The sequence below is a fragment of the Sphingobium sp. FW306-1B-F04DB genome (assembly GCF_058781925.1).
In genome coordinates, this window is the sequence record NZ_JBYSXE010000012.1 from 1 (window position 1) to 89,285 (window position 89,285).

Here is an 89,285-nt window from a genome sequence, read left to right on the forward strand (position 1 = left end):
ATCCTTGTCGATCGCCATATCGATGGTCCTTTCTTATCCATCTATATGACCTCGCGCACAAAATTCCTGACAGTTCCTTCTGGTGCGGGATTGACGGCACGGCGGCGTCTTATGCGCGCTTCAGCAGACCCAGGAGGAGACGATGCCTATTCTCCCCGATTTCTCGAAAGCTCGCTTCACCCCCGGCGCACCCGTCGACAACCGCTATTTCCCTTTGAATCCCGGCACCGTTGCGGCGTTCAGTGCGACCACCGCCGCCGGCGATACGGTCGAGGGCAATGACGTCTTCGTAACCTCGCTCAAGAATAACGTGTTGGGCGTGCAGACCTTCGTCGTGCGTGACACGGTGTATGACGAGGATATCCTCGCCGAGGACACGATCGACTTCTACGCCCAGGATACGAGAGGAAACGTCTGGTACTTTGGCGAGAAGGTCATCAACTATGAATATGACGATGACGGCAACTTCCTCGGCAGCAACAGCGGTGGCGCATGGCTGGCCGGTGAAAATGGCGCCTTGCCGGGGTGGATCATGGCTGCCCACCCGGTCAAAGGGCTTTCCTATTTCAACGAATTTGCGCCGGGCGTAGCGCTCGACGAGTCCCTCGTCCTGAGCCGTCACGCGCGGATCGAAACCGATCTGGGCCGGTTCACGACCTTGAAGACGCTCGATACGTCACAGCTCAGCCCCGGCGTTCGCGAGTTCAAATATTATGCGCCGGGCATTGGTCTGGTGCGCGAGGACGAGGATCTGGACGCGAATGACAATCCCGGTGCGATCAACGCGCTGAGGGACGTGGTCAGCGGCGCCACACCGCTACCCACCGAAAACACCGAGGCGCTGGAAGCGGAAGACTTCGTCAGCGACGGCTCCACACGCTGGATCACGATCGTGTCGGGGAATTCGGAGCTGAACAACTCGGTCGGCTACTATACCTTCGACCTCACCAGCGGGGTCATCGGCGAGGGACATATTCTCTTCGATGCCACCGCGGATCTCGATCCGGGCGATGCGCTATCGATCCATGTGGCAGAGGATCAGGGAATCGGCCTTTTCTTCGTGCCCGACGGAGCGGAGCTCGGGGTCGATCTTTCCGATTTCGAGGATGGCGGCCTTTTCTTCAAGAATCTGCTGACGGACGGGCCCGCGCTGCTGTCCGACGGCATGGCCCCGATCGTCATCAACGCCGATGGGGACCCGCTGCCCATCCCGATGTTCCACGCCATGGGCGCAAACAAAGGATCCAATCTGCTCAACCCGGGCCTGGGGCTGCAGGCCGTCGAATGGGAGTTCTCCGAGGACGAGGGCGATGAGGAGGAGGTGACGGTGATCGGCTTCGAGGATCTTCGCCGCACCCAGGAAGACTATGACGGAGATTTCGACGATTTGCTGATCGCCTTTTCGGATACGCAGATCGACGCGAGCGAATTCGCGCCGCCCCCGCGGGAGGAGCCGCGCGCGGCTCCATCGATCGAGGCCGAGATCGACCATGCGCTGGACGTTCCGATGCTTCGGGCGTTCGAGCTGGCCATGTTGTCTCACGAGCAGATTGCCTGACGGCCAATAAACGACTGCTGGAAAAGGAGTGATCCTATGCGGATCCTTTCGGGATCGGATATCCCGCCGGCATTGAAGGACGTCGTATCCGCGTGCCGCGAGCATTTCGTGCTCGCGGCAACGCTCAGCGCGCTAATCAACGTTCTTTATCTCGCGCCGACCATTTACATGCTCCAGGTCTATGATCGCGTTGTGCCGACGGGGAGCGTCGCGACGCTGGCATGGATCACATTGGTCGTCGCTCTTGCCCTCGGCACGCTGGCGCTGCTTGATGCGATCCGCTCGCGCGTCATGATCCGGGCGTCGCTGCGCATCGAAAAGATGCTGTACCCGCCGCTGCTGCATCGTCTGTTTGCCCGCGCCGGTATTGACGGCGGCGGCAGGGCAACGGCCCAGCCGATGCGGGAGCTCGATACGTTGCGGCAGGCGTGTGCTGGGCCGCCTGCGATCGTATTGTTCGATGTGCCGTGGACGCCGATTTATGTCCTGGTCGCAACCTTGCTGCACCCGCTGCTGGGCATCGTGATCCTGGTCGGCGCGGGCATGCTGATCGCAGTCACCTTCGCCAATGGACGCGCCACCCGGACCAAATCCGAGACAGCCATGCGGACAAGTGCTGCCGCCTTTGCGATCCTGGACAGGCTGGTAGCCAAGGCCGAGATTGTCCGTGCCTTGGGCATGCGAAGGGCGATCGTCCTGCGACAATTGGCGGATCGCCGGGCGGGACTGGCGCTGGGCCTGGACGCGCAGATGCAGGGCAGCCTGTACACGGCGCTTGCCAAGTTCCTGCGGCTTTTCATGCAGTCCATCGCGCTGGGCTGTGGTGCGTGGCTTGCCATCGAGCATGAAATCTCGGTTGGCTCGATCATCGCCGCCTCGATACTGTTGAGCCGGGCGCTCCAGCCGGTGGAGCAGATGGTGGCGGCATGGCCGGCCATCCTGCAGGCGCGTCACGCGCTCGACACGCTGAGCCGGCTCTTCCGGGGATCGGCTGATCTCGATCGGATAAGAACGTCTCTGCCGCCTCCGGCAGGCCAGGTCGAGCTGCAACGCGTCTCCGTTCGGAGATCGGACGGTACGCTTCTGCTCAAGAACGTGTCGTTCGAACTGACACCGGGGAGCATCCTCGGCGTGATCGGCCCGTCGGGTGCGGGCAAGACAACGCTGGCGCGGGTCATCACCGGCGCTCTTCCGCCCAGCGACGGCGTCGTCCGATACGATGGCGCCGATATCGAGGATTGGGATCCGGAAGCGCTGGGGGCTCATATCGGCTATCTGGCACAGGATGTCGCGCTGCTGCCGGGTACCATTGCCGAGAATATCTCGCGCTTTGCGATCGCGGGCGGCGCAATCAAGGCCGATATCGACGAAAAGGTCATCGCCGCGGCCCGCGCCGCCGATGTGCACGAGTTGATCCTGCAACTGCGCGGCGGGTATGACGCGTGGCTGGAAGGAAGCGACTACGCCCTCTCCGCCGGCCAGCGGCAACGCATTGCGCTTGCGCGCGCGCTTTACGACGAGCCAGCGCTCGTCGTGCTGGACGAGCCCAATTCGGCCCTGGACGCGGCTGGCGAGCAGGCTCTTGCGCGAGCGATCTCCGCGGCCCGCGAGCGCGGCGCCGCCGTGGTCATCATCACGCATCGATCCAGCATCCTGCGGATGAGCGATGATGTCCTCTTTCTCAACAATGGCATGATCGAACGTTTCGGGCCGCGCCCCGAGGTACTCGAGGCGCTGACCGCCCGAGCAAGAGCCCCCAATGTCTTCACAATCACGGGCAGATAGTGCGATGGCTTCATCCCCTATCCATTTGCCAACGGCCGCGGTCGGCACGCCGATCCTTGAAACGGATATCCCCGGCAAGGAGCGGCGCCAGGCGCTCGTCGTCGCTCTTGGCTTTTTCGGCATAATCCTGGGCGGGGCCGCGCTGATCCCGCTGGATGCAGGTGCGGTTGCCAGTGGCCGGGTCACTGTGTCCGGCCATCGCCAGGCCGTCCAGCACAAGGACGGCGGCATCGTGACGTCACTCGGCGTTCGCGAGGGACAGACGGTGCGCAAGGGGCAGATCCTGATGACGATTTCGGCAAGCGAGCTGGAAGCCGAGGAGCGCGCTCTCGCGAGCGAATACGTCACATTGTTGGCCCAGCAGGCGCGCCTGCGCGCGGAACGGGATGGACAAGCCGAGGTCACCCCGCCGTCCGAATTCGCCTCGATCGCGCCCATGGACAAGGCAGTCGCCGAGGATGCCATGCGTCTTCAGCGGGCCTTGTTCGAAGCGCGCAGGGAGGCGCAGCGCGCCCAGAAAAGCGTCCTGTCGCAACGCGCAAGGCAGAGCGCGGAGCAGGCATCGGGCTTCATGCAGCAGCGTATTTCCAATCGCGAGCAGCGGCGCCTCCTGGGCGATGAACTCGCCGGAATGAAGACACTCGAAAAACGGGGGTTCGCATCGACGAACCGGATACGTGCGCTCGAGCGCAGCGCGGCCGCACTCGACGGCGATCATGGCGCGCTTGGTGCCGAGATCGCCCGTTCGCGCGCGGCGATGGGAGAGTTGTCGATGCAGTCGCTTTCGCTTGACCGGGAAATGGCCGAACAGGTGTCCGAGCAGCTTCGTGACGTGACACTGCGGCTCGATGCGGTGCGGCCGAAACTTGCGGCCGTTCGTGGCCAGCTTGCTCAGGCGCAGATAAGGGCTCCCGCGTCGGGCAAGGTCATTGGCCTGTCGGCATTCACCATTGGGGGCATCGTGACCGCTGGGCAGGTGTTGATGGAGATCGTGCCCCAGGATCGCGAGCTGATCATCGATGCCATGGTGTCGCCTTCGGATGCGGACGACGTCAGCGCAGGGCAGCAGGTGCAGGTCCGCTTTTCCTCCATCCAGGAACGCAGCTTGCCGATATTGCACGGGCGCGTGGCGCGCCTTTCGGCGGATAGCTTTACCGATCAGCGGACCGGCCAACAGTACTTCCGGGCGGAAATCAGGGTTCCCAGAACCGAGCTCGACAAGATCAGACAGCTTCGGCCCGGTCGCATGCCAATTCAAGCGGGGCTGCCTGCCGAGGTCCTCATTCCGCTCAGGAGCAGATCCGCCCTGACGTTCCTCGTCGAGCCGCTAAGCAGATCCATGTGGCGCACCGGTCGTGAGGATTGATTTCGTGCTGGGTGCCGCTCCTTGCGCGTGCCCGGGGACGATCATCAAAACGCGACATCAAGGCCGATCCTGACCGTTCGAGGTCGAAGCGGCGGCCGGTATGATCGGGATCGTATAGAGCACAGCCCACGTGCCCCGATCCTGGCCATATTTGGCAGTTCCCGGTCCTCCGCGTCGGCAAATGCGGGGGCGGGATAGTTGAGCGCGCTGTCATTGAGAAACCTCAGTCGTGGTCGACATAGGCTTCTTTCCCGGCTGGCGGCGACGAACCACGTCCTTCCCCGTAGAGCCGCCGCTGTCCATCCAGCACTGCACGATAGGCCCGCTGAAGATGCTTTTCCACCGCGCTCAGGCTGATGCCGAAGTCTCGGGCAATCTGCGTCTGCGTTTCGCCTGCGATACGAAAGCGCCGGAAGGCGTCAGCCGTGCGCTCGGGCAGCGTGTTGAGGATGGCGTCGACCTGTCTGAGGCGCTCCCGAGCGATCAGCATTTGCTCGAGGGAAGATTGGTGATCTGCATCGTCGGCGGCCCGCCGGTTGGCGGTAGCCCAAGCCTCATCGCGCAGCGCACGACGTCTTTCTCCCCTTCGGTAGTCGAGCAGAAGATGGTTGGCCATCTGGTAAAGATAGGCCCGCGGTTGCCCGATTGGGCCACTGGCAAGGCCTTCGATCTTCAGGAACAGATCGTGGACGAGATCTTCCGCGTCCGCCACGGGAATGCCACGCGCCACAAGGAACCGTGCAAGGTCCGGTCGCATCATCATGAAGACTTGCTTGAGACCGAGATTCCCCATGAAGGCAAGCTCCGCGCCCAGCCGAATCCGAGATCTGTCTGCGGATTATGTAGATAGCACCGGCGTTCGATTCGGGACACCGAAGCCAGCATCCATTTGGCTAGAGCAGAAGTAGCTATCGGCCGCCCCTTGTATGAATGGACGTCCGTTCCCAGGTGCCTCGGCCTTGGCGCAGCCCGACCAAAGACAGTTTCCCGTGGTGAAGCCGCCATGGCTCGCTTCGGATTGATTGGCTGGAGCTAAATCTCGACCTGGCTGCCGAGCTCGATCACGCGATTGGTGGGCAGCTTGAAGAACTCCATCGGGGTTGCAGAATTGCGATGAAGCCAAGCGAAGAGTTTCTCGCGCCATAGCGCCATGCCCGGCCGATCGGTTGCGATCAGAGTCTGCCGGCTGAGGAAAAAACTCGTATCTGCGAGTTTGAACGGTCCTTTACAGCGATCGATCCCCGCCAGCGCCGCCGGAAGATCGACATCGTCCATAAAACCGTACCGCAGGATCAGTCGGTAGAATCCGTTTCCAAGATCCGAAATCTCGTCGCGCGTGTCGGGCGGGACATGCGGCACGCCTTCGATCGCGATGGTGAGGATCACGACGCGCTCGTGGAGCACCTTGTTGTGCTTCATGTTGTGCAGCAGCGCTGGCGGAACGCCCGTAGCCGCCGAGGACAGAAACACCGCCGTCCCTGGTACGCGCGTCACCGAGCCTGAAGCAGAGCTTGCAAAGAGCTCGAGCGGCATCGCACTTTCTTCCAGTCGTTGGCGCATGAGGCGACGGCCCGTGGCCCAGGTCGTGAGGATCGTGAAGGCAATCGCGCCGACGAGCAGGGGGAACCATCCTCCATCCGGGATCTTGGTGATGTTGGACGCGAAATAGGCGCCATCGATGATCAGGAATGCCCCGGTCACCAGCACCGATAGCCAGCGCGGCCAGTTCCAGACGGCGCTGGTCAACGCGCCGAGCATGCAGGCGGTGATGAACATCGTGCCCGTGACAGCAATGCCATAGGCAGCCGCGAGATTGCTTGACGATCGGAAGCCCAAAACGAGCATAATCACGAAAAGCAGAAGCGCGCGATTGACGAGCGGTATGTAGATCTGTCCTGCGGCACTGGCACTGGTATAGGCGATCTTCAGACGCGGGAAGAAACCGAGCTGAACCGCCTGATGCGCCACGGAGAATGCACCCGAGATGACGGCCTGGCTTGCGATGATCGTGGCCAGCGTTGCTAGCACGACGAGCGGTAACCGCATCGTTTCGGGCGCCATGAGAAAGAAAGGGTTCGCGGCGGCGGCGGGTTGAGAGAGTAGCAACGCGCCCTGACCCATATAGTTGAGCAGCAGGCACGGGAAGGCGATCCAGAGCCACGAAATGAAGATCGCCCGCCTCCCGAAATGCCCCATATCGGCATAGAGCGCCTCGGCACCCGTCACCGCGAGCACCACCGACCCGAGCGCGAGAAAGGCGAGTTTCGGATCGAGCAGGAAGAAGTTGAGCGCCCACCAGGGATTGAGCGCCGCCAGTATCGAAGGGTCGCGGATGATACCCATCACGCCAAGCGTGGCGAGCACGATGAAATAGACGACCATGATCGGCCCGAAAAGAACACCGACACGCGCGGTGCCATGGCTTTGGATGGCGAAAAGTCCAATGAGTATTGCAACTACGATCGGGAGAACAAGCGGGCCCAGGCCGGCCTGCACCACCGTCAGCCCCTCGACCGCGGAAAGGACGGAGATCGCAGGGGTGATGATCGCATCGCCGAAGAACAACGCGGTCGCGAGCACCGCGAGCAGCGTGATACCGCGCGTCCAGCGATGCGCCTCGGACTTGCGCACGATGAGCGCGAGCAGTGCGAGGCTGCCGCCCTCTCCCTTGTTGTCCGCCCGTAGGATGATGAACACATATTTGACCGTGACGATAAGCATCATGGTCCAAAAGATGAGGCTGATCACCCCGAAGATATGTGGAAGATCAACGTTCAGAGGATGGTGACCGACAAAGCTTTCCTTCAGGGCATACAGAGGGGACGTCCCGATATCGCCAAAGACGACGGCCAGAGCTCCAAGCGCAAGCCCCGCCAGCCCATCCTTCGGTCCATGATGCGTGCCATGTTGCGAGCTGGGAACCGTCGGGGGAACATCAGGCATTGCAGCATCCCTCGAACCGGAGAGTCACGTCCATGACCAGCTGCGTAACGCATAGCTCCAATGCCGTCAGCATGAGAAATGAACGCAGCTTGGCCACATCTCCGTTCGAGCACGATGATATTGGCCGTGCCACTGCCCTATTGCAGCGGTTCGGCGATCCCGTGCATGAACCCCAAGCCGCCATCGGCACAAACATCAAAGCATGGCGGCTTCTCTATCGCGGCCGAGGTCAAGGGGCGCGGTCAGATGGTTCCCGCTCGAAGTTGCTTGACCGCATGATCGGTCGCTCTGGCCGTCAGCGCCATGAAGGTGAGCGACGGGTTCACGCACGAGACCGATGCCATCTGCGCGCCGTCAGTCACGAACAGGTTCGTGGCGTCATGGGCCTGGCTCCATCGGTTGAGGACCGATTGCCGCGGGTCGGCACCCATGCGCGCGCCGCCCATTTCATGGATCGCGTCGCCGGGCACATGCTCCTTGCGTTCGCTCGTCACGTTGACGAGCCCGGCCCGCCTCAGCATCGCTTCGCCTTCCATCCGGGCATCGCTCATCATGTTGAGTTCGTTGTCGCGAAAGGTGACGTCAAAGCGCATTAGCGGAATGCCGAAGCGGTCGACCTTGTCGGGGTGCAGCGATACGCGGTTGTCTTCATAGGGGAGGCATTCGCCGAATGCGCCCATGCTGAATTTCCAGGGGCCGTACTGACGCATCGCATGCTTCATCGCTGCGCCGAAACCCTGCGGTGCGGCCGGAGCACGATATGCCGCACCCTGAAAGCCGTAGCCGCGTCTGAAGCCGACGCCCTCTTCGCCCCCCACGTTGCGGAACCGCGGAATATAGACCGCGCCGGGGCGCCGGCCATATTCGATATAGTCGGTCATCCCGGGGATCTCGCCCGAGATGCCGACACGGAAGATATGATCCATGACATAGCGGCCGAGCGTGCCGCTCGCGTCGAAGTGGCTGCGCCCGCTGCCTTCGGGGCGCGAATTCATCAAAATCTGGGTCGAGGCCATTGCCGAGGCGCACAGGAAGACCAGCCGCGCCGGAATGATTTCTGCCTGACCGGTATTGGCGTCGATGACGCGCACGCCCGTCACCCGCTTGCGCGCGGCATCATATTCGAGGTTGCTGACCACCGCATCGGAGCGGAGCGTCAGCCGGCCCGTCGCGCGCGCGGCGGGCAAGGTCACCGCCTGTGTCGAGAAATAGGCGCCGAACGAACAGCCGCGGCCGCACTGGTTGCGGAACTGGCACTTGGATCGGCCCTGATCGGGCTTGTCCTCGGTCATGTTCGAAAGGCGCGTATGGATCAGCTTGCGGCCGGGCGAGGTCGCCTCGAGCTGCTGCTTCACCCATTTCTCCGCGATGTTCATCGGCATGGGCGGCTGGAATTCGCTGTCGGGCAACTGGGGCAGGTTTTCGCGCGAGCCCGACACGCCCGCATATTTCTCGACATAGCTGTACCAGGGCGCGAGGTCATCATAGCGGATCGGCCAGTCGATCCCGACATTTTCGCGCTTGTTCGCCTCGAAATCCTCAGGCGCCCAGCGGAACGACCAGCGCCCCCAGATCAGCGACTTGCCGCCCACCGCGCCGGGGCGGATCCAGTAGAATTTCTCGCCCTCATCATAGGCGTAGGGATTGAGCCGGTCGTTATTGTAGAATTTCTCGCCCCCCGGAGAAACATAGCCGTGCCGGGCGATGAAATAGTCGCTCTCGAGCAAGCGCTGGGGCATCATGTTGCGCGCGGGGATTTCGAACGGCGCCTTGCCGTCATAATCGTAATTCTCGCCATGCTCGACCATCACGCCGCGGTCGAGCATCAGCACGCGCAGCCCCTTTTCGGTGAGTTCCTTGGCTGCCCAGCCACCGCTCACGCCCGAGCCGATGACGATCGCGTCGAATTGGTCCGTCGCTGCCATTACAATAAATTCCTTTTTTGACCGTTTCAGGCGCGAAGCCGGCTGAGTGTTGCAAAGCTGGTGGTGATGTCGGGCAGATAGGGTGCGGGCGACTGGTCGTTCTCGACATAGAAATGCCGCACACCCGCGAGCTCGTTCAGCGTGAAGATGTCGGCGAAATCGATGACGCCCTTGCCGACGCTCGTCATCGTGCCGTCCGCGGTCATGTCCTTCACATGATAAGCGTAGATCTGCCCGGGCAGGCGGCGGATCAGCGCCTTGGGATCCTGGCCCGCCTTGACCGCCCAGAACAGGTCGAGCTCGATCTTCACCAACGCCGGGTCGCGTTCGGCGACCAGCATCTCGAACAGGCTCTGGTCGCCCGCCTTTTGCGTGAACTCGAAATCATGATTGTGATAGGCGAAGCCCAACCCCGCCTTTTTCAGCCGCTCGCCGAAGCGGTTGAAGTCGGCGACCGCCCCGCGCCAGGCGGTGCCGTTGCGGAACCGCTCTTCCATCCAGGGCAGGACGATCGTATCCGCGCCGAGCGTGCGCGCCATGGCGAGTGACGCGTCGAACTGGTTGGCGAGCGCATCATAGCCGACATGGATGGACGGCGCCTTCAGGCCGAGCCGATCCATGGTCCGCCGGAGCAGGGCGTGATCCATCCTGTCATAACCGCCACCGCCGAACTCGACCTCGCGATAGCCGATCGCCGCGACCTTCTCGAGCGTCGCGACGGGATCCGCGGCGAACAGCTCGCGCAGCGTGTAGAGCTGGAGCCCGATCGGCCGCGCGCCCGATTTCGTCCTCGCCTGCAGCGGGCCGAGTGCAAATGCGGTCGCCAGTGCAGCGCCGCCGCTGAGAATTTGCCGTCTTGTGGTCATCATGACGAATAGACCTTGTTGACGTTGGAATAGAGGAAAGCGCCGTCGTACCGGCCGGGCACCGGCACATATTCACGCTCCTGCGTCATGCCGATTTCCGAGGTGTAGTAGCCGGTGATGACGAGCTGGCGGAACTTCTCGAAGAAGTCCGCACCGCCCGGGAACTTGTTGTCCATTGCCAGCGTCAGCAATGTGTCCTGCTGCTCGGGCGTCGCCTTGTCGGTGGTGACGCCATAATCGCGCCGGCTGCATGACTCGATCGCATAAAGGCCCGCGAGGATCGGCACCCGGTCCTCGGGCAGCGCCCAGTCGGCGAGCAGCTTTTCGATGAACTGCGGAACGCCCGCCGCAATCGCGCCCGGCGTGTCGGTGGTCGGAATCACGCGCTCGCTGAGCGCGGTGACCAGCGCGCGCTGCGCGGCGGTGAACACCGCGGTACCCGGCGGGCCGTCGGTGATCGCAGGCATTCCCTCTGCCGCGCGCGCGATCGGCGCGAACAGCGCGGTTCCGAACATCGCGACGATGCCCCCCATCGCATCCCTGCGGTCTATGTTCATTGCGCGCCCTCCGTTGCGTCCTGGCTCAATGCCGCCTCGGGCAGCGGACGCACCCAGATGTTGCGGAACGAGACCGGTGAATCATGGTCCTGAAGCTGGAGCGGGGCGGCGTCGCCATGCGCCTGATATTTCGCGACCTGACGCCAGACCGTGGAGCCCAGAAGCGGTTGCCGGTTCTGGACCAGCACGCCGTTGAGGAAGACGGTCAGATAGGCGGGGCGCCGGACTGATCCGTCCGCGGTGAACCGGGGCCGCTCGAACACGATGTCATAGCTCTGCCATTCGCCCGGCGCGCGCGAGGGGTTCACCAGCGGCGGCTTCCAGCCATAGATCGCGCCCACGGTGCCGTCGGCATAGGTGGGGTTCCGATAGCCGTCGAGGATCTGGACCTCGTAATGCTGCATGAACCAGATGCCACTGTTGCCGCGGTCCTGAGAACTTTTTTCCGGCGGATTGGGCGAGCGGAACTCAAGATGGAGCTGGACATCACCAAAGCTCTGCCGGCTGACCAGTGCGCTTTCGCCCTGGCCCTTCTCGCGCGGCGGCACCGTCATCGCGCCATCCTTGACGACCCAGGGCTTGCCGGAGGGCTTCCATGCGTCGAGTGACTTTCCGTCGAACAGGACTACCGCGTCGGAGGGCGCCGCTCCCGGCGTCGACCCCGGCGTCACTGCCGACGGCGCAGGGCGATCGGCATCATGCACGCGCCACTTGCCGTCGGGCAGCATCGGGGTGTCGCGAAAGCCCGGTTTTTCCTCCGCGGCCGCCAGGCCGGGTGCGGCGACCGCAATCCCTGCAGCCAATGTCATATACGCGACGTGCTTCAAGCGCCCTACTCCATTCAGCTTTGGTCGATATCCCGATAGGCGGCGATCAGCCGGTCCTCGCCGGCGCGACCGTCCGTTGAATTGCCGTGCTCCATGCCGATCACGCCATTGAACTTGCGGTCGCGTAGCCATTTGACGATGTTGCGATGGTTGATCTCGCCGGTGCCCGGCTCCTTGCGACCCGGATTGTCGCCGAACTGGATATAGGCGATTTCGTCCCAGCAGCTTTCGAGCGTGCGGATCAGGTTCCCGGCCTGAATCTGCTCGTGATAGAGGTCCGCCAGCACCTTCACCGCCGGGCTGTTGACCGCGCGGGCGATGGCGAAGCCCTGCGGGATCGTCTGCAGGAACACGCCGGGATGGTTCACCAGCGTATTGAGCGGCTCCATCACCATCACCAGCCCGTGCGGTTCGCAGATCTCGGCGGCGCGGCGCATCACGTCGATGACGCGGGCGGTCTGGATCTCGACCGGAATCCTGCGGTCGAGAAAACCCTGCACGACCGTCATCCATTTGGCGTTGAGGCGCTTTGCCACCTCGACGGAGGCCCGCACATCCGCCAGGAACGCCTCGCGCTGCGCGTTGTCGTCGCCACCCAGCACCGGACGAAAATCGTCCCATTTCGGCATGCTCGCGACGAACACACCCATCGTCATGCCGCGTGTCGCAAGCGCCTTCGCCATGGCATTCTGCTCGGCGACCGTTCGGTCGCCCGCGGTATTGTCTTCCCAGGCGCGAAAACCCTGGTCCGCGGCATAGGCGATCTGCTCGATCAGGCCGCCGCGGCTCGCAAAACTTCCCTCGTGCGGCGCATAACCAAGCGTGAAGGAACGATTTTGCTGCGCCGGCGCTGCACCGGCCAGCCCGGCGATCCCCGCACCGACCGCACCGGCCGCGAGGATCGAGCGGCGAGAGAGGTTCATATGCCTGCCTCGGGCGCAGGAGCGGCCGTGCGCTGCTTGCGCCGCTCACTCAGCCAGATCAGCCCGAAGACCGCAAGGAGTACCAGCGGCACGATCGCGAGCCGCTGGAAGGACAAGGACGCAGCGGCGTCTTCCACCTGGCGCAAAGCCTCACCGGACAGTTGTGCGAAGGCGGCGGGGCCACCGGCAAACTCGACCTTGGCGGCGTCGAACATCGCGCCGAGGCGCGGCAATACGACGAAGCTCGATAGCGCGCCCGCCGAGCCGAGCAGGCCGAGCGCCCATGCGCCGCCTTTGGGATAACGCTCGGCGACCGAGGCGAGCATCGTCGGCCACATCGCGCAGACGCCCAGACCCCAGACCGTCGAGGCGAGGATCGCCGCGGCCGGCGATTGCGCGCGTGACAGCATGAACAGCCCGATCGCGGCGAGCAGGCTCGAAACCCACAGCAGGCCGGGGTTCGACAGATAGCCCGCGAGCCGACCGGCGAAGTGCCGGAAGATGAACATCAGCGCGCTGACATAGACGAGAAGCAGGATGCCGCGCATGCCGACGCGGTTCGACAGCGCGACGTCGATCCATTGCCCCGGCGCAAGCTCGGACGCGGCGGTCAGGAACATCGCGATGAACCAGACAAAGAAGCTCGGGCGACGGAAAACCTCGGCGATCATCTCACCGAAGCTGGCGCCGCTTTCGCTGCGCAGCGGCGGCGGAAACGTGGTGGTCGCCGCGATCGCTATGACAAAGACCGAGGGAACCAGCACCAGCGCCATGATCCCCTGCCACGGCAGCGCCGAGGACAGGAAGAAGCCGGCAAGACCGCCGACGATCAGCCCGCCCGGATACCAGGCGTGGAGCACGTTGAGCCGGTGCGTCGTGTCCTCGGGATAAAGCTGCGCGGTGAGGGGGTTGATCGAGGCCTCTGCAAGGCCCCAGCCGATCCCGCTCAGCAGCATCCCCGCCCAGACGAGCGTATAGATCGTCATGCCGCTCGCGATCGTGCCCGCGCCCACGATCAGGCCGGTACCGGCGACGAAGCACAGGCCGCAGCCGAGCAGCATCCGGCGCATCCCGATCTGGTCGAGAAAGGCGCTGGTCACGAACAACGTGGCGGCGAAGCCCAGGAATGCCGATCCCAGCGCCGAGCCGATCAGTTCGCCCGCTTCCATTGGGGCGATCGGATCGATCCACTGCGCCTTGAGGCTGCCCGCGATCGCGGCGCGGATCGCGGCGCTGGCGGCGGCGGTGAACAGCGCCAGCACTGCCAGCCAGAACAATCGGCTCTCGTTGACTCCTTTTGTTTCCACGCCGTCCCCTCCTTCTATGTTTTGCTGCGCGGCATCTTGCTCAGTCGAGACCGAGCAGCTTCCGGTTGAGCGCCGGATCGCTGCCGGCCGCAAAATCGTCGAACGCGCGCTCGGGCCGACGGATCATGTGCGCTGCGATGAACGGAGCCCCCTCGCGCGCGCCGTCCTCGGGATGCTTCAGGCAGCATTCCCATTCGAGGACCGCCCAACCCGCATAGCCGTACTGCGTCAGCTTCGAGAAGATCCCGGTGAAGTCGACCTGTCCGTCGCCGAGCGAGCGGAAGCGGCCGGGGCGATCGATCCAGTCCTGATAGCCCCCATAGACGCCCGAGCGTCCGGTCGGATTGAACTCGGCATCTTTGACGTGAAACATCCGGATGCGCTCGTGATAGATGTCGATGAACGCGAGATAATCGAGCGCCTGCAGCACGAAGTGGCTGGGGTCATAGAGGATGTTCGCGCGCGGGTGATTGCCCACGCCGGCCAGGAAGCGCTCGAAGGTGGCCCCGTCGTGCAGATCCTCGCCGGGGTGGATTTCATAGGCAAGATCGACGCCGGCATCTTCGAACGCGTCGAGGATCGGCCGCCACCGTCGCGCCAGTTCGTCGAACGCTTCGTCGATCAGTCCCGTCGGGCGCTGGGGCCAGGGATAGAAGAAGGGCCAGGCCAGCGCCCCGGAAAAGGTGGCATGCGCCTTGAGGCCAAGGCGTCGGCTCGCCTTCGCAGCCAGATTGAGCTGCTCCACCGCCCAAGCCTGACGCGCATCGGGCTTGCCGCGCACCGCCTCGGGCGCAAAGCCGTCGAACGCGGCATCATAGGCGGGATGAACCGCGACAAGCTGTCCCTGCAGGTGCGTCGACAGCTCGGTGATCTCGACGCCCGCCTCGCGACAGGTGCCGGCGAGCTCGTCGCAATAATCCTGACTCTCGGCGGCGCGACTGAGGTCGATGCAGCGGCTGTCCCATGTCGGAACCTGGATGCCGACATAACCCGCCTCGGCCATCCAGCGCGCGGCGGACGCCAGCGTGTCGAACGGCGCCGCATCGCTCATGAACTGCGCGAGGAAGATGGCGGGGCCCTTCATCGGATGGCTCCTGCGAACGGGCGTGTCACTTCGCGGTCTCGGCCTTGAGCCAGGCGATCAATGCCTTGCGCTTTGCCGGATCGGTGACTCGCATGACCATGCGCGTGCCCGGCACCTTCTGGGTCGGGGCCGCCAGAAACTGGTCGAGGGTCGCGTCGCTCCAGCGGATGTTCGAGGCCTTGAGCGCGGGGCTGTAGTTGGCGAATCCTGCCGCGGAACCCGCCTGCCGCCCGAACAGCCCGTGGAGACTGGGGCCCATGGCGCTTCCCGCGCCGGCCTTGACCGTATGACAGGCACGGCACTGGGCGAAGGTCTGCGCACCCGGATCAGGGCTGGCCTGCGCGATGGAGGCGGGCGACAGCGCTGGCACGAGCGCAATCAATGCCGCAGCCGGCACGAGGCCGATCAAAAATTTCATTATCCTCTCCGGTCTGGAAACGATCGGTCGCCTCGTGTAACCGCTCTCCGCTCCAGGATGCAACCATGTATGACAACGCAATCAGTGAAATGCGATCAATGGTTTGCTGGCTGACGATGAGCGCACGGAAAACGAAAGGGACAGGATGACCGCGATCACGAAACGCAGGGTCCGCTACGGTATGGTCGGCGGGGGCGAGGGCGCTTTTATCGGCGCGGTGCACCGGATGTCGGCGGCGCTCGACGGCGAATATGCGCTGGTCTGCGGCGCCTTCAGCACCGATGCGGCGCGCAACGCCCGCAGCGGCGACTTGATCGGGCTGGATCCGACCCGCGTCTACCCGACCTTTGATGCGCTGATCGCGGGCGAGCGCGCGCTGCCCGAGGACGAGCGGATGGAAGCGGTGGCGATCGTCACCCCCAACCACCTCCACGCGCCCATGGCGATCGCCGCACTGGACGCGGGCTTTCACGTCATGTCCGAAAAACCGATGGCGCTGAATCTCGATGAGGCGCTGGCGATCCGCGACGCGCTGCGCCGCAGCGGCCGGCTCTATGCGCTCGCTTTCACTTACAGCGGTTATCCGCTGGTGGAAGAAGCGCGCGCGCGCGTGCAACGCGGTGATTTCGGCCGGATCCGGCTCGTGCAGGTCGAATATCTGCAGGGCTGGCTGAGCACGCCGATCGACCGCGACGGGCACAAACAGGCGGAGTGGCGTACCGATCCTGCCCGCGCCGGGCTCGGCGGATGCCTGGGCGATATCGGAACACACGCCTTCCAGCTCGCCGAACACATCTCCGGCCTGCGGATAGAGGAACTGAGCGCGGAGTTGACCACGCATGTGCCGGGGCGCCGGCTCGACGACGACGTATCGGCGCTGCTGCGCTTCGAGGGCGGCGCGCGGGGCACGCTGAAAGCCAGCCAGGTGGCGGCGGGTGAGGAGAACGGGTTGCGCATCAGGATCCACGGCGAAAAGGGAGGGCTTGATTGGGCGCAGATGGAGCCCAACACGCTCACCCTGCGCTGGCTCGATCGGCCCATGGAAGTCGTACGCGCGGGTGGAGCGGACCTGTCGCCGGGAACGTCGGCGCGACTGCGTACGCCTGCCGGGCATCCGGAAGGCTATATCGAGGCGTTTGCGAACCTCTATCGCGACTTCGCCGCGGCGATCCGACAAGGTGCGGGCGGCCCGCCGTCGGCGAGCGAAGCCCGATGGTTTCCTTCCGCGGAAGACGGGCTGCGAACCATGGCATTCGTCGAGGCTGCGGTTGAGAGCAGCCGGGCAAATGCACAATGGACCCGTCTGGCCGTTGACCGCCTCGATGCGAGCCACTGACCTGCGCAATTTCGGCAGCGAGTGTGCAATCGGCGTTGAAAATCTGCGAACTGTCTGCGAACGAAGTGGAGATTTGCGCTCCTGGCTTCTCGTTTCCGGCGAGGAGCCGATCCGCATCCAGATGTATGAGTGTCAGGTTTTGGCGCGCGCGGATAGCGCCTCGAGCGTCCGCGATTGGCGCGGAACCTGCCTCTGTCGAAGCTGACCAACAATGACGGCAACGCGCCGATGTCGGCATGCGACGCCGCCGCCAGAATCTTCGAAGCGGACCTCGGCGCATCAATTGTGATGCGCGCACTGACAATTCTTTGCTCGAGCGGTTAGATCCCGCCAGAGGAGCCCCGTCTAATCAACTTCACGATTGCCAAGAGGATGATGGCCCCGAGCAACGAGTAGAGGATCGCCACGAGGTTGAGGGGCGCGTTGATTATCGATGCGCCGCCACCGAACAAGAACCCTGCGATGAGTGCGCCGACGATGCCGATTACGATGTCGAACAGGATTCCACCGCCGCTGCGCATAATCATGCCCGCGACCCACCCGACGAGGGCGCCCACGATCAGAATGATGATCAGGCCCATGATCTCCTCCAATGCCACTGCAATCTCTTCGATCGCGAATAATAGACTCTTTCGGTCCTGCAACGGTTCCGAAACGAATGGTGTAACTGCGGATGGACATGCCTTTCGATCGAGCAGGCGAAGGGGAACCCTGAACGAAATGCGGGCCGGGATGTCGGCTTTTAGGAAGTCCGCAATCGGTTCCTATGTCCAAGATTGCGGCGAATACGGTCAATAACCTGGACGCAGGCACGGACGGCAGCTCACGACCCCGGAGCGGACCGGTTTTATCGCGACGACGCAGTATATTTGTCCGCACGGCGGCGGCCGACCAACATGCTGCGCTCCAGCCGGACGCACAGCGCGATGTAGTAATCAGACAAGAAGCCGAAATCGTCGCCGTCGTCGGGGATATCGGCCTTGCGCCGAATGGCGGCGGCGACCGTCGCGATGGCGTCCTCCCGCCCCTTGCGCAGCACCTCCTCCAGCGTCTGCAGTTCGTATATGCCGTAAAGGTCCAGCGCCGTCTCGCTGAACACGCGGCGCGATTTTTCGGCGGAAGTCGCCGAAAGATCAGCGCCTAGGCGCCCGCGCACGTCATTCACGACCCAGGTGCCGGCGAGCAGGTCGCCAACGCGGAGCCGATCACGGTTGAACAGCGGAAAAAGGAGGAATATGCCGCTCCACAGCAAGGCAAACAGTATAAGGAAGCTATCGGCTACCCCTTGTGCCGCCTGCATCGCGAGAAAGGAGAGCGGCAGGAACACCTCGATCTCCCGCATGGCATTGCGAACCACCACCGCCCCGCCCGTGAGGCGACCGCCGTCGCGGGCCACCACGCGTAGACCGACAAGACGCTTGCCCGGCGTGGCACCACGCCCACCGATCTCGAACAGGGTAAACCAGCCGTTTCGCAGCACGAAGAAGCCGACGAGCCACAGGATCTGCGCGACTTCATCGCCGCCCCCCGACCTATACACCCAGGCCAGCGCCACAGTGCTGCTGATCATAAAGACAAGAATGATGATCGCATCGAGCAGGAAGGCGGCCGCTCGGGCGCCGGCGCTGCCCAGTTCCAGCCGCAGGTCGACGCCCTCCGGCGTCACGAAGGTGCGTCGGAGCGACGCAGGCGTGCGGTCCCGTCTAGCGCGAAAGGGCCAGCGCATCGGAGTTTTCCCTGCGACGGGGCAGATAAAAATAGCAGAGCCAGCCGGCGAGCGCGGCGATGCCGATGCCGTAGCGCAGGCCGTCGGCCTGCACCGTCTGCCGCCCGATGCCCTCCAACAGGCCGGCGACCAGGAGCATGCACACTACCCCCACCATGGCGAGCGCCGTGCTGCGCCCGGCGCGAACCGCAGCCTCCGTCCGCGCCTCGCGGCCCGGGAAGGCGAGGGCCGTGCCGATCCGCATTCCCGCTGCGCCGGCGATAATGATCGCGAATATCTCGGTCGACCCATGGATGGTCAACCAGCCTATGAAGCCGAAGCCCAGCCCTTTAGTCGCGAATACTGCGACCATGGCTCCGAGAGTAAGGCCATTATAGACGAGCAACAAGACGGACGGCACGGTGAAGGCAAAACCGAGCGCGAAGGCGAAGATCGCGATCTGGCTGTTATGGGTAAAGAGAAAGACTGCAAAGGTGGCGAGCATGCCGTCGCCTTCCTGTTTGCCGTAGATGGTCGCGCGTAGCGCCCCCGCGCTGGCTGAAGGGTCGCGGCCGGATGCCATAGCATCCGGAATGATGCTGTAAAACCAGGATGGATCATGGGCCACCAGAAGGTAGCCGGCAACCATGCCCGCAAAGGTGAGCAGGAGGCACGCCAGCGTCTCGCGCCAGAGTGCCTGCACCGCCAGCGGCCAGCCCGAGCCGAGGAAGCGGGCAAGCTGCCGGGGAAGCGAGGTCGACACACCGTAGAGCTGGAAATAAGCGCGGGTGCAGAGCTGCTCCAGATAGGTAACAAGCCCGCGATCTAGCGACGTCTCGCGCGCAACGGACAGTGCAGACAACGCCGAGCGGTAGAGCAGCGGCAGGGCGAGTATGTCGTCGTCGTCGAGCGCGCGGACCGACCGCCGTTCCATCCGTGTCAACAGCTGATCCAACCGCTCCCAATCCGCCTCGTGCGCTGCGCGGAAGCGGCTGGCATTGACCAGCGGCGCGGCCCCGCCAGCGCGGAAATCGACGAGGGCGCTCACAGCAGGTTCTTCCGCTTCAGGTCGAAATAGCCTTGGACCAGCCGATCGGAAACTCGATCATGTTCACTCTCGATCACATGCACTCCGAGGTGGCGCAGTTGGGTGAGGACCATCAGCCGGTCACGCAACAGCGCGGCGGCGGTGACGGCCCGGGTCACATCGTCGGCTGTCACGGGCGGACGGTCGACGATCGCTTCCAGCTCCTCATCGCGCAGCACGACCACCAGCAACAGGTGCGTCTCCACCAACCGGGCGGCAGCGCGAACCATGAACTCGGCTGAGGTAAGGTCGGTGAACTCGGTGAACAGCACGATCATCGACCGGCGCGTCAGCCGAGCAGCAAGCGTCGTCAGCGCATGGGTATAGTTGGTTTCCTCGCCGCTATAGTCGATCCGTGCCGCCAGCTGCTGAAGCTCGCCGAAGGCGGCCGCGCCCGACACCAGGCCGCTGGCGATGCGCGGTCGGGAATCGAAGGCGTGGAGCGCGACCCGGTCGCCGAGCTTCAGCGCAACCCAGGCGGTCAGCAGCATGGCGGAGACGACGCAGTCCAGCCGCGTGAGCCCGGCGACCGGCTCCGACATCTGCCGGCCGCTGTCGACGGCGAAGACGATCTGGTTGTTGCGCTCCGTCCGATATTCCTTGGCGCGCAGCTTGATGTGGCGGGCCGATTGTTTCCAGTCGATCGCACGTCGGTCCATGCCGGAACGGAATTCGACGAGCGCGTCGAAATCGGCGCCATCGCCTCGGTCGATCTGCGCAATAAGTCCCTGGACGGCGTGACGCTGGAAGATTTGCGCGCCCCGCTCATGCACCGGCCGGACATCGGGCAGGATCGCGATTGTCTTGTCGAGCGGCAGGATGCATTGCTTCCAGACGAGACCGAGCGGCCCGCGCCAGCGCAACCACGCCTGGTCGACGTGCGCAGTCCCCCGCCGGGCGGCATGCAGAGGTACCAATCCCGCCCCCTTGCCAGCGTCGAGGTCGAGCCAGGCAATATCGTCGGCCTGCCCCATCAGTCGGTCGGTCCGCAGCGCAAACTGGACACTGGAGGGAGGCGACCTCCCCGCGATCTCGACGTGCAAGGTCGCAGTGACATCCGCCCCCACATCGGCCCGACGCGGGACGTCAAGCCGCGCGACCGCCTTGCCGGGGCGCGACCCCCGCAACCCGTCGATCAGCGTCAGCGCGAGCACCGCGAGTGGCCAGGCCAGCGCCGCGTACCAGCGCCCCGGCACGACGAGCGCGACCAGCAACGCCAGGGGAGCGCCCGCAGCTGTACAAAGTATGGCCGTGCGTGTGGGATAGATCATCCTCAGCGCGGCGCCTCGATCGTCTCAATGATGCCCGTCACCACGTCCTCAATCATCCGGCCGTCGATCTCGGCCGCCGGCGACAAAATAAGGCGATGGCGCAGCAGCGCCGGCGCAAGCGCCTTCACATCATCGGGGATCACGAATTCTCGCCCATCTATCGCCGCCCGCGCGCGCGCCGCACCGGCCAGCATGGCGCCGGCGCGCGGCGAAGCGCCGCTTTCCAGGTCCGCAACGTCGCGCGTGCCCCGGATCAGCGCGAGGATATAGTCGACCACCTCGTCAACCAGGCGCACTTGCGCCACTGTCGCGATGGCGGTGCCGATCCGCGCGGCATCCGCAACCGGGACCACACCCCAGTCTTCCGGCACCATCGCACCTGTCCGCGCGCCATGGGTGGCGATTATCTTGCGTTCCTCGTCCGCGGCGGGATAGTCGACGGACTGCTTGAACAAGAAGCGATCGAGCTGGGCTTCGGGCAGCGGATAGACGCCCTGCTGCTCGATCGGGTTCTGCGTCGCCACCACCATGAACCGCTCGCTCAGCGCCAGGCTCTCACCGTCGATGGTGACGGTGCGTTCCTGCATTGCCTCCAGCAGCGCCGCCTGGGTCTTGGGCGGGGTGCGGTTGATTTCGTCGGCGAGCAGCAACTCGGTGAAGATCGGGCCATGGGTCAGCGTGAACTGGCTGGTCTGGAAGTTGAAAAGGTTGGCGCCGATGATGTCGCCCGGCATCAGGTCCGGAGTGAACTGGATGCGCCCGAAGCCGAGCCCGACGGCCCGCGCGAAACTATGGGCGAGCAGTGTCTTGGCCGTGCCCGGCGGCCCTTCGAGCAGGATGTGACCCCCCGAGAGCAAGGCGACAAGCATCAGCTCCACCGTCGCCTCCTGGCCGACAACGGCGCGTGCGACTTCCTGCCGGATGCTGGCGGCCAGCGCCTGGACTTCTTCAACCGTCACCTGATCTTCTCCCCTTTCCATGCGTGCAGCGCCTGCGCCGCGTCTAACATCGCCTGGCGGTCTCCCGCCGCCTCCGCCGCCCGTGCCAAGTCGGAGAACCGATGCGGTCCTTTCAAGGCATCGAGATAGTCTTCGAGCGCACCGTCGCGGAGCCGGCCAGGCGCGCCGAAGACCCGCGCCGCCTGCTCCCGCACGACGGAGGCATAACGCGCGCCCATGTTCCTCTCGCGTCCTGCCTTGCGCACGAGTGCGGCGCTATTATCGACGAGCGCCGTCTTGCCGAAGGCGATGGCGCGCTCGCGCGGGCGCACCGGCCCAAACCGGCCGAAGGCCTGCACGCCAAGCAGCAACAGCGCCGCGGCGATGGTCAGCGTCATGGCGAGGAAAGGCGGCTCGAAGATTAGCTTCAGCGGACTGCGCGAATGGCCGAAGCCATTGAACGACACGTCGAAGGCGATCCCCTCGGGCGGATTGGAGTTCAACCAGTCGATCAGCGCGAGCGCGGAGGCGGCCTGGCCAACATCCTTCATGCCCATATTGTTGAGAAGATCCGGGTCCGCCAGCACAAAGAGCGGCCCTCTACCTATCTGGGCTAGGACGATGCCGCCCTGCCTGTCGACAACCAGCGGCTCGATCGCCACGTCGGCGCGATAGTCGGGATCATTCATCCGCGTCGGATCGGTTTCTATGCCGGTGATGACCTGCAGGTCCCGGGGTGCGCGGAAGCGGATCTCCGGCGACACGTCCGCGGACATCAGAGCGTCGCCTTTCGTCCGGTACTGCTTCATCCTGAAGCGGTAGCCGGGCGCCAGCACGCCGATCGGCTCGGACAGCGTGACCAGCCCGGACTTGCGGACCCAGCCCTTGCGATCGGGATCGGCCGTCACCACCCATTTGGGCAGGATGAACAATGTCGGCTTCTGCTGCCGCCCCTGGAGCGCATCGCTGATGTTGGTGGCGGCATGTTCGGGCGTCACCACCAGCAGGTCCTCGGTGCCGAACTCGCGGGAATTGCGCACGATCCGGGGATTGCGGCCCGTCGCCTCTCCCAGCGCGACCAGCGCGCTGAAGCCGGTCGCGGCGTTGGAGAGCGCATGTGCCCCGCCGTTACGGCCCGAGCGCAGGTCAGGGGCGTATGCGCCCAGCACCAGCATGCCGACAAAGCCGAGGAGCCCCATCGCGAGCAGCAGGCCCACGGTCCGGCCACGAAAGAGCGCGCCGTCCGCCTGCCCTCTGATCGCGACGTCGCTCATGCCTTCCAGGTCCGCGCTTGGGCGAAATCGGTGTAGGCGGCACGGCAGCGCGACCATTGCTCGGCACCGACGGTGCTGCCGCCAAACAGGCTGCGTTCGACGACGGCGGAAATCTCGGCGAACAGGCGTCGTGGTGCGGGCGGGATGCCCTCCGCGCCGGCAAGGTCGCGACTTGTGAGCGCGGGGCGCACGACCTGCGGGCGACGACGCGACAGATCCTCGACGCTGCGCAGAAGCAAGTGGTGCACGGCCTCGCCATACTGGCCCTGTGCCGCCAGCGCGTCGGCCTCCTGCAGCCAGGCGCGTGCTGGCGCGGCCTCGGGCGCCCAGCTCCTGTCTTCGTCAGTCGCGACCGACGCTGCCGTGCGACGGCGGCGCAACCGTGGCAGGCCCCATTCGCCATGGCGAATGCGATCCTGGATCATCCACAACAGGAACAGCACGGTAACCGCAATCATCGTCCACAGGATGATGCGGGCATAGGGTGCGTCCGGCATGAAGCTGCCGATCCAGTGCAGGAAGCGACCGATGGGCGCCAGCACCCGTTCCAGCCACTCACCCAGCGCTTGCAGCCATGCCGGTGGCGGCGTCGGACCGGCGGCAGGCGCCATGGTGAACTGCACGTCGCCGCCTTCGCGCAGCGCGCCATGCGCGGCGACGAGCCGCTCGTCCAACGCTCCTGCATCCCCCCGCATCCGTTCCAGCCCCCTGTCCCGCGCCGACACTAGCGCAATGCCATCCGCCCGCAAGCCGCCCCACGAATCACACGCACTAGTGACACGCGGAACGAATTAAGCCAACAAACGCAAAGGGGTATTTAAGGAAGGGGGGAAGATTCACATGGCAACCACTGTCGTTATGAACGAGGACAAGCCGGTTTCGATCGGCGTGATCCTGAGCCGCGCCTTCGGCGTGATGGGTGACAATCCGATCGCGACATTCGGCATCGCCTTTCTTTTCGGCGCGTTGCCGCAGCTACTTTACACCTATTTCCTCCAATCGAGCCTGCAGGCGGGCGCCGCCGCCAATGTACTGGCGACCACCTTCATCTCGCTGGGCTCGCTGGTCGTCTTCATGCTGTGCAGTTCGTTGGTGCAGGGCGCGCTTGTTCGTACGGCCACAGCCTATGCGGACGGGGAGCGGGCAACGTTCGGCGAAAGCGTCTCGGTCGGCCTATCCAAGGCCGTACCGCTCGTCGGCCTCGCGATCCTGATGACATTGGGGATCAGCATCGGCTTCGTACTGCTGTTCGTGCCGGGCATCATTCTGCTCATGATGTGGTCTGTGGCAACGCCCGCGTTGGTCAGCGAGGATATCGGCGTCTTCGCCGCCTTCAGCCGCAGCCGCTTTCTCACCAAGGGCGCGCGATGGAAGATATTCGGCCTGATGCTGTTGTTGCTGGTCCTATTCTGGATCCTCTCGGCAATCGCCGGCGTAGTGATGTTCGCATTCGGCTTCCAGTCAGCCATGGGGGCGCTGGCCAGCGGCCACATGCCGATCTGGTACATCGTCCTGTCTGCGGTGACGGGAACAATTACGAGTGCGCTGTGGGGTACGGTGCAGACCAGCCTCTATGTCTCGTTGCGCGATTGGAAAGACGGCCCGCGGGGAGAGGCGCTGGCAGACGTGTTCGCCTGATTTCAAACCTTCGAGGGGGCGCGCCGTCGCCTTGCAGTTGACGGGCGCTCGCCCTCGATGGGCCGAGATCGGCGCCGTTGGCAAACCGATCGGAGCGGTCCGAAGTCTCACCAGCCCCAAGTGGAGGACATGCTCCTCGCGCCCCGCACGCGTGACCGCGAGCTGGGGCATGGCGTTGAAGGCGACGGGCGCCCCGTCGCCACTGCGGCAGACGAACGTGATGACGCTGCGCGACCAGGCGTTGCTGTCGGTGGCGAACAGGCCGTAATCGAGATCGCGGCCACCGAGGCAGGCGCGCACCACCGTGCGGCACTGGCCGATTAGCCGGTCAAGATCGGCCGACGTTAGGCATTCGCCCGGGCGTTCGAAAATATGCACGACATGATCGGGCGAGGCGCGAAACTGAAGGAGCAACCGTCGGCGCCGAAGCGCCATGATAAGATCGATCATCGACAGTTGGCCCCGCACCAGTTTCGATGGTTTTAGCGATGGTTGGCCAGCAGTCTAAAGTCGATGAGGTCTACGGGTCCGTACTGCGCCTAGTTGCGGACGGCAGTCGCACGCCTTTTGGGTTTTGATGCGGGAGTAAATGAGGGGCTTTCCATCGCCTGCTACGATCATCCCGCAGCTTCATTAATGGATGCCGGCTTTCAGGCAATGAGGGAGGGGCGCTGACTTTGCGGGCGTTTGCTGTCACGAGGGCCGAATTCAAAAGGAAGCAGCGTGCACATGTAGCCGGCAGGCCGACAGCTCTCGCCCCGGCTTCAGGAGCCTGCGCGTCTGGGTGTGTCGGGCGAGGCGGCCATGGCAACCTCGGCCCTCCGGTCGCGTTGTGTTCAGTACGAGGGGCCAAGGAGATCCGACATGCCTCGCGGTGACAAGAGCAGCTATACCGACAAGCAGAAGCGCAAGGCCGAGCATATCGAGGAAGGTTATGAGACGCGCGGCGTCTCGCACAAGGAAGCTGAGCGCAGGGCCTGGGCGACGGTCAACAAGGAATCGGGCGGCGGCAAGAAATCAGGCTCTGGCCGGGGCAAGAAGGAGAGCCATGAATCTTCGCGGCGCGGTGGTCGCAAGGGCGGGGCTTCCGCAAGCCGCAGTGCAGCCGATCGATCAGCCGCGGCGAAAAAGGGTTGGGAAACGCGGCGCCGGCGCGGCAACGCGTAACAGACCAGGCAGCTGCGCCTGCGCGGGTTGAGCAACCACCTTGGCGATATCGAAGTAGCGCCATCCGCAACGGAACGCCTTTGAAGCGGCCACCCTGCTCTTCCGCGTTCTCGCCCGGGACGCGACACCCTCTGCTGCCAGGTGATCCGTGCGCCGGTTCCGTGTCGCTCTCGCTGACCGGCGCGGCGCCAGGGCTGCAACCATTTGGGACGCAGATTGTTGCTTTTTCATAACAACCTTGGCGAACGAGCGTGATCGAGGCAGAGCATGTGGAGCCTCCATGGTGGCGGGTGCAGCGCGGCGAAGGCCCCGTCATCGCGACCGCGATCCATGACGGGCATGGTCTTCGCCCCGGGGTGCGGCAGGCCATTGCGCTAGGGGAAGCGGATCGCCTGCGCGAAGAGGACCCGTTTACCGGCCAGGCGATCGAAGGCGTGCCCACCCATGTCATTGCCGGACTGTCGCGTTTCGAGATCGACCTCAACCGTCCGCGCGAAGACGCTGTGTATCTGAGGCCGGATCAGGCCTGGGGGCTCAGTGTCTGGCGGGACGTGCTGCCGGAGGACGTCGTCCGACGATCGCTTGTCATCCATGACCGTTTCTATGCCATGATGAGGCATCTGCTAGAGGACATTGCGACCGAAAATGGGCTGTTCGTGCTTCTCGATGTGCATAGCTACAATCATATGCGCGGGGGGCCGAACCGGGCAGCCCCGCAGGTTGAGGCGCCCGATATCAATATCGGGACATTCTCGATGCCCCGCGATCATTGGGCATGGCTGCTCGATCCCCTCCTCAAGGCGATGCGCGCATTCGATTTTGGAGGACGCCGGCTCGATGTTCGCGAGAATGTCGCGTTCCAGGGCAAGGGCGAACTCGCACGCTTCGTCCATCGCAAGTTCGCGATGACGGGATGCGCGATCGCGATCGAGTTCAAGAAATTCTACATGGATGAATGGACCGGCGTGCCCGATCGCACCGCGCTCGGTCATATGCGCGAATTCATCGACCATGTCGCGGCAACATCAAGGGAGCTCATCCATGGTCGCTAGTGCGCCGGCCCTGCAGGATGCGGTCTCCCCGATTGCCGAGCGCGCGCAGGCAGATGCATTTCGCATCCCGATTGCGGGTGGCGGTCGCGCGCATCTCGATCGCCCGCTTCCCTTCCTGATGCTGTGCCGGCAGGAGTGCCGTGACCCCAGCAGCCTTGCCGGCGCGATCGCGAGCCTCAGCCCAGCCTATCTCCTCTGGAGCCCGCCAGGGGATACCGACGCGCTGGAAATCATCGCGACGATCAATGAACGGGTCCGCATCGCGCGGCACCAACTACTCATCGTTTCGCTCTATGACCTGCCACGCGATGAGGAACTTGAAGAAGAAGCACCTCGGCTCGAGCGATTCCAGTGCCGGCTGAGTGCGTCGGACGATGCTCCGGGGCAGACGGCCGCCGCCTGCATTGCAGACGCGCTTGGCAGGATAGAGGCTGACACGCGGCAATGCGCGGTCGAGCATGTGTCGCGCGCATGGTTCGAGCCGGGCGTCGAGCGCCTCGTGTCAGAGAACGCCCATATTTCGCACATCTCGCTCGGCTTGCCCCAAAACTATCGCATTCCAGGCAAGCCCGCAGTCTATCCGCAGCTGCTCCATGACCTGTCGGTCGCGATGTTCGATGCACTGCTTCAGGCATGCCGCGCCTTTGCAATGGAAGCCGGGCTGGCGACCCCGGCCTCGCATCGGGCGTTCGGGCGGAGCACCTTTGTGTTCGCTGCGCGCTCGATCGACCGCAAGCTTTTGAAGATCGCGACCTCGTACGACTTCCTTCTCGGGGTTTCGCCGGTCAACAGCATCGAGGCGTTCGAGCAGTTCAGCGCGTCGGGATATGAGGTCGAGCCGGTCTTTCGCTACCGTCCGCTGCCGGTCGACCCGGACCTTGCCAAGCGTGCACTCTATGCCATCGACCTGAGGCGCGCCGAGGATCCGGTGCTCGAGACCCTGTTCGCCGAAAAGCGTCATGAGCTCGATCAGCAGCTCACCATGCTGCATTATCGAAACACGCCCGCCTTTCGCTATGCCTCGCTCATGCTCTACGGGGCGGTGGAGCCGGAACTTCTAAGCGCTGCCAGCGCCATTCTCGCCCGACCCGCTCGGGGGAACGCGGCGGACAGGCCGGCCATGGCCGATGCTGCGCTGATCCGGGAAAGCGCGCGTTCGCTGATCCGCCGCTATCGCAGGCGCGATCCCCAATTCATCGCAAGGACCAGCATCCGCGATGATTTGGCTCCCGGGCTGATGGTGACGGGGCGCACGCTCCTTATCTCCAGCAGCACGCGCATGCGAAAGGCACGACTGGATGCGCTCCTGCAGCACGAGGTCTCGGTGCACCTGCTCACCTGTATAAATGGCGATGCACAGGGCCTTGCGCTCTTCAGAACGGGGCTCGCCGATTATGAGGGCGTCCAGGAAGGGCTCGGTGTATTCGCGGAAGCGGTGTCAGGCGGATTGACCGCCTCCCGGCTGCGGCTGCTGGCAGCCCGGGTCGTGATCGTTGATGCAATGCTCAAGGGCGCCGGCTTCATCGACTGCTTTCGGCTGCTTGTGGACGGCCACGCGTTCAGCCCCAGGATTGCCTTCAATATCGTGGCGCGAATCTTCCGCTCGGGCGGATTGACCAAGGATGCGATCTATCTTCGCGGCTTCAGCCAGGTGCTCGCACTGCTCGCCGGGGGGCAGGATCTGACCCCCTTCTGGGCGGGCAAGATCGCGGCACGCCATATCCCGGTGGTCGAGGAATTGGAATTGCGCGGCCTGATGAAGCCCGCGCGTTCGATTCCCGAGTTCCTGGCGCGCGATGGAGCGGCCGAGCGCATCGACATGTTGCGCAAGCTCAATTCGATCTCCCAACTCATCTGAATGGAGAGCGACCATGCTCATCGCCTTCTTCGTGAACGACATGGAACGAGAGCATGCCGGTTACACCACCACGGTGCTCGCGCATGAGGCAACGCGCCGCGGCCATCGCGTTTGCTATATCACGCCAGGGGACTTCATGTTGAACCCGGCGGACGAGCTCCATGTGCACGCGCGGTTCGCGCCTTCGAAAAAGGCGCGCACGGCGAGCGAATTCTTCAAGCAGATTCAGGCTGCGGAGCACGAGGCCGCGACGATCGACATGCGCGAGGTCGACGTGCTGATGCTGCGCAACGACCCTTCGCTCGATGCCCAGTCAAGGCCGTGGGCGGAGGGGGCGGGCATCATTTTCGGACGCGCGGCGGCGGCGCGCGGCGTGCTCGTCCTCAACGATCCGGACAGCCTGTCGCTTGCCATCAACAAGCTCTATTTCCAGTCCTTTCCGGAAGTTGTACGCGCCGAGACGCTGATCACCAAGTTCGCAAGCGACGTAAAGCAGTTCGCGAAGGAGCATGGCGGCAAGATCATCCTGAAGCCCCTTCAGGGCTCGGGCGGGCAGAGCGTGTTCCTGGTGGGCTCGGAAAACGCTTCGAACATCAACCAGATGATCGAGGCGATCACGCGCGACGGCTATATCATTGCCCAAGCCTATGTGCCTGCCGCCGCAAAGGGGGATATACGGCTTTTCCTCATGAACGGCCGCCCACTCCGCATAGGCAAGAAGTTCGCAGCGCTCCGGCGCGTCAGCTCGAAGGATGATATACGCAGCAACATCCATGCTGGCGGCAAGGCGGAATCGGTCGAGATCACCGAGCGGGAACTGCGCGTGGCCGAGCTCATCCGCCCGAAGCTGATCGCCGATGGCATGTTTCTGGTCGGTATCGACATTGTCGGGGACAAGATCCTGGAGGTGAATGTTTTCAGCCCCGGCAATCTCCAGAGCTGCAGCAAGCTTGCCGGTGTCAATTTCAACACACCGATCATCGAGGCGATCGAGCGCAAGATCGACATCGCCAGGGAGTTCGCAGGCAAGTTCGACAATCGGACGCTTGCGGTGATGTAGGCCGCAGCACGAGTTCATTACCCCTTTCCGTTAACCATAATATCGCGGATAATGCGACGAGATCAGTCACTGCGAAGATTACGAGAGGCCAACTCATCACGAGGTGGCGAAGTGAAGGAGCGTGACATGAAACTGATGAAACCAATCATCGTTGCGGCAGCATTGCTAGCTGCGCCAACACCGGCAACTGCACAGGATTCAAGCTACACGCCCGGCACCATCTGGGAATCGAGCTATATCAAGACCCTGCCGGGACAGTTCGAAAACTATATGGACTACCTCGCAACTACCTGGAAAAAGATCCAGGAAATGGGCAAAAAGGAGGGGGTGATCGTCAGTTACCACGTGCTGTCAACCAACCACGCCCGCCAGGGTGAGCCCGACTTGATCCTCATCGTCGAATACAAGGACTACCAGTCCACAGCTCAGCAAGAAGCGTTTAGCGACAAGGTTAACGCGATGCTGGCGCAGGACGACCGCAAGGCGGACGCCGCCAGCGGCGCACGCGGAACGATGCGCGAACTGCTCGGCTCGCGGCAATACCAAGAACTCAAGCTGAAATAGTCGCGTGCCATCGGATGGGCGGCGTATCGTAGCGCCGCCTTATCCGCCAGTCTTCCCCAAAAATCCGCGGGAGCGAGTCACCTTCCACGGTCATGGCATGGAGGCTGTTCTCCGATAAGATGGAAATACGGGCTCACGAATGCCTGCAGTGCACCTCTCGCTTCTATCGATCAGGATCAATTAGCACCGCTGATCCAGATCGTCTTCTCACTGCCGTAGGACTTTGCCCCAGGAAGCGCCTGACCGTCTTGTTGAAGTGATGGGCGTCCGGGATGCCCACGCGCTCAGCAATCCTCCAGATCGGCAAATCGGTCGACTGCAGGAGGTAGCGAGCATGCTCGACGCGCCGCTCGAGGAGTCTGTGGGGAATCGTGATCCCGAACCGCTCGCGAAAGGCACGGGCGAGATGGGCTTGTGAACGCCCCACCTCGCGGGCGATGGCGGGGACTGTCAGCGGTTCAGCGAAGCGCTCGTTGATGATGTCAGCCGCATCGGTGACGAAGGACGATGCCGGCTGCGGCGTCGCGCGTTCCGCAAGCGAGAGTATCAGCTGCTGGAGCGCAAGCGCGGCGACCGCCGGCCCGATCCCGCTTTCGTCCGCGTGCGCGCGGACCCGTGCAATATGGGCCATCGCCTCGCGTATCGGCGCGGAGGCCGGACCCAGCCGCATATGCAGCGGAAGCTTTATCGCGGGAACCGTTTCCGGCGGCACGGGCGCGAAATGGATGCACCAGTGCGATCCCGGCGCGGCGAGATCATAGGCGCTTTCGCCGAATGCGGGGCTCAGGGTGACATCGCCGGGAGCGAGCTCGATCAGCGACCCTCCCAGACGCATCCGCGCCGCATAATTATGCAGGTGCAGCGCGTGCGACTGGCCGCGATAGGTCGTTGCAAACGCTTTGTCGCCCAGATCAAATCTGCCGGCGAGTCGGATTTCGGGAATGACTGCTATCGGCCAGGAAATCATACGCATGTACGAATATATACCAGAACGTCCGAACCAATCCAATTGCACAAAAGTATCGAAGAGCTATCGTTCGACAATAGTTTCATGGAGAGCCTGGCAATGGAAAAGCTCAATCGCCTGTCGAAATCTCAATATGATTTTTACCAGGACAATGGCTATATCCACGTCGAAGGCCTGCTGACGCCGGCCGAAGCCGCACGCTATCGTGCCGAACTGCACGCCTTGGCGGAGCGTCAGGGTCCGAGCGACGCCACCTGGAGCAGCGTGCAGGAAAAGGGGACGCGGATCGCGCATTCTCACGACGTGCATTTCCGGTCGGCGGCGTTCACCCGGCTGCTCGTCGACGAGCGGATCACGGGCATCGCGCAGGACATCATCGGGTCCAACGTGCAGCTGCATCACAACAAGATGTTCATCAAGCCGCCCGAGCGCGGATCGCCATTCCCCATGCACCAGGATTACCCCTATTTCCCGCATGCCCGGCATTCGATGATCGCGGTGATCCTCCATTTCGATGAGGCGCCGGTGGAAAAGGGATGCGTGTGCGCCTATCCGGGCACGCATAAATTGGGACCGCTCGAGGCGATCGGGCAGGACCATCACCTGCCCGAAGTGCGCTATCCGATCTCCGGCGCTACGCCGATCCCTGCCAAAGCGGGGGATGCGATCTTCATGCACTACCTGCTCGTCCACGGCTCGGGCGTCAATGTCTCCAACGAGCCGCGAACAACGTTGCTGATCCAGATGCGCGATCCCGAGGATGAGCCGTTGAACGAGCGCCATAGCTCGCGCGGCCAGGGGATGATGCTCGCCGGCATCGATCCCACGCGCGAGGCCTTCAAATTCGCCTGGGAAGAAGACGGGGCCTGAAGGATGGCGTTGGTCGCGCGCCTGCTTCTGCCGCTGGCGGGGCTGGCGCTTCTCGGCGCCGCGCCCGAGGATCGGTGCGCGTCGTTGAAGATGCTCGCGCCCGCCGGCGTCACGATCGAGACGGCGGAAACGATCCAGGAGCATTTCACCGCGGCGGACGGCACGCGGATCGACAGCGCGCCCGCCTGCCGGGTTCGCGGCGTGGCGCGGCCCGCCGCGGGTTCGCACATCGTCTTCGAGCTCTGGCTGCCGCGCGACGGCTGGAACGGCCGCTATTATCAGCTCGGCAATGGCGGCTTTGCGGGGAATATCCATTATCCCTCGCTTGCCGCCGAGGTTGCGCGCGGCAATGCAGCCGCGGTCACCGATACGGGGCATTCGGGCGACCAGTTCGACGCGCGCTGGGCCAGCGGCCATCCCGAGCGCGTGATTGACTATGGACACCGTTCGATCAAAGCAACTGCGGACGCCGCGCGCGCCCTGATCACCCGCTATTACGGACGGCCACCCGCCACGCGTTATTTCGCAGGCTGCTCCAATGGCGGGCGACAGGCGCTGACGGCCGCCGCGCGATATCCCGGCGATTGGGACGGCATCATCGCAGGCGCGCCCGCCCATCGCTGGTCCCGGCAACTCGCCGATTTCGCGACGATCCAGCAAAGGCTTCGCGTCGCTCCTGACGGATGGATCGCGCCGACGCTGCTCCCGCTGATCCAGCAGGCAGCGCTTGCCTCCTGCCCGCCGGGCTCGACGATCGAGGGCATCGCGCGCGATCCGCGCCAATGCCGTTTCGATCCGGCACAGCTGATCTGCAAGGAGCCTTCGCGGGAGCCCTGTCTGACCGCCCCACAGCTTGAAAGCCTGCGCATCATCATGTCTTCGGGCTTCGAGCCCGCCGCGATGGTGCTCGAGGACTGGCGCCGCTGGATCGTCAATCCCGATCCCGATGCGCAATCGCAACTCACCTTCGCGACCCAGGCCTTTCGGCATTTGCTCCAAGATAATCCGCGGTGGCAGGTTGCCGACCATAGGCCCGGGCGTTTCGTCGCGAACGATGCGATGCGCGAAATGCTCGACGTCGATCCCCGCGACCTAAATGCCTTCCGCGCGGGCGGCGGCAAGATCATCTCCTATTTCGGCTGGTCCGATGCGGTGATCGCGCCGCGGCGCGGCGTCGACTTCTACAGCCACGTCGTGACCCAGCAGGGCGGACTCACGCGCACTCAAGGCTTCTACCGGCTGTTCATGGTACCCGGCATGACGCACTGCCAGGGAGGCCCCGGTCCGGGCGCCTTTGGTCAGTCGCTCCCCGCGCCCGCGTTACGAGACGATCGGCACCACGATATCCGCCGCGCGCTCGAGGCATGGGTCGAGCAGGGTGTCGCTCCGGACAGCCTGATCGCGGTCCGCTACCGCGACGATGATCCCCGTCGCGGCGTTGCTAAACGAGCGACGCTCCTGCCCCTGGACCCGCTTGATTAGACCAAGGAAACTCCCGCAGCGGGGCGGCATTCCAGGATATGCGGCCTGCCTCCCGCCGGGGTTCGATAGCTCACCTCGATCGCTGCGCGAACCGATGCCGCGCGCTCGCGTGGCATGAGCGCGACGACGCATCCGCCGAAACCACCCCCCGTCATGCGCGCGCCACCCTCGTTGCCGATCTCGCGCGCTGCGAGCGCCGCGAGCGCATCGATAGCGGGGACGGTGATCTCGAAATCGTCGCGCATCGATCGATGCGAATCCGCCATGAGCGTGCCGAGTAGCGCCAGATCGCCCACAGCGAGCGCGTCCGCGGCCGCGAGCGTGCGCGCGTTCTCGGTCACCACATGCCGCGCCCGACGATAAGCCACGTCATCGAGCGCCCGTCGGTCGGCCTCCAGACCTGCGAGGTCCAGATCGCGCAGCGCCGCCACGCCATAGTGGCGGGCTGCCGCCTCACACTGCCGTCGGCGCTCGTTATAGGCGCTGTCGACCAGCCCGCGCTCCACACCCGAATGGATGATCATGACCACCAGCCCCTCGGGCACCGCGACCGCACGGCACTCAAGCGACCGGCAGTCGATGAGGAGCGCGGCGCCCGCTTCGGCACGCGCCGAGATCAGCTGATCCATGATCCCGCACGCGCACCCGACGAACTCATTCTCCGCGCGCTGAGCGGTGCGCGCGAGCACGGCTGGGGGGCACTCTATTCCCGCGCTGCGGGTCAGGGCCGATCCAATCGCCACTTCGAGCGAGGCCGAGGAGGAGAGCCCCGCGCCCTGGGGGATATCACCCCCGATCGCGATCTCGGCGCCAGACAGGGCAAAGGCATCCTGCCGAAGGATCTCCGCGACGCCGCGCACATAATTGACCCAGGCCGCGTCCGCCCGTCGCGCGATCGGTGCATCCAGCCGGAAGCGATCGGACGCCGAACCATAATCGGCGGCGACGATGCGCACCTCGCCGTCGTCCCGCCCACGCCCTGCAACCAGGGTGCACCGATCGATCGCGCATGGCAGGACGAAGCCGTCATTATAGTCGGTGTGTTCGCCGATCAGGTTGACGCGCCCCGGTGCCTGGATGAAGAAATCGGGCGCGCCCCCGAAAGCAGCGGCGAAGGTGTGCGCGACCCGCGCGATCAGATCGGGGGCAACGCTCACAGAATCCTCGACGCGCGATAGTGCACGGTCTCGACCGCGCGCAATCTCTCCGCGGCCTGCTCTGGCGTCAGATCGCGCTGCGCCTCGGCCATCATCTCGAAGCCGACCATGAACTTGCGGACGCTCGCGGAGCGCAGCAGCGGCGGATAGAAATGCGCATGAAGCTGCCAGCCCGTGTCGTCCTCTCCGAATGGCGCACCGTGCCATCCCATCGAATAGGGGAAGGAACAGCGGAAGAGGTTGTCGTAGCGGGTCGTCAACTCGCGAAGCGCGATCGCCAGACTTGCGCGCTGCGCAGCTGTGAGCTCGGGCAGGCGCGCCACCGGGAAACGCGGAAGCAAGAGCGTCTCGAACGGCCAGGTGGCCCAGAAGGGCACGATCGCCAGCCAGTCATCGGTCTGAACGACCACGCGCTCGCCAAGCGCTGCTTCGCGCTCGACAAGCTCAATCAGCAGCGGACGGCCACGGTCCCGCATCCACGCGCGCTGGCGCTTGTGCTCGCGCGCCGGTTCGTCGGGCAGATAGTCGGTCGCCCAGATCTGACCATGCGGATGCGGATTGGAACAGCCCATAGCGGCGCCCTTGTTCTCGAAAACCTGCACCCAGCGATAGCGTGCGCCAAGCGCTGCGCTCTCCGCACACCAGGCGTCGATCACCGCGCCCAACCCCGCCAGGGGCAGTTCGGGCAATGTCGCGCCATGATCGGGCGAAAAGCAGATCACGCGCGCTACGCCCCGTGCGGGCGAGAGCTCGAGAAGCGCGTTTGCTTGCAGCGAATCGGGAGCGTCGGGCTGAAGCGCCGCAAAGTCGTTGTCGAAAACGAACACCGAGGCATAGTCGGGGTTCTGCTCCCCCGTCGCGCGGCGGTTGCCCGGACAAAGATGGCAGCCGGGATCGTGCGAAGCCGGCGCGGCATCGACGGGTTGCTCCTCCATACCCAGCCACGGTCTGGCGGCACGATGCGGCGAAACGAGAACGTGACTTCCGTTCAGCGGGTTGAACCGCCGATGCGGATGAAGTTCGGGATCGAAGACAGGCACGATCCGGTTCCGCATCACCAGCGCGCGGCGGCGCCGGGCGGCCTGATCCAGTCGCGCGGATGAACGAGCTTGCGCGCAACGGGGTTCAGCCGTTCGAGCAACTCGGGAGACGGCACGTGGCCGAAGCGCGTGCGATGCCATGACGACCCGTAGCGATAGACGCTTATCCGCCGATCGCCCGGACTCATGCGCTTTGCGGAACCGTGGCAGAGCGCATCGACGAAAAGCAGGGCGTCACCGGCCTTCATATGGACTTCGACGGCACCCTCGACGTCATCGGCAGACCCGCCGCCCTGGTTCGACCACTCATGGACGCGATCGCGGCGCAGGAAGGCGGGATGGATCATGTTGGACTTGTGCGAACCCGGTATCACCATCGTCGCGCCGTCGCCGGGCCCGATATCGGTAAAGGCCGTCAGTATATTGATCTCACCGCACAGAAAACGGCCGTTGTGATAGCGATAGCCGGTGCGGCTGCACATCTCGTGCCCTCCGGAATGCACCGGGATGGCTTCACCCGGACCGCGGATCGAGAAGAAGTTCTCGTCCATCGCCGCAGGCCCGTGATAATAGTCATGGGTTTCCTGCCCGCCGATGAAGCGGAACAGATAGTTCAGATAGCGCGGGTGATCGATCATCCGCTCGAACGCGCCGCCCAGCTCGTAGACTTGCTGGTAGCTGATGCCGCGATGATCCGGATGGTCCTCGCGCTGAACCCAGCCATACCAGTCACCCCGGGCGAGATCGCGCGGTATCGTATCGATCAGCGCATTGCCCTCGGCCACTTCCGCTGGCGACAGGACCCCGCGAAGGTGAAGAAACCCGTTCAGGTCGAACAGATATTCGTCAAGGTCGGTCGGGACCGTCGCGCCGGGATGCTCGATCCTTGGGGGCTGGATCTCGTGGTGATGGAAAAGGGGTTCCTGGTTCATCGCAAGCGCCTTCAACGTTTGCCGATGCGTTTGGCATCGCGGATCGAGATCGCGTCCGCCTCCAGCTCGGCGACATCGTCAAGCAGGATCGCGGGCCGGGCGTCGGGCCCCGCCGCGCGCAGCCGGACGTTGCGCAGCGTCAAGCCCTCCACATGGCGCAGGTAGAACCCGTAGCTCGGCAGCGGCCCGAACATCGGTGCATGGGGATAATCGCCGGCTGCTTCGGGGATGCTGCCCGTGGGGGCTTCGCCGCCGCCCGCCATGGTGATGTCGATGTCGCTCAAGGTGACGCCGCGCACCGGATGGCCCGGCAGCCCGGTGATCGACGAGGCGAGCGTGCCGCCTGTCGCGATGATGTTCGAGAAGACGACGTTGTTGAGCGCGCCCGGCCTCGGCACGGTCTGGCCGCGGCCGCGATTGCCGAGGCGCAGAAACAGCGGCGTGTGCGCGTCGCGGATAACGACGTTCGAGACCACGATGTTCTCGAAGCTCGCGCCATCGACCATCGACATCGAGATGGCGGCCGTGGGCGCTCGATAGAGGGTGGGCGAGTGGTAGATGATTGCATTGGTGAACAGGATGTCGCGGAAATCGCCGAGGCTTTCGGTCCCGATCTTGAGGCCCTGGTCGTCCGACGAGCAGACGATGTTGGAGACGACGATATTCTCGGTCGGGGGCACCGGCCTGCCGCCGCGCCGTCCGGTGGTCTTGAGCACCACGCAATCGTCGCCCGCCTCGATATTGCTGTCTGTCACCAGCACGTTGCGGCTCGAATCGATGTTGATGCCGTCGGTATTGGGCCCGCGCCCGTCATTGACGATGGTTATGCCGGCGATGCGGATGTCGGAGGATTCGAGCGGATGGATCGTCCAGCCGGCCGCATCGCGGATCGTCACATTCTCGACGCGGATGCCACGGCTCTCGACAAACTCGATCAGCGGCGTCGGCCGCGGGCGCCGCGACACGAAGACGCGTTCGGGATCGCGGTCCCAATAGGCCTCACCATTGCCACGGATCGTGCCGCCGCCGTCGATCGCAACGTTGCGCGCGCCCTGGGCGTGGATCAGGTGGTAGGGGCCGTTGCCCTTGTTCTGCGTGGAGCCGTCGATCATGATCTTCGGCACGTCCTCGGGCGGGTAGGGCGTGAAATCCTCGATGCGCGGCGAGGCGAGCAGCGTCGCGCCGGCCGCGATACGCAGCGTGATATGGTCCTTGAGCACGATCGTGCCGCTGAGGAAAGTGCCGCCCGCGAGCAGCACCGTGCCGCCGCCCGCCCGGGCGCAGGCATCGACGGCTCGCTGGATCGCCGCAGTGTCGAGGGTCTCTCCGTCCGCGCGCGCGCCGTACCGTGCCGCGTCGCAAATGCCGGCGACCGGGGGCGGCCCCGCATTCGTGCCGGGAGCCAGCAGCGCCGCGACGAGGGGCAGGGCGAGCATCGTCAGCGCCCCTCAGCCGACAGCATCGGCAGGATCACGACGCGGCGTGCCGTGCCCAGGCGAGCCAGATCGCGGCGGTCCACGAGAAATCGTCTCCGCCGGTGCCGCTCCCGTCGAGCGGGTTATAGGCCTCGTAGAAGCCGTTGGCCTCCATCAGCGCACGCGTATCGGAACGGACGCGTTCGGCTTCGGTTGCATGGCCGGCATCGGCCAGACCGACGCCGATCATGTAGTTGACCACCGCCCAGACGGGGCCACGCCAGTAGCGGATCATCTGGAATCCGGGATCGTCGGGATCGAGGCTCGGCATCAGGTAGCGCACCGCCTTGCCGATGCGCGCGAGGTGATCGAGCATCGTGCGGTCCTTCGCCGGATCGCTGATGCCCGCATAGAAGCTCAGGAAGGACGCGCTGGTGATGAAGCCCGACGATTTGCCGGTGAGGAGGTCGCGCGAGCACCAGCTCTGCTTGTCTTCGTCCCACAGCCATGCGATTCCGCGTTCGGCGGTTTCGATCAGCGTCCGAAGCTCGCTGGCCTCCGCCTCATGACCCAGCCTTTCCGCCAGCGCCAGAAGATCGCGATTGGCCCGCAGCAGTATCATCGACATGCCGACATCTGCGACGCGGAAGGGATTGCCCGCGGCGATCTTTGCATGATCCCAGCCCTGTGCGCGGCCATATTGGACGAGCGCTAGATAACGGTCATATTCCAGTTTGGTCGGTCGCATCTTCGCGTCGAGATGACTGGTGTCGCGACGGACATAATCGCCCACGTTGGAGACATCGATCGGCTCGCCGGGCGCGTCCCATTCGGGCGAGTTGTCGCGCCCCGTTTCCCACGGGTGCATCGCAATGACGACTCCGCGGCGCTCGGGATCCCGGTGCTCGGCGAACCAGCGGTGCCATGCCATCAGCTTGGGGAAAAGTGTCTGGAGCCGGCTCCGGAAAGCCTGACCCTCACCAGCCTCCTCGGCACTTTCCCATAGCTTGCGGACCACGCTCGCAGCGACCGGGGGCTGAGTGATACCCGAGGTGACGGGCGTCTTGCCCGTGTCCCAGACCCCGGGGCCGGGAAAATAGCCGGGATCATCCTTCCAGAAGATGATATGGGGCAGGAAGCCGTCTTCCCATTGTGCCTCGAAGAGCGTCTCGATCTCCTGCCAGGCCCGGTTGCGATCGAAGGTATCGAAACCGAGCGCCACAAACGCGGAATCCCAGTTCCACTGGAAGGGATAGACGCGTCCGTTGGGCACGGTGTAGCCGCCCCGGTCATTACCGGTCAGGATGTCGCGCGCGCCCTGGTCGAGGTCTTGAATGGCCATTGCTTCCGAACACTCCGTCATAACGTGTACAAACATGAGGGCCGGGGGACGCGCCCCCGGTCGTATTTCCTAGAAGTTGAAGGTGAGACGGGCGGTTATGCGCCGCGGCAGTACCGGACGACCAACGAAATAGGCGCCGCCCGTCGTCTGTGAGCTGTCCTGGCGCGGCGACCCTTCAGTCGTCGCGTCGGTATCGAACAGGTTGAAGACGTTGACGCCGATCCGCGCGGTGTTGTCACCGATCGGAATCTTGTAGCCGGCGTCGAGGCTGACGACATGCCACCCTTCGAGCGTGATGGCGTTGTTCGCCGCGGTGAAGTTGTCACCCGTGTAGTTGGTGAAGATCGAAGCATCGAGGCGATCGTCGTCGTAATAGAGGCCGGCATTGTAGAGCAGGTTGGGCTGACGCTCGAGCTCGTTGCCGATGTTGCCGGGCGTCGTATCGAACGCTGTGTACTTGTGGTCCTGGAGCGTCACATTGCCGTCGAAGCGCAGCGAGTCGAGGATGCGAACGCTGAGCGTCCCTTCGAGACCATAGGATTCAGTGGCGACGATGTTGACGCGTTCGATGAAGCCGCCTTGCCCGTCATTGACGAACAGCACCTGCCGACGGTTGCTGAGCTTGGTGTAGAGACCCGACAGCGTCGCCGAGATGCGCCCGCCGTCATATTTCACGCCCGCTTCGGCCTGCTTGATGATCTCGGCCGAGTAGGAGGCTGGCTGTCCCAGCGCGTTGAAGGTGACGGCGCGTATCTCGGGGAAGAAGTAGCCGCGCGACGCGTTAGCGTAGAGGTTGAAGTTGTCGGTGAGCTTGTAGAGCGCACCCGCAGCGACCGCCCATTCGCTCGTATCAACATTTGCACGCAGGAATGAGCCGTTCCCCCATATGACGTCGCGCAGCGCCGGTGCCAGATTGGGCGTCGTCGGATCGGTGACGAAGGTTGCGGTGCGTTCCCGGCGGATCGAGCCTTCCAGCTTCTCGATACGGAAGCCGATGTCGAAGATGAACCGGTCCGCCTCGATCTGGTCGGCGATATAGGCGGCATAGCGTTCCACCTTGTGCCGGTTGTTGACATAGCCGCCGCCCGCATTGAGCAGGCCGTTCCGCGAGACGATCGTCTGCGCGCCCGTCGCCGGATTGGTCACCACGAGATTGACGAGCCGCGGCCTGTTGTTGAACTCTGCCAGGTAGGTCGTGGTGACGTTAACGTCATCGGCCTTGGTAAACGAGTAGAAGCCGCCCAGCGTGAAGCTGTGCTCAAGGCTTCCGGTTTCCAGCTTCTTCGTGAAGTTGAGTTCCGACGAGAAGTCGGTGGCGGGACGGTCGCGATCGGTAAAGCGGTTGGCGAAGAGCAGGTAATCGGCCGGAACCACGCTGCTGTCATCGGCGAAGGTGAAGCTGGCATTCGCGACCGATCCGAGGCCGCGGTTGGTCAGGAAGCTCTGGAGTGTCTCGGGCACGTTGATGAGCCCGTCGCCGTCCGACCAGAGGCCGAACTTGTGATTATAGTCGGCATATCGGGTGCGGCTGTTGATGCCCCAGCCGTCCCCGAATTCCTTGTCGAAGACGAGCGCGACCGAACCGCCCTTGGTCGAGACGCCCTCGGCGATATCGGTTTCGAACGCCCCGTCGGGCGTCTGGAAGCCGAGGCCGTTCAGGTTGTTGTGTTGAACCGAAAAGACCTTGTGCCCGTCATTGCCGGGCGCGCGATTGCGTGTCGTGCCGTCGAGCGGGACCGGAAGATAGAACTGCACCTGATCGTCGATGTACTGGCCGTAGAGCGTGATCGATCCCGAGCCGTCGGCAAGTTCCTTCTTCAGATTGCCGCGCAGCTGAAAGCCCTTGGTGTCGAGGTCGGTCCGGATAGGGCCTTCGTCGTGGCGGTAGTAACCCGAAAAGGCATAATAGAGGCCATTGCCCAGCGGCCCGCTGATTGCGACGTCGCCCCGATAGCGATCGTGTTCGGCCACCTCCAGCTGGACGACGCCGCGTAACTCGTCATCTCCGGTCTTGGAGATATAGTTGATGAGGCCCGCCACCGAGCCGGGACCGAACAGGTTGGAGACGCCGCCCCGCACGAATTCGAGCCGATCGATGCCGAGATCGTTGCGATAATAGACGTCAAAGGCCGAAGAATTCAGGCCGAACGTGCTGAACACCGGCATGCCGTCGTACATGAGAGGCGTGAACTGATACTGGCCACCCGAGGGCAGGCCCTTGATGAAGACGTTCGTCGCGACTTCACCCCCGCCGCCGTCGGCCTTGATCGTCGGCACCGAGTTGAGGATGTCGGCCTGGCTGCTCGAGGTGAGCTTGGCCAGCCGGCTGTCGTCGAGTGCTGTAACCGCGAGCGGCGTGTCCATGGCAATGCGGCCAACACTGGTGCCCGTGACGATGATCTCGCCCTGCGCCTCGGGCACTTCCGCTTCGGCTGGCTGCGGCGCCGGTTGCGCTTGCGTGTCCTGCGCATGGGCCGTTCCAGAAATCAGCGCCAGCGCCGATGCCGCGACCATCAATCCGGTACGGTGAAATGGGTTCTTGCCCGTCTTGATCAACATAGTGGATCCCCTTCCAGCTTCCTCTCTCGCGCGGTGTCCCCCGCGCTTGACGAGCACGTCCTTGCGCGCTCAATTCCGATAAAACCTGATTTGTGATGCCCCGACCGGGTAGCCTGTTTTGCAACAACAATCTGTTGCCGAAAATGGAACAACGCCCTATCGCCGCGCTGGAGAGGACGCAAGCATGCTCGACTTGGGCGACCTGATGGTGTTCGTCAAAATCGTGGAAACCGAGAGCTTGACCAAGGCAGGCCGGCTGCTGGGGCTGCCCAAGTCGACGGTCAGCCGGCGCGTGTCACGTCTCGAGGAGCATCTGGGCGCGCAGCTTCTCCACCGCAGCACGCGCGCGGTGACTGTCACGCAGGACGGCGCGCTCTTCTTCGAATATTGCCTGCGATCGATCGGCGTGCTGCGCGACGGCGAGCGTGCTCTGCAGAGCCAGCAGCACCACCCGCAGGGCGTCGTGCGGGTCGCGATCCCCTATGTGCTCGGGCAGAGCTTGATCGGGCCGCTGCTCGCGAGCTTCCTTGAGCTTTATCCGGATGTGCGGCTGGTCAGCGTGCTCAGCGACGATGCGGTCGGGTTGCTGCGCAGCGGGTTCGACGTGGCGCTCGCGGTGGCGCCGCTGGCGGACTCCGATCTGGTCGCGGTCAAACTCGGCACGACCGAATGCGGCGCCTTTGGCGCACCCGGTTATTTCGAGCGCAAGGGCATGCCCCAGAACCATGTGGAACTTCCGCGCTTCGATCTGCTGGCCGCCGGAACGCTTGATCGGCGACACAAATGGAGCCTCCACAAGGGGGCGCAGGAGGTTTCGGTCGAGTTCGCGCCCAAGCTCATCTGCAATGATTTCATCCTGCTCCGACACGCCGCGCTATCCGAGCTCGGAATCGCCAATCTCCCCGCATTCCTGTGCAAGCGCGATCTGGCGGAGGGGCGGCTGGTGGAGGTTCTGCCTGGCTGGCAAACGGCGGACATGACCTTCTTCGCGCTGTTCGACGATCCCAAGGGCGTGCCTGTCCGCGTCCGCACGCTGATCGACTATCTGGTCGAACATCTGCGCCCGACACTGTCGTGGGAGATCCATTGAACAATGTTGCCGAAAATGGAACATACCGTTCCGTAAATCCGCTCTAGGCGATACGCGCCGCACCCGCCAGCCTTTGCAGGACCGGCGCAGACCGGATGACGATCGGCAATCGCCGGGAGGGGTTTATTACCATCTTGCATAGCAATGATGCCGGCATGGCAGCGAGCGGTTCTTCAAGCGGGGGCGCGCTTCTGCTCGATCTGTTTGCAGAGGCCGTCCGTGCAGTGACCCCCGAGGTCGCGATGCCCAAGGCATTGCCCGCATCGCCCCATGGCCGAATAGTTGCGATCGCCGTCGGCAAGGCGGCAGCAGAGATGATGCGGATCGCGCAGTTGCGCGCACGTACGCCGCTCCCCGGGCTCGTCGTCACGCGCTATGACCATATCCCGGTTGAGGGGGCCGGCTGGCCCGATGTCGAGATTATCGAGGCGGGCCATCCCTTTCCGGACGAGAACAGCATTCGGTCAGCACAGCGGGCACTGGACATCGCGCGCGGTCTCGATGCGGGGGACCAGCTGCTGGTCCTGCTTTCAGGCGGGGGTTCGGCGCTGCTCGCGGCGCCCGCGCCGGGGGTCGAGCTTGCCGACAAGCAGGCCATTACACGCGCGCTCCTGCAATCGGGTGCGACGATCGCCGAGATCAACTGCGTGCGCAAACACCTGTCGGCGATCAAGGGCGGGAGGCTCGCGGTCGCGGCGGGTGCCGCGCGCGTCACGACCTGGATCATCTCGGATGTGCCGGGCGACGATCCTTCCTTCGTCGCTTCGGGACCGACGGTGGCCGATCATTCGGGTCTCGTCGCCGCCCGCGACATCATCACCAAATACGACATCGTGCCGCCTCCCAATATTGCGAAGGCGCTTGCCGATCCCGCAAACGAGACGCCGGCGGCCGATGCCCTCGGGCTCGCCGGCGGAGAAACCGTCGTGATCGCCCGGGCCCGCGACGCGCTGGCGGCGGCCGCGAGATATGCGGCAGAGCGCGGCTGCGCGGTCACCGATCTCGGCGACCAGCTCCAGGCTGAGGCGCGCCATCTCGGCGCCAGCCATGCCGCGCTTGCCCGTCGTCTGGCGGCCGACGGGCGGCGGCGTGTGATCATCTCGGGCGGTGAGACCACGGTTACGGTCGTCAACCCCGAGGGTCGCGGCGGGCGCAACCTCGAATATCTGCTGGGCCTCGCGATCGCGCTCGACGGGACGCCGGGAATCCACGCGCTTGCCTGCGACACGGACGGAATCGACGGGACCGAAGGCGCCGCGGGCGCGGTCGTGAAGCCCGACACGCTCGAGCGCGCCCGCAGTCTCGGCCTCGATCCCGCTGTCCATCTCTCACAGAACAACGCCTATCTCTTCTTCGAAGCGCTGGGCGACCTCGTCGTATCAGGGCCGACCCTTACCAACGTCAACGATTTCCGGGCGATCCTGATCGAAGGAGCGGGATGATGGCAATGATCCAGATCGCGGCAGCCGATACCCGGCCTTCTCCCGGCCGCCACTATCCCTGGGTGTTGATCGGGTTGCTCTGGCTCGTTGCCTTCCTTAACGCGGCCGACCGCTCGATCCTCATCGCGGTCATGCCGCAGCTGCGCAGCGAATTCGGGCTCAGCGCCACCCAATTGGCACTGCTCAATTCGGTATTCTTCTGGATCTACGCGGTCGCCGCGTTCTTCGCCGGACGCATGGGCGACAGCGTACGCCGGTCGCGCGTCGTGATCTATGGACTGATCTTCTGGAGCGTTGCGACGGGGTTCAGTTCGCTCTCCACCGGCTTTGCGATGCTGCTCGCCTTTCGCGGTCTCGTGGCGCTCGGCGAGGCGACCTATTATCCCACCGCGACCGCGTTGATCGGCGACTGGCATAAGTCCTCGATGCGCAGCCGGGCATTGTCCCTGCATCAAACCGCGGTTTTCGCGGGCGCTGGAATGGGCTCGGTCGCAGCGGGTTACATGGCGGATCGAATGGGCTGGCAGGCACCCTATGTGATCTTCGCCATCGCGGGCATCATCCATGCCATGCTGCTCTTCCGCTTTCTGCGCGATGCGCCGATCCGGCACACGGCGGCGGAGAAGGGGAAGGGGAACGAGCCGCTCGGCATCGTCCTGCGCACCAAGCCCGCGGTGATGCTCTGCGCCGTGTTCTTCCTGGGCACGGGCGCATCGACCGGCGTCACGGTCTGGGCACCGACCTTCGTCCATGACGCGCTCGGACTCGATCTGACCGGCTCTGCGCTTTACGGCGCTGCGACCATCAACATCGCGGGTTTCCTGTCGGTGCCGCTCGGCGGCTTGCTTGCCGACACGCTCGCCAAGCGCTCGCCCATCGGTCGCTTCTATACGCTTGCCATCGGGCTCACCGCAGCGGGAATCTGCCTGCTTCCGCTGATGGCGGCATCCACCGCGTTGATGGTCGGCGCAGTGCTGCTCGCGACCAGCATCGGCAAGGGACTCTTCGACGGATGCATCTATGCCGCCATGCAGGATGTCGTCCCGCCCCATGCTCGTGCGACGGCGGTCGGGCTGATGACGATGCTCGGCTTCATGGGTGCCGGGCTGACCCCGATCTTCGTGGCGCAGGCCACCCAATATCTGGGCATGGCCGTGGGCATGACCGCGCTTGCGCTCCTCTATTTCGTGGCCGTCGCGATCCTCCTTGCTACGCGCACGTCCACCCGTGAGGCCGTGATCGCCAATTCCGAGAGCCTTGATATATGACCGGATCAGCCCTTGTCCTTGAGGCCGAGCGCAAACTTGCCTTTGAACCGCTCGAGTCTGCGCCGCTCGGTCCGGAGGAGGTACGCATCCGTACGCTCCATTCGGGAATCAGCGCGGGCACCGAGCTTTCGCAATATCGCGGTACCAATCCCTTCATGCATCGCCGCTGGGACGAGGCGAGTCGCCTGTTCGTCCCGGCCGACAGCCCGAGCTGGCCATGGCCGGTGCGCAATCTGGGCTATGAGGAAGCCGGCGAGATCGTCGAGCTGGGCAGTGCGGTCGCCGACCTTCGCGCCGGCCAGCGCGTCTTCGGCACCTGGGGCCATCGCACCCACCATGTCGCGCCCGCCGATTATGCGCGCGATCGGCTGTTGCCCGAAGGCGCCGATCCGAGAATCGGCATTTTCTCGCACATTGGCGCGGTGGCCTTGAACGGTGTGCACGACGCCCAGATCCGGCTCGGCGAAACCGTGGCGGTGTTCGGCCTCGGCGTTCCGGGCCAGATCGTCGCGCAGGCGGCGCGCGCCTCCGGAGCACGCGTGATCGCGGTCGATCCAGATCCTGGCCGACGCGCCATCGCGCTTGCGCACGGCGCGCATGAAGCGCTCGACCCCAGCCAGGGTGGCGTGGCGGAAGCGATCAAGAGCGCCACCGGCGGACGAGGCGCGGACGCGTGTATCGAGGTGTCGGGCGCCCCCGCCGCGCTGGCGGAGGCGATCCGCGCGGTCGCCTATTCGGCGCGGGTGATCGCCATGGGCTTTTTCCAGGGCGACGTTCCCGGCCTGAAGCTTGGCGAGGAATTCCACCACAACCGCGTCCAGCTGATCTGCTCGCAGATTTCGGGCGTCGCTCCCGAGGCGAGCTATCGCTGGTCGAAGCCGCGGCTCTGGCGCGCCGCAGTGGAACTTCAGCATGCCGGGGTGCTCGACCTGCTTCCGCTCATCACGCATGTCGCGCCCTTTGCCGAGGCGCCCGCCTTGTTCGCGCGCCTCGATTCCGGCGAGGCGGGCTTGCTCCAGGCGATGCTCGATTTCGGACGCAGCGCATGAGCCGTCTTCGCGTCGGGTTGCTCGGCTGCGGCGGCATCGCCGCGCGCCACGCGGGCGCGGTGGCCGCGCTGGGCGAATCAATGACGCTCGTCGCCTGTTGCGGGCGGGACGAGGCGCGCACCCGGGCTTTTGCCGACCAGCATGGCGGCGAGGCCTTTACCGACATCGATCGGATGCTCGGTGAGGCCGGGCTCGACCTGCTCATCGCCACGCTTCCGCCCTATGCGCATGCTGGCGAGGTCGAGCGCGCCGCGGCAGCCGGCGTCAATCTGCTGGTCGAAAAACCGATGGCGCTCGACCTGGAGACTGCGGGTCGCATGGTTGACGCCGCGGAACGTTCCGGTGTCATCGCCGCTAACGGTTTCATGTACCGCTTCGGCGACGCGATTGCGCGCTGGCAGCAAGGCGACACCGGAACGGTCGGGCTTTTCGCCGGAAGCTATCACTGCAATGCGCTCCACGCGCCCTGGTGGCGCGAGGCCGCGAAATCGGGCGGCCAGATGCTCGAACAGGTCATCCACCTGATCGATCTGGTCCGCCTGTTCATGGGCGATCCCGACACGGTCTATGCGCGCCGCGCCAACCTGTTTCACCGGGCGACCCCGGGATATGATGTGGAGGACGTGTCGGCGATCATCTTCGGTTGGAAGGACGGCCGCGTCGCGACGCTCAATGCAAGCAACATCGCGGTCCCCGGGCGTTGGCACAAGGACTGGGCGGTGTTCGCAGAGCGGATGACCGGCCGCTTCACCGGATGGAACGACGCGGTGCTGACGCGTACCGGTGACTTGGTCGAGGAAGAGGTGATAGCGGGCGCGACCGATCCCTTTGTCGCCCAACTCGCGGACGTTGCTTCCGCAATCCGCCACGGCCACCCGCCCCGCGTGCCGCTACGCGAAGGCACGGCGACGTTGCGTCTGGCGCTAGCCGCACGCCGTTCCGCCGAACTTGGCGTGGAATTGAATCTTGACGATGCGCTTTGATGCCGGTCGTCCCGGCTTTGCCGGGCTCGGACTTTCGCTTGGCGGCATGGCGCCGCTGATCGACGGCACCGTACCTCGGCATGGATCCCCCGAAGTCGGTGACCACGGCGTAATATGGCCGCTCGATCGGGGACGCGCGATCCTTGAGATTGCACCAGACGGCGACGCGTTACGGCTATGCTTCCGGCTTGAAGGGATCGATCCTGCGCGTGCGATCGACAGCCTTGGCTTACGCTTCGATGAGGTCTCAGGCGCACGGCTTTATCTTCGCAACGGCTATCAAAGCTGGGATGGAAGCTATTTCGTTGCACCCGGCACCCCGGCGGGGGACGGGCCCCCGGGCAAGGTGCCGACACTGGGTTTTGCGATGACTGCGCTACTCCCTGAGGAGGGAAGCGGCGCATCGGTACTTGGGTTCACCAGACACGATCGCTTCCAGAGCAGATTCCAGTTCGGTGGGACGTCCGATTGCCTGTCGTTCGGTATAGAGACGTTGCGCGACCGCGTGCCGCATCACGGGACGATCGAGGCGGAACCGATGATCCTGATGACCGGCGACGGGGTTGAAGAGACGCTTCGCAGCTGGTCGCGGATCGTCGCGGCTCAATCCACACCCGCTCCGCGGATCCCCCCGCGCCGCATCACCGGCTGGTGTTCGTGGTACAATCTCTACGCAGCGATCGACGAAGCGTCGATCCTCGAGCATCTGCGCGGCGCGGCAGGGTTCCGGGAAGCCCATCAGGTGCCGCTCGATATTTTCCAGATCGATGACGGTTTCACGCCCGAAATGGGAGATTGGCTGGATGTGAAGCCCCAATTCCCGCGCGGCCTAAAACCGTTGATCGCCGACATTGCTGCGGCAGGCTTTACGCCGGGATTGTGGATCGCGCCCTTCATGGTCGGTAACCGCAGCCGGCTCTACGCCGAACATCCCGACTGGGTCGTCCGGAGCGCGGAGACCGGCGAGCCCCTCGCCCAGATGCACTTCTATGGCGAGTTTCGCTGGCACAAGCGCAGCGAGGAATATTACATTCTCGACATCACCCATCCCGGTGCCGAAGCCTATATCCGCAAGGTCTTCCGAACCTGGCGTCACGATTGGGGCGTCGGTTATTTCAAGACCGATTTCATGCTGTTCGGCAGCGAGCACGGTCCGGACACCGCTCGCTGGCACGAGAGCGGGCTTTCGCGGATCGCAATCTGGCGGCGCATGGCGCAGCTGATCCGCGAGGAGATCGGCGACGCGCTCTGGCTCGGCTGCGGCTGTCCGCTCTGGGCATCAACCGGGCTTGTCGATGCTGCGCGTATCGGGCGTGATATCGGCGTTTCCTGGACTGGCGAATATTCAGCGGAGAGCCTGCTCCGCGACCAGCTGACGCGCAATCATGCCTCCGGAATATTGTGGCAGGCGGATCCCGACTGCATCCTGCTCCGCGAACGATTTCATCATCTTACCGACGATGAGGTCCGCACGCTTGCACTGTTCGGTGGCCTCTCGGGTGGCGTTCTGATGACGAGCGACCGTCTCGATACACTGCCCGAGGCGCGCGCCGCGCTGTTCGCCCAATTGCTGCGCGTGCCGATCGCGCGGTGTGATTTTCCCGGCCTTGGCTCGATTGAGCCGCTTGTCGTGCAACGCGCTGAATTGGAGGACGGCCACGTGTTCGAGCACATCATGAATCTGTCGGCAACCGCGGTGAGTGTCCCAGAGATCGCGCCGCACGCGTCGCTTCTTTTCCCGAGGCTTGCCTGATGCTTTACGGCGCGATCGAGCTTGGCGGAACCAAGACCAACGTCGCAATCGGCGACGAGACCGGGACGCTGCTCGCACGACGACGGATCGAGACACGCGATCCGGCGAACACCGTCGGCGCGATCGCTGAATTCCTGGATACGGTCACGCGCAGCCACGGAGCAGTTTCGGCGGTGGGGGTGGGGGCCTTTGGTCCGATCGCGCTTGATCCTCGAGATCCAGCTTTCGGCACGGTGGGCGCAACAACAAAATCCGCCTGGAGCGGATTTGATCTTCGTGGCGCCCTTGGACGCGCAGTTGGCGTACCCATCGCAATCGATACCGACGTGGCTGCCGCCGGCGTGGGCGAATATCACTACGGCGCCCTCAAGGGGCTGGGCTGCGGTGTCTATCTTACGGTCGGAACGGGCATCGGCGGAGCCGTGCTGATCGACGGCAAACCGATCTCAGGCAGGATGCACCCCGAAATCGGGCATCTGCCTGTTCATCGCGAGCCTGGCGACTCGATGTCATCGCAATGCCGGTTTCACACGGGCTGCGCGGAGGGGCTGGCGAGCGGACCTGCCGTCGTGGCGCGCTTTGGCCGGCCGCTCGAGGCCTTTGGCCAGGACGGAGCGGAGCACGCGCTAATTGCATCCTATCTGGGGCAACTCTGCGCCTCGATCGTTCTCGCGGTTTCGCCCCACCGAATCGTCTTTGGCGGCGGGGTGAGCAATACGCCGCGTCTTCACGCCGCGGTTGCGGCGCAAATGCATCGCCATATGAACGGCTATGCGTTCCCTGAAGCACCAGGCGACACGTTCATAGTACGGCCTGAACTGGGCGACGACTCCGGGTTGATCGGTGCTCTGGTTCTCGCCCGTCATGCACGTATCGACTGTGGGCCAACACAGTCCCCTCATTAAGACGGCATCCAACACATGAGGGCAGCATCGCATGCCTGAATAACTTGCCCACTTCATCCGGAGCCCCATGCACGTGGCAGATGCGCAACGTTACGACACAATGATCTACCGCCAGACCGGCCGAAGCGGCCTGCGGTTGCCGGTCTTCTCTCTCGGACTGTGGCACAATTTCGGGGAGAATTGTTCGTATGACCGGCAGCGTGAGATACTGCTGCAGGCATTCGATCTGGGTATCACGCACTTCGATCTGGCGAACAACTATGGCCCGCCTCCCGGAGCCGCAGAGTCAGCGTTCGGCCACGCACTGCGCACTGATTTCGCGCCGTACCGGGACGAACTCATTATCTCCACCAAGGCAGGCAATGAAATGTGGCCAGGCCCCTATGGCAACGGTGGATCGCGCAAGTCCATGCTCTCCTCGCTCGACCAAAGCCTGAAACGGCTCGGTATCGACTATGTCGACATTTTCTACTCCCACCGGCCCGATCCGAATACGCCGATGGAGGAAACCATGGGCGCTCTCCACACTGCCGTGCAGCAAGGCAAGGCTCTATACGTCGGCATCTCCAACTACTCTGTGGAACAGACACGCGATGCGGTGCGCATCCTGAACGAACTGGGAACACCGCTGCTGCTCCATCAGCCCCGCTACTCGATGTTGCACAGAATCCCCGAGGACGGTCTCCTTGCCACTCTGCGCAGTGCGGGAGCCGGAGCCATCGCATACTCACCACTCGAGCAAGGCCTGTTGTCGAACCGTTATCTGAACGGAATCCCTCAGGGATCCCGCGCTGCGGGCGCCAGCCGGTTCCTCACTCCCGAGCGCATTACCCCCGCATTGGTTGGCGTTCTGCAACAACTGGAGGCTATCGCTGAGCAACGCGGTCAGTCACTGGTGCAAATGGCTCTCGCCTGGGTGGTACGCGAGCCAGCGGTCACCTCCGCGGTGATCGGCGCAAGCAGTATGCAACAGCTCAAGGAGAGCGTGGCTGCGGCAGCAAATCTCGTCTTCGACGAGACCGAGCTCAATCGGATCAACGATCTTGTAGGGACGATCGTCTGAGGTGCAATGTTGGCGTGATCCAACGCCTTTGGGCCCTCCTGGAACCACGGTCAGCGCTCAGGCGGCTTTCGAGGATGGGTCGGATCAGGCGGACGTCGACATGCAGCGAATTCGCGTGAAAGCCTGAAGCTGGGGGCCGTGCTAAAACGGCCGCGGATGAATGTCTCTCAATCGAAGCGCGTCCGTACTTCCCGGCGTTCACGCCGAGCAATGGCGTGCCGTCAATCAGGGCAGGGGCTGGGAACTCTACGACATCGATGCCGATCCGGACCAGCGTGCCGATATCATGGCGAGCAAGCTCGATCTCGTCGCGCAGTGCGATACGGGCTATCGCGGTTGGTTCTCCGACATAACGCGGAACGGTTTCAGTCAGTCCGTCATTCCGTCGGATATCGCGAGGCGCCGCGCGTCGAACTTACGACCGCGGACCGTGTACACGGTCGTTCGATCATGGGCGGCGCGTCTCGGGCGCCCGTTGTCGTTGGGCAGTGCGTGTCGGTTCGACGGGATCCCAGCCGCCGCCGAGCGCTCGAAACGACGCGATCGCGGCCCGCGCCGCTTCGGTGCTTGCCTCCGCACGGGAATCGCGGGCGGCGAGAAGGCGGCTGTCGGCGTCAAGGACCTCGATCAGGCTCACGACCCCGCCGCGATAGGCGGCGAAGGCGGCGTTCCGGGCCTTTGCGAGCGAGGCTTCCCCGGAACTCAGGGCGCGCGCCTGCTGCTCGCGCTTGACGACGGCCGAGAAGGCGTCCTCGACGTCCTTGGTGGCCCGCAGCACCGAGAGGCGATAGGCCGCCAGCGCTTCCGCATTCTGGCCGCGCGCCACCTTGATCTCGGCATCGACGCGGCCGAAGTCGAACAGCCGCCATCTGAGGCCCAGCACGCCTTGGGCCTGATTGGCGCCGCCGCCGAACAGGCCGCCGGCGCTGGTGGTGGCCGTGCCGATCAGCCCGCCGAGCGAAAATTTGGGGAAATATTCGGAGATGGCCGATCCGATCCGCGCGTTGGAAGCGGCGAGGCGACGCTCGGCGATGATGATGTCGGGGCGACGCCGCAACAGGTCGGCTGGTCCTTCCGCTGTCGCGATCGCCGGCGCGGTCGGGATCGGCGCGGGCGTGAGAAGCTGGGCGCGATAGGTGCCGGGCTGGGCACCCAGCAGGACGTCCATCGCGTTCAAGGCCGCATCCAGGCCAGTTTCGAGGACGGGAAGGCTAGCCTCGACCTGGGACAGGGCCCCTTCGCCTTGGTGGAGCTGGAGTTCGGCCGCGACGCCCTTGCTATATTGCAGGCGGATCGTGTCGACGAGCCTGGTTTGCGTCCCGATCTGGTCGCGCGCGACGGCGATGCGCGCCTGCAGCCCGCGAATGACGATGTAGGTGTCCGCGACCTGGGCGGCGACGGTGAGCCTGGCCGCGCTCGCCCCCGCCTGCGTCGCCTGATAATCCGCCAGCGCCGCTTCGCGGTCGCGGCGAAGCCCGCCAAAGAGATCGAGTTCCCAGCTCGCGCCCAGACCGGCCTCATAAAAACTGGAGTCGCGGTCGTGATTGGGCGTGGCATCGAGCAGCCGGCCGAGCGGGGTTTCGAGCGACTGGTGGCTTCGGACCGCCTGCCCCGTGATGTTGCCTGACGGAAGCAGCGCCGCCGTCGCGGCGCCCAGCGAGGCGCGCGCTTGTGATACGCGCGCGACCGCCTGGGCGATTTCAAGATTGTCCGCGATCGCCTTTCCGATCAGCTCGCTGAGGAGCGGGTCATGAAAGCCCTCCCACCATGTCGCGAGTTCGGTGCCATGCAGCGCGGCGCCATTCGGTCCGGTCCGCTGGCCGAGCGCTTCGCCGCCGACATAGCGGTTCGTCAGCGCCAGGTCCGGCCGGTCATAGTCGGGGCCGACCGCGCAGCCGGCCAGCGACGCGGTGGCCAGGAGCGGGAATATGAAAGCTGTGCGCATCGGCAACCTGTGTCGAATGGAGAGAGTTGATGACCAGTTGCGTTATTGTTCACTAGTTGTCAATGTAAATTGTCATGGCTATGGTCCCATCATGATCCAACCAGCCTCAGTCGACCGGCCCGACGACCGCCCGCCCACCGACAGCGCGATCCGGGATCGGATCGTGGATGCCGCGAACGAGCACTTCCGCCATTATGGTTATGGCAAGACGACGATGGCCGACCTCGCCCGGCAGATCGGATTCTCCAAGGCCTATCTCTATCGCTTCTTCGAATCGAAGCAGGCCATCGGCGAGGAGATCTGCTCGCAGCGCCTCGACACGGTGCTTGCCTCCGTCACGAAGGGTATGGAGGGCGGCAAATCGGCCAGCGATAAATTTCGGCGTCTTTGCAAGCGGATATCCGAAGAGTGCTGCGCCCTGTTCTTCGAGGATCGCAAGCTCTACGACATCGCAGCAACCTCGGCTTCGGAAAATTGGAGCTCGAACGTGCGCTATCAGGAGCAGGTCCTGGCGCTCATCGAGGGGATCCTGCGCGCGGGGCGGGATAGCGGCGAGTTTGAACGCAAGACGCCGCTCGATGAGACGTGCAGGGCGATCTTCCACGTCATGCAGCCGTTCATGAATCCGCTGATGCTGCAATATAATCTCGACAATCTCCCGGATGCGGCGAACGAGGTGTCGAGCCTTGTGCTTCGCTCGCTCGCACCATGAACGTATTAGTGACCAGTTGACAAATTGGTCACTATATAAGAGTGAGGGTGTGATTCCGTCAGGGAGCGCCCGATGCCGATTCGATTTTCAGTTGATAAAATTCTCCTCGCGAGCCTTGCTCCGTTAGCGCTTGCCGCCTGCACCCAATCCGAGGATGATCCGAGGACGCGCCCCCCGCTCGTGCGCGTCGCGACGGCCGGCGCGGCGGAGGCCGCGGAGCGCGGCTTTACCGGCATCGTTTCCGCCCGGGTTGAAAGTGCGCTGGGCTTCCGCGTGGCGGGCAAGATCGTGCAGCGTCTCGTCGATACCGGTCAGACGGTCCGAAGGGGCCAGCCGCTGATGCGGATCGATGCGACCGACTATGCGCTGGCCAGCAGCGCGCAGGCCCAGTCGGTGACCGCGGCGCGGGCCCACGCCATTCAAACAGCCGCCGACGAGAAGCGTTACCGTGATCTCGTCTCGGCGGGCGCCGTGTCGGCATCGGCCTATGATCAGGTGAAGGCGGCGGCGCACGCCGCGCAAGCGCAGCTCGAAGCCGCGCAGGCGGAGGCGCGGGTCGCCCGGAACGCCGCCGGCTATGCCGTTCTCGTCGCGGATGCCGATGGCGTCGTCGTCGAAACGCTGGGCGAGCCCGGACAGGTGGTCGCGGCCGGGCAAACCGTCGTGCGGCTTGCCCATGCCGGCCCGCGCGAGGCCACGATCAATCTTCCGGAAACGCTGCGGCCGAAGCTCGGGGAGGCCGCGCGTGCGACGCTCTTCATCGGCGACAAAGTTGCCGGCCAGGCCCGGCTGCGTCAGCTTTCCGATGCCGCCGATCCGCAGACGCGTACCTACGAGGCGCGCTATGTCCTGGAGGGCGGCGCCGCGCGGGCGCCGCTCGGCTCGACCGTGACGATCCATATCGGGGAGCCCGCCGCCGCCGGCGCCTTGCGGATTCCGCTGGCCGCGATCCACGACGATGGGAAGGGGCCGGGCGTCTGGGTCATTGATCCAGGAAAAACGACAGTCGCCTGGCGTCGCGTCCATCTCGCGGGCCTTGGGGATGAAACGGCCACCATCGTCAGCGGGCTGCGAACCGGCGAGCGCTTCGTCGCGCTCGGCGCCCATATGCTGCACGAAGGCGCGGCCGTGCGCCTTCCCGCTGGAGGCAAGTGATGGCGAAGTTCAACCTTTCGGCGATCGCGGTGCACGAGCGCGCCGTGACGCTCTTCATGATCGTCCTCATCACGCTCGCTGGCACCTTCGCCTTTCTGAAGCTGGGACGTGCCGAGGATCCGAGCTTCACCGTCAAGGTGATGACGGTAGTCACGGCATGGCCCGGGGCGACATCCGAGGAGATGCAGAACCAGGTGATCGAGCCGCTGGAAAAGCGGCTTCAGGAGCTCAAATGGTACGATCGGGTGGAAACCTTCACCCGCCCCGGCCTGTCCTTCACCACGGTCACGCTGAAGGACACAACACCGCCCAAGGACGTCCCGGAGGAATTCTACCAGGCGCGCAAGAAGCTGAGTGATGAGGCTTTGCGGTTGCCGCGCGGAGCCATCGGTCCCTTCGTCAACGACGAATATTCGGATGTGACCTTCGCGCTCTATGCGCTGAAGGCGAAGGGCGAGCCCCATCGGCTGCTTGCGCGCGAAGCCGAGACGCTCCGGCAGCGCCTTCTCCACGTCGCCGGCGTGAAGAAGGTCAACATCATCGGCGAGCGGCCGGAGCGCATCTACGTCAATTTCTCGTTCGCGCGCCTCGCCGCGATGGGCGTTTCGCCGCGCGACATCTTCGCGGCGCTCGCAAACCAGAACCTCATCAGCCCGGCCGGTTCGATCGACACGAAGGGGCCGCAGGTGCTCGTGCGCCTCGAAGGCGGCTTCGACGATCTGGAGAAGATCAGGGACGTGCCCATCGTCGCGGCGGGGCGGGCGCTCAAGCTGTCGGATGTCGCGGAAGTGACGCGGGGCTATGAGGATCCCGCCACCTTCCTGATCCGCAACCAGGGTGAACCCTCGATACTGCTCGGCGTCGTGATGCGGGAAAGATGGAACGGCCTCGACCTCGGCAAGGCTCTCGAGAAGGAGGCCACCGCCATCCAGGCCGAGCTTCCGCTCGGCCTCACGCTCGCCAAGGTGACCGACCAAGCCGTCAACATAGACGAGGCGATCAGCGAGTTCATGCTGAAATTCTGCGTGGCCCTTGGCGTCGTGATGATCGTCAGCCTGGTCAGCATGGGCTGGCGCGTCGGCATCGTCGTCGCCGCCGCCGTGCCGCTCACGCTCGCCGGCGTGTTCCTCATCATGATGGCGACGGGGCGCGACTTTGATCGCGTCACCCTGGGCGCGCTGATCCTGGCCCTCGGCCTGCTTGTCGACGATGCCATCATCGTCATCGAGACGATGGTGGTGCGGATGGAAGAAGGCTTCGACCGGATCAGGGCATCGGGCGCCGCATGGGTCACCACGGCCGCACCGCGGCTTGCCGGGGCGCTCGTCACCTCGATCGGCCTGATGCCGGTCGGCTTCGCGGCGTCGACCGCCGGCGAATATGCCGGCAACATCTTCTGGATCGTGGCCTTCGCGCTCCTGACCTCGTGGCTCGTGGCGGGTGCCTTCACGCCCTATCTCGGTGTCAAGCTGCTCCCGAACATCAAGCCCGTGGCGGGCGGCCATGCCGCCATCTACGGCACGCCCAACTATCAGAAGCTGCGCCGGATCATCGGCTGGTCGGTCGTGCATAAATGGAAGGTGGCGGGCGCCGTGGTGGGCCTGTTCGTCATCGCGGTCCTCGGCATGGGGCTGGTGCGTCAGCAATTCTTCCCCGCATCCGATCGGCCCGAGGTTCTGGTCGAAGTGCAGATGCCCGAAGGCACGAGCATCCGTGAAACCGAGCGGGCAGTGCAGGAAGTTGAAACCTTCCTGCGCAAACAGCCGGAGGCGAAACTCGTCACGAGCTATATCGGGCAGGGCGCGCCGCGCTTCTTCCTGGCGATCGCGCCTGAACTGCCCGATCCCTCTTTCGCCAAGATCGTGATCCTCACGCCGAACGAGGAGACGCGCGAAGCCCTGAAACGCAAGATCAGGGAAGCGGCCGCGAACGGGCTCGCGCCCCAGGCCCGGGTCCGCGCGACGCAGCTCGTCTTCGGCCCCTATTCCCGCTTCCCCGTCGGATTCCGTGTCATGGGTCCCGATGAGGCGGGCGTGCGCGACATCGCGGAGAAGGTGCGCAAGGTGATGCTGGCCAATCCGAACTTGCGGATGGTCAACACAGACTGGAGCGAGCGGGTTCCGACCGCCCATTTCGTCCTCGACCAGGATCGGCTCCGGGCGATCGGTCTATCGACGCACGACGCCGCCCAGCAGATTCAGTTCCTGCTGACCGGCGTGCCCGTCACCCAGGTCCGCGAGGATATCCGCACGGTCGAGGTGATCGCCCGGAGCGCGGGCAAGGAGCGGCTGGATCCGGCACAGCTCGACGCTTTCACGCTGGTGGGGGCGGAGGGGCAGAAGGTGCCGCTTAGCCAGATCGGCCGCACCGAGATCCGGATGGAGAATCCGATCCAGTATCGACGCGACCGCTATGTGACCATGACGGTGCGGGGCGACATTGACGAGAAATTGCAGCCGCCGCAGGTGTCGCTCGAGGTACAGAAGGCGATCCAGCCGATCGTGGCGAGCCTGCCGCCCGGTTACAAGATCGAGATGGCCGGCTCGATCGAGGAAGCCGGCAAGGCGAACGCTGCGCTCGCGCCGATCTTCCCCATCATGCTCGCGCTGATGGCGATCGTGATCATCTTCCAGGTTCGCTCGTTGGCGGCGATGGTGATGGTGTTGCTGACCGCGCCTCTCGCGCTGATCGGCACCGTTCCCACGCTGCTGCTCTTCGGCCAACCCTTCGGCTTCAACGCGATCATCGGGTTGATCGGGCTGGCCGGGATCATCATGCGCAACACGCTGATCCTGATCGGCCAGATCCACAGCAACGAGCATGAGGGGCTGGAGCCCTATCATGCGGTGGTCGAAGCCACCGTGCAGCGCGCGCGGCCGGTGATCCTGACCGCACTCGCGGCGGTGCTGGCGTTCATTCCCCTGACGACTTCGGTTTTCTGGGGTTCGATGGCCTATACATTGATCGGCGGCACGTTGGGCGGGACCGTTCTGACGCTGATCTTCCTGCCGGCGCTCTATGCGATCGCGTTCAAGATCAAGCCTATCGCGGGTCAGGAACCCGGCGAGCCACGGCCGGCTCATCCGGAGCGAGAGCCAAGCTTCAGCATCGCTGGCTGAGGCTTGGTGGTCCAGGCGGGCGGTGCTCCCTCCCCACACCCGCCTGGACCAAAAGCTGGCGCCGCAAACCAGTCAGGTCGGCATCGTTGGTGTAGTTACAGATGGTCATATTCCGCGCGAGGCCGCCAAGTCGCGTCGAACGCGCTCGCGCCCGCCGTCGACCGGGCAAGGGAACGCTCACCATCGGCAACAGTTCTCGGATCACCGATGGGACTGTCGCATACTGGGTCGCCAGACTTGCGAGATTGCCTGGCGAAACGCCTCGCGCCTAGCGGGCCGGCCGTGAAGTCGCCGCGGTCGATAATGCCACCGACCGGTTCCTTTTGGCGCAGAGCTTCGCCATGCCGCAGCTGCCCGCAGCCTCGAAGGCTGGTGGCCGCGATGAGGCCGCGATTGCGCCCTCGACGTCCGGATAGTCGGTATATCCCGCCGCACCCGCGCTGTAATAGGTCGAGACTTGGGACTCGGCAAAGGCGTGGCCCCTCGCGATCCGCCGCGGCAGATCCGGGTTGGCGATGAAGGGCCGGCCGAAGGCGACGGCATCGGCATCGCCCTGCGCCACCGCGTGGATCGCGCTTCCGCCGGTGAAGTCGGAGTTGAGCACCAGCGCCCCGTTGAAGACCTTGCGGATCGCCGGCGCGATCAACGGCACGTCGGTCGCGCGGAAGGTGCTTTCTCCCTGGGGCTCCCGCAACTCGAGAAAGGCGATGCCGATCCGTGACAGCACCGCCGCGGCTGCCGTGAACAGCGCCTCGGGGTTGCTGTCGTTGACGCCCTGCGTCTCGCCGTTCGGCGACAGCCGCACGCTGGTGCGGCCAGGCCCCGCAACGTCACTTATCGCGCGCGTCACCTCGTCGAGCAGACGGACCCGGTTCTCGATTGAGCAGCCATAATCGTCGTCGCGCAGATTGGTGCCGTCGCGCAGGAACTGATCGATCAGATAGCCATTGGCCGCATGAAGCTGCACGCCGTCGAAACCGGCGCTGATGGCATTCGCGGTCGCGCGCCGATAATCGTCCAGCAGGCGCGGAATCTCGGCGATCTCGAGCGGCCTTGCTTCCACATAATCCTGCTTGCCCGCATAGGTATGCGCCTGTCCCGGCGCGGTGGTCGCAGAGGCGGAGACCGGCCGGGCGCCGCCCAGAAAGCTCGGATGGACGATCCGCCCCATGTGCCACAGCTGGACCACGATCCGCCCGCCCGCTTCATGCACGGCGGCCGTGATCGGCTTCCAGGCCTCGACCTGTTGCTCGGTCCACAGGCCCGGCGCGCTGGGCCATCCCAGTCCCTCCTGGCTGATCCCGGTCGCCTCGCTGATGATGAGGCCCGCCGAGGCACGCTGCCGATAATATTCGCCCATCAGTGCGGTCGGCACGTGGTCGCGCGTACCTCTGCCGCGCGTAAGCGGCGCCATCAGGATCCGGTTGGGAACCTCGATTCCGCCCAGTTGCAGCGGATCGAACAAGCTTGGCATTCACAGGTCCTTCTCAGTCTGGTGGGATATGGCCCGGCGCTTGGCAGGAGCGCCGGGTCGTCCGGGTCAGGAAGCGACTGCGCGGATGTGGCGATGGATCAGCCGCCCATCGATCTTGCCGGCACGAAGCTCCGCCAGCCCCTGATTGATGGTTTCAATCGGCGCGACGGCGGTCGGGATCGGACGGATGCGGCCCGCGCGCGCATGCTCGACGAGTTCGCGAAGCTCGGCGGGCGTGCCGCAATAGGAACCCTTCAGGCTGAGCTGACGAGAAGCCAGCACTGCAAGCGGCAGCTGGATCATGCCGCCGAACAAGCCGACGCCGACATAGGTGCCGCCGTGACGGAGCAGCGACACACCGAGTTCGACCGTCTGCTGCGAGCCGACAAAGTCGAGAATGCCGATAAAGCCGCCGGTGTCCGCGAGGACCTTTTCCGCGACGCCTTCTTCGCGGCTGTTCACCGTCTTGTCCGCCCCGAAATTGTTGCTCGCGGCATGGAGCTTCGCGTCATTGATGTCGAACACCGCGACCTTGCTGTCCTGCAATCCCTTCTCGATCGCGAGCGCCATCGTGCCGAGACCACCGGCGCCGATGATCCCGATCCATCCGTCGCGGCGCGGAAGCTTGGCGAGCGCGGCATAGGCCGTCAGGCCGCAGCAGGCGAAGATGCCCGCATAGTCCTCGCTCAGCCCATCGGCGGGGATCAGATATTTCGGCTCGCGCACGACCACCTTTTCGGCATGGCCGCCGGGCACCTGCATGCCGATCGAGCGCGGCGTCGGGCATTCATTGTCACGCTCGGCCTCGCAGGCGGGGCACTGTCCGCAGCCGATCCACGGATAGACCACTACCGGCCGTCCGATATCGGCGTCGCTCAGCCCAGCCCCAGGACCAAAGGCGGCGATACGCCCGAAAATCTCGTGGCCGAGCGACGTCGGCGCATTGATGCCCAGCATGCCCACCGGCAGCTTGGCCTCGCCGCCCAGACCCACATGCCCCTCGTGGAAATGGGCGTCGGAATGGCACAGGCCGCAGCTGATCACCTCGACGACGACTTCGGATCCGGTCGGGACCGGATCGGCGATCTCGCTGGCAACGATGGGGGCGTTGAACTCGACGACCTGATGGGCGCGCATGACTCTTCTCCTGAATTTCTTTGATTATGTCTGGGTAAGGGAGCGGCGGGCGCCCCTGAACGCCCGCCGCGAACCGTTTCAGGCCGCTTGCTTGCGGACGATGGACTTGATTTCGAGGAAGTCGCCAAAGGCGATCTCGCCCCACTCGCGACCATTACCCGACATTTTGTACCCCCCGAAGGGCGCGTAGGCGTCCTCGTCCGCGCCGTTCAGATAGACCATACCGGCCTCGATGTGCGCCGCGACCTCGGCGGCTTCATCGTCGGTGGCTGCCTGCACATAGGCGCCCAGGCCATAGATGGTGTCGTTGGCGATCTCGACCGCGTCGTCGATATCGGTGTAGCTCTGGATAACGAGCACGGGCCCGAAGATCTCTTCCTTCACGATCGTCATGTCGCGCGTCACATCGGCGAAGACGGTCGGGCGAACATAATAGCCTTTGTCGAGACCTTCCGGCCGATCAGTTCCGCCTGCCACCAGCGTCGCGCCTTCGTCGATCCCCTTCCGGATGAGTTCCAGCACGCGATCGCGCTGACGCTCGGATACGAGCGGCCCCATATAGGCGTCGCCGTTCGGATCGCCGACGGTGATCGATGCAGCCACCTGAGCCGCGATCGCCTTGGTCTCCGCCAGCCGGTCCGCAGGGACCAGCAGGCGGGTCGGCGCATGGCAGGTCTGCCCGCTGTTCAGCATGAGGCGATAGATCGACTCGGTGACCGCCTTGCCCAGGTCCGCGCTCGGCAGGACGATATTCGGCGACTTGCCGCCCAGTTCCTGGTGGACGCGCTTGACCGTCTCCGCCGCGCGCTTCGCGACGTCGATCCCGGCAGCAGTCGAGCCGGTGAACGATACCATCGCGATACCAGGATCCTCGGAAATCGCGACGCCCACCACCGGTCCGGCGCCGTCGACCAGATTGTACACGCCCCTGGGGACGCCCGCATCGTGCAGGATCTCGGCGATGATATGTGCTGTGAAGGGCGTGACCTCCGAAGGCTTGTGAACCATCGTGTTGCCCGTCGCGAGCGCCGGCACGACCTTGCACATGATCTGGTTGATCGGCCAGTTCCAGGGCGTGACCATGCCGATGACGCCTATCGGCTCGAGGCGCGCCACCGACCGGTTTCCGACCGGGCGTTCGAACGGATAGTCCTTGAGGCGGTCGAGTGCGGCCATCAGATGCTGTGCGCCGACGCCTGTCTGAAGATCGAAGGCGAATCCCTTGGGCGCGCCAAGCTCTTCAACCAGCGCATCGGCAAGATCCTGTCGCCTTGCCACATAGGTCTGCAACACCGAACCCAGGAGATCGAGCCGCTCCTGGCGCGTGGTGCGGGAGAAGCTGCGGAACGCGGCTTGTGCCGCGGCAACGGCGCGGTCGACATCCGCCGCGGTCCCGAGCGCGATGCGTCCTGCGACCGCTTCGGTCGCGGGGTTGATCACATCGGCGCCGGGACGATCGGAGGCGTCGACCCATTCGCCGTCGATGTAGAATTTCATGTAGTTCCGCATGCAAATTCCTTCCTAATACCCCCCCTTCTTTTGGAGGAGGGTGTCAGTTCGTCAGGCGTTGATCGGCGACCTGGTCGAGCACGTGCCGCAACGCTGCGGCCTCGGCCGCGCCGAAGCTGGTTTCGAAGCTGTGCTGGGCGATATCCCAATGGACGCGCGCTTCATCGACCTTGGCGAGCCCGGCTGCGGTGATGCTCACCAGCCGCGCGCGGCGGTCCGTCGCATCGGGCGCGATCGAGAGCAGCCCGTCGCGTTCCAGCGGCCGCAAATTATGGCCAATGGTCGCGCGGTCCATCGCAAGCAGATCGCCCAGTGCGGAAATGCGCATCGGGCCGCGATGCTTGAGATAGCCGAGGATGGTGAACTGGTTGGTGCCGATCCCCGATGGCGCGAGGCACTGGTCATAGAAGCGCGTCACGTTTCGCGCCGCCCGCCTCAGCCGCGCGCAGTTGCAGCGCGAGGGCAGGTCGATATCGGTCTCAGTTCTGTTGGTCATTCACGACACTCCCGGATGCGGACCAATTTGCTTGGCCGACCGCCGAAAAGTCGGTCGGCAGGCCGTCGAGCCGTTCCATGCGCCGGTTCGACCATGTCTCCACGGTTTCCGGATCGAGCGGCGTGGTGAAGACATTGTTGGTCAGCGTATATTCGGCCGCGAGCCGGCCGACAGGCGCGAGCGCGGCGGTGTCGATCCGGCCGTTCTCGAGATAGAGATCATCGCGGATGTGGAAGCGGACGACCTCGCCCCAGACGACATGGTCGTCATAGTCGCCGACAGTGAAGTAGCGGTCGAGCTTACACTCCATCGCCACCGGCGCGAGCGCCACGCGTGGTGGCCGCACGAACACGCTCGGCGCCTTTTCGAGGCCCACTTTTTCGAACTCATCCTCGCTCGAATCAAACTCCATCGCCGATTTGTGCATCGCACCGGCGAGAGGGAGCGTGACGATATTGTGCACGAATTCGCCCGTGTCGCGGATGTTGACGAACGTGTCCTTGAGCGATCCGTCCGAACGGTGCTGGAGAGTGACCGAAAGTACGGGCGGCTTGCGGCCGACGACGGTGAAGAAGGAAATGGGCGCCAGATTGGCGACGCCGTCGTGCGACATGGTGCTCACCCAGCCGATCGCGCGGGGCACGATCGTGCCGATAAGCAGCTTGTAGGTGTGTTCGACATCGAGGTCGTCGGCGTTGATGATCATGCTGCCTCTCCATCAATGTCATTGCCTTCGAGGAAATATCCGGGACCCAAGGCGGCTTTGAGATTTTCGCCCATCGTCTTCGAGAAGAAGATCGCTGCCTCCATCGGTCGATGATGGATCGCGACATGGCTGATCGCGCCGTCATCATCGCGCGTGAGGATGGTGACGCCATCAAAGACAACACCCTCATGAGCCTCTGCCTGCCACTCGATATATTGCTTGCGGCCCGCGGTGGCCTGATCGGTGAAGCTGAGCGAGCGATAAACCTTGCTCGCGGCTTCCATCACCTTCTGCACGTTTTCGCGGCCGCGGATCGGCCTGACCATAGTCACCGCCTCGAGCACGACGTCGGGTGCGAAGGCCTGGCCGAACGCTGCGCTCGACTTCTTGGCAAAGGCGTCCGTCCAATCTGCGGCCGACGTTTTCCCGCTATCGGCAGCAAGGCCGACCTCGCGCAACATGCCGAGCACAAGCTGCGCGACAGCGCCCGGCTGTTCGACGTGGGCCCAGTGCCCGGCTTTCTCGACAGTTGCGCTCGCCGACGTCCCAAAGCGCTCCGCCACCGCGAGCGCCATCGCCTCTGTCACGAAGGGGTCCGATCCGCCCCGCACGACAAGGACCGGCCCCGCGAACGCGCTCGGCTCGCGGCCAGCGTCATGGCCCTTGTTCCACATGTCGACCAGGCGCGCGACCACATCGGGGCGAACCTGAAGGCCGATCTCCACCAGCTCGTCGAGCCGTTGGCCCGAAAGATCGTGCGACAGGCCGGTGCGCTGCTCGCGCTGGATATCGGCCATTCCGCCCGCCGCCTTGAACGGTGCGACGGCCTCAGCCGGCGCACCGACCCCTGCCAGTGGCACCGGGGTGAGCAGGACAAGCCCCTTCACGGCGTCAGGGCGCCGCTTCGCCACCAGCTCAGCCACCTGCGCACCCATGCTCTGGCCGACAAGCACCAGCTCGCCACCGATCGCATCCACCACCGAGGCCACGCTGTCGGCATAGCTGTCGAGGCTGATCGCATCGGGCTCAGCGGAGGTGCCGCCCATGCCGGGCAGGTCCACCGAAGCACTGGTGACGCCCGACTCGGCGAGGCCAGAAGCGACCAGCTTCCACACCCGGCCAGCATCAAGAAACCCGTGGATGAGGAGCGCGGCAGGACGCTCGTTCCCAGTTGTTTCAAAGGGTAAGTCAGCTTTCGGCGCCGTGGGCATCACCAAATCTCCTAGCCGTTCGCATTATATTGCGAGAATCATATAATGCGCCTATATAAGTCTCATATGCCCATATCTGCAAGAGGGATTGCCATGGTTGAGAGAAGAGATGTCGAATTCCGTGCCGAAGGCGGCACCACGCTACGCGGCTGGTTGTTCGTACCGGAGGGCGCTGCCGGCGAGCGCCGGCCGGCCATCACCATGGCCCATGGCTATGCGGGCGTGAAAGAGCAGGGGATCGAGCCCTTTGCAAAGACGTTCGCGGATGCGGGCTTCGTCGTGCTGCTCCATGACCACCGCGGCTTCGGCGCGAGCGACGGCGAAATCCGGCACGATGTCGATCCCTGGCAGCAGATCGCAGACTGGCGCTACGCCATCTCCTATCTGGAAAGCTTGCCCGAAGTCGATCCCGAGCGAATCGGCCTGTGGGGCACCAGCTATGCCGGCGGCCATGCAATCGTGCTCGGCGCGACCGACCGGCGCCTCAAGGCGGTGGTATCGCAGGTCCCGACGATCAGCGGATTTGAGCAGGGGCTTCGGCGCATCGCGCCGGACGCGGTCGCCGGGGTCGAGGCGCTCTTCTCCGAAGATGAGCGTGGCCGCGCTCGTGGCGAGCCGCCACGTCGGCAGCTCATCGTCAGCAATGATATGAGCAAGCCCGCTTCCTATCGCGCCCGCGACGCCATCGACTTCTATCTGCAGAAGATCCCGGACGGCATCTGGGAGAACAATGTCACGATCCGCTCTACCCGGGCGGCGCGCATGTACGAGCCGGGCGCGTGGCTGCCGCGGATCTCGCCGACCCCGATCCTGCTCGTCGTGGCGCTGAACGACACCATCACGGTCACCGACCTTGCGCTCGCGGCCTATGAGCGTGCGCTTCAGCCCAAGAAACTGGTCACCATCCCGGGCGGCCATTTCGATCCTTATCTGAGCCAATTTCCCCGCTCCAGCGGCGCGGCCGTCGACTGGTTCCGCGAACATCTTGCCTGAGGAGAGCCCCATGACACATCTGAGCTATGACGCGAGCGGTCCGGTCGCCACGATCACGCTCCACAATCCGCCGCAGAACCGCCTCTCGGTCGAGATGCTTGACCAGCTCGCCGACGCGCTCGACGCGGTGGGGGCGAGCGAGGCGCGCGCGGTCATCCTTCGCGCCGAGGGTGCCGATTTCAGCTTCGGCGGTGACATCGTGCCTTGGCCGGCGATGACGGGCCGCCAGTTGCGCACCTTGTTCGAACGCTATCTCGCGACCTGCAACCAGTTCGAACGGCTTGCAATTCCGACGATCGCAGCTGTCCAAGGGCTCTGCTTTGGCGGCGGCCTCGAGCTCGCCCTCCGCGCCGACATCGTGATCGCCGGCGAGACCGCACGCTTCGGCCACCCCGAGCAGAGCATCGCGATCGTCACGCTGCTGGGTGGCATCCATCGTGTCGCCGAGCGCGTGGGGCGGTCCAAGGCGATGGAATGGGCGCTGACCTCCGAGCAGGTGCCCGCCGAGGTGATGGCGGCGCATGGTGTCATCAATCGGGTCGTTCCCGACGACCAGCTCGACGCCGAGGTACGGGCCTTCGCCGAGAAGGTCGCAAGCGGTCCGACCCGCGCCCATGCCGCGCACAAGGCGCTGCTGCGCGCCTGGGTGTCGGGCGGCACCGCGGTGGCCGACGAGGCGCTCATGGACATCGCCATGCCGCTCTTCGACACCGAAGACACGAGGATGGCGATCCCCGCTGCCGTCGAAGCGCTCGCACAGGGCAAGCCCCGGCCGCACTTCGCTTTCAAGGGGCGGTAATCATGGCCGGGGCGCGAGCTGCTTCCGGCCCCGACCCTGCCGCCTTCGAGAAGAGAACCGCAGAGTCGCTTGAGATGGGCGTTCGTGCGCTGTCCCGGTCAGAACGCCAATAAGGCGGACAACCGTACAGGGCTGATGTCAAAATAGCCCAAAGGCAGGCAGACCGCTTGCGGCCATTCGCAACCTGGTGGGACAGACGCTGGCGGCCTCGGGGCTTTGCCAGCGCCCACCCTTGTCCGGCGTGCTGAGCCTAGATGGCCTGGCCGCCGGACACTTCGATCCGCTGCGCGTTCACCCAGCGATTGTCCTCAGAGATGAGGCTGGCGATCATTGGCCCGATATCGTCCGGCAAGCCGACCCGGCCGAGCGCCGTCAGTTCGGCGAACTGCTGGTTGAGTTCGAGATTATCGCGCACAGCACCGCCGCCGAAATCGGTTTCGATTGCGCCCGGCGCCACCGCGTTGACCGCGATGCCTCGCCCGCCAAGTTCCTTGGCAAGGTAACGGGTGAGTACCTCGACCGCGCCCTTCACGGCCGCGTAAGCCGCATAGCCCGGATATGTGATGCGGGTGAGGCCCGTGGAGAGGTTCACGATCCGGCCGCCGTCCGCGAGCAGCGGCAGCAGCGCCTGGGTGAGAAAGAAGACGCCCTTGAAGTGCACATCGACCAGCCGGTCGAACTGCGCCTCGCGCGTTTCTGCGACCAGCGCATAGTCGCCATGGCCCGCATTGTTGACGAGGTGATCGAATGTATCGCGCCGCCAGGTGTCGGCGAGCGCCGCGCGCAGTCGATCCACGAAAGGTGCTATAGCCGCGATGTCGCCGGTGTCGAGCTGGAGCGCGGCCGCCTTGCGGCCCATTGCGCGGATCTCTGCGACGACCGCATCGGCCTCGTCAGATCGGCTGTGATAGGTGATGACGACGTCGCCTCCGCGGCGGGCGATGCTGAGTGCGGTGTTGCGGCCGAGACCGCGGCTGGCACCGGTAACGAGAGCAATCTTGGTCATGATGTCCTCCTGTTGGTTTTGTGGCCACTCCGATATGCCGCGCGGACGCCGGTGGTTGTTGCCGGGTCCTTGCTGTTCTTTGCCTAATCCTACAAAGTGCTGGCGCGGCGATCGCGAAGGCATAGAATCGCCTCATGATCAGCTTGCTCAGCGCCGTCAGCCGCTATGCGGATGCGCATGCCGATGCGAATGGGATCGCACGGACCCCGATCCCCGGCCTTTCGACCGTGCGCGCGAGCGCGCCGAGCGGGCTGCAGCACGACATCTCGCGGCCGCTGGTCTGTCTCGTCGTGCAGGGCAGCAAGCATGTCATGACGGGGACGCAGGGCTTCGCCTTCTCGGCCGGGGATTCGATGCTGATCACGGCCGATGTGCCGACCGTGAGCCGGATTACCCGAGCGAGCATCGCCGCGCCCTATTATTCGCTGGTGCTGGAGCTCGACCCGGCGGTGATCGCGGAGCTTGTGGCGGAGATGGACGCCGGCATGGTGATCGACCACGCGCCGATCCGGGTCGATCCGACCGATGCCGAGGTCGCCGATGCGGCGCAGCGGCTGATGCGGTTACTCGATCGTCCGGCCTCGATACCGGTGCTCCAGGCGCAGCTCGTACGGGAGATGCATTACTGGTTGTTGACGGGGCGGCACGGGACGGCGATCCGCCGTCTCGGCTGGCCCGACGGTCATGTCCGGCGCGTCGCCCGCGCCGTCGCCGTGCTGCGAGCCGAATATGCACAGCCGCTACCTGTCGAGCAGCTGGCGGCCGTGGCCGGCATGAGCCCGTCCTCCTTCCACCAGCATTTTCGTGCGGTGACCTCGCTGTCGCCTCTGCAATTCCAAAAGCATCTGCGGCTGATCGAGGCGCGCCGGCTGATGTTGTCGGAAGGAAAGAATTCGAGCGGCGCGGCCTTCGCGGTCGGCTATGAGAGCGTCTCTCAATTTACCCGGGAATATAACCGGATGTTCGGGCTGCCGCCGGTCAAGGATACGAAGGCGGCGCGTGGAAAAGCCCTCGCCGCTTGAAGCCACAAGGCTGGCGGCGGGTGGTCTTCGGCCAACCTAAGCCCAAGCGCTTCGCGAGATCGTCGTCGCAAAAATGAAAGAATGGCCGGTTAGGCGCGGATGCAGGAGCTGCAGGTCGCACACACTTGCCAGCGTGACACATGCGATTGCGGTTTCAGAAAAACATGCAACTGAGTAAGGACCGCAAGACACTCCGAAAGGCCGGCGGCATTGACGTGATTGCCCGCGAAGGTCGCCTCTTCGCTTACTCATCGGGGAATTTCGGCAAGGGCCTCGTCTTCGCCGGTGCAGACATCACCATCCTGTTCCTGTTGACCGATCTGCTGAAACTGTCCGCCACAGCAGCAGGCACGCTGATGCTGATGGCGCTCGCCGGAGATCTGATCTTCGACCTTCTGGCGGCGGTGCTCGTCATTCGCCTGCGACGATCCGGAAAGGGTTATCGCTGGCTGGTTGTGGCCGGCGCCATTCCGTGCGGCACCGCATTCGCCCTCCTCTACGCCATGCCCGCATTCGGAGCGCACCAGGGCTGGATGCTGGCCTGTGCCCTGCTGGTATTTCGCGGAGCCTATGCCGTAATCGACGTGCCGCACAACGCATTGATGGCGCAGATCACCAGCGACAGCCGCACGCGCGGCCGGGTTTCAGGTTACAGATTGCTCTTCAGCACTGCGAGCGCGCTCGTGATCGCCTCTGTGCTCACGCCGCTTGTGCAGCAGGCAGCGCGAGACCGGGCCTTCGACACGCTGACATCGACCGGGATCATCGCGGGCGCCCTGTTCGCGCTCACAATGGGGCTGTGCGCGCTGATGTCGAGCGGCGGTGCGCATTCGCGACCGGCGGGAGACGGCATCGCCATACCCCTGCGCGATCGTCTGGTGGTCGGGATGGCCGTGATCGCTGTAGTGACCGGGTTTGCGGTCCCGACCTTCGGGCGGATGATCCTTTATATCGGCACCTACGTGGTCGATCGTCCCGATCTGGTCGGCTCGCTTCTTCTCGCGCTGACCCTCGGCCAGTTCATCGGCGTTCTTGCGTGGACGTCGCTGACCGGTCGCTTCAACAAGAGCCAGCTCCTTGCCATGGGCCATGGCGTCAGCGCAGCGGGCATGATCCTCTTCGCCCTGTGCCTGCGCTGGCCAGATATATTGCCCGGCTGCGCCGTCCTGATCGGGATGGGCCTTGCCAGCGTGTTCATGCTGCCCTGGGGACTTTTGGCGGACACCGTGGACTTCGTGACATGGCGACACGGCCGGCGGTTCGAGACCGGGCTCTTCGCCTTCTACCTCGTGGTCGTCAAGGCGAGCGGCGCTGCCTCGACGGCGCTGATCGGCTGGTCGCTGGGGTGGCTCGGCTATGTCCCGGGCGAAGTTCAGGCAATGGCGGTGCGGGTCGGGATGCTGGGTCTCGGCCTTGGCCTGCCTATCGCAGGATGTCTTTCTGCGATCGTGCTTCTGCGACTGTTCGATATCGGGCATGCCCGCCATGCCGGGGTGCTTGCCGCACTGGCACGCAGGAGCGCGCGCCCGTCGCCCGGACGCCCAATGCTCCGGCTCAGTCGGGGGCTGAGCCGGTCTCCGGATTATATGCCGGATTGACGGGATCGAGCGGCGACGGATCAACCGTGGCCGGCGGGTTCGCGCTTTCCGCCCAGGCACGGCAGATCATGTCGCGCAGCATCGCCGCGCCCTTCGCGGTCTGTGAATAGACCAGTTCGCGCACATCCTTGTCAGCGTGGTTCGCGAAGCCGTCGCGCTTCTCGAGCGCGTAGACGGTCTCCATTTTCCCCCCCGCGTCGTCGAGAAATACGAGGACCGCATCGAACATGTCGCCGCTGCGGTGCGCGGGTGCGCCGATGCGCGGTGCGATGTCCTTCACCGACAGGCCGATCCCGTCGACGAAACCGCTCTCAAAGCGGCCATGGATGCTCCTGTCGCGCGTGTAGCCCTTCGGGTTGTCGCCCCGCCAACCGTCGCTGTTGACCGAATCGTGCAGCGGCTGCGAGCCGTCGCCAATATAGTGGCCGAGCCGGATCACCTGGAACGCACAGTGCTGTTCGGGGATCGAGGCGTCGCTGCCTTCCATCTGCGCCTTGCGCACGTAGCGCATGCACACGACGAGCCGGTCGTAGGCTTCGATCGCGGCATAGGGAAGCGTGCCCGTCCAGCGCACGTTGGTGCGCTGCGCGGTCTGCGGATCGCTGTCCTTGATCTTCTCGTAATGCTTGTAGAGGGCGAGCACGAACTCATAGCGTGAGCGCGGGATCGGTTTCACGAAGGTAAACTGCTCCCTGAACCAGCCATGATTGGGGTCCTCGTCGATCTTGGAGAAGTTTTCCGACGCCCCGCGCCAGCTGTCGGGCAGCGAGGCCGAGGCCGCGACATAGTCCGCGTACTTGCGCAGGAATACCGGACCGTCATCGGGAATGGCCTCGATCGCCGCGCGGTCGATCACCGCGTGGGCTGTGCCGCCCCATGCGTGCGCGGTCGTCGGGACGAGCGCGAGGACGGAAAACGGGGCGAGGGCGGCAAGCAGGAAATGGCGCATAGGATGCTCCGGAAGGTTGCTGTTCAGGGGTCGAGCGGATCACGCGGGTCGACACGCGCGGACCGGGGCGAGGGGTGAAACACCAGTTCCGTCGGCGAAATGCGCCGGCCGACCTGCCCGGGCTGGTAGCCAAGCTCGGCATCGTTGCGCTGTGCGAAGGCGGTGCTCCCGATATAGGCGCTCTGCGTCGGATTGCAGACGATCAGCGCGTCCCGGTCGAGTGGAGCGCCCATCATCATCAGCAGGCGCGTGGCGTTGCGCAGGTTGGTGGTGGTGTGCCGGGCATAGGGCTCGATCACGATGGCCTCGGCAGGAACGCCGTAGCGCTCGATCAGCACGTTGCGCATTTCCTCCGCTTCGGCAAAGCGCGTGGCACGCGGGTGCGCGCGGCCGCCGGTGACGATGATGAACGGAATGTCGCCCTCGGCAAAGCGATTGGCGGCGAGCCGGAGATGATATTTGCCCATCGGGCTGAGCGGCATGTCCGGGGTCTCGGGGCCGACGCCCGTGACGATCATCGCGGTGTAGCGCCAGCGCTTCCAGTCGATTCGCCGGGCGCGCTCGAAGGCGGGCGCGTTCAGACCACCGGTGAGCGGTTCGAAGCCGATCGGGTCGGTCCGGTCGTGGGTGTCGAGCAGCGCGAGCGCGAACTCGATGCTCGGGTCGAGCGCCTGTGCGGAGCCGGCGCGCGGCGTCTGCGCCAGCGCCAGCGCACCCTGCAGCCGTGCTTTTGCTTCCTGCGGGTCGAGCATGCCCGCGCCGTCGATCTGCGCGTAGCGAGGCACCGCGCCCAGCGCATAGCTGCTCACGATTGCGTTGATGCCCTGCACTTCGCGCGTGACCCCCGCGACCGCGCCATCGTCGGGCGCGGCACCCGGCACAACCGGTCCGATTGCTGCGGCGAGCGCGGTGGCTTCGGCGTCCGACCACATCATGGCCGCGGCCGTGCAGCCAGGGTCCTGCCCGCAGGCGGTGCGGCGCGCCTGTCGTTCGCTGAGGACACGTGTCGCATCGGGCTGTGCCGCCACAGCCTTGAGCGCGGATTTATCGCCGCTCAGCCTGTTCAGCAGCGGGAACAGCCGCTGCGAAAGCGTCTCGGTTGCCGTGTCCCGAGCCGCCCCGGCAAAGGCCGGGGCGGAGGAAAGCGACAGGGCGATTGCCGCGGCAAGCGGCGTGGCAATCCGCGCCATCCTGATCGTCATCACCAGGACTTGCTGATGACGAGGCGGAAGTTGCGGCCGAAGATCGGGCGGCCGTAGATCGCGGTGCTGCTGCCCTGGCCGTCCAATATGTCGGTACGCGTGTTGCCCTCGGTCAGGCCGTGCGCGTTAAACAGGTTGTCGCCGACGACCTGCAGCTGCCAGCTGTCACGACGCAGAGAGACGCCCGCACCGATCGTGCCGTAGGAGGGCAGCGCGGTGTTGTTGTAGAGATCGACGTAGCGCTTGCCCATATAGGTGTAGCGCCCATAGATCGACACATCGGTCCCCGCGGTCGTGAAGTCGAAGCTCGGGCGGATGTTTCCATACACCTTGGGCTGACGCACGATCTGGTTGCCCTCGACCTGCTCGGGATCGGCGCCCGTCGAGCTCTTGAAGTTCTTGTACTTCGGGTCGCTGACGGTCAGCGCACCGTTCAGGCTGAACCAGGGCGTGACCTGCCATGCGCCGTCGAACTCCACGCCCTTGACCTGCGCTTCGCCGATGAAGGGGACGGGGACGTCGTTGCGCCCGGTGAGTGGGTTATATGCCAGGAACGAGGCGTTGAGCGGGTCGAAGTTGGTGTAGAAGCCCGTGATGTAGAGGTAGGAACGGCCCGATGCCAGCTTCAGGCCCGCCTCGAACTGATCGGCCTTGGTCGTCAGGATCGTCGGGTTGATGGTCATCGAGGTCTGGACATTGGGCGGCGTCTCGAGGTGCGAGGCGCGGCCATAGACGCCGATATTGTCGCTGAAGTCGTAGTTCGCGCCCACGGTCCAGTTGGTGATGCTGGGTGAAAGCTCACGATTGACGATGACGCCGGTGAAGCCACGCGTGGTGTCGTCGGCGAGCGTCGTGCCGTCGCCCAGGTTGACCTGTTCGGTCACGGCCGCCCAGCCCTTGTAGCTGTAGCGCTCATGGCGGATGCCCGCGTCGATGCGCAGGCCCGGCACGACCTCCCAGGTGTCGTTTGCATAGAGCGCAAACATGGTCGCGTCCGAATCGCCCTTGTTGAGCGTCGCCGCATAGTTGAGCACGCCATTGTCGGTCACACGGCCCAGTTCGACGCCACCCGGCCCATAGGCAACGAGGTCGAGCGTGCGCGGCTTGCCCGCCACCTCAATCAGATAATTCTGGTAGATGGTGTTGCTGTCCTCGCCATAGGCGCTGGCATAGAGGCCCAGCTTGATATCATGGCTGCCGATGGCGGTGTCGAAGCGTTTGGCGACCGAGAAATCGCCCTGCGCCGAATAGAATTTGGAGTGGATGTCGCGGTACTGGCCCTGCATGACGAGGCCCGAGGCGGCATAGGGGTCATAGACGGTGTTGGTCCCCGCAAGCACATAGCCGAAGGAAGCGAGATTGCCGAAAGCCGCGGTCGAGCGCGCGAGATAGCCATTGGCGAAGGTCGTGGCATCGGCGGGGTTGGTGGTGGAGTAGAACGCCGTGAAATCGAGCTTGCCCTGCGTGTAGCCCGCCTTTGCGGACACCAGCCAGCCGTCGAAGTCGCCGTCATATTGCGCGCCGAAATTGACCATCTGCATGTGGCGGCCGTCGGACAGGTCGCTGTTGCGGCTCTGGATCTGGCCGGCGCCGTCGCGCCACTTGAGGTTGACGTTGCGCAGCGCGGGCGAGTTCATCGTGCCCTTGAAATAGTCGATATAGGGATCGAGCGAGACGCTGGGGTCGGTCGGATCGGCGATCGGGATCGGCAGGTAGAAGACGTTGTGATCGTTGACGTAGTTGACGTTCAGCCTGATCGAGCCGTTTTCGAGATCATGCTTGATATTGGCGCGGATCTGCCCGCCCTTGTCGTTCGCAAAGCCGTTGTCGCGATAGCCGTCATGATAGCGGAGGAAGCCGCCCACCGCATAATAGGTGTCCTTGCCGAGCGGGCCCGCCTGAAAGGCATCGAGACGGTACAGGCCCGTATCGCCAAGCGTCACCTGCGCCTTGCCGCGCGGGGTTTCGTCGCCCGTCACGGTGATGGCGTTGATGATCGCGCCGGAATAGCTGGCATAGACCGGCGCGGGGCCGCCGCGCACGACCTCGACGCGCTCGGTCATCAGGTCCTGCTTGAGGATGGCGTCGCCGCGGAAGAACACGCCGTCATTCTCGTGGAACAGCGGCAGGCCATTCTGCTGGAAGCTCACGAAACCACCGTCATTGGGCAGGCCACGGATGCGGTAGATGTTCTGCACCTCACCCCCCGTGATTTCGGTCTGGAAGCCCGGGAGCTGGCCGATCAGGTCCGCGAAGTTGACGGGGGCGATCTTCTCGACATCAGTCGGCGTGATCGTGTTGATCGCGTAGGACACGTCGAAGCGGCGCTGTGCGCGCGTCGAACCGGTGACGATGATGTCGCCAGCGGGCGCATCCGACTCTTCGATTTCGGTGCTCGGGGAGGGCGTGGCGGAGTTCGTCGACTGCGCATGGGCTGGCGTGACGAAGACGGAGCAAATGGCGGCAAGCGCCGTGCCGGTGGCGAGAACGGTTTTGAGCATGAGGCCCCTCACAGGATTGCAGGGCCGCCAGGGAGGCGACGCGCCGCCCCTGGCCTCACAATGTGACAAATTTAATTATTTTTGTTAAAATAATTAAATTTCGCTACGGCTTGTGCCTGGCCGCCTCGCCGGCAGAAGATCCGGAGCTCGCAGTGAATGTTCTGATGCTCGACAAGGACCAGCGTCGCGTCATCCAGGAGCTGCGCAAGGCCGGTCCGTGTTCGCGTTCCTCGCTTGCGGCGCGACTCGAGATCAGCGGCGCTGCGCTCACCAAGCTGTCGCGCGATCTGCTGGCGCTGGGCATTGTCGAGGAAGTTCCCGACACCGAGGTGCATGGGCGGGGTCGTCCGGCAATTCCGTTACGCATCGCCCCCGGGGGCGGCTACGCGATCGGCGCCACGGTGCACAAGGGAATGCTCGACATCGCACTCGTCGATTTTGCCGGATCCACGATCGCCACGCATCGGGAGACGATGGAGCCGATCGAGCCGAACGAGTTCGCGCAAAAGGTGCGCCATATCACGCACGATCTCGTGGATCGCCATCACCTGCTGGGGCAGCGCATGCTCGGCATCGGCGTGGCGGTGCCCGGCCCCTCCTTTTCGCCCGAGGGCGATCGCTGGAGCGTGGTCGAGGTCATGCCGAACTGGCGCGGAACGCCGCTGCGCGAGATCATGACCGCCGAGCTGGGATGGCCGCTGTGGATCGAGAACGACGCCAATTCCGCGGCGATCGCCGAATTCTATCTCGGCGGCCTCATGCAGCAATTCTCGACCGTGGTCGTCCTGCTTCTGGGCTACGGCATCGGCGCGGGCGTCATCGTCGACGGCCGGCTCGTGCGCGGGCAGTTTGGCGTGGCCGGAGAAATCGGTTGCCTGTTTCCCGGTGACCGTCCGCGGCCCAGTCCGCTCGATCTCCTCTCCACGCTGCGCGCGCGCGGCTGCCAAGTCTCCTCGGTCGCAGAGATCGATCCTGCCGCCGGCAACCAGCGCGCTACAATCGAGCTATGGATGGACCGTGCCGGGCAGCAGCTCGAAGTTGTCTGCAACACCGCCTTTGCCTGGCTGGACCCCGGCGCAATCGTGCTGGCGGGCACGCTTTCCGGCGAGATCCTGCAAGGCCTGGCCGATCGGCTTCACCGTGCCGACCTGGTCACGACGATTTGCGATCGCCGGCCCCCTGTCCAGGTATCGAACTTGCGCGGCTCGCCGATAACGCTCGGGGCCGCTCTGCTGCCGATCCATGCCGTCTCTGCCGAAGCTGATTTTTTTGCGAGTATTTTGGCGATCTCAGCATGCCTCACTAGGACCGTCTAGTCGACGGGGGCGCTTGCGATAATTCCCAGAACTCATGAACATGGCGTAATCGCGGGAGCGGTTGCTTCGAGCCATGACGAGATGGGCGCGGGGGACTGTTCCCCGATAAGATGGAGGTGCGGGCTCACGACTGGTGGCCTGTGCCACCCGATAAACAAGAAAATGCTGTTCCGCAGGAGCTGAATTTCTATGTACCACCGGATCTCTGCCCTCGGGGTCAATGGCGGCTTCCTCGCAATGACGACCTTGTTTTTCGCCTGGGGCTTCATCAGTGCGAACAACGATCCGCTGATAGTGGCCCTCCGGGCTGCGTATGGGCTGAACTACACCGAGGCCCTGCTGATCCAGATCGTGTTCTTCATCACATCGGGGCTTATCGCTTTGCCCGCCGCGGCACTTGTTGAACGCGTCGGCCCCATGGCGTCGATCACCGTTTCGCTCGCGCTAATGGCAGTTGGCTGCCTGGCTGTCGCGTTCGTGGTCCGCCTGGAGGCCTATGCACTCATCCTGTGCGCGCTGTTCGTGCTGGCAGCCGGAATAACGTCTTTGCAGGTAGCCGCCAATCCGCTTGCAGCCGCATTGGGACCGTCCGAAGCCAGCCATTTTAGACTCAATTTAGCCCAGGCCTTGAATTCGATAGGCGTCGTCATTGGCGTTCATTTCGGCTCATTCGCCATGCTCTCGCCTGACGCCGATCCACAGCATCACGGGGAAACGGCAACCATGCTTGCAGGCGTTTCACGCGCCTATCTGTTTTTGGCTCTCGCGCTTACGGTGCTGTTAGCATTTATTTTTTCGCTCAGGCGCTCGATTGGGCGGCAGCTACCGAAAGGAGGCGAGGGGCCCTCGGCGTCGATCTTGACCGCATTCCGATCGCCATGGGTGCTCGCTGGAGCGCTCGCCATCGGCCTTTATGTCGGAGCCGAAGTCGCGATCGGCAGTATCATGATCAATTTCCTGCACCAGGCCGAAACGATGAACCTGCCTTTTGAAACGGGTGGGCGTTATCTGGCAAATTTCTACTGGGGCGGCGCACTTGTCGGCCGGATCGTCGGCAGCCTCCTGTTGATCAGGTTTTCGGCAGCCCGCCTGCTCGCCAATTGCGCCTTCTGCGCCACGGCGCTCTGCCTGACCGTGTTCATGACGACAGGCCCCATAGCCGGCATGGCGGCTCTATCGGTCGGACTGTTCAATTCGATCATGTTCCCGACGATCTTTTCGCTGACGCTCCAGCGAGCAAAGGTTCCGTCTTCAGGTGCGTCCGGAATTCTCTGCCTTGCCATTACGGGGGGCGCGTTCATGCCATTTCTGGTCGGGAGAGTGGCGGACGAATTCTCGCTGTCGGCCGCATTTGTCATTCCTGCTGTGGCTTACGCAATCATCCTCATCTTCGGCCTGATAAGTCAGCACGACCGAAAGCCCATTTTTGCATCCGCAGATCGCTCCCTTTGAACTAGGCGCCATGAACGGCGGTGGAAGCCCGTTCGACAAGCGAAAACGGCAGATATTCGAGACGATGGTCGGTCGTTTCCCCGATCATCGATTGCTCAGCGATCATCTCTACGGCGCGGAAGGCCATTTCCTGGATAGGCTGATGGATCGTGGTGAGTGGAGGCCATATGAGAGCTGATACCGGAGTATCGTCAAAACCCGCGATCGAGATGTCTTTCGGAACCGAGAGTCCGAGCTGATGCACGGCGAAGGAGACGCCAACGGCCATATCGTCGTTGGCGCAGATGATCGCCGTTGGACGAGGCGCCTCGTCAAGCATACCGGGCAGGAGCTCGGTGCCTGATCGGAAGGTGAAATTTCCGCGTCGCGAAACGATCGAATCTTCATCAAGTCCGCGCGCTGCCAAAGCCCTTAGTGCGCCGGAAAAGCGCCTCTCGGCGGATAGGTGGTCGACAAACCCCTTGATGAAGCCGATGCGACGGTGCCCGAGATCGAGCAAGTAGGACATCAGGGCGAAGCCGGCCGCTTCGTCATCCATGCTCACTCCGGAAGCATGCAGCGGAGCTTCCAGGCCGGGCGAGATCGTCACCACGACGCAATTCTTCTTTTGCAGCCCGTTTATGAGCCCAACATTGTCCGAGAACGGAGGCGTCAAAACAACGCCGCCAGCACGGCTTCCTTCGACCAGTTGCATGATCGCCGCATCAGGATCGTGCCCGTCCTGGACCACAACATGTCTCACAAAATCGAAGCCCTTCAGCGCACACGCTCTGAGTGCCCCGATCTCCAAGGCAGAAGCGTAGAAGGAGTTCGGCTCCTGATCGACGTCCGAGCTGCAGATCAACAAGATTGACCTTTGCCCTCCGCCCGCCAGGGCGCGCGCCTGGACATTGACCTCATATCCAAGTTCAGCGACAGCCTTGAGCACCTTGTCGCGTGCTCGCTTGCTGACATTCGGACCGTCGTTCAGTACCCGCGAGACGGTGACCCGCGCCATGCCGGAAAGCTTTGCAACGTCATCGATCGTGGGTTTTCGGGAAGTCAGAATAAACTCCTTCCTAGGATCGTCTGACTTTTCTTCGCTGCTTATCGCCCTGCTCCTCTCTCATCAATCACCAACACCATTGTCCCCATCGCGGCGGGGCGTGCTCCGTTCCGGGATTCCCGCGCCAATCCGCAGCAGTTGACATCCAGCATCATAACCGAATATGGAAGCGCTTCCAATTGAAAAAATATTACAGCGGGTGAGGAAATTGGCTAGCCGAATCGGTCTGTGCGTCCGTGCAATCACGCGCCGCCAGGGGACCTTCCGAAATGCACTTCTGATAGCCGCCGCGATCGGCGTGTCGACTTCGGCGAATGCGGAGGGCTTCCTTCGCGCCGACGGAACCGAGATCGTCGATGGCACCGGCAAGCCGTTCCGGATCCGCAGCATGGGGATTGGCGGCTGGATGCTGCAGGAAGGCTACATGCTCGGTTCCGGGGGGCTCCAGCAGCATGTCATGCGGCAGAAGATGGCGGATCTCATCGGCGAAGAGGATACCGCGAAGTTCTACCAGCTTTGGCTCGACAATTTTCTCGCCAAGGCTGACATCGATGCCCTTGCCGGCTGGGGCTTCAACGCGGTCCGCGTCGCGCTCCACTACGAGCAGTTCACGCCGCCCGTCGAGAAGGAAGCCAGGACTGGCGCGCAGACCTGGAACCCCGACGGCTTCGCGAGGCTGGACCGATTGGTCGAGTGGAGCAGGGCTAACGGAATCTACGTGATCCTGGACATGCATGCCGCTCCCGGCGGGCAGGGCAATGACCTTCCAATCGCAGACCGTGATCCGAGCAAGCCGTCGCTGTGGCAAAGCAGGGCCAATCAGGACAAGCTTGTGGCGCTGTGGCTGGAAATCGCCAAGCGCTATCGCCACGAACCGACAGTCGGTGGCTACGATCTCATCAACGAGCCGAACTGGGACTTCTCCAATTCGGGCAACCCCAACGGATGCAAGGAAACCGACAATAGCCAGGTCGAAGCTCTCCAGAAGCGCATCGCGCACGCAATCCGTACTGTCGATTCAAACCATCTGATCTTTGTCGAGGGCAACTGCTGGGGCGGCAATTACGCCGGGATGAAGCTCGATTGGGACAGCAATCTTGCAATCAGCTTCCACCGGTACTGGAACTATACTTCGGTCGATACGATCCAGACGTTTCTCGATCTGCGCGAAAAATTCCGGAAGCCGCTCTGGATGGGAGAGTCCGGCGAGAATTCGAACGACTGGTTTGCAAAGACCATTCGTCTGCTCGAGGCGAACGACATCGGGTGGTCGTGGTGGCCGATCAAGAAGTTCGGATACAGCAATCCGATGGAAATCAAGCCCAATCCGGGTGTCGCGAAGGTCACGAAATTCTGGATTGGCGAAGGGCCGCGGCCGTCTGAGTCCGAGGCCAGGACGGCGCTCATGCAACTGGCAGGGCATGACGTGCGGTTCGAGAACAATGAGGTCCATCCCGATGTGATCGACGCGCTTCTACGTCAGCCATTCTCGGGCGGGACGCGGCCGTTCCGCGAACATATCGTGGGGCCGGAGGGGCTCACGATCCCCGCGGTTCACTACGACATCGGCGAGAACGGGGTCGCCTATTTCGATGCCGCAAGCGCCGATTATCACAGTTCGGACGGTGGACCGTGGGTCAAGCCGAACAGCGGGCTGACATACCGCAACGATGGTGTCGACATATCTGGCGCGGCCGGGGCGTATTTCATCACCGACATCAAGTCCGGAGAGTGGTGGCGATACACGATTACGGCAGCTGAGGCTGGCTTGTATGACGTCGGATTCAAGTTCGCCAACAATCACGCCGGCCGGATCTCGCTCAACGTGAACGGCAAGAATTTTTCCGGGGCGAGCAAATTTTCGCGAATTCCATTCCTGCCGGGACGCAACACCATAGTCGTGCGGGCACAGACCGCCGGAATGGAACTTGCGGATATTACAATTTCCAGAAGCCAATAATTCAAAACTAAAAAATCAGAGGGGGGAGATAGCGTGAATATACATAGAAAATTATTTTCGGGTGGCGTCTCGGCCATCGCAATCTGCGCGGGGGTTCTTGGTTTTGCGGGATCGGCAACAGCGCAGTCCAGCGCGCCGGAAAGCCCAGAACAGAGCATGGCCTCCGAGGGCGAACCCTCGGATGGCGAGATTGTCGTCACGGGTATCAGGGCCAGCCTTCAGCGCTCAATGGACATCAAGCGTGATGGTCAGGGCGTCGTCGATGCCATTTCGGCGGAAGACATCGGCAAGTTCCCCGATACCAATCTCGCCGAATCCCTCCAGCGCATCACGGGCGTTTCCATCGATCGCCAAAACGGCGAAGGTGCGTTCGTGACGGTTCGGGGCTTCGGCCCCGAATTCAATCTCGTCACGCTAAACGGCAGGCAGATGCCAACCAGCAGCCTCGGCGATGGCGGTAGCGCGCCTTCAAGCCGCTCCTTCGACTTCGGCAATCTGGCATCCGAAGGTGTGTCGGGAGTTGAGGTCTACAAGACCGGCCGCGCTACTGTCGCATCGGGCGGTATTGGATCGACCATCAACATCCTGACGCCGCGTCCGCTGGACAAGCCGGGTCTCTACGGGAGTCTCGGGTTCAAGGGTGTCTATGACACGTCGCAGAATGGCGACACCGACATCACGCCCGAAATTTCCGGCATCGTCAGCAAAACCTTCGCAGACGACCGGATCGGCATCCTCCTTGCGGCTTCCTACCAGAAGCGCAAGGCCGGCAACAACAGCGCCAGTGTCGGCTGGCGCGACGGCTATCGGGGAGACGAGAACAACTGGGGCTCACTGGCGATGCCTGGTGATCCGCGTTACGCCAACATCACCAATCGGCCGGAGGCGACGGATGTTTATCAGGTTCCGCAGAGCGCCGCATATGACATCGTAGATGTCGACCGCGAACGCATCAACGGCCAGGCGGTGCTACAATTCCGGCCATTCGACAGTCTGACCGTTACCGGCGACTTTTTCTATTCGCGAAACAAGGTCGAGATCTCGTCGGCGTCCGGCGGCGTCTGGTTCAATCACAACGATACATCGTCCGCCTGGACCGATGGTCCCGTCGCCGGTCCGATCTTCTACAGCGAAAACTTCCTTGCTCGTGAAGCAAAGGATACGGCGTTCACCGGCGTGCTGACCGCCAACGCCACCGAAAACATATCGTTCGGCTTCAATACCGCATGGAAACCGACGGAGCGGCTGTCCCTCGAGCTCGATCTTCATCACTCGACCGCGGAATCGAAGCCGACGAACAAATACGGCACGCAAGTCGCCGTGGCCGCATCTATTTTCGGTGTGGCCAACCAGACCGTCAACTTCGACAACGACCTGCCGCTCATTTCGATCAACCTCGGTCCCGGTCTGAGCTACACGGATCCTGCGCTGGTCACGCCAACGGGCAATGCATTCCGCAACGCCTATTTCCACGACCGCATCAACCAGGCGCAGCTGAAGGGCAATTACGAGTTCGACGAGGGCTTCCTCGACAGCCTCGATTTCGGCGTGTCCTATGTGGACAACAAGGTGCGATCGGCATTTGGTGTTATCCAGAACAATACCTGGGGTGGCGCCGGTCCGGCTTCCGACATCCCTGACGACGTGTTCTCGCTGGTCGACATCTCGAATGCATTTCCGGGCGTGAGCGGGAACAACAGTCCGGACAGGATCCAGCAGATCATCCGCTTCGACTTCCCACGTTTCGTCTCACTTATCGATGACCTGTACAATGCCTGCGGGGGCACCGGTTCGTGCCTGGCAGAATATACTACCGACCGACGCATCCGCGAAAAGACCATTGCGCCCTACGTACAGCTGAACTCCGAGTTCGACATGTTCTCGCGTCCGGCACACATTACCGCCGGCGTGCGGTACGAGAGGACGACCATCGACTCGAGCGCGCTCGTCCCGGTTCCGACTTCCACGGCATGGGTTGCGGCGAATGAATTCGCCATCAACTTCGGGCCGGACAGCGAATTCACCACGCTCAAGGGCGACTATGAGCATTGGCTGCCCGCCATCGATTTCGACTTCCGGCCGATCGAGGATGTCGTGCTGCGCGCGTCCGTCAGCAAGACGATTACCCGGCCTGACTATGCCAGTATGCAGGGCGGGCTGACGCTCGGCCAGCAATTCAGTATCAATGGCGGGTCTGGCAGCCAGGGCAACCCCGGCCTACTTCCCTTTTCGTCAAAGAACCTGGATCTGTCGGCCGAATGGTATTACGGAAATGCCAGCTACATTTCGGCCGGGTTCTTCCTGAAAAAGGTGAAGAACTTCATCGCGAGCGACCGTGTCGAAACGACCGCATTCGGACTCGTGAACCCGGGAAGCGGCCCTCGCTACGATGCCGCGGTCGCTGCCTTGGGACCGAATGCCCCGGCTGTCGACATCCGGCAGTTCATTTTCGACAACTATCCTGGCTCCGTGGTGATCACAGGCACCGACGCGATCGGATACACGACCGGGCAGATCCTGGGCCTGCCTGAAGACGATCCGCTGGTCTTGCGCATCAATACCCCCGTGAACAGCGATCAAACGGCCTCGCTGCATGGCTTCGAGTTCGCGATCCAGCACAATTTCTGGGACACGGGCCTCGGGGTTATCCTTAACTATACGCTGGTCGATGGTGACGCGACCTATGACAACACCCAGCCTTCAACCGTTACGCAGTTTGCGCTGACGGGCCTGAGCGACAGCGCCAATGCCGTTCTGTTCTACGACAAGGAAGGCATTCAGGCACGCGTCGCTTATAACTGGCGTGCCGAATTCCTCACCGGAGCCGGTGCCAATCCAACCTATGTCGAGGACTATGGACAGGTCGATGCCAGTGCCAGCTGGGAGTTCAAGCCGGGGCTGACCGTGTTCGTCGAAGGCATAAACCTCACCGGGTCCGGTCGACGGCTGCATCAGCGGTCAGAGCGCAATGTCACGTTCGTGTCACCAGGCTTCGCCCGGTACGCCGCTGGTTTACGGTTCTCGTTCTAACCGTCGATCAGAGAATTGTTGGGGAGCTGTTTCAGGATGGCTCCCCAACCACGTGAGCATCCAGTTCTGAATGGTTCAGCGTGCTCGACTGATATGTCCACCAAGCCGCGATTGACACGATCTTTTCGGGCGGCAACTGTCTGCGTTTGTTAATCGGGATACGCCCGGGCCTGATGAGGGAAGTAGCGGCACGCCATGTCCAAACACGAAATTCTGACCGCCGAAGATCATGGAAACCTCGCGGTCGCCACGCGCAAAAGCGCGGAATTCGGGGATGATGCGATGTGCTGCATGATCGTGCCGGACGAGTTCCGGAATGTGCAGAATGAGTTCCCGATACTTTTCAGGCTCAGCCTCGAACGCGACAGCTTTGCGGCCTTCGCCCTGTTCGGCTTCGAGGACGGCGAGAACCTCTTTCTCTCCGACGCGGGCTGGGACGCAATCTATTGCCCTTTGGTCCTGGACACGAAACCGTTTCTGGTCGGACGGTCAGCCGATCCGGCCGGCCAAAGCCAGGTCCATATCGACATGGCGAGCCCCCGCCTTGCGAAGAATGCAGGGGAGCGGCTTTTTGGCGATGGCGGAAGGCCGACGCCATATCTCGACGGGATCGCCGGGAAGCTTGGCGCACTGGACGCCGGATACCGGGCATCGGGCGCGTTTTTCGATGCGCTTCGCAGGCACGATCTGCTCGAGCCTCTGGCGATCGAAGTCACCCTTTCCGACGGCACCACCAACCGGCTGGTGGGTTTCCATGTCATCGCCGAGGAAAAACTGCGGTCGCTCGACGACGATGATCTGGCCGAACTCCATCGTGGCGATCACCTCATGCCGATCTATATGGCCATGGCGTCTCTTTCAAACATACGTCGCCTGATAGAGCGAAAGAACGCCCGTCTGGCGGGCGAGTGATTGAGCGAACGCCATGCGCCCGCCATCGGTCGAAGAAGTAGAAGTTGATGGCCCCGAAGCGCTCGATGAGCGGCTGAAGACCGCGTCCGCGCCATTCGTCGTACGTGGACTGGTTTCCGACTGGCCGCTGGTTGAAGCGGGAAAACAGAGCGCAAAGCATGCGCGGGATTATCTGCTGAATCGGCGGCGCGATCGAAAATTCACCGTCTCGGTCGCTCCCGCGAGCGGGGACGACCGGCTTTTCTACGACAGTGAAATGCAGATGAATTTCCGGAGCTACCGTGTGCGGCTTCCTGAAATCTTCGCCCAAATTGACCTTGTCGAGGGCCGCGCCGACGCCCCGCTTGTATATCTGGGTTCGATCGACATGCAGGAATTCTTCGAAGGTTTGTACGAAGAAAACCATGTCGATCTGGGAGAAAGGAACTGCCTTTCGAACATTTGGATGGGCAATCGCACGCGCATTTCGGCGCATAACGACTTGCCGGACAATCTGGCCTGTGTTGCCTTGGGTAGACGGCGCTTCACGCTCTTTCCCCGCGAGCAGTTCAGGAACCTGTATCTGGGGCCGATGGACAATACCCCGGCCGGCCGCGTCATCAGCATGGTGGATTTCAAGAACCCGGATTTCGAGCGCTTTCCGCTGTTTCGCGACGCTATGCAACATGCCGTAGGCGCTGAGCTGGAACCGGGTGATGCGCTCTATATTCCGGCGCTGTGGTGGCATCACGTCGAATCCCTCGACGATTTCAATATCCTCGTCAATTTCTGGTGGCGCCAAACCCCGAACTGGATGGGGCAGCCACAAGACGCGCTCAACCTTGCCTTGATGGCAATCAGGGATCTTCCGGAGGACGAACGGCGGCACTGGAAAGAAATGTTCGATTATTATGTTTTCAATTTCGACGCATCCTCGACGAAGCACATTCCCGAAAGCGCACGAAGCATTCTTGCTCCGCTAACACCCGAAACTGCCGGCAGGATCAGGGCATTCTTGCTCCGGCAGCTAAGCCAGTAGCCGCGCTGTCAGCGGAACACAGGACAAGAGTACTGCCCCTCAGTTCGGACAGGTTGGATTGTCGCCCACCGCTTCCACGCGTGCGGAAAGCAGTGTGGCACCAAAACCGTTTCCAGCTTCAATTTGCAGTGCGTTGCCTAGCTGCGAGAAATCGACACCGGTGTCCGCGAAACAGCGCAGAGGTATGCGAAATGTGGTCATCTGACCTAGTGGCGCTGCGTTGACCAACGCGCTTACGTCGAACGACCTGAAGCCCATCGCAACCTTCACGGGTGCATTGCCTCGCGAATCGATCCTCCAGTCGAGCCTGAGGGCAAAGGCGTTGTTGAGCTGGCGCGACAGGTCAGCTGGCGGCCCATCGATGCTGAACAGCCCTTCGCCGGTCCATGCTATCTTCTTGCCATCTTCCTGCGCCTTTACATCGACCGACCGGACCGAGACGAACTGGTTCGGACTCTGTGTCGGCGCCGAGCCGGCGCGACGGGATCCGCCTGCATCGGCGACATTCATTTGCCACGGCGACTGGGCGCGACCCGCGGAGAAGAAATTCTCGACATTGAGGGCCGCGGCAACATCGATGCCGGGGTCCTCCGCCAATGCGCCGAGCGCATGCGGCGCGGCATAGCTCAGTCCGTAGCCGACAGGAAAGAGCGGATCGGTCACCGGGGACTTCGCGTCCTTCGGCCAGGCGAAGGACAGCCGTCCGGAAAAATCCCGGATCGTCGTGCCATCTTTGCCGGCGACCAGAACGTCGGCGACACCTTTACCCTGCGTTCCGGGCAACCAGGCTGCGACGAAGGCGTCAGCGGCGTTGATTTCCGGACTGGTAAACATGGGGCGACCCGAGAGGAACAGCGCGACGACTGGAATTCCCCGCGACTTCAATTTCCGGATCAATGCCAGGTCCGTCGCGTCCGTCGGCTGGTACGCCAGGGTCGGCACGTCGCCCTGGAACTCCGCATAGGGCCGCTCGCCGAAGACGACGACGGCGACGTCGGGTTTTTCCGTGTAGTCGCCGGAAGGAAGTATCGATGCGCTGCCGCCGGCCTTGGCGACTGCGTCGGAAATGGCGCGGCCGATGGTCTGTCCATTCGTGAAGTCCGCGGCAGTCACATCGGTCCCTTGCCAGCTGATGGTCCAGCCACCCGATTGCATCGCGATGTCGTCCGCCGCCGGACCTGCGACAAGCACCTTCGCACCGGGCTTGATCGGCAGCACGTTTCGGTTGTTCTTCAGAAGAACCAGTGATTTCGCCACGGCTTCGCGCGCAAGCGCCAGATGGGCCTCGGCACCGATGGCGGCATAATCGCGGCGAGGTTTCGCCTGTGTATCGAACAGGCCCAGCTTGAATTTGACCCTCAGGATACGTCTCACGGCATCATCGAGACGCGCGGCGGAAATTGTGCGGTCCCGCGCTTGTTTCAATGTGTTCTCGTACAAGCCTTTCCAACTGTCCGGAGCCATGAACATATCCAGGCCGGCGTTGATGGCGATGGGACAACTGGTCACGATACAGCCCGCAACCTGGCCATGGCCGTTCCAGTCACCGACAACGAAGCCGTCAAAGCCCATGCGGCCTTTCAGAATATCGGTCAGCAGGGTCCGGTTGCCGTGGATCTTCACCCCGTTCCAGCTCGAAAAGCTGGCCATGACCGTTAGCGCACCTGCATCGATCGCGCCCGGATAGCCTTGAGCGTGGATCGCTACGAGTTCGCGTTCCGGTATCCGCGCGTCGCCCTGATCCCTGCCGTCCTTCGTCCCCCCGTCAGCGAGAAAATGTTTCGCCGTTGCCGCCACCTTGTCCGGGGCGATTTCCTGACCCGCCGACAGGCGCCCTTGCAATCCCTCGACCATTGCCTTGCCATAGGCGACGATGATCGATGGATCGGATGAATAGCCTTCATAGGATCGGCCCCAGCGCGTATCCTGCGGAACAGCCAGGGTGGGGGCGAACGTCCATTCGATGCCGCTGCCCGCGATTTCGGCCGCGGTAGCCGCCCCGATCCGGCGAATGAGATCTGGATCTCTCGCTGCGCCGAGCCCCACATTGTGGGGGAAGATGGTCGCGTTCGGGATGTTGTTGTGGCCGTGAACGGCATCCACCCCGAAAATGATCGGAACGGCAACGCCGTTCGGCGCCGATTTCAATGAAGCCGCACGAAATTCGCCAACGAGCCGGTCCCAATCGGCGGCGCTTGCCCTCTCATTCCCCAATGGGCCGCTGTTGCCCCCCGCCAAAATGGATCCCAAGGGATAGGTTGCGAGATCCGCGGGCGTGATGGTGCTGATATCGGCCTGGACAAGCTGCCCGACCTTTTGTTCGATTGTCATGCGCGCAAGCAACTTGTCGATCCTGGCTTCGGTTTCAGCATCGGACATTGCCGCAGGGCTCTGCGCGGCCGGCCAGTTTTCCGGATGAGCGATAGCTTCGGAATCCACCTGGTCACTCGGTTTTGACTGGGCGGCGACTTCAGTATTGAATACACAACCTCCAATAATGGCTGCGCTCATAAGCAATATTGCCTGAACTTTCATCGCAATCCTCTTTTTACGGACCGACAATCGTTCTGACGATGCCGCCTTATATGAGCTTCATTATCTTGAGTATTATTTTAGGAATCAGGTGTATTGGGGATCTTTTGCGCCGCAGTAGCGCGCCACATAGTCATGATGCTGCGGCAGTTGAGCTGCCGTGCGGGCGACGCCTTCACGTAACGTGCCCAGTAGCTTGTCCAGATCATGATCGGACAGCTTCTCGGCAATCGGGTGATAGCTTTGGGGGTCGATCCCCTGCCCCATCATCACCTGCACCCAACTGTTTTCGGCGAACAATTCCTCATTCTTGCGGAAGGTGCGGCCCGTTTCGCGGAACAGTTCGATCTTCTGCTGCAGGCTGTCGGGGATCGGCATGGCCGCGACATGGCGCCAGAAGGGACTGTCGCGGCGCTCGGTCGCCTTATAGTGCAGGATCACGAAGTCGCGGATCTGCTCGATATCCTGCCGCTGCTGCTCGTTGAACTCGATCGCGTCGCGCTCGCTGACCCGGCCGTTCGGCATCAGGCGGATGAAGCGCAGCACCGCGCGCTGGATCAGGTGGACGGTGGTCGCCTCGAGCGGCTCGACAAAGCCCCCCGCGAGGCCGACCGCGACGCAGTTGCGGAACCATTGCTTGCGCCGCACCCCGCCCTTGAA

The 89,285-nt window shown here is 63.8% G+C and carries 72 protein-coding genes; 34 read left to right on the forward strand and 38 right to left on the reverse strand.

All coding sequences use genetic code 11. From position 1 onward, the window contains the following. Positions 1 to 142 precede the first annotated feature (142 nt). The 3 genes from AC3WJD_RS08070 to AC3WJD_RS08080 all read left to right on the forward strand — a co-directional run bounded on the left by AC3WJD_RS08070 (position 143) and on the right by AC3WJD_RS08080 (position 4,709). Complete coding sequence (locus AC3WJD_RS08070) at positions 143 to 1,558, forward strand: hypothetical protein (RefSeq protein ID WP_492746086.1); 1,416 nt, start codon at positions 143 to 145, stop codon at positions 1,556 to 1,558. Positions 1,559 to 1,630: 72 nt separating this feature from the next. Then, positions 1,631 to 3,343 carry a type I secretion system permease/ATPase gene (locus AC3WJD_RS08075; RefSeq protein WP_492746087.1) on the forward strand — a complete coding sequence of 571 codons (1,713 nt, stop codon included), beginning with the start codon at positions 1,631 to 1,633 and terminating at the stop codon, positions 3,341 to 3,343. Continuing rightward, positions 3,318 to 4,709, forward strand: coding sequence for an HlyD family type I secretion periplasmic adaptor subunit (locus AC3WJD_RS08080; RefSeq protein WP_492746088.1), 1,392 nt, complete (start codon positions 3,318 to 3,320; stop codon positions 4,707 to 4,709). The genes AC3WJD_RS08075 and AC3WJD_RS08080 overlap by 26 nt, the downstream gene beginning before the upstream one ends. Before the next feature lie 223 nt (positions 4,710 to 4,932). Here AC3WJD_RS08080 and AC3WJD_RS08085 read toward each other — a convergent pair whose 3' ends face one another. The 10 genes from AC3WJD_RS08085 to AC3WJD_RS08130 all read right to left on the reverse strand — a co-directional run bounded on the left by AC3WJD_RS08085 (position 4,933) and on the right by AC3WJD_RS08130 (position 15,559). Continuing rightward, positions 4,933 to 5,502, reverse strand: a complete 570-nt coding sequence (locus tag AC3WJD_RS08085) for an RNA polymerase sigma factor (protein ID WP_492746089.1) — start codon at positions 5,500 to 5,502, stop codon at positions 4,933 to 4,935. A gap of 239 nt (positions 5,503 to 5,741) precedes the next feature. Continuing rightward, a complete protein-coding gene (locus AC3WJD_RS08090) occupies positions 5,742 to 7,652 on the reverse strand; it encodes a potassium transporter Kup (protein WP_492746090.1) in 1,911 nt (636 codons plus the stop codon). A gap of 242 nt (positions 7,653 to 7,894) precedes the next feature. Continuing rightward, complete coding sequence (locus tag AC3WJD_RS08095) at positions 7,895 to 9,577, reverse strand: GMC oxidoreductase (protein ID WP_492746091.1); 1,683 nt, start codon at positions 9,575 to 9,577, stop codon at positions 7,895 to 7,897. Between the two features lie 26 nt (positions 9,578 to 9,603). Next, entirely contained in the window at positions 9,604 to 10,446 is an 843-nt protein-coding gene (locus AC3WJD_RS08100) for a sugar phosphate isomerase/epimerase family protein (protein ID WP_492746092.1), read from the reverse strand. Then, a complete protein-coding gene (locus AC3WJD_RS08105) occupies positions 10,443 to 11,000 on the reverse strand; it encodes a gluconate 2-dehydrogenase subunit 3 family protein (protein WP_492746093.1) in 558 nt (185 codons plus the stop codon). The genes AC3WJD_RS08100 and AC3WJD_RS08105 overlap by 4 nt, the downstream gene beginning before the upstream one ends. Further along, entirely contained in the window at positions 10,997 to 11,827 is an 831-nt protein-coding gene (locus tag AC3WJD_RS08110) for a 3-keto-disaccharide hydrolase (protein ID WP_492746094.1), read from the reverse strand. The genes AC3WJD_RS08105 and AC3WJD_RS08110 overlap by 4 nt, the downstream gene beginning before the upstream one ends. A 14-nt stretch (positions 11,828 to 11,841) precedes the next feature. Then, positions 11,842 to 12,750, reverse strand: a complete 909-nt coding sequence (locus tag AC3WJD_RS08115; protein WP_492746095.1) for a hydroxypyruvate isomerase family protein — start codon at positions 12,748 to 12,750, stop codon at positions 11,842 to 11,844. Further along, positions 12,747 to 14,057 (reverse strand): MFS transporter, encoded by a 1,311-nt coding sequence (locus AC3WJD_RS08120; RefSeq protein WP_492746096.1) that lies wholly within the window; start codon positions 14,055 to 14,057, stop codon positions 12,747 to 12,749. The genes AC3WJD_RS08115 and AC3WJD_RS08120 overlap by 4 nt, the downstream gene beginning before the upstream one ends. Before the next feature lie 40 nt (positions 14,058 to 14,097). After that, a complete protein-coding gene (locus AC3WJD_RS08125; RefSeq protein WP_492746097.1) occupies positions 14,098 to 15,141 on the reverse strand; it encodes a sugar phosphate isomerase/epimerase family protein in 1,044 nt (347 codons plus the stop codon). 25 nt (positions 15,142 to 15,166) lie between these two features. Further along, on the reverse strand, positions 15,167 to 15,559 hold the full coding sequence (locus tag AC3WJD_RS08130; protein ID WP_492746098.1) for a c-type cytochrome: 393 nt from the start codon (positions 15,557 to 15,559) through the stop codon (positions 15,167 to 15,169). Positions 15,560 to 15,704: 145 nt separating this feature from the next. On the opposite strand from AC3WJD_RS08130, the gene AC3WJD_RS08135 reads away from it, so the two are divergent. After that, positions 15,705 to 16,895 (forward strand): Gfo/Idh/MocA family protein, encoded by a 1,191-nt coding sequence (locus AC3WJD_RS08135; protein WP_492746099.1) that lies wholly within the window; start codon positions 15,705 to 15,707, stop codon positions 16,893 to 16,895. A 320-nt stretch (positions 16,896 to 17,215) separates the two neighbouring features. Here AC3WJD_RS08135 and AC3WJD_RS08140 read toward each other — a convergent pair whose 3' ends face one another. The 7 genes from AC3WJD_RS08140 to AC3WJD_RS08170 all read right to left on the reverse strand — a co-directional run bounded on the left by AC3WJD_RS08140 (position 17,216) and on the right by AC3WJD_RS08170 (position 23,844). Next, positions 17,216 to 17,476 (reverse strand): GlsB/YeaQ/YmgE family stress response membrane protein, encoded by a 261-nt coding sequence (locus tag AC3WJD_RS08140; protein WP_492746100.1) that lies wholly within the window; start codon positions 17,474 to 17,476, stop codon positions 17,216 to 17,218. A 266-nt stretch (positions 17,477 to 17,742) separates the two neighbouring features. Beyond that, positions 17,743 to 18,621: an RDD family protein gene (locus tag AC3WJD_RS08145; protein ID WP_492746101.1), complete on the reverse strand. Its 879-nt coding sequence runs from the start codon at positions 18,619 to 18,621 to the stop codon at positions 17,743 to 17,745. Further along, positions 18,599 to 19,648 carry a stage II sporulation protein M gene (locus AC3WJD_RS08150; protein ID WP_492746102.1) on the reverse strand — a complete coding sequence of 350 codons (1,050 nt, stop codon included), beginning with the start codon at positions 19,646 to 19,648 and terminating at the stop codon, positions 18,599 to 18,601. The genes AC3WJD_RS08145 and AC3WJD_RS08150 overlap by 23 nt, the downstream gene beginning before the upstream one ends. Further along, positions 19,645 to 20,958 carry a DUF58 domain-containing protein gene (locus tag AC3WJD_RS08155; protein WP_492746103.1) on the reverse strand — a complete coding sequence of 438 codons (1,314 nt, stop codon included), beginning with the start codon at positions 20,956 to 20,958 and terminating at the stop codon, positions 19,645 to 19,647. Before AC3WJD_RS08155 ends, AC3WJD_RS08150 begins: the two co-directional genes overlap by 4 nt. 2 nt (positions 20,959 to 20,960) lie before the next feature. Continuing rightward, positions 20,961 to 21,917, reverse strand: coding sequence for an AAA family ATPase (locus AC3WJD_RS08160; protein ID WP_492746154.1), 957 nt, complete (start codon positions 21,915 to 21,917; stop codon positions 20,961 to 20,963). Beyond that, positions 21,914 to 23,170, reverse strand: a complete 1,257-nt coding sequence (locus tag AC3WJD_RS08165; RefSeq protein ID WP_492746104.1) for a hypothetical protein — start codon at positions 23,168 to 23,170, stop codon at positions 21,914 to 21,916. Before AC3WJD_RS08165 ends, AC3WJD_RS08160 begins: the two co-directional genes overlap by 4 nt. Further along, a complete protein-coding gene (locus AC3WJD_RS08170) occupies positions 23,167 to 23,844 on the reverse strand; it encodes a DUF4129 domain-containing protein (protein WP_492746105.1) in 678 nt (225 codons plus the stop codon). The genes AC3WJD_RS08165 and AC3WJD_RS08170 overlap by 4 nt, the downstream gene beginning before the upstream one ends. Positions 23,845 to 24,028: 184 nt before the next feature. On the opposite strand from AC3WJD_RS08170, the gene AC3WJD_RS08175 reads away from it, so the two are divergent. From AC3WJD_RS08175 to AC3WJD_RS08205, 7 genes are all read left to right on the forward strand, one after another. After that, complete coding sequence (locus AC3WJD_RS08175; protein WP_492746106.1) at positions 24,029 to 24,808, forward strand: hypothetical protein; 780 nt, start codon at positions 24,029 to 24,031, stop codon at positions 24,806 to 24,808. A 129-nt stretch (positions 24,809 to 24,937) separates the two neighbouring features. Then, on the forward strand, positions 24,938 to 25,132 hold the full coding sequence (locus AC3WJD_RS08180) for a hypothetical protein (RefSeq protein WP_492746107.1): 195 nt from the start codon (positions 24,938 to 24,940) through the stop codon (positions 25,130 to 25,132). A 540-nt stretch (positions 25,133 to 25,672) separates the two neighbouring features. Then, positions 25,673 to 25,975, forward strand: coding sequence for a plasmid stabilization protein (locus tag AC3WJD_RS08185; protein WP_492746108.1), 303 nt, complete (start codon positions 25,673 to 25,675; stop codon positions 25,973 to 25,975). A 251-nt stretch (positions 25,976 to 26,226) separates the two neighbouring features. Then, on the forward strand, positions 26,227 to 27,027 hold the full coding sequence (locus tag AC3WJD_RS08190) for an N-formylglutamate amidohydrolase (RefSeq protein WP_492746109.1): 801 nt from the start codon (positions 26,227 to 26,229) through the stop codon (positions 27,025 to 27,027). Then, positions 27,017 to 28,885 carry a peptidase MATCAP family protein gene (locus AC3WJD_RS08195; RefSeq protein ID WP_492746110.1) on the forward strand — a complete coding sequence of 623 codons (1,869 nt, stop codon included), beginning with the start codon at positions 27,017 to 27,019 and terminating at the stop codon, positions 28,883 to 28,885. Before AC3WJD_RS08190 ends, AC3WJD_RS08195 begins: the two co-directional genes overlap by 11 nt. Positions 28,886 to 28,898: 13 nt before the next feature. Beyond that, positions 28,899 to 29,945 carry a glutathione synthetase gene (locus tag AC3WJD_RS08200; protein WP_492746111.1) on the forward strand — a complete coding sequence of 349 codons (1,047 nt, stop codon included), beginning with the start codon at positions 28,899 to 28,901 and terminating at the stop codon, positions 29,943 to 29,945. Positions 29,946 to 30,071: 126 nt separating this feature from the next. Continuing rightward, on the forward strand, positions 30,072 to 30,509 hold the full coding sequence (locus AC3WJD_RS08205) for a hypothetical protein (protein ID WP_492746112.1): 438 nt from the start codon (positions 30,072 to 30,074) through the stop codon (positions 30,507 to 30,509). Positions 30,510 to 30,672: 163 nt separating this feature from the next. Here the strand turns inward: AC3WJD_RS08205 and AC3WJD_RS08210 are convergent, their stop codons facing one another. Next, on the reverse strand, positions 30,673 to 31,476 hold the full coding sequence (locus AC3WJD_RS08210) for a helix-turn-helix domain-containing protein (protein ID WP_492746113.1): 804 nt from the start codon (positions 31,474 to 31,476) through the stop codon (positions 30,673 to 30,675). Positions 31,477 to 31,575: 99 nt separating this feature from the next. Between AC3WJD_RS08210 and AC3WJD_RS08215 the strand changes: the two genes are divergently transcribed. Beyond that, positions 31,576 to 32,346, forward strand: coding sequence for a phytanoyl-CoA dioxygenase family protein (locus tag AC3WJD_RS08215; protein ID WP_492746114.1), 771 nt, complete (start codon positions 31,576 to 31,578; stop codon positions 32,344 to 32,346). Between the two features lie 3 nt (positions 32,347 to 32,349). Continuing rightward, on the forward strand, positions 32,350 to 33,828 hold the full coding sequence (locus AC3WJD_RS08220) for a tannase/feruloyl esterase family alpha/beta hydrolase (protein WP_492746115.1): 1,479 nt from the start codon (positions 32,350 to 32,352) through the stop codon (positions 33,826 to 33,828). Here AC3WJD_RS08220 and galK read toward each other — a convergent pair. The 6 genes from galK to AC3WJD_RS08250 form a co-directional block, all read right to left on the reverse strand. After that, a complete protein-coding gene (gene galK, locus AC3WJD_RS08225) occupies positions 33,825 to 34,985 on the reverse strand; it encodes a galactokinase (protein WP_492746116.1) in 1,161 nt (386 codons plus the stop codon). The genes AC3WJD_RS08220 and galK overlap by 4 nt on opposite strands. Next, entirely contained in the window at positions 34,982 to 36,025 is a 1,044-nt protein-coding gene (locus AC3WJD_RS08230) for a UDP-glucose--hexose-1-phosphate uridylyltransferase (RefSeq protein WP_492746117.1), read from the reverse strand. The genes galK and AC3WJD_RS08230 overlap by 4 nt, the downstream gene beginning before the upstream one ends. 14 nt (positions 36,026 to 36,039) lie before the next feature. Beyond that, positions 36,040 to 36,957, reverse strand: a complete 918-nt coding sequence (locus tag AC3WJD_RS08235) for a phytanoyl-CoA dioxygenase family protein (protein ID WP_492746118.1) — start codon at positions 36,955 to 36,957, stop codon at positions 36,040 to 36,042. Between the two features lie 11 nt (positions 36,958 to 36,968). Next, positions 36,969 to 38,393, reverse strand: coding sequence for a glycoside hydrolase family 28 protein (locus AC3WJD_RS08240; RefSeq protein ID WP_492746119.1), 1,425 nt, complete (start codon positions 38,391 to 38,393; stop codon positions 36,969 to 36,971). 34 nt (positions 38,394 to 38,427) lie between these two features. Further along, positions 38,428 to 39,714 carry an MGH1-like glycoside hydrolase domain-containing protein gene (locus AC3WJD_RS08245; protein ID WP_492746120.1) on the reverse strand — a complete coding sequence of 429 codons (1,287 nt, stop codon included), beginning with the start codon at positions 39,712 to 39,714 and terminating at the stop codon, positions 38,428 to 38,430. 69 nt (positions 39,715 to 39,783) lie between these two features. Beyond that, positions 39,784 to 42,273, reverse strand: a complete 2,490-nt coding sequence (locus AC3WJD_RS08250) for a TonB-dependent receptor (protein ID WP_492746121.1) — start codon at positions 42,271 to 42,273, stop codon at positions 39,784 to 39,786. Between the two features lie 184 nt (positions 42,274 to 42,457). Here AC3WJD_RS08250 and AC3WJD_RS08255 point away from each other — a divergent pair, with 184 nt between their 5' ends. The 8 genes from AC3WJD_RS08255 to AC3WJD_RS08290 all read left to right on the forward strand — a co-directional run bounded on the left by AC3WJD_RS08255 (position 42,458) and on the right by AC3WJD_RS08290 (position 51,826). Next, positions 42,458 to 43,363, forward strand: a complete 906-nt coding sequence (locus AC3WJD_RS08255; RefSeq protein ID WP_492746122.1) for a LysR family transcriptional regulator — start codon at positions 42,458 to 42,460, stop codon at positions 43,361 to 43,363. A 155-nt stretch (positions 43,364 to 43,518) separates the two neighbouring features. Continuing rightward, positions 43,519 to 44,805: a glycerate kinase type-2 family protein gene (locus AC3WJD_RS08260; protein ID WP_492746123.1), complete on the forward strand. Its 1,287-nt coding sequence runs from the start codon at positions 43,519 to 43,521 to the stop codon at positions 44,803 to 44,805. Then, on the forward strand, positions 44,802 to 46,073 hold the full coding sequence (locus AC3WJD_RS08265) for an MFS transporter (protein WP_492746124.1): 1,272 nt from the start codon (positions 44,802 to 44,804) through the stop codon (positions 46,071 to 46,073). The genes AC3WJD_RS08260 and AC3WJD_RS08265 overlap by 4 nt, the downstream gene beginning before the upstream one ends. Then, complete coding sequence (locus AC3WJD_RS08270) at positions 46,070 to 47,122, forward strand: zinc-dependent alcohol dehydrogenase (protein WP_492746125.1); 1,053 nt, start codon at positions 46,070 to 46,072, stop codon at positions 47,120 to 47,122. The genes AC3WJD_RS08265 and AC3WJD_RS08270 overlap by 4 nt, the downstream gene beginning before the upstream one ends. Beyond that, entirely contained in the window at positions 47,119 to 48,105 is a 987-nt protein-coding gene (locus AC3WJD_RS08275) for a Gfo/Idh/MocA family protein (RefSeq protein ID WP_492746126.1), read from the forward strand. The genes AC3WJD_RS08270 and AC3WJD_RS08275 overlap by 4 nt, the downstream gene beginning before the upstream one ends. Beyond that, complete coding sequence (locus AC3WJD_RS08280; RefSeq protein ID WP_492746155.1) at positions 48,095 to 49,858, forward strand: glycoside hydrolase family 36 protein; 1,764 nt, start codon at positions 48,095 to 48,097, stop codon at positions 49,856 to 49,858. Before AC3WJD_RS08275 ends, AC3WJD_RS08280 begins: the two co-directional genes overlap by 11 nt. Then, the gene (locus AC3WJD_RS08285; RefSeq protein WP_492746127.1) at positions 49,858 to 50,763 is read left to right on the forward strand and encodes an ROK family protein; all 906 of its coding nucleotides are present in this window, start codon (positions 49,858 to 49,860) and stop codon (positions 50,761 to 50,763) included. The genes AC3WJD_RS08280 and AC3WJD_RS08285 overlap by 1 nt, the downstream gene beginning before the upstream one ends. A gap of 67 nt (positions 50,764 to 50,830) precedes the next feature. Further along, positions 50,831 to 51,826, forward strand: a complete 996-nt coding sequence (locus tag AC3WJD_RS08290; RefSeq protein ID WP_492746128.1) for an aldo/keto reductase — start codon at positions 50,831 to 50,833, stop codon at positions 51,824 to 51,826. Between the two features lie 448 nt (positions 51,827 to 52,274). Here the strand turns inward: AC3WJD_RS08290 and AC3WJD_RS08295 are convergent, their stop codons facing one another. Then, positions 52,275 to 53,771, reverse strand: a complete 1,497-nt coding sequence (locus tag AC3WJD_RS08295) for an efflux transporter outer membrane subunit (RefSeq protein ID WP_492746129.1) — start codon at positions 53,769 to 53,771, stop codon at positions 52,275 to 52,277. Here AC3WJD_RS08295 and AC3WJD_RS08300 point away from each other — a divergent pair. The 3 genes from AC3WJD_RS08300 (at position 53,755) to AC3WJD_RS08310 (ending at position 58,757) form a co-directional block, all read left to right on the forward strand. Next, positions 53,755 to 54,483: a TetR/AcrR family transcriptional regulator gene (locus AC3WJD_RS08300; RefSeq protein WP_492746130.1), complete on the forward strand. Its 729-nt coding sequence runs from the start codon at positions 53,755 to 53,757 to the stop codon at positions 54,481 to 54,483. The two genes, AC3WJD_RS08295 and AC3WJD_RS08300, sit on opposite strands and share 17 nt — an antisense overlap. 72 nt (positions 54,484 to 54,555) lie before the next feature. After that, entirely contained in the window at positions 54,556 to 55,638 is a 1,083-nt protein-coding gene (locus tag AC3WJD_RS08305) for an efflux RND transporter periplasmic adaptor subunit (RefSeq protein ID WP_492746131.1), read from the forward strand. Then, positions 55,638 to 58,757, forward strand: a complete 3,120-nt coding sequence (locus AC3WJD_RS08310; protein WP_492746132.1) for an efflux RND transporter permease subunit — start codon at positions 55,638 to 55,640, stop codon at positions 58,755 to 58,757. Before AC3WJD_RS08305 ends, AC3WJD_RS08310 begins: the two co-directional genes overlap by 1 nt. Positions 58,758 to 59,025: 268 nt before the next feature. Here the strand turns inward: AC3WJD_RS08310 and AC3WJD_RS08315 are convergent, their stop codons facing one another. The 6 genes from AC3WJD_RS08315 to AC3WJD_RS08340 form a co-directional block, all read right to left on the reverse strand. Further along, a complete protein-coding gene (locus tag AC3WJD_RS08315) occupies positions 59,026 to 60,231 on the reverse strand; it encodes an alkene reductase (RefSeq protein WP_492746133.1) in 1,206 nt (401 codons plus the stop codon). Between the two features lie 66 nt (positions 60,232 to 60,297). Continuing rightward, positions 60,298 to 61,368: a zinc-binding dehydrogenase gene (locus tag AC3WJD_RS08320; RefSeq protein WP_492746134.1), complete on the reverse strand. Its 1,071-nt coding sequence runs from the start codon at positions 61,366 to 61,368 to the stop codon at positions 60,298 to 60,300. 78 nt (positions 61,369 to 61,446) lie between these two features. Then, the gene (locus AC3WJD_RS08325) at positions 61,447 to 62,877 is read right to left on the reverse strand and encodes an aldehyde dehydrogenase family protein (protein ID WP_492746135.1); all 1,431 of its coding nucleotides are present in this window, start codon (positions 62,875 to 62,877) and stop codon (positions 61,447 to 61,449) included. A gap of 43 nt (positions 62,878 to 62,920) precedes the next feature. Further along, on the reverse strand, positions 62,921 to 63,373 hold the full coding sequence (locus tag AC3WJD_RS08330) for a MarR family winged helix-turn-helix transcriptional regulator (RefSeq protein WP_492746136.1): 453 nt from the start codon (positions 63,371 to 63,373) through the stop codon (positions 62,921 to 62,923). Next, positions 63,357 to 64,079 carry a flavin reductase family protein gene (locus tag AC3WJD_RS08335; RefSeq protein ID WP_492746137.1) on the reverse strand — a complete coding sequence of 241 codons (723 nt, stop codon included), beginning with the start codon at positions 64,077 to 64,079 and terminating at the stop codon, positions 63,357 to 63,359. The genes AC3WJD_RS08330 and AC3WJD_RS08335 overlap by 17 nt, the downstream gene beginning before the upstream one ends. Further along, entirely contained in the window at positions 64,076 to 65,290 is a 1,215-nt protein-coding gene (locus tag AC3WJD_RS08340) for an alpha/beta fold hydrolase (RefSeq protein WP_492746138.1), read from the reverse strand. Before AC3WJD_RS08340 ends, AC3WJD_RS08335 begins: the two co-directional genes overlap by 4 nt. A 93-nt stretch (positions 65,291 to 65,383) precedes the next feature. On the opposite strand from AC3WJD_RS08340, the gene AC3WJD_RS08345 reads away from it, so the two are divergent. Next, entirely contained in the window at positions 65,384 to 66,283 is a 900-nt protein-coding gene (locus AC3WJD_RS08345; protein ID WP_492746139.1) for an alpha/beta hydrolase, read from the forward strand. Positions 66,284 to 66,293: 10 nt separating this feature from the next. Next, the gene (locus AC3WJD_RS08350; protein ID WP_492746140.1) at positions 66,294 to 67,082 is read left to right on the forward strand and encodes an enoyl-CoA hydratase/isomerase family protein; all 789 of its coding nucleotides are present in this window, start codon (positions 66,294 to 66,296) and stop codon (positions 67,080 to 67,082) included. A gap of 250 nt (positions 67,083 to 67,332) precedes the next feature. Here the strand turns inward: AC3WJD_RS08350 and AC3WJD_RS08355 are convergent, their stop codons facing one another. Beyond that, entirely contained in the window at positions 67,333 to 68,088 is a 756-nt protein-coding gene (locus AC3WJD_RS08355) for an SDR family oxidoreductase (RefSeq protein ID WP_492746141.1), read from the reverse strand. Between the two features lie 134 nt (positions 68,089 to 68,222). Between AC3WJD_RS08355 and AC3WJD_RS08360 the strand changes: the two genes are divergently transcribed. Both AC3WJD_RS08360 and AC3WJD_RS08365 read left to right on the forward strand, forming a co-directional pair. Further along, entirely contained in the window at positions 68,223 to 69,110 is an 888-nt protein-coding gene (locus AC3WJD_RS08360; protein ID WP_492746142.1) for an AraC family transcriptional regulator, read from the forward strand. 140 nt (positions 69,111 to 69,250) lie between these two features. Continuing rightward, positions 69,251 to 70,708: an MFS transporter gene (locus AC3WJD_RS08365; protein ID WP_492746143.1), complete on the forward strand. Its 1,458-nt coding sequence runs from the start codon at positions 69,251 to 69,253 to the stop codon at positions 70,706 to 70,708. On the opposite strand, the gene AC3WJD_RS08370 is transcribed toward AC3WJD_RS08365, so the two are convergent. Genes AC3WJD_RS08370 through AC3WJD_RS08380 form a run of 3 tightly spaced genes read right to left on the reverse strand, consistent with a single transcriptional unit; the run spans position 70,665 to position 75,360 of the window. Then, complete coding sequence (locus tag AC3WJD_RS08370; protein ID WP_492746144.1) at positions 70,665 to 71,657, reverse strand: phospholipase C/P1 nuclease family protein; 993 nt, start codon at positions 71,655 to 71,657, stop codon at positions 70,665 to 70,667. The genes AC3WJD_RS08365 and AC3WJD_RS08370 overlap by 44 nt on opposite strands. A gap of 23 nt (positions 71,658 to 71,680) precedes the next feature. Beyond that, on the reverse strand, positions 71,681 to 72,859 hold the full coding sequence (locus tag AC3WJD_RS08375) for a YdcF family protein (protein ID WP_492746156.1): 1,179 nt from the start codon (positions 72,857 to 72,859) through the stop codon (positions 71,681 to 71,683). Continuing rightward, the gene (locus AC3WJD_RS08380) at positions 72,859 to 75,360 is read right to left on the reverse strand and encodes a TonB-dependent receptor (RefSeq protein ID WP_492746145.1); all 2,502 of its coding nucleotides are present in this window, start codon (positions 75,358 to 75,360) and stop codon (positions 72,859 to 72,861) included. The genes AC3WJD_RS08375 and AC3WJD_RS08380 overlap by 1 nt, the downstream gene beginning before the upstream one ends. 152 nt (positions 75,361 to 75,512) lie before the next feature. Here AC3WJD_RS08380 and AC3WJD_RS08385 point away from each other — a divergent pair, with 152 nt between their 5' ends. Together AC3WJD_RS08385 and gluP are read left to right on the forward strand one after the other, a co-directional pair. Then, positions 75,513 to 76,676, forward strand: coding sequence for an ROK family protein (locus AC3WJD_RS08385; protein WP_492746146.1), 1,164 nt, complete (start codon positions 75,513 to 75,515; stop codon positions 76,674 to 76,676). Between the two features lie 189 nt (positions 76,677 to 76,865). After that, positions 76,866 to 78,128 carry a glucose/galactose MFS transporter gene (gluP, locus tag AC3WJD_RS08390; protein ID WP_492746147.1) on the forward strand — a complete coding sequence of 421 codons (1,263 nt, stop codon included), beginning with the start codon at positions 76,866 to 76,868 and terminating at the stop codon, positions 78,126 to 78,128. Position 78,129: 1 nt separating this feature from the next. Here gluP and AC3WJD_RS08395 read toward each other — a convergent pair whose 3' ends face one another. Then, a complete protein-coding gene (locus tag AC3WJD_RS08395; RefSeq protein WP_492746157.1) occupies positions 78,130 to 79,218 on the reverse strand; it encodes a LacI family DNA-binding transcriptional regulator in 1,089 nt (362 codons plus the stop codon). 118 nt (positions 79,219 to 79,336) lie between these two features. Here AC3WJD_RS08395 and AC3WJD_RS08400 point away from each other — a divergent pair, with 118 nt between their 5' ends. The 4 genes from AC3WJD_RS08400 (at position 79,337) to AC3WJD_RS08415 (ending at position 86,093) form a co-directional block, all read left to right on the forward strand. Next, a complete protein-coding gene (locus tag AC3WJD_RS08400; protein ID WP_492746148.1) occupies positions 79,337 to 81,133 on the forward strand; it encodes a cellulase family glycosylhydrolase in 1,797 nt (598 codons plus the stop codon). A 33-nt stretch (positions 81,134 to 81,166) separates the two neighbouring features. Continuing rightward, on the forward strand, positions 81,167 to 84,163 hold the full coding sequence (locus AC3WJD_RS08405; protein ID WP_492746149.1) for a TonB-dependent receptor: 2,997 nt from the start codon (positions 81,167 to 81,169) through the stop codon (positions 84,161 to 84,163). Positions 84,164 to 84,358: 195 nt separating this feature from the next. Then, positions 84,359 to 85,075 (forward strand): SapC family protein, encoded by a 717-nt coding sequence (locus AC3WJD_RS08410; protein WP_492746150.1) that lies wholly within the window; start codon positions 84,359 to 84,361, stop codon positions 85,073 to 85,075. A 13-nt stretch (positions 85,076 to 85,088) separates the two neighbouring features. Beyond that, the gene (locus tag AC3WJD_RS08415; RefSeq protein WP_492746151.1) at positions 85,089 to 86,093 is read left to right on the forward strand and encodes a cupin-like domain-containing protein; all 1,005 of its coding nucleotides are present in this window, start codon (positions 85,089 to 85,091) and stop codon (positions 86,091 to 86,093) included. Between the two features lie 39 nt (positions 86,094 to 86,132). Here AC3WJD_RS08415 and AC3WJD_RS08420 read toward each other — a convergent pair whose 3' ends face one another. After that, entirely contained in the window at positions 86,133 to 88,628 is a 2,496-nt protein-coding gene (locus tag AC3WJD_RS08420) for a glycoside hydrolase family 3 protein (RefSeq protein WP_492746152.1), read from the reverse strand. Between the two features lie 84 nt (positions 88,629 to 88,712). Continuing rightward, positions 88,713 to 89,285: tryptophan 7-halogenase (locus AC3WJD_RS08425; RefSeq protein ID WP_492746153.1), on the reverse strand; the 573-nt coding region annotated here is incomplete at its 5' end.

Coding starts and splice junctions, on each gene's coding strand:
- AC3WJD_RS08070 (WP_492746086.1), top strand. CDS start 143: ATGCCTATTCTCCCCGATTTCTCGAAAGCTCGCTTCACCCCCGGCGCA.
- AC3WJD_RS08080 (WP_492746088.1), top strand. CDS start 3,318: ATGTCTTCACAATCACGGGCAGATAGTGCGATGGCTTCATCCCCTATC.
- AC3WJD_RS08085 (WP_492746089.1), bottom strand. CDS start 5,502: ATGGGGAATCTCGGTCTCAAGCAAGTCTTCATGATGATGCGACCGGAC.
- AC3WJD_RS08090 (WP_492746090.1), bottom strand. CDS start 7,652: ATGCCTGATGTTCCCCCGACGGTTCCCAGCTCGCAACATGGCACGCAT.
- AC3WJD_RS08095 (WP_492746091.1), bottom strand. CDS start 9,577: ATGGCAGCGACGGACCAATTCGACGCGATCGTCATCGGCTCGGGCGTG.
- AC3WJD_RS08100 (WP_492746092.1), bottom strand. CDS start 10,446: ATGATGACCACAAGACGGCAAATTCTCAGCGGCGGCGCTGCACTGGCG.
- AC3WJD_RS08105 (WP_492746093.1), bottom strand. CDS start 11,000: ATGAACATAGACCGCAGGGATGCGATGGGGGGCATCGTCGCGATGTTC.
- AC3WJD_RS08115 (WP_492746095.1), bottom strand. CDS start 12,750: ATGAACCTCTCTCGCCGCTCGATCCTCGCGGCCGGTGCGGTCGGTGCG.
- AC3WJD_RS08125 (WP_492746097.1), bottom strand. CDS start 15,141: ATGAAGGGCCCCGCCATCTTCCTCGCGCAGTTCATGAGCGATGCGGCG.
- AC3WJD_RS08130 (WP_492746098.1), bottom strand. CDS start 15,559: ATGAAATTTTTGATCGGCCTCGTGCCGGCTGCGGCATTGATTGCGCTC.
- AC3WJD_RS08135 (WP_492746099.1), top strand. CDS start 15,705: ATGACCGCGATCACGAAACGCAGGGTCCGCTACGGTATGGTCGGCGGG.
- AC3WJD_RS08140 (WP_492746100.1), bottom strand. CDS start 17,476: ATGGGCCTGATCATCATTCTGATCGTGGGCGCCCTCGTCGGGTGGGTC.
- AC3WJD_RS08145 (WP_492746101.1), bottom strand. CDS start 18,621: ATGCGCTGGCCCTTTCGCGCTAGACGGGACCGCACGCCTGCGTCGCTC.
- AC3WJD_RS08155 (WP_492746103.1), bottom strand. CDS start 20,958: ATGATCTATCCCACACGCACGGCCATACTTTGTACAGCTGCGGGCGCT.
- AC3WJD_RS08165 (WP_492746104.1), bottom strand. CDS start 23,170: ATGAGCGACGTCGCGATCAGAGGGCAGGCGGACGGCGCGCTCTTTCGT.
- AC3WJD_RS08175 (WP_492746106.1), top strand. CDS start 24,029: ATGAACGAGGACAAGCCGGTTTCGATCGGCGTGATCCTGAGCCGCGCC.
- AC3WJD_RS08180 (WP_492746107.1), top strand. CDS start 24,938: ATGCTCCTCGCGCCCCGCACGCGTGACCGCGAGCTGGGGCATGGCGTT.
- AC3WJD_RS08185 (WP_492746108.1), top strand. CDS start 25,673: ATGCCTCGCGGTGACAAGAGCAGCTATACCGACAAGCAGAAGCGCAAG.
- AC3WJD_RS08195 (WP_492746110.1), top strand. CDS start 27,017: ATGGTCGCTAGTGCGCCGGCCCTGCAGGATGCGGTCTCCCCGATTGCC.
- AC3WJD_RS08200 (WP_492746111.1), top strand. CDS start 28,899: ATGCTCATCGCCTTCTTCGTGAACGACATGGAACGAGAGCATGCCGGT.
- AC3WJD_RS08205 (WP_492746112.1), top strand. CDS start 30,072: ATGAAACTGATGAAACCAATCATCGTTGCGGCAGCATTGCTAGCTGCG.
- AC3WJD_RS08210 (WP_492746113.1), bottom strand. CDS start 31,476: ATGATTTCCTGGCCGATAGCAGTCATTCCCGAAATCCGACTCGCCGGC.
- AC3WJD_RS08215 (WP_492746114.1), top strand. CDS start 31,576: ATGGAAAAGCTCAATCGCCTGTCGAAATCTCAATATGATTTTTACCAG.
- AC3WJD_RS08220 (WP_492746115.1), top strand. CDS start 32,350: ATGGCGTTGGTCGCGCGCCTGCTTCTGCCGCTGGCGGGGCTGGCGCTT.
- AC3WJD_RS08235 (WP_492746118.1), bottom strand. CDS start 36,957: ATGAACCAGGAACCCCTTTTCCATCACCACGAGATCCAGCCCCCAAGG.
- AC3WJD_RS08240 (WP_492746119.1), bottom strand. CDS start 38,393: ATGCTCGCCCTGCCCCTCGTCGCGGCGCTGCTGGCTCCCGGCACGAAT.
- AC3WJD_RS08245 (WP_492746120.1), bottom strand. CDS start 39,714: ATGGCCATTCAAGACCTCGACCAGGGCGCGCGCGACATCCTGACCGGT.
- AC3WJD_RS08250 (WP_492746121.1), bottom strand. CDS start 42,273: ATGTTGATCAAGACGGGCAAGAACCCATTTCACCGTACCGGATTGATG.
- AC3WJD_RS08255 (WP_492746122.1), top strand. CDS start 42,458: ATGCTCGACTTGGGCGACCTGATGGTGTTCGTCAAAATCGTGGAAACC.
- AC3WJD_RS08260 (WP_492746123.1), top strand. CDS start 43,519: ATGGCAGCGAGCGGTTCTTCAAGCGGGGGCGCGCTTCTGCTCGATCTG.
- AC3WJD_RS08265 (WP_492746124.1), top strand. CDS start 44,802: ATGATGGCAATGATCCAGATCGCGGCAGCCGATACCCGGCCTTCTCCC.
- AC3WJD_RS08270 (WP_492746125.1), top strand. CDS start 46,070: ATGACCGGATCAGCCCTTGTCCTTGAGGCCGAGCGCAAACTTGCCTTT.
- AC3WJD_RS08275 (WP_492746126.1), top strand. CDS start 47,119: ATGAGCCGTCTTCGCGTCGGGTTGCTCGGCTGCGGCGGCATCGCCGCG.
- AC3WJD_RS08280 (WP_492746155.1), top strand. CDS start 48,095: ATGCGCTTTGATGCCGGTCGTCCCGGCTTTGCCGGGCTCGGACTTTCG.
- AC3WJD_RS08285 (WP_492746127.1), top strand. CDS start 49,858: ATGCTTTACGGCGCGATCGAGCTTGGCGGAACCAAGACCAACGTCGCA.
- AC3WJD_RS08290 (WP_492746128.1), top strand. CDS start 50,831: ATGCACGTGGCAGATGCGCAACGTTACGACACAATGATCTACCGCCAG.
- AC3WJD_RS08300 (WP_492746130.1), top strand. CDS start 53,755: ATGAAAGCTGTGCGCATCGGCAACCTGTGTCGAATGGAGAGAGTTGAT.
- AC3WJD_RS08295 (WP_492746129.1), bottom strand. CDS start 53,771: ATGCGCACAGCTTTCATATTCCCGCTCCTGGCCACCGCGTCGCTGGCC.
- AC3WJD_RS08305 (WP_492746131.1), top strand. CDS start 54,556: ATGCCGATTCGATTTTCAGTTGATAAAATTCTCCTCGCGAGCCTTGCT.
- AC3WJD_RS08310 (WP_492746132.1), top strand. CDS start 55,638: ATGGCGAAGTTCAACCTTTCGGCGATCGCGGTGCACGAGCGCGCCGTG.
- AC3WJD_RS08315 (WP_492746133.1), bottom strand. CDS start 60,231: ATGCCAAGCTTGTTCGATCCGCTGCAACTGGGCGGAATCGAGGTTCCC.
- AC3WJD_RS08320 (WP_492746134.1), bottom strand. CDS start 61,368: ATGCGCGCCCATCAGGTCGTCGAGTTCAACGCCCCCATCGTTGCCAGC.
- AC3WJD_RS08325 (WP_492746135.1), bottom strand. CDS start 62,877: ATGCGGAACTACATGAAATTCTACATCGACGGCGAATGGGTCGACGCC.
- AC3WJD_RS08330 (WP_492746136.1), bottom strand. CDS start 63,373: ATGACCAACAGAACTGAGACCGATATCGACCTGCCCTCGCGCTGCAAC.
- AC3WJD_RS08335 (WP_492746137.1), bottom strand. CDS start 64,079: ATGATCATCAACGCCGACGACCTCGATGTCGAACACACCTACAAGCTG.
- AC3WJD_RS08340 (WP_492746138.1), bottom strand. CDS start 65,290: ATGCCCACGGCGCCGAAAGCTGACTTACCCTTTGAAACAACTGGGAAC.
- AC3WJD_RS08345 (WP_492746139.1), top strand. CDS start 65,384: ATGGTTGAGAGAAGAGATGTCGAATTCCGTGCCGAAGGCGGCACCACG.
- AC3WJD_RS08350 (WP_492746140.1), top strand. CDS start 66,294: ATGACACATCTGAGCTATGACGCGAGCGGTCCGGTCGCCACGATCACG.
- AC3WJD_RS08355 (WP_492746141.1), bottom strand. CDS start 68,088: ATGACCAAGATTGCTCTCGTTACCGGTGCCAGCCGCGGTCTCGGCCGC.
- AC3WJD_RS08360 (WP_492746142.1), top strand. CDS start 68,223: ATGATCAGCTTGCTCAGCGCCGTCAGCCGCTATGCGGATGCGCATGCC.
- AC3WJD_RS08365 (WP_492746143.1), top strand. CDS start 69,251: ATGCGATTGCGGTTTCAGAAAAACATGCAACTGAGTAAGGACCGCAAG.
- AC3WJD_RS08370 (WP_492746144.1), bottom strand. CDS start 71,657: ATGCGCCATTTCCTGCTTGCCGCCCTCGCCCCGTTTTCCGTCCTCGCG.
- AC3WJD_RS08375 (WP_492746156.1), bottom strand. CDS start 72,859: ATGACGATCAGGATGGCGCGGATTGCCACGCCGCTTGCCGCGGCAATC.
- AC3WJD_RS08380 (WP_492746145.1), bottom strand. CDS start 75,360: ATGCTCAAAACCGTTCTCGCCACCGGCACGGCGCTTGCCGCCATTTGC.
- gluP (WP_492746147.1), top strand. CDS start 76,866: ATGTACCACCGGATCTCTGCCCTCGGGGTCAATGGCGGCTTCCTCGCA.
- AC3WJD_RS08400 (WP_492746148.1), top strand. CDS start 79,337: ATGGAAGCGCTTCCAATTGAAAAAATATTACAGCGGGTGAGGAAATTG.
- AC3WJD_RS08410 (WP_492746150.1), top strand. CDS start 84,359: ATGTCCAAACACGAAATTCTGACCGCCGAAGATCATGGAAACCTCGCG.
- AC3WJD_RS08415 (WP_492746151.1), top strand. CDS start 85,089: ATGCGCCCGCCATCGGTCGAAGAAGTAGAAGTTGATGGCCCCGAAGCG.
- AC3WJD_RS08420 (WP_492746152.1), bottom strand. CDS start 88,628: ATGAAAGTTCAGGCAATATTGCTTATGAGCGCAGCCATTATTGGAGGT.